At 41.6% G+C, this 115,343-nt stretch carries 103 protein-coding genes, 2 pseudogenes and 3 riboswitches (2 of these 108 cut by a window edge); of the genes and pseudogenes, 36 read left to right on the forward strand and 69 right to left on the reverse strand.

Annotation, left to right across the window (positions count from 1 at the left end):
* The 10 genes from BROSI_RS00195 to BROSI_RS00240 form a co-directional block, all read right to left on the reverse strand.
* On the reverse strand, positions 1-914 hold the 5' portion of the coding sequence (locus tag BROSI_RS00195) for a sulfotransferase family protein (protein WP_052565544.1). 67 nt of this gene lie to the left of the window's left edge; the window shows 914 of its 981 coding nt (coding positions 1-914); it begins with the start codon at positions 912-914; its stop codon lies off the left edge, out of view.
* Between the two features lie 230 nt (positions 915-1,144).
* Positions 1,145-2,059, reverse strand: coding sequence for a sulfotransferase family protein (locus BROSI_RS00200; RefSeq protein ID WP_052561228.1), 915 nt, complete (start codon positions 2,057-2,059; stop codon positions 1,145-1,147).
* 54 nt (positions 2,060-2,113) lie between these two features.
* The gene (locus BROSI_RS00205; protein WP_420886063.1) at positions 2,114-3,265 is read right to left on the reverse strand and encodes an IS4 family transposase; all 1,152 of its coding nucleotides are present in this window, start codon (positions 3,263-3,265) and stop codon (positions 2,114-2,116) included.
* A 134-nt stretch (positions 3,266-3,399) separates the two neighbouring features.
* Positions 3,400-4,440, reverse strand: a complete 1,041-nt coding sequence (locus BROSI_RS00210) for a radical SAM/SPASM domain-containing protein (RefSeq protein WP_052561231.1) — start codon at positions 4,438-4,440, stop codon at positions 3,400-3,402.
* Positions 4,441-4,518: 78 nt separating this feature from the next.
* On the reverse strand, positions 4,519-6,060 hold the full coding sequence (locus BROSI_RS00215; RefSeq protein WP_157842283.1) for a flippase: 1,542 nt from the start codon (positions 6,058-6,060) through the stop codon (positions 4,519-4,521).
* Between the two features lie 32 nt (positions 6,061-6,092).
* Positions 6,093-7,265 carry a GDP-L-fucose synthase family protein gene (locus BROSI_RS00220; RefSeq protein WP_052565548.1) on the reverse strand — a complete coding sequence of 391 codons (1,173 nt, stop codon included), beginning with the start codon at positions 7,263-7,265 and terminating at the stop codon, positions 6,093-6,095.
* Positions 7,266-7,351: 86 nt separating this feature from the next.
* Positions 7,352-8,506, reverse strand: coding sequence for a GDP-mannose 4,6-dehydratase (gene gmd / locus BROSI_RS00225; protein ID WP_052561237.1), 1,155 nt, complete (start codon positions 8,504-8,506; stop codon positions 7,352-7,354).
* 92 nt (positions 8,507-8,598) lie between these two features.
* Positions 8,599-10,032, reverse strand: a complete 1,434-nt coding sequence (locus tag BROSI_RS00230) for a mannose-1-phosphate guanylyltransferase/mannose-6-phosphate isomerase (protein WP_052561240.1) — start codon at positions 10,030-10,032, stop codon at positions 8,599-8,601.
* A 93-nt stretch (positions 10,033-10,125) separates the two neighbouring features.
* Positions 10,126-11,745: a polysaccharide biosynthesis tyrosine autokinase gene (locus BROSI_RS00235; protein ID WP_052561243.1), complete on the reverse strand. Its 1,620-nt coding sequence runs from the start codon at positions 11,743-11,745 to the stop codon at positions 10,126-10,128.
* A 14-nt stretch (positions 11,746-11,759) separates the two neighbouring features.
* Positions 11,760-12,605 carry a polysaccharide biosynthesis/export family protein gene (locus BROSI_RS00240; protein WP_052561246.1) on the reverse strand — a complete coding sequence of 282 codons (846 nt, stop codon included), beginning with the start codon at positions 12,603-12,605 and terminating at the stop codon, positions 11,760-11,762.
* Positions 12,606-13,349: 744 nt separating this feature from the next.
* Here BROSI_RS00240 and hypF point away from each other — a divergent pair.
* From hypF to cysC, 3 genes are all read left to right on the forward strand, one after another.
* Positions 13,350-15,677, forward strand: a complete 2,328-nt coding sequence (hypF, locus tag BROSI_RS00245; RefSeq protein ID WP_052561250.1) for a carbamoyltransferase HypF — start codon at positions 13,350-13,352, stop codon at positions 15,675-15,677.
* Between the two features lie 8 nt (positions 15,678-15,685).
* A complete protein-coding gene (locus BROSI_RS00250; protein ID WP_200891659.1) occupies positions 15,686-15,883 on the forward strand; it encodes a HypC/HybG/HupF family hydrogenase formation chaperone in 198 nt (65 codons plus the stop codon).
* Positions 15,884-16,108: 225 nt separating this feature from the next.
* Positions 16,109-16,720 carry an adenylyl-sulfate kinase gene (gene cysC, locus BROSI_RS00255; protein ID WP_052561255.1) on the forward strand — a complete coding sequence of 204 codons (612 nt, stop codon included), beginning with the start codon at positions 16,109-16,111 and terminating at the stop codon, positions 16,718-16,720.
* Positions 16,721-16,889: 169 nt separating this feature from the next.
* Here cysC and BROSI_RS00260 read toward each other — a convergent pair whose 3' ends face one another.
* The 4 genes from BROSI_RS00260 to BROSI_RS00275 form a co-directional block, all read right to left on the reverse strand.
* On the reverse strand, positions 16,890-17,156 hold the full coding sequence (locus BROSI_RS00260; RefSeq protein WP_052561257.1) for a hypothetical protein: 267 nt from the start codon (positions 17,154-17,156) through the stop codon (positions 16,890-16,892).
* Between the two features lie 89 nt (positions 17,157-17,245).
* Positions 17,246-18,676, reverse strand: coding sequence for a TolC family protein (locus tag BROSI_RS00265; protein ID WP_052561259.1), 1,431 nt, complete (start codon positions 18,674-18,676; stop codon positions 17,246-17,248).
* A gap of 93 nt (positions 18,677-18,769) precedes the next feature.
* On the reverse strand, positions 18,770-21,937 hold the full coding sequence (locus BROSI_RS00270) for an efflux RND transporter permease subunit (protein WP_052561261.1): 3,168 nt from the start codon (positions 21,935-21,937) through the stop codon (positions 18,770-18,772).
* Positions 21,938-21,963: 26 nt separating this feature from the next.
* A complete protein-coding gene (locus BROSI_RS00275) occupies positions 21,964-23,052 on the reverse strand; it encodes an efflux RND transporter periplasmic adaptor subunit (RefSeq protein WP_052561263.1) in 1,089 nt (362 codons plus the stop codon).
* Between the two features lie 1,074 nt (positions 23,053-24,126).
* Between BROSI_RS00275 and BROSI_RS00285 the strand changes: the two genes are divergently transcribed.
* Positions 24,127-24,807: a hypothetical protein gene (locus BROSI_RS00285; RefSeq protein ID WP_052561267.1), complete on the forward strand. Its 681-nt coding sequence runs from the start codon at positions 24,127-24,129 to the stop codon at positions 24,805-24,807.
* A gap of 109 nt (positions 24,808-24,916) precedes the next feature.
* Here BROSI_RS00285 and BROSI_RS00290 read toward each other — a convergent pair whose 3' ends face one another.
* The 18 genes from BROSI_RS00290 to BROSI_RS00380 form a co-directional block, all read right to left on the reverse strand.
* On the reverse strand, positions 24,917-26,002 hold the full coding sequence (locus BROSI_RS00290; protein WP_052561269.1) for a tellurite resistance/C4-dicarboxylate transporter family protein: 1,086 nt from the start codon (positions 26,000-26,002) through the stop codon (positions 24,917-24,919).
* A 1-nt stretch (position 26,003) separates the two neighbouring features.
* Positions 26,004-26,201 carry a type II toxin-antitoxin system VapB family antitoxin gene (locus BROSI_RS00295; RefSeq protein ID WP_052561271.1) on the reverse strand — a complete coding sequence of 66 codons (198 nt, stop codon included), beginning with the start codon at positions 26,199-26,201 and terminating at the stop codon, positions 26,004-26,006.
* A gap of 256 nt (positions 26,202-26,457) precedes the next feature.
* Positions 26,458-26,676, reverse strand: coding sequence for a hypothetical protein (locus tag BROSI_RS00305; RefSeq protein ID WP_052561275.1), 219 nt, complete (start codon positions 26,674-26,676; stop codon positions 26,458-26,460).
* A gap of 355 nt (positions 26,677-27,031) precedes the next feature.
* On the reverse strand, positions 27,032-28,234 hold the full coding sequence (locus BROSI_RS00310; RefSeq protein WP_052561277.1) for a tyrosine-type recombinase/integrase: 1,203 nt from the start codon (positions 28,232-28,234) through the stop codon (positions 27,032-27,034).
* Between the two features lie 151 nt (positions 28,235-28,385).
* The gene (locus tag BROSI_RS00315) at positions 28,386-28,592 is read right to left on the reverse strand and encodes a hypothetical protein (protein ID WP_052561279.1); all 207 of its coding nucleotides are present in this window, start codon (positions 28,590-28,592) and stop codon (positions 28,386-28,388) included.
* A 285-nt stretch (positions 28,593-28,877) separates the two neighbouring features.
* A complete protein-coding gene (locus BROSI_RS00320; protein ID WP_052561281.1) occupies positions 28,878-29,711 on the reverse strand; it encodes a DNA adenine methylase in 834 nt (277 codons plus the stop codon).
* A 45-nt stretch (positions 29,712-29,756) separates the two neighbouring features.
* Positions 29,757-30,617 (reverse strand): hypothetical protein, encoded by an 861-nt coding sequence (locus BROSI_RS00325; protein WP_052561284.1) that lies wholly within the window; start codon positions 30,615-30,617, stop codon positions 29,757-29,759.
* Positions 30,618-30,631: 14 nt separating this feature from the next.
* On the reverse strand, positions 30,632-31,615 hold the full coding sequence (locus BROSI_RS00330) for a hypothetical protein (protein WP_052561286.1): 984 nt from the start codon (positions 31,613-31,615) through the stop codon (positions 30,632-30,634).
* Entirely contained in the window at positions 31,615-31,800 is a 186-nt protein-coding gene (locus BROSI_RS00335) for a helix-turn-helix domain-containing protein (protein ID WP_052561288.1), read from the reverse strand. The genes BROSI_RS00330 and BROSI_RS00335 overlap by 1 nt, the downstream gene beginning before the upstream one ends.
* Entirely contained in the window at positions 31,797-32,030 is a 234-nt protein-coding gene (locus BROSI_RS00340; protein WP_052561290.1) for a helix-turn-helix domain-containing protein, read from the reverse strand. The genes BROSI_RS00335 and BROSI_RS00340 overlap by 4 nt, the downstream gene beginning before the upstream one ends.
* A 67-nt stretch (positions 32,031-32,097) precedes the next feature.
* A complete protein-coding gene (locus BROSI_RS00345; protein ID WP_052561292.1) occupies positions 32,098-32,541 on the reverse strand; it encodes an ERCC4 domain-containing protein in 444 nt (147 codons plus the stop codon).
* Positions 32,531-32,869, reverse strand: coding sequence for a hypothetical protein (locus BROSI_RS00350; RefSeq protein ID WP_052561294.1), 339 nt, complete (start codon positions 32,867-32,869; stop codon positions 32,531-32,533). The genes BROSI_RS00345 and BROSI_RS00350 overlap by 11 nt, the downstream gene beginning before the upstream one ends.
* Complete coding sequence (locus tag BROSI_RS00355; RefSeq protein ID WP_052561296.1) at positions 32,857-33,201, reverse strand: hypothetical protein; 345 nt, start codon at positions 33,199-33,201, stop codon at positions 32,857-32,859. Before BROSI_RS00355 ends, BROSI_RS00350 begins: the two co-directional genes overlap by 13 nt.
* Positions 33,202-33,221: 20 nt before the next feature.
* Positions 33,222-33,575 carry a hypothetical protein gene (locus BROSI_RS00360; RefSeq protein WP_052561299.1) on the reverse strand — a complete coding sequence of 118 codons (354 nt, stop codon included), beginning with the start codon at positions 33,573-33,575 and terminating at the stop codon, positions 33,222-33,224.
* Positions 33,568-36,051 carry an AAA family ATPase gene (locus tag BROSI_RS00365; protein ID WP_052561301.1) on the reverse strand — a complete coding sequence of 828 codons (2,484 nt, stop codon included), beginning with the start codon at positions 36,049-36,051 and terminating at the stop codon, positions 33,568-33,570. The genes BROSI_RS00360 and BROSI_RS00365 overlap by 8 nt, the downstream gene beginning before the upstream one ends.
* A gap of 132 nt (positions 36,052-36,183) precedes the next feature.
* The gene (locus BROSI_RS00370) at positions 36,184-36,909 is read right to left on the reverse strand and encodes a hypothetical protein (RefSeq protein WP_052561303.1); all 726 of its coding nucleotides are present in this window, start codon (positions 36,907-36,909) and stop codon (positions 36,184-36,186) included.
* A gap of 533 nt (positions 36,910-37,442) precedes the next feature.
* Positions 37,443-37,625 carry a hypothetical protein gene (locus BROSI_RS00375; RefSeq protein WP_052561304.1) on the reverse strand — a complete coding sequence of 61 codons (183 nt, stop codon included), beginning with the start codon at positions 37,623-37,625 and terminating at the stop codon, positions 37,443-37,445.
* Positions 37,626-38,152: 527 nt separating this feature from the next.
* On the reverse strand, positions 38,153-38,623 hold the full coding sequence (locus BROSI_RS00380; protein WP_052561307.1) for a hypothetical protein: 471 nt from the start codon (positions 38,621-38,623) through the stop codon (positions 38,153-38,155).
* 202 nt (positions 38,624-38,825) lie between these two features.
* Between BROSI_RS00380 and hypD the strand changes: the two genes are divergently transcribed.
* Together hypD and hypE are read left to right on the forward strand one after the other, a co-directional pair.
* A complete protein-coding gene (gene hypD, locus BROSI_RS00385; protein WP_052561309.1) occupies positions 38,826-39,971 on the forward strand; it encodes a hydrogenase formation protein HypD in 1,146 nt (381 codons plus the stop codon).
* Positions 39,972-40,147: 176 nt separating this feature from the next.
* A complete protein-coding gene (gene hypE / locus BROSI_RS00390; protein WP_052561311.1) occupies positions 40,148-41,161 on the forward strand; it encodes a hydrogenase expression/formation protein HypE in 1,014 nt (337 codons plus the stop codon).
* A 120-nt stretch (positions 41,162-41,281) separates the two neighbouring features.
* On the opposite strand, the gene BROSI_RS00395 is transcribed toward hypE, so the two are convergent.
* The 4 genes from BROSI_RS00395 to BROSI_RS00410 all read right to left on the reverse strand — a co-directional run bounded on the left by BROSI_RS00395 (position 41,282) and on the right by BROSI_RS00410 (position 49,129).
* Positions 41,282-43,492 carry a cation:proton antiporter gene (locus BROSI_RS00395; RefSeq protein WP_157842284.1) on the reverse strand — a complete coding sequence of 737 codons (2,211 nt, stop codon included), beginning with the start codon at positions 43,490-43,492 and terminating at the stop codon, positions 41,282-41,284.
* A gap of 402 nt (positions 43,493-43,894) precedes the next feature.
* Complete coding sequence (locus tag BROSI_RS00400; RefSeq protein WP_052561315.1) at positions 43,895-45,082, reverse strand: cation:proton antiporter; 1,188 nt, start codon at positions 45,080-45,082, stop codon at positions 43,895-43,897.
* A 14-nt stretch (positions 45,083-45,096) separates the two neighbouring features.
* Positions 45,097-45,537 (reverse strand): hypothetical protein, encoded by a 441-nt coding sequence (locus BROSI_RS00405; protein ID WP_052561317.1) that lies wholly within the window; start codon positions 45,535-45,537, stop codon positions 45,097-45,099.
* A gap of 142 nt (positions 45,538-45,679) precedes the next feature.
* Positions 45,680-49,129, reverse strand: coding sequence for a molybdopterin-dependent oxidoreductase (locus BROSI_RS00410; protein WP_052561322.1), 3,450 nt, complete (start codon positions 49,127-49,129; stop codon positions 45,680-45,682).
* Positions 49,130-49,478: 349 nt separating this feature from the next.
* Between BROSI_RS00410 and BROSI_RS00415 the strand changes: the two genes are divergently transcribed.
* Positions 49,479-49,844, forward strand: coding sequence for a VOC family protein (locus BROSI_RS00415; RefSeq protein ID WP_052561324.1), 366 nt, complete (start codon positions 49,479-49,481; stop codon positions 49,842-49,844).
* A 32-nt stretch (positions 49,845-49,876) separates the two neighbouring features.
* On the opposite strand, the gene BROSI_RS00420 is transcribed toward BROSI_RS00415, so the two are convergent.
* A complete protein-coding gene (locus BROSI_RS00420; protein WP_157842285.1) occupies positions 49,877-50,851 on the reverse strand; it encodes a hypothetical protein in 975 nt (324 codons plus the stop codon).
* Positions 50,835-51,425: a TetR/AcrR family transcriptional regulator gene (locus BROSI_RS00425; protein WP_052561328.1), complete on the reverse strand. Its 591-nt coding sequence runs from the start codon at positions 51,423-51,425 to the stop codon at positions 50,835-50,837. Before BROSI_RS00425 ends, BROSI_RS00420 begins: the two co-directional genes overlap by 17 nt.
* A gap of 155 nt (positions 51,426-51,580) precedes the next feature.
* Here BROSI_RS00425 and BROSI_RS00430 point away from each other — a divergent pair, with 155 nt between their 5' ends.
* From BROSI_RS00430 to BROSI_RS00475, 9 genes are all read left to right on the forward strand, one after another.
* The gene (locus BROSI_RS00430; protein WP_230400609.1) at positions 51,581-53,053 is read left to right on the forward strand and encodes an alpha,alpha-trehalose-phosphate synthase (UDP-forming); all 1,473 of its coding nucleotides are present in this window, start codon (positions 51,581-51,583) and stop codon (positions 53,051-53,053) included.
* Positions 53,050-53,895 (forward strand): trehalose-phosphatase, encoded by an 846-nt coding sequence (otsB, locus tag BROSI_RS00435; RefSeq protein ID WP_052561330.1) that lies wholly within the window; start codon positions 53,050-53,052, stop codon positions 53,893-53,895. The genes BROSI_RS00430 and otsB overlap by 4 nt, the downstream gene beginning before the upstream one ends.
* Positions 53,861-54,577, forward strand: a complete 717-nt coding sequence (locus tag BROSI_RS00440) for a DUF5752 family protein (RefSeq protein WP_052561331.1) — start codon at positions 53,861-53,863, stop codon at positions 54,575-54,577. The genes otsB and BROSI_RS00440 overlap by 35 nt, the downstream gene beginning before the upstream one ends.
* Before the next feature lie 14 nt (positions 54,578-54,591).
* Positions 54,592-55,815 carry a glycosyltransferase gene (locus tag BROSI_RS00445; RefSeq protein WP_052561332.1) on the forward strand — a complete coding sequence of 408 codons (1,224 nt, stop codon included), beginning with the start codon at positions 54,592-54,594 and terminating at the stop codon, positions 55,813-55,815.
* A 193-nt stretch (positions 55,816-56,008) separates the two neighbouring features.
* Positions 56,009-56,120: riboswitch (cyclic di-GMP riboswitch) on the forward strand.
* Between the two features lie 127 nt (positions 56,121-56,247).
* Positions 56,248-57,342 carry a sirohydrochlorin chelatase gene (locus BROSI_RS00455; RefSeq protein WP_052561334.1) on the forward strand — a complete coding sequence of 365 codons (1,095 nt, stop codon included), beginning with the start codon at positions 56,248-56,250 and terminating at the stop codon, positions 57,340-57,342.
* A gap of 152 nt (positions 57,343-57,494) precedes the next feature.
* Complete coding sequence (locus BROSI_RS00460) at positions 57,495-58,556, forward strand: cytochrome P460 family protein (RefSeq protein WP_052561335.1); 1,062 nt, start codon at positions 57,495-57,497, stop codon at positions 58,554-58,556.
* Between the two features lie 27 nt (positions 58,557-58,583).
* Complete coding sequence (locus tag BROSI_RS00465) at positions 58,584-59,018, forward strand: sll1863 family stress response protein (RefSeq protein WP_052561337.1); 435 nt, start codon at positions 58,584-58,586, stop codon at positions 59,016-59,018.
* A gap of 25 nt (positions 59,019-59,043) precedes the next feature.
* Positions 59,044-59,283, forward strand: a complete 240-nt coding sequence (locus BROSI_RS00470; RefSeq protein WP_052561339.1) for a GlsB/YeaQ/YmgE family stress response membrane protein — start codon at positions 59,044-59,046, stop codon at positions 59,281-59,283.
* A gap of 52 nt (positions 59,284-59,335) precedes the next feature.
* Positions 59,336-59,578 carry a GlsB/YeaQ/YmgE family stress response membrane protein gene (locus tag BROSI_RS00475; protein ID WP_052561341.1) on the forward strand — a complete coding sequence of 81 codons (243 nt, stop codon included), beginning with the start codon at positions 59,336-59,338 and terminating at the stop codon, positions 59,576-59,578.
* A gap of 103 nt (positions 59,579-59,681) precedes the next feature.
* Here BROSI_RS00475 and BROSI_RS00480 read toward each other — a convergent pair whose 3' ends face one another.
* The 5 genes and pseudogenes from BROSI_RS00480 to BROSI_RS21180 all read right to left on the reverse strand — a co-directional run.
* Positions 59,682-59,864, reverse strand: a complete 183-nt coding sequence (locus BROSI_RS00480; protein ID WP_052561342.1) for a DUF1328 domain-containing protein — start codon at positions 59,862-59,864, stop codon at positions 59,682-59,684.
* A 36-nt stretch (positions 59,865-59,900) separates the two neighbouring features.
* Positions 59,901-60,074, reverse strand: a complete 174-nt coding sequence (locus tag BROSI_RS00485; protein WP_200891661.1) for a response regulator — start codon at positions 60,072-60,074, stop codon at positions 59,901-59,903.
* Between the two features lie 252 nt (positions 60,075-60,326).
* Complete coding sequence (locus tag BROSI_RS19545; protein WP_157842286.1) at positions 60,327-60,629, reverse strand: hypothetical protein; 303 nt, start codon at positions 60,627-60,629, stop codon at positions 60,327-60,329.
* Between the two features lie 356 nt (positions 60,630-60,985).
* A complete protein-coding gene (locus BROSI_RS21175) occupies positions 60,986-61,336 on the reverse strand; it encodes a helix-turn-helix domain-containing protein (RefSeq protein WP_157842287.1) in 351 nt (116 codons plus the stop codon).
* A pseudogene (locus tag BROSI_RS21180) lies at positions 61,299-62,015 on the reverse strand (sigma-54 interaction domain-containing protein); the annotation flags it as partial. The pseudogene BROSI_RS21180 and the gene BROSI_RS21175, both read right to left, overlap by 38 nt.
* A 356-nt stretch (positions 62,016-62,371) precedes the next feature.
* Positions 62,372-62,474, forward strand: a riboswitch (cyclic di-GMP riboswitch).
* A 212-nt stretch (positions 62,475-62,686) separates the two neighbouring features.
* Here BROSI_RS21180 and BROSI_RS00500 point away from each other — a divergent pair.
* Complete coding sequence (locus BROSI_RS00500; RefSeq protein WP_052561348.1) at positions 62,687-62,866, forward strand: hypothetical protein; 180 nt, start codon at positions 62,687-62,689, stop codon at positions 62,864-62,866.
* 272 nt (positions 62,867-63,138) lie between these two features.
* A complete protein-coding gene (locus BROSI_RS00505; protein ID WP_052561349.1) occupies positions 63,139-63,600 on the forward strand; it encodes a universal stress protein in 462 nt (153 codons plus the stop codon).
* 35 nt (positions 63,601-63,635) lie between these two features.
* Here BROSI_RS00505 and BROSI_RS00510 read toward each other — a convergent pair whose 3' ends face one another.
* Positions 63,636-64,055, reverse strand: coding sequence for an EamA family transporter (locus BROSI_RS00510; protein WP_082058932.1), 420 nt, complete (start codon positions 64,053-64,055; stop codon positions 63,636-63,638).
* A 274-nt stretch (positions 64,056-64,329) separates the two neighbouring features.
* Between BROSI_RS00510 and BROSI_RS00515 the strand changes: the two genes are divergently transcribed.
* Together BROSI_RS00515 and BROSI_RS00520 are read left to right on the forward strand one after the other, a co-directional pair.
* Positions 64,330-65,091 carry a carbohydrate ABC transporter permease gene (locus BROSI_RS00515; RefSeq protein WP_052561353.1) on the forward strand — a complete coding sequence of 254 codons (762 nt, stop codon included), beginning with the start codon at positions 64,330-64,332 and terminating at the stop codon, positions 65,089-65,091.
* Entirely contained in the window at positions 65,088-66,164 is a 1,077-nt protein-coding gene (locus BROSI_RS00520) for an ABC transporter ATP-binding protein (protein ID WP_052561355.1), read from the forward strand. The genes BROSI_RS00515 and BROSI_RS00520 overlap by 4 nt, the downstream gene beginning before the upstream one ends.
* 250 nt (positions 66,165-66,414) lie before the next feature.
* On the opposite strand, the gene BROSI_RS00530 is transcribed toward BROSI_RS00520, so the two are convergent.
* Positions 66,415-67,194: a hypothetical protein gene (locus BROSI_RS00530; RefSeq protein ID WP_052561359.1), complete on the reverse strand. Its 780-nt coding sequence runs from the start codon at positions 67,192-67,194 to the stop codon at positions 66,415-66,417.
* Between the two features lie 423 nt (positions 67,195-67,617).
* Between BROSI_RS00530 and BROSI_RS00535 the strand changes: the two genes are divergently transcribed.
* The 9 genes from BROSI_RS00535 to BROSI_RS00570 all read left to right on the forward strand — a co-directional run bounded on the left by BROSI_RS00535 (position 67,618) and on the right by BROSI_RS00570 (position 84,559).
* A complete protein-coding gene (locus BROSI_RS00535; RefSeq protein WP_052561361.1) occupies positions 67,618-68,898 on the forward strand; it encodes an ABC transporter substrate-binding protein in 1,281 nt (426 codons plus the stop codon).
* Complete coding sequence (locus BROSI_RS00540; RefSeq protein WP_052561363.1) at positions 68,879-69,748, forward strand: carbohydrate ABC transporter permease; 870 nt, start codon at positions 68,879-68,881, stop codon at positions 69,746-69,748. The genes BROSI_RS00535 and BROSI_RS00540 overlap by 20 nt, the downstream gene beginning before the upstream one ends.
* Positions 69,745-71,580: a malto-oligosyltrehalose trehalohydrolase gene (treZ, locus tag BROSI_RS00545; RefSeq protein WP_052561365.1), complete on the forward strand. Its 1,836-nt coding sequence runs from the start codon at positions 69,745-69,747 to the stop codon at positions 71,578-71,580. The genes BROSI_RS00540 and treZ overlap by 4 nt, the downstream gene beginning before the upstream one ends.
* Positions 71,581-71,685: 105 nt before the next feature.
* Complete coding sequence (locus tag BROSI_RS20315; protein ID WP_200891662.1) at positions 71,686-72,189, forward strand: maltotransferase domain-containing protein; 504 nt, start codon at positions 71,686-71,688, stop codon at positions 72,187-72,189.
* The gene (locus BROSI_RS00550; protein WP_200891663.1) at positions 72,189-73,670 is read left to right on the forward strand and encodes an alpha-amylase family glycosyl hydrolase; all 1,482 of its coding nucleotides are present in this window, start codon (positions 72,189-72,191) and stop codon (positions 73,668-73,670) included. Before BROSI_RS20315 ends, BROSI_RS00550 begins: the two co-directional genes overlap by 1 nt.
* A 12-nt stretch (positions 73,671-73,682) precedes the next feature.
* Positions 73,683-77,012, forward strand: coding sequence for a maltose alpha-D-glucosyltransferase (gene treS, locus BROSI_RS00555; protein WP_052561367.1), 3,330 nt, complete (start codon positions 73,683-73,685; stop codon positions 77,010-77,012).
* A gap of 228 nt (positions 77,013-77,240) precedes the next feature.
* Positions 77,241-79,682 carry a DUF3536 domain-containing protein gene (locus BROSI_RS00560; RefSeq protein ID WP_052561369.1) on the forward strand — a complete coding sequence of 814 codons (2,442 nt, stop codon included), beginning with the start codon at positions 77,241-77,243 and terminating at the stop codon, positions 79,680-79,682.
* 114 nt (positions 79,683-79,796) lie between these two features.
* Positions 79,797-81,320 carry a 4-alpha-glucanotransferase gene (gene malQ, locus BROSI_RS00565; RefSeq protein WP_261338880.1) on the forward strand — a complete coding sequence of 508 codons (1,524 nt, stop codon included), beginning with the start codon at positions 79,797-79,799 and terminating at the stop codon, positions 81,318-81,320.
* 338 nt (positions 81,321-81,658) lie between these two features.
* Positions 81,659-84,559: a malto-oligosyltrehalose synthase gene (locus BROSI_RS00570; RefSeq protein ID WP_200891664.1), complete on the forward strand. Its 2,901-nt coding sequence runs from the start codon at positions 81,659-81,661 to the stop codon at positions 84,557-84,559.
* A gap of 1 nt (position 84,560) precedes the next feature.
* Here BROSI_RS00570 and BROSI_RS00575 read toward each other — a convergent pair whose 3' ends face one another.
* Positions 84,561-84,767, reverse strand: coding sequence for a DUF3181 family protein (locus BROSI_RS00575; RefSeq protein WP_052561373.1), 207 nt, complete (start codon positions 84,765-84,767; stop codon positions 84,561-84,563).
* 151 nt (positions 84,768-84,918) lie between these two features.
* Between BROSI_RS00575 and BROSI_RS00580 the strand changes: the two genes are divergently transcribed.
* Positions 84,919-87,579 carry a cation-translocating P-type ATPase gene (locus tag BROSI_RS00580; protein ID WP_052561374.1) on the forward strand — a complete coding sequence of 887 codons (2,661 nt, stop codon included), beginning with the start codon at positions 84,919-84,921 and terminating at the stop codon, positions 87,577-87,579.
* A gap of 256 nt (positions 87,580-87,835) precedes the next feature.
* On the opposite strand, the gene BROSI_RS20925 is transcribed toward BROSI_RS00580, so the two are convergent.
* The 6 genes from BROSI_RS20925 to BROSI_RS00605 all read right to left on the reverse strand — a co-directional run bounded on the left by BROSI_RS20925 (position 87,836) and on the right by BROSI_RS00605 (position 93,756).
* Positions 87,836-87,970, reverse strand: a complete 135-nt coding sequence (locus tag BROSI_RS20925; protein WP_261338828.1) for a hypothetical protein — start codon at positions 87,968-87,970, stop codon at positions 87,836-87,838.
* 135 nt (positions 87,971-88,105) lie between these two features.
* A complete protein-coding gene (locus BROSI_RS00585; RefSeq protein WP_052561376.1) occupies positions 88,106-89,257 on the reverse strand; it encodes a methyltransferase domain-containing protein in 1,152 nt (383 codons plus the stop codon).
* A gap of 395 nt (positions 89,258-89,652) precedes the next feature.
* Positions 89,653-90,654: an arsenosugar biosynthesis radical SAM (seleno)protein ArsS gene (arsS, locus tag BROSI_RS00590; protein ID WP_052561378.1), complete on the reverse strand. Its 1,002-nt coding sequence runs from the start codon at positions 90,652-90,654 to the stop codon at positions 89,653-89,655.
* Positions 90,655-90,656: 2 nt separating this feature from the next.
* Positions 90,657-91,145, reverse strand: coding sequence for a TlpA family protein disulfide reductase (locus BROSI_RS00595; protein ID WP_052561380.1), 489 nt, complete (start codon positions 91,143-91,145; stop codon positions 90,657-90,659).
* 273 nt (positions 91,146-91,418) lie between these two features.
* Complete coding sequence (locus BROSI_RS00600) at positions 91,419-92,738, reverse strand: multiheme c-type cytochrome (protein WP_157842289.1); 1,320 nt, start codon at positions 92,736-92,738, stop codon at positions 91,419-91,421.
* On the reverse strand, positions 92,629-93,756 hold the full coding sequence (locus BROSI_RS00605) for a hypothetical protein (protein ID WP_052561384.1): 1,128 nt from the start codon (positions 93,754-93,756) through the stop codon (positions 92,629-92,631). Before BROSI_RS00605 ends, BROSI_RS00600 begins: the two co-directional genes overlap by 110 nt.
* 19 nt (positions 93,757-93,775) lie before the next feature.
* Between BROSI_RS00605 and BROSI_RS00610 the strand changes: the two are divergent.
* A pseudogene (locus tag BROSI_RS00610) lies at positions 93,776-94,699 on the forward strand (IS1595-like element ISBsi1 family transposase); the annotation flags it as partial.
* Positions 94,700-94,913: 214 nt separating this feature from the next.
* Here the strand turns inward: BROSI_RS00610 and BROSI_RS00615 are convergent.
* The 6 genes from BROSI_RS00615 to BROSI_RS00640 form a co-directional block, all read right to left on the reverse strand.
* Complete coding sequence (locus BROSI_RS00615; protein WP_052561387.1) at positions 94,914-95,108, reverse strand: hypothetical protein; 195 nt, start codon at positions 95,106-95,108, stop codon at positions 94,914-94,916.
* 242 nt (positions 95,109-95,350) lie between these two features.
* A complete protein-coding gene (locus BROSI_RS00620) occupies positions 95,351-97,819 on the reverse strand; it encodes a heavy metal translocating P-type ATPase (protein WP_082058935.1) in 2,469 nt (822 codons plus the stop codon).
* A 16-nt stretch (positions 97,820-97,835) separates the two neighbouring features.
* Positions 97,836-98,354, reverse strand: coding sequence for an ester cyclase (locus tag BROSI_RS00625; RefSeq protein ID WP_052561389.1), 519 nt, complete (start codon positions 98,352-98,354; stop codon positions 97,836-97,838).
* 393 nt (positions 98,355-98,747) lie between these two features.
* A complete protein-coding gene (locus BROSI_RS00630; protein ID WP_052561391.1) occupies positions 98,748-99,107 on the reverse strand; it encodes a protein-tyrosine phosphatase family protein in 360 nt (119 codons plus the stop codon).
* Positions 99,097-99,582, reverse strand: a complete 486-nt coding sequence (locus BROSI_RS00635; RefSeq protein ID WP_052561393.1) for a hypothetical protein — start codon at positions 99,580-99,582, stop codon at positions 99,097-99,099. Before BROSI_RS00635 ends, BROSI_RS00630 begins: the two co-directional genes overlap by 11 nt.
* Positions 99,583-99,633: 51 nt before the next feature.
* A complete protein-coding gene (locus BROSI_RS00640; RefSeq protein ID WP_082058936.1) occupies positions 99,634-100,644 on the reverse strand; it encodes a transglutaminase-like domain-containing protein in 1,011 nt (336 codons plus the stop codon).
* Between the two features lie 175 nt (positions 100,645-100,819).
* Here BROSI_RS00640 and BROSI_RS19560 point away from each other — a divergent pair, with 175 nt between their 5' ends.
* Entirely contained in the window at positions 100,820-100,966 is a 147-nt protein-coding gene (locus BROSI_RS19560) for a hypothetical protein (RefSeq protein ID WP_157842290.1), read from the forward strand.
* Positions 100,967-101,094: 128 nt separating this feature from the next.
* Here the strand turns inward: BROSI_RS19560 and BROSI_RS00650 are convergent, their stop codons facing one another.
* Together BROSI_RS00650 and BROSI_RS00655 are read right to left on the reverse strand one after the other, a co-directional pair.
* The gene (locus BROSI_RS00650) at positions 101,095-101,643 is read right to left on the reverse strand and encodes a hypothetical protein (protein ID WP_052561397.1); all 549 of its coding nucleotides are present in this window, start codon (positions 101,641-101,643) and stop codon (positions 101,095-101,097) included.
* 233 nt (positions 101,644-101,876) lie between these two features.
* Positions 101,877-102,446 carry a hypothetical protein gene (locus tag BROSI_RS00655; protein WP_052561399.1) on the reverse strand — a complete coding sequence of 190 codons (570 nt, stop codon included), beginning with the start codon at positions 102,444-102,446 and terminating at the stop codon, positions 101,877-101,879.
* Between the two features lie 61 nt (positions 102,447-102,507).
* Positions 102,508-102,605, reverse strand: a riboswitch (cyclic di-GMP riboswitch).
* Between the two features lie 229 nt (positions 102,606-102,834).
* Here BROSI_RS00655 and hemC point away from each other — a divergent pair.
* On the forward strand, positions 102,835-103,791 hold the full coding sequence (gene hemC, locus BROSI_RS00660) for a hydroxymethylbilane synthase (RefSeq protein ID WP_052561401.1): 957 nt from the start codon (positions 102,835-102,837) through the stop codon (positions 103,789-103,791).
* 152 nt (positions 103,792-103,943) lie between these two features.
* Here the strand turns inward: hemC and BROSI_RS00665 are convergent, their stop codons facing one another.
* From BROSI_RS00665 to BROSI_RS00680, 4 genes are all read right to left on the reverse strand, one after another.
* On the reverse strand, positions 103,944-105,554 hold the full coding sequence (locus tag BROSI_RS00665; RefSeq protein ID WP_052561403.1) for a multiheme c-type cytochrome: 1,611 nt from the start codon (positions 105,552-105,554) through the stop codon (positions 103,944-103,946).
* A gap of 38 nt (positions 105,555-105,592) precedes the next feature.
* A complete protein-coding gene (locus BROSI_RS00670; RefSeq protein WP_052561405.1) occupies positions 105,593-106,381 on the reverse strand; it encodes a c-type cytochrome in 789 nt (262 codons plus the stop codon).
* 79 nt (positions 106,382-106,460) lie between these two features.
* Positions 106,461-107,198 (reverse strand): carboxypeptidase regulatory-like domain-containing protein, encoded by a 738-nt coding sequence (locus BROSI_RS00675; RefSeq protein ID WP_052561407.1) that lies wholly within the window; start codon positions 107,196-107,198, stop codon positions 106,461-106,463.
* Positions 107,199-107,451: 253 nt separating this feature from the next.
* The gene (locus BROSI_RS00680) at positions 107,452-109,602 is read right to left on the reverse strand and encodes a M1 family metallopeptidase (protein ID WP_052561408.1); all 2,151 of its coding nucleotides are present in this window, start codon (positions 109,600-109,602) and stop codon (positions 107,452-107,454) included.
* A 208-nt stretch (positions 109,603-109,810) separates the two neighbouring features.
* On the opposite strand from BROSI_RS00680, the gene BROSI_RS00685 reads away from it, so the two are divergent.
* From BROSI_RS00685 to BROSI_RS00695, 3 genes are all read left to right on the forward strand, one after another.
* A complete protein-coding gene (locus BROSI_RS00685; RefSeq protein ID WP_052561410.1) occupies positions 109,811-110,272 on the forward strand; it encodes a hypothetical protein in 462 nt (153 codons plus the stop codon).
* Positions 110,273-110,286: 14 nt separating this feature from the next.
* The gene (locus BROSI_RS00690; RefSeq protein WP_052561411.1) at positions 110,287-110,502 is read left to right on the forward strand and encodes a hypothetical protein; all 216 of its coding nucleotides are present in this window, start codon (positions 110,287-110,289) and stop codon (positions 110,500-110,502) included.
* Positions 110,503-110,914: 412 nt separating this feature from the next.
* On the forward strand, positions 110,915-111,172 hold the full coding sequence (locus BROSI_RS00695; protein ID WP_052561413.1) for an REP-associated tyrosine transposase: 258 nt from the start codon (positions 110,915-110,917) through the stop codon (positions 111,170-111,172).
* A gap of 144 nt (positions 111,173-111,316) precedes the next feature.
* Here the strand turns inward: BROSI_RS00695 and BROSI_RS00700 are convergent, their stop codons facing one another.
* The 5 genes from BROSI_RS00700 to BROSI_RS00720 form a co-directional block, all read right to left on the reverse strand.
* Positions 111,317-111,712, reverse strand: a complete 396-nt coding sequence (locus tag BROSI_RS00700; protein WP_052561415.1) for a type II toxin-antitoxin system death-on-curing family toxin — start codon at positions 111,710-111,712, stop codon at positions 111,317-111,319.
* Positions 111,709-111,933 (reverse strand): hypothetical protein, encoded by a 225-nt coding sequence (locus tag BROSI_RS00705; protein ID WP_052561416.1) that lies wholly within the window; start codon positions 111,931-111,933, stop codon positions 111,709-111,711. The genes BROSI_RS00700 and BROSI_RS00705 overlap by 4 nt, the downstream gene beginning before the upstream one ends.
* A gap of 283 nt (positions 111,934-112,216) precedes the next feature.
* On the reverse strand, positions 112,217-113,635 hold the full coding sequence (tnpC, locus tag BROSI_RS00715; protein ID WP_052561421.1) for an IS66 family transposase: 1,419 nt from the start codon (positions 113,633-113,635) through the stop codon (positions 112,217-112,219).
* A 252-nt stretch (positions 113,636-113,887) separates the two neighbouring features.
* Positions 113,888-114,127: a hypothetical protein gene (locus BROSI_RS19565; RefSeq protein ID WP_157842291.1), complete on the reverse strand. Its 240-nt coding sequence runs from the start codon at positions 114,125-114,127 to the stop codon at positions 113,888-113,890.
* A 488-nt stretch (positions 114,128-114,615) separates the two neighbouring features.
* Positions 114,616-115,343, reverse strand: partial view of a 3'-5' exonuclease gene (locus BROSI_RS00720; RefSeq protein WP_082058938.1) — the 3' portion only. Its footprint extends 1,315 nt past the window's final position; only the last 728 of its 2,043 coding nucleotides appear in the window; its start codon lies beyond the right edge, outside the window; the stop codon is at positions 114,616-114,618.

Below are 115,343 nucleotides of genomic sequence, written 5' to 3' on the forward strand. Positions count from 1 at the left end.
GATAAATCTCTATGAAGCAAATCTTGCAATTGCAGTATATCTTCTCTAAATAATCCCTTAAGATATTCCCGCATTTCTGGTTTCATCTCAATTTTTTTTAAGTTTTTTGTATCTAAATATTCTACGAATTTAACCCTTTTTTTTTCAATTAAAAAAACTTTGCATATTTGTGTTATTATAGAATTACGTAACGTAGGTTTTGTAGGCTTTCTCAAAAAATTGCAGACAATTTTGACAAATTTATTTCTCGGGATACCAGAAACATTATACTTAATGCTCATATCAGGAATAAAAGAACTATCTATACCTAAAAACGAATAAATATCTTTTGCTAAACCAATAGGATTACTCTTTAAATCATCATATAAACAAACTTTAACTTGGTTGAAATTTTCTAAATATGCCTTTACTTGTTCATAATATAAACTAACACTCTGATAATGCCAACCGTATCCCCAGTTTTTTCTTTTTCTCTCATCCTCTGCTTTTAAGGCATCTTCAAATGATAAATATTCCCGCAAATCCCTACGAAGCATCATATAGTGAGAAAATGTCCTTTCTATCGGATTTCTCAAGATAATTATTATTTTTACTTCACCCAAGTACTCTTTTATATATTTAATAGCATTAACGTAAAAATAGAGATTATCAACGCTTGCTTCCCCTATTGCTTTCTCATAGCTGACCTTACTAAAAAGTTTTTTGTATTCATCAAAATTCTTTATTATTTTTCTTTCAATCTTCCAATCCTTTATTCCTTTTAAAGGAAATTTTACGAATTGAGCTGTTATAAATCGTGGCTCTTTATTCGGACTCATAAATACTTCAGGATGTTGTTTTAGACAATAATAAAGAGACGTTGTTCCACTTTTTGCAGCACCTACTATTAAAAAATTTGGTAACTTTCCTTTCATATTGGAATCCTTTTTCATTTAAAAGATAAATTATCTCCTACTCGATGCCAATTTCTTACCCTTTGACTGTAAATCTAATAGTTACTCCTGGCTAGTTTGCATATCAAACTCCATCTAAAAACAGACATTTTATTTTTCTTCTAATAGTTTCCATTCCTCTACTTCCCGACATCTTCCGTTAGTACACGATTTGCCTCGTTTATATCCACATGCGATAAACTCAATCCTTATCATAACCAATGCGATAAGTCCCTGTTAATTAAATCTTGCAATTTCAGTATATCTTCCCGAAAAATATTTTTAAGATACTCGCTCGTTTCTGGTTTCATTTGAATTTTCCTCATGTTTTTTTTTCTTAATCTTTCCATTAATTTGTTAATTTTTTTCTCTGAAAAAAAAATTTTAACTATTTGCTTTACAAAGCTGCTAGATTCAGATGGTTTAATGAAAAGCTTTTGGATAAATTTATTCTTTGGGACTCCCCCAACATTGAACTGGAAGCTTGTGTCAGGTATAAATGTCGTATCAACCTCTAAGAACTTATACATATCATTTATCAAATTTAAAGAATCTACTTTTAAGTCGTCATACAAGCAAACCTTAACTTGGCTAAATTTTTCTAAATATGCTTTTACCTGTTCATAATAGAAACTGACACTTTTGTAATGCCAGCCATATGCCCAATTCATCTTTTTTCTTTGATCTTCTGCTTTCAAAGCACTTTCAAATGATAAATGCTCTCTCAAACTTGCAACAAACATTTGATAGCTAGAAAAAGTCCTTTCCACAGGATTTCGTAATATGATGATTATTTTCACATCTCCTAAATATTTTTTGATATGTGGAATAGCATCTTCGTAAAAATACAGATTGTCAGCGCTTGCTTCTCCTATTGCCTTTTCATTATTACTCTTTTTAAATAATTTTTTATATACATCAAAACTTTTTACAATACTTTTTTCGGCTTTTTCGTCCCCTATTCCTCCCAAAGGAAATTTTACGAATTGAGCTGTTATAAATCTCGGCTCTTTTACCGAACTCATATAAATTTCTGGATGTTGCTCCAGATAACGATAAAGCGAAGTGGTTCCGCTTTTTGCGGCACCAACAATGAGAAAATTAGGCAATATTATTTTAGTCGACATTTTTTTGTAAATCTAATGCTGTATTTATTTATACTTATTTACAGCATTGTTCGGTTAAGTTTTTGCGTGGTCATAATTTTTAGCATGTTCTTTGAAATTGTAGTTGCCAAAAGGAGAAAAGTTTAAGTTTCTGGCTTCATTATTTATTTTGATTCTCAACTCTCTGACTCTTTTGATAGAAACTTTTTCTTTGAAATTATTGTGACAGTAAATAGCAAGTAGAAGATAGGTAATTAACCCTGCAAGTATTTGAACCATTAATCCGTGCTGTGATCGTGCGATAAGATGATAGACCTTGAGGTGGCGCTTCCACCAACCAAAGAATATTTCAATATTCCAGCGAAGCTTGTAAAGAGAAGCGATATCTTCAGCAGTAAGGTCATGGCGGTCAGTTGCAACCCAATACTCTTTAGCGTCTATCCAATACCCGATAAGGCGAACAGGTTTTTCTGTCTGATTCACCTGGGGTGTTCCAAGCAGGACAAGGGCATCATAAAAGACTATGCTCCCTGGCTTGAGAGGATTGGTTTTTATAACGGATTTATTTGTATTCTCTTTGATACGGCAGACAAAATGCTTTCCTTCTGTCTGCCATAGGTCAAAGTCTTTATGGCACTGATAATAACGGTCCATGATTCCCGTCTGACCAGGGGAGAGTATTTTGTTTACGAAAGGGCGTTCGTCACCTTTACCACCGGTAAGGTAAATTTTTGATGGAATAGAATGGTTAAGATTAAAACCAAGGTGGGCTTTTGCTTTTTTTGCCCCCTTTCGGTAATCTGCCCAATGCATGGAAAGGACTGCGTCAATGAATGAACCATCAATACTGACGAGTTCCCCCAGATGTTCATATTCCTTGGGGAGCACCTTTGTGGCATCGGCTTGAAGTTTCGTGAAAATAAAGAGGAGTTGCTCGAGGCCTCTGTGGTTGATGGCCTCGAAAAAGCTGCTCTTTTTGATACCGTCGGGAGGCGCTATTTTGGTTCTGGCAAAATCATCCTCTTGGAGTTCCTGAAGGAGATCTCTGCCTGAGGAATGTTCTTGGAGATGGTAATAAATAAGTGCTTTGAGTTGTTGTTCGAAATTCATCTGCAACGGCCTGTTTCCTTTTGATTCAAGAGGTGGCACCGAATGAAAAATATTCTGTACAGGACTAAACAGTTCATGAAACGTGGGAATTTTTTGCTGTTTGCAAAACGGATCAATGGTATATGGCATTTTTATAACTCCTTTATAGTTAAAGTGTTATAAAAATTTTGCCATCGTTGACTATTTCAAAAAGTCAAGCAAAAAATACCTCTTTCTAAAAAAATTTATTGTCTTTTGTTTTACGCAAATTTCTAACCGGACAATGCTGACTTATTTATGTCGTTTACTATAATTTCTGTATTCCATCGGAGTTGCTCAATACCTGAAACAGATTTTTCTACTTTATACGTAATATTATGTCCTATAGGTTTGCCCGTCCTAGAGTCAATAGTTCTTTCTATACCGGGATTATTACAAACGGAACAAATATCTATACCCTCTCTTTTTCCATTACTTAATAAGTTGCGAATATTCTTATATTCCTTACTTGCCCATAATTGATAAATGCTTTTGTCACCCATAATATTTCCCATCTTTCGTTTATAGAGTACGTCATTGCAGCAAATAGTCATATCCCCCCACGGGTTAATATTGATTTGTTCAAATGGAAATATACAGAACCATTTTTTGCTTTTAGCAAGTACAGGTATATTCGGAGAATTGCCGCCTCTATTGTGTAAAACTTCATTTTTATATCTCATAGTTACAACAACATTAATTGAGTCTTTAAATTTAGATATACTAAAATCATTAATGAACTTGCTTACTGAAGGAATAAATTCATTCTTCTCATTATAATTGTTTATGTGAATATAACTAATTCCAGCTTTAATTAATTGTTCAACAACTTTAATATTGATTAATATACCGTTAGTCATTATTCTTATATTTGCGCGGGGAGCCTTTTTTCTGAAAAAGGCGACTATATCAGGCAATCTTCTGTCTATTAAAGGCTCATTATTATTGAAAAGCGACAGGATTCCTTCAAAAGAATAATTTTGTAATTCATTTCCTAACCTTTCTATTACCACCCAATCGGCTTCTTTATACTCTCTTTTTTTAAGATGTATATTCATTGGACAAAAAGAGCAATCATTATTGCAAATAGATACTGTTTCAAATTGTACATGGTGAAACAAAGGAATTTCCTCTTTTTGGAATAATGGAGGAAGTAATTTTTGAAGTTTGCGTCTTGTTTGGCTTTGTATTTTTTTTTGAAATATGCTTTTTAGGAATTTCATATGGCTTAAATGCCACGGCATGTATGTAGGTTTATTTATAATCAATCCCATTTCACACTCCCTCAAGAATCTTACTACGGCAAACTTATTATGAACTTGAATACCTTCTTTGGTATTTACTATAATCTTCTATTCTACTTTCAATTTAAAAATATTCGATTTAAATTTTTTTGTTATGGCGTCAAGGACAAATCTATCTTCTTCTCGAAAGCCTTTGATTATAAAACCTACAACAAATATGATACAAACAACAAGACCATTTGAGACAAGTTTTATTAAAGTTGCATGATTTAACAAATAATTATTAATTAGCAAATACTCTTCGACCAAAAAATATTTATCAAGAGTATAAAGTATAATAATCCCAATTGTTCCACACGCAATTCCCGGCATATAACTCATGTTATATGGTTGAATTTTATATATAAAATAAACCTCCCATAACCGTGAAAAATTAACAGTGCCAATTGAAATACCTGTGGCAATTGCGGCACCCAAACATCCGTATTTTGGGATAAGAAAATAGTTTAAAGCTACATTTACAACAACCATCACCATATTGTTTATCATATCTGTCTTTTGTTTTCCGGTCATCGTCAGAGTAAATGCGACACCGCCTGTCGCACAATTAATAAATTGTGCAATAGCTATTATTCTCAAGACAGGAATACCCTCTTTGATATAATCGCGGCCGAAGATCGTTAGTATCTCCCCAGCAGAAAAAATAAGAATTAAAGTAAAAGGCAATGTTAAAAGAAAAACCCAACGAGTCGTGGTCTTGAAAATCTTCCCCAGACGGCCCATCTGTCCTCGATGATACATATCCGCAATGGCTGGGGCATAGATAGAATTGAAGGCTGTTAAAATTAGGGTAAGAAATATGGGAACCTGGGATGCAGCACGGTAGACACCAACTTCTCTGGGTGTCTTCATGTAGCCCAGCATAAGAGTATTCGTCCATAAGATAAGAAATGCCAAAAAACCATTGAACAAAAGTGGAGTAGAGTAACTTAAAAGTTTTCTGATTTCGTAAACAGGTTTAATATCTCTCTTTTTTATTATCGGGAATTGTCTGGTAATAAAGAAAAATCCCGCAAGAACTGCTGTCACATATGAGAGAGTGAAGGCAAAGACAATTCCAGAAACAGCATAACCCAGTTTAATAAAAAGAATTACAAAAACAATATTTGCTGACGGCTGAATAATATCTTTTATATATACAGAAAACCTTGCTGTATGAAAACCTTGCGAAGCCATTGCAATGATCGTCATGGAAGACATAAATGGAACAGCCAAGGCAAAATTTTTTATTACATTCGTTAATGCTGGCTTATAGAATATGGATTCTGCTATAGTGCCTGCAAAAAAATAAATCAAACCCCCAATCAGTATTCCATTAGAAAAAGAGATTAGAGGAGCACTGATTAAAATACCCTTTAATTTTCCAACGTCATCCTTTCGGTAGATGGAAACAAACCTCATTGTCCCCATATGTAGACCCAAACGGGCAATGAGTTCCGCAATTCTTGTGACGGTTAGTCCAAGGGTAAACAAACCAAAAACTTCTGTACTAAAAAAGCGGGCAATAATAACTTGTAATGCAAAAAAAAGGCATCTTCCCGTCACGCTTCCAATAAAGCTAATCCCGGCCCCTTTGGCAACCTTTTTCACATCCTTCGCGGAATCATCGGATACGTTTTGCATTACTTTGTCAAAAAACGTTTGTTAAAAAATGTTTTTAAGTCACAAGATTTGCTAATAGCGCTACCCTTTTTACTATTTTTTAGAACATAGTTATTATATACCACCTTTAGTCCATCAGTAAAGTCAATTTTTGCTTCCCAACCGAGTCTATTTATCTTTTCAACGCACAGAAGCTTCCTTGGCGTTCCATCGGGCTTCGAAGTATCCCAGTGTATTTCTCCCTTAAATCCTACAATTTCCTTAATAATTTCCGCAAGTTCTTTGATCTTCAGTTCTTTGCCTGTGCCAATATTTATAAACTCACCGATATCCGGCGCATTATAGTTCCGCATTAAAAATATGCAGGCGTCAGCCAAATCATTCGCATGGAGAAATTCACGGGAAGGAGCGCCGCTTCCCCAAACCTCAACAAGAGTTGTGAAATGTGAGTTTCTGGTTTCATGTTTCATGTTTATTGGATAATTGCTTTTGATTCCAAATTTGGAAAGGAGATTGACGATCTCCTCATCTTTTACATGGTTCTCATTATGATCATGTATCGGATATTTTTTTAAATCTTTTCTCACAGAGACAAAATCACCGTTTTGTAAACACTTTCCCAGGTGCATTTTTCTTATTAAAGCAGGCAACACGTGGGACGTCTCCAAATCAAAATTGTCATCAAGACCATAAAGATTAGCAGGCATCACGGAGATAAAGTTTGTCCCGTATTGTTCATTATAATATCTACAAAGTTTTATTGCAGATATCTTCGCTATCGCATACGGCTCATTGGTAGGTTCAAGACTCCCGGTAAGCAAATGATCTTCCTTCAACGGTTGAGGGGCAAATTTCGGGTATATACACGATGAACCGAGATTCAATAATTTTTTAACATCATATGCATAGCTTGCATGAATTACATTTGCAGCTATCATAGTGTTCTGATATATAAATTCTGCCTTGTACGTATTGTTAGCCAATATTCCACCGACCTTAGCTGCGGCCAAAAAAACAAATTCTGGCTTTTCTCCTTCAAAAAACGCCTCTACCTCAGACTGCCTTGTTAAGTCCAACTCCTTATGCGTTCTTACGATGATATTTGTATAACCCAAATCCTGAAGTTTACGGACAATGGCAGAACCCGCCAGACCTTTATGACCGGCCACATAGATTTTAGAACTTTGGTTCATGGCTATTGGATTATTTATTGTCATGAGTTATTTATCGTTATTCTAATGATCGTAAATCACCATAAATAATCACAGATACAGAACAACTAACATCCTTCTCTTATCTTCTCATAAAATGAAAAATCATGATTGGTGTAATCGAATCCTTTTTTCTTTGAAATTGCTATTCCTTCTCCACCGGGTTTAAGCCCTGCAAGCTGCATATCATAATCAACCATGATTTTTATAAGCTCATCAAAAGTAGTTCTTGGCTGCCATGCCAACCTCCGTTTTGCTTTTGCTATGTCTGACTCGAGATGTTCAACTTCTGTAGGTCGGAAATATTTCGGGTCTACTTCAATCAAGGGAACACCGGATTTTAAATTGTCTTTCCATCTCTTATCTACACTTTTGACAAACCCTTTCTCCTGAACCCCCTTCTCTTTCCATTCTATTTCTATACCTGCATATTTCAATGCCCTTTCCGCAAATGCTCTTACCGAATAACTTTCTCCTGTACCTATCACATAATCATCCGGTTCATCCTGCTGAACCATAAGCCACATCGCCTCTATATACTCAGGAGCGAACCCCCAGTCCCTTTTAGCATTCAGATTTCCCAGAAAAATTGTCTTTTGCTTTCCGGCAAGGATATTGGCTATCGCTCTTGTAATTTTTCTTGTCACAAACGTTTCTCCTCTCCGGGGACTTTCATGATTAAAAAGTATTCCATTGCAGGCAAAAAGTCCGTATCCTTCTCTATAGTTAACAGTCATCCAGTAGGCATAAAGTTTTGCTATAGCATATGGACTCCTGGGATAGAACAACGTTTTTTCATTTTGAGGCGGTGAAGATGCTCCAAACATTTCCGAAGAGGATGCCTGATAGAACTTGACTTTAACGCCACTCCTTCTTATGGCCTCCAAAATGCGTGTCGTTCCTAAACCAGTTATGTTTCCGGTAAATTCTGGCATATCAAAAGAAACCCTGACGTGCGATTGAGCGCCCAGATGATATATCTCATCTGGTTTTATATTCCATATGATTTCGGCTATAAGAGCAGGATCTGAAAGGTCTCCGTAGTGAAGAAGAAGTTTTGCCTTTGGTGTATGTGGATCGATATAGATATGGTCTATTCGGTGAGTATTAAACGTCGATGCCCTTCGTATGATTCCATGGACCTCATACTCTTTGGAAAGCAAGAATTCAGCTAAGTATGAACCATCCTGCCCTGTAATCCCGGTTATTAAAGCCTTTTTCATAATCTTTCTTATTAAAGATTTTATTCTAGCGCTGATTCAAATCGATAATGATTTCTTTTGCATGTAACGCGTATTACATCGCTATTAATAATTTAACCAGCGCTATTTACCAGTGGTATTCTCCCATAGATGTCTTCACATCTCACGATATCATCTTCACCCATATATTCTCCATTTTGAACTTCGATTATTTCCACTGGCACTTTACCTGGGTTTTCAAGCCTGTGCAAAGTTGATTTCGGAACATAAGCAGATTCATTCTCGTGGATAAACATTTCTCTGTCGCCTATAGTGACCCTTGCGCTTCCTTTTACCACTACCCAATGTTCAGACCGATGGTAATGCATCTGGAGACTTAGTTTCTCATTTGGATTTATCACTATCCGTTTTATTTTATACCGAGAACCTTTCTCAAGAATCGTATAACTTCCCCAGGGCCTGTAAGTAGTAACATGTTCCTCTGCTTCTGTCCGTGCATCTTCTTTCAGTTTATTTACAATATCTTTTACTTTTTGTGCTTCTCCCTTTTTTGCAATCAATATGGCATCATCCGTTTCAACAATCAGACAATTTTCCAGCCCTATGGTTGCTATGTGCCTTTTATTGCCAAGGATAAGGGTCCCCCTGGTGTCTATTGCCAGGACATCACCCTTTTTCACATTGCCGTTTTCATCCTTATCCAGAACATCATAGAGAGAATCCCATGAGCCTACATCATTCCAGTACAAAGCGAAAGGAAGCGCCACCACCTTGTCTGATTTTTCCATAACTGCATAATCTAAGGAGATGTTTGGCATCCGACTGAAGCCCAGCAGCATTTCTTCAAAACTCAAATCAATCATTCCTCTAATATCAGGCGCATAACTATTCAACTCTTCAATTATCGTTTCAATACTAAATGCAAACATCCCGGAATTCCAGAAATAGTCCCCGGCATTTATGTACCACTTTGCCGTCTCAATATCAGGTTTTTCTGTGAATTTTTCTACTTTAAAAAAATTCTTACCGCTCTCCGTTGAGCGCTGACTGCTGAATTTTATGTATCCATAGCTAGTTTCGGGTTTATCCGGTTTCACTCCAAAGGTTACTATATAGCCCTTTCGGGCTATTTCTTCGGCAAACTTGATATACTCCGGAAATTTATCCACCGGTCTTATTATATGGTCCGAAGGAGATAAAAACACAATCTCATCTTTTTTGCAGCCAAGCTTTTCCATGCAGTATTTAATACCAAGCGCTATTGCAGGCGCTGTATTTCTGCTTGCAGGTTCAAGAATTATATGAGAATTTGACGCCTGACGATTGATTGCAGGCAAAGAATTTAAATCTGATAAAACATGGAATTTGTAATCATTATTTGTTAATACTATTATATCTTCTTTGGAAAGCGCCTTTAAGAGTCTCTCCGCCGTTTGTTGCAGAAAAGATTTGTCGCCATTCAATCTTAAAAATTGCTTCGGGTAGTTCTTTCTTGATAGCGGCCAGAGCCTTTCTCCACTGCCCCCCGCAAGAATTAGCGCCTTCACTTGAATGGTCCTCCAAGACGTTTAATCAAAAACCCCATGCCAATATCTCAGTGAAAAAAATGCCACTGTAACCTTGGCTAAGAAAATCATAGCTTATAGTCGCTCGTAAATAACTTTAGGAATTGCATAGGTGCGATTATTCATGATTACGCCAACCAGATTTGCTTTTTTCTGTTTCAAAGGTGTTAATAATCGTTGCAGGACATGGCGGCTGGTTTTTCCTTCATTCACAACAAGGGCAATTCCATCTAAATATGGACAAAGGACGCAGGCATCTTTAAAGCTCCTTAGGTTTGCATAATCAATAAAAACCAGCTCATACTTCTCTTTGGCAGCCTTGATTACATTGGCCATACGGGTAGAATCTAAAAGGGGTGTCGAATTAAGGGACGTATCACCCGCCGGTAACACTGCTAAATTAGGACTTATATCCTGAACCGCTTTTTCTAATGAGATTTTACCTTCGAGTACATTCGCAAGACCCTTCTCATCAGAGATATTAAAGATCTTGTGGATTACCGGGGCTCGTAAATTGGCATCAATAACTACCACTTTATGACCTGCCTTGTTCGACAAAAAATTGGCGAGATTGGCTATAATTGTGGTAGACCTGTCTGAAGGTGAGCATGCAGTTATCAAGATTGACTTTAAACCTTTATCTTTCATTAAAAGATATATTTGGTCTGAGAGATTCTGATAGAAGGGATTCATTCTCTTCGAATCTGTATTCAAAGCTTGATTTTTAAACCCTTTTTTTGGGATGGAGCCTAAAAGAGGTAAATTAAGAAATGTTTCCACGTCTTGGGGTGATTTAAATGTATGGTCAACATATTCAAACCCAAAAGCAAGTATAATTCCTAAAAACGGGCTCATTAAAAAGGCAATAAACAAGGTGACGATTTTACCGGTTCCATCTGGCTCAAGGGGTGGCTGCGCCTGCTCAATAATCTTAACACTTGCAGGACCAATGGCCTCTGTGGTAGAGAGTGTCTTTCCGGTAAGACTTCCGGACATCTTATCAATTGCATTTTTCAATTGTATCACGATTGGATGCATTTCTCCGTATTGCAATTGAAGCTCTGCCATTTGCTGCTCAAGGTCGTAAATAACATATGACCGGCTTACCACATTGGCAATTGTAGCAGATGCTTCAGGGCTAAAGTCATATGCATCGATTGTAAATAAATTGGTGTCTCTTATTGGATTAACTGCTATGCTCCCTTTGAGTCCTTCTACTGCCATTCTAATGGCATATGTCTGTTCATCTTCGGGAGGCACGCTATCAGGATTCGGCGCCGTAAGTCCGGTTTCGGTATCCACGGCAAACTTTTCCATCCATTGCGATATCCAAAGCTTTAAATCTATCAAATACGCTCTCAGCGTGGAACAGTAATTCTTCTCGTAATCAGATGGACGTTCATAAAGTTTAAGCGCCCTTACAACACGCTCAATTACAGGGTTTGAATTAACAATCTCAGCCTGAGTAAGAGATATTCCAATTTGTTGATAACTATTCAATTCCTTATAGTAAGGAGACTCAAACTGTTTTTCTCCTGAAATGAGCATCTTAACCTGGGCATGATAAACCGGCGTTTTAAGTTCCAGCCCGATGACAACGCTTATCATTATGACCACAAATGTAATGATAATTACGGCCTTGTGTCTGAAAATAACGGTTAAATAATCTCGTAAAGTACTTCCAGAAAAATTCAAGTTATGATCCTCCCTTAAAGAATGCCTTCTAATATTATGACTATATCCTCCGGCTCTAAACGAATATCTTTACCAACTTGTCCACTCACGGCGCCTTTCATATCAACTTTTATGTTTGTGTATTCCGCTTTACCCGGAACTGTTCGGAGAATTTTGACTCTGTCAAGAGAACCGTATTTTGCAAAGCCGCCAGCAAGGGATATTGCCTTAAGAACTGTTGTACCCTCTTCAAGTGTAAATTTACCAGGTTTCAAAACTTCACCATATACAAAGAAACTTCTGCTGCGTTCAACAATTACTATATCCTCGGGTTCAATGGCCATATCGCCGTTCATGCCGCTTTCTTGAGTACCTCTGAGATCTATATTGATTTCTTTATATTCTTTTTTATTTCTCTGCCTGCGTCTGACTTTTACATCGCCATAAAATCCTTCGGGAGTGATGCCTCCCGCCGCAGAGATAGCTTTCAATACTGTCATATTGTCTTCGAGTATATATTTCCCTGAATTTTTAATCTCTCCAAATACAAAAAATTTCATGCTTTTAGAAGTTGACGGGGTTACAGACACAACAGGATATTTTATGTAACCGCTGGCAAGTCTTTTTGCTATTTCTTTTTCAATCTCCGACAAACTCATTCCTTTAACATAAATGGTTCCGATGTACGGGAACGATATTGAACCATCTGCTGTTACTTTTGCTACCGTTTTAAGGTCATCGTGTCCAAGTACATTTATATTAAGCACATCATCAGCGCTAATAGTATACTCTTGTTCCTTAGGTTCATCTGCACAACATAAAGTGGATGTAATAAAGGCAATTAATAATATCACGAAAACTACCATAGTATTTTTTATCATTTCCATCACCTGTTTTGATCCAAAAATTTAAAAAAGTGTAAATTACATTCTTTGTGTTGTTGAATATAGAAACACATTTGATTATCGACAACATTTGATAATTCTTTACCTTTAAATTTTAGCAGATTTTTAAGGAATACTTTGGAAAAGCTATTAAAACCGCCTGACAATCTATCGTCACTCCTATAAAACAACCTTAGTATCAACAAACTGTTCTTGGAAAAAGGCTGTCATAATAAAAAACTATTTATTCCATTCACCACCTTTCTCTGGTAAAAATACCTCTATGAAAAGGCCTGCCTGTAAAGATTTTATCCTTTGATTCTCTTTTTGGTAAGAATTTTGTCTGCCAGACTTGCATGGCTAGGTGTGACGAGTCTGATCTTGCTTGAAGACGCTCGCATTTATGCCGATTTATGGTAAACAATTTAATTACAGTATGACCCACTCTTGCACTAAATTAATTGCTCAGGTATAATTTTATAAATATTGCCAGACAAAAACAAGTATTTTCTCCTGGATACCATAAATTCACGAATTTTGAAGATCCAACAGAACGAGGAAATCATTGCAAAAACTGACTAAATATGCTACAAAATCGACTTACTCCTGAGACCCCCTCGGTTGGTGAGTTTCGTACATCAATCATCTTATACCAAATCAGGCCTTAGCTTAAAATCTTAATTTGGACAAGAGTATTATTAAATAGAATCAAAATTTATTGACAGTATTAGGGAAGTTCTCATGCTGAAAAGAATGCAAATCTCTGCCAGGGGTCTTGTTCAGGGGGTGGGGTTCCGCCCTTTTATCTATAATCTTGCCACAAAATTTTCCTTAGCTGGTTTTGTACAAAATGACACGAACGGAGTTTTCATAGATGTCGAAGGTCGTAATGAATCTATAAAAGAATTTCTTGACCACCTTATTAAATCACCCCCTCCCCACGTTATTATTGAAGACATCCGCTATAGGTCATTTCCTCCCAGAGGTTACAAGGAATTTGTCATCGAAGAAAGCGCTATTAAAGAAGGCGATACTACGATAGTTTCTGCCGATATTTCGATCTGCCAGGATTGTTTCAATGAAATACATAACCCAACAGACAGGCGTTATCGTTACCCCTTTATTAACTGCACCAATTGCGGCCCTCGTTTTACTATTATAAAAGATACTCCTTATGACAGGGCCAATACAACAATGTCAAGTTTTCCTATGTGCCCGGATTGCAGCAAGGAATATTATGATCCCCAAAATAGAAGGTTCCATGCCCAGCCCAACGCCTGCCCTGTTTGTGGTCCTCAGCTAACACTATATAGCAGCGAAGGCTTAAAAGTTCATACACGCGATCCCCTTTCCACCGTTTGCAATCTTCTGAAAGGGGGAAAGATCGTTGCTGTAAAAGGGGTTGGGGGATACCATCTTGCCTGTGATGCAATGAATAGCACGACCGTCTCTCTGCTGAGGAAAAGAAAGAACAGGGATGATAAACCACTTGCCGTAATGATGGAAAACATCGGGACTATAAGGCAGTTTTGCCACGTGAATGGCAAGGAAGAAGCTCTCTTATTATCGGCACAAAAACCTATCGTGTTGCTGAGAAAAACGAGTCGTTGTACCCTTTCCCCGGAAGTTGCCCCGGAGCATAAATATCTTGGTGTAATGTTGCCTTATACCCCCCTTCACTATCTGCTCCTGAAAGAATCAGGACTCTCTCTCGTGATGACGAGTGGCAACATGAGCGATGAGCCAATTGTTTATAATGATTCAAACGCCTTCGCAAGGCTCAAAGGCATTGCAGACTATTTCCTCACACATGATCGTGAAATCTTTATAAGATGTGACGATTCGGTTGTAAGGGTAAACGAGGACAAAGAAACGATCATCCGCAGGTCGAGAGGCTATGCACCATTTCCACTAAGACTGCAATACACTTTTACAAGACCTACCCTTGCCTGCGGGGCATTTCTTAAGAATACCTTTTGCCTGGCGCGCAGGAATCATGCTTTTTTGAGTCATCATATAGGAGACCTCGAAAATACGGAAACCTTAAACTCTTTTGAGTTAAGTATCGAACATTACAAAGAGCTTTTTTCCATAGAGCCTGAGATAGTCGCATACGACCTTCATCCGGAATACCTTTCCACTAAATACGCCCTTACTCAGAACGACAAGATTTTAAAGATAGGAATTCAACACCACCATGCCCATATTGTAAGCTGTATGGCTGAGAATGGAATTAATAACAAAGTAATCGGCGTGGCATTTGATGGATTAGGGTATGGGGATGATGGTAATTTCTGGGGAGGAGAGTTTCTTGTTGCAGACTTTTCAGGCTATGACCGGGCAGGCCATCTCGATTATGTACCCATGCCTGGGGGAGAACAGGCAATCAAAGAACCGTGGCGTATGGCTGTTTCATATCTCTATCAGATTTATGGTGACAATATTCCTTTGATCCCTCACACAAGTCCCCTCTTGTCGGCAGAAAAAACAGATGGGGAATTAAACCGAGCAAAAATAGAAATACTCTTAAAAATGTTATTACACCGTATTAATTCACCGTTAACATCAAGCATGGGAAGGCTATTTGATGGTGTGGCTTCAATACTTGGTTTGCACCACTCCGTTAGCTACGAGGGTCAGGCTGCAATAAAACTCGAATTAATCGCGGACGAATATGAAACTGGAAGCTACCCGTTTGATATTGATGTCATTGCAGGGGCACGCTGTAACATGCCCTTACATATCGTTCATTGGGGGCAAATTATTAAACATATAGTAAATGATCTGAAATCTAAGACTGCAAATTCGGTAATTTCTGCAAAATTTCACAATACCATAGCAAATATGACACTTCAGGTATGCACAATACTCCGTAACAGTTTGGGTTTAAACGACGTTGTTCTGTCGGGTGGAGTATTCCAAAACAATTTTCTTTCCAGCCGGCTTATCCGGAAACTCAGTTCAAACGATTTCAAGGTGTATTTTCCTCAAAAAATTCCATGCAACGATGGAGGTATCTCATTAGGACAGGCAGTTATTGCCAGCGAAAGATGTAGAATATGTGCTTAGCCGTTCCCATGAAACTTATTAAAAATAATGGCATCACCGGTGTGGCCGAACTTGGCAGTCTGCAGAAGGAGATCGGGCTTCAGCTTTTAGAAGATGTAAAGGTTGGTGATTATGTGATCGTCCATGCAGGTTATGCCATTCAAAAATTAGATGAAAAAGAGGCGGCTGTGACAATCGCATTGCTTGAAAGTTTTTTGCAAGAATGATTTTTTTACAGAGATTGCCGCATGTTCAAATGCCTTAGCAACCTGTATTGCCATATTTTTGTATAAAGCAGGAAAATAGTTTGCATTTTCAGACGGGTTCATATAATATTCAAAACTTTAAAAATAATATAAGGTATCTGTTTTGAAGCATAGTTGTGATAGTCAAAGATTTTAGAGTTTTGGAAGTTTTTATTTGACGCATTGATACTTATAAAAGGAGATGACATGACAGTACAAAAAGCTACCAATATCAAATGGCATCATGGCAAGATTACCAAAGACGACAGATTCAAACTCATGAAACAAAAAGGGGTAACCATATGGCTTACAGGCCTGTCAGGTTCGGGAAAGTCAACCATTGCCGTTGAGCTTGAGCATGCCCTCCTTGAAAATAAACATCTGGCGTACATACTCGATGGTGACAATATTCGTCACGGTCTCAATAAAAATCTTGGTTTCTCACCCGAAGACCGTACGGAAAATATTCGGCGCATTGGCGAGGTGGCCAAGCTGTTTACGGATGCAAATATGATAACCATAACGGCCTTTATATCGCCATACAGACAGGACAGGGACAATGTCAGGAAACTCCTGAAAGATGGGGAATTTGTAGAGATTTATGTAAAATGCCCCCTTGAGGTCTGTGAACAGCGTGATACAAAAGGGCTTTACAAAAAGGCACGCGCAGGCGAAGTCAAGGAATTTACCGGCATATCAGCGCCGTATGAAGAGCCCTTGAATCCTGAGTTGATGATCGACACCTCAAAGATGACCGTTGAAGAATCAACGCGGACAGTATTAAATTATCTTGAGGGAAAGGGGTATGTGAAGTTTTGAGGAATGTGGCTGGATGTAATACAGGTAGGTTGGGTTCACTTCTTTAACCAACAATTCAAATATCCCTGTCACGCGCAATCGTAGCCAATTGACCATCCCTACTCCCCTCCTTCGCAAGGAGGGGACAAAGGGAAGGCGAAAAACTTATATTTTTAAAAAGAAGGAAAAACTAGAAATCTTTTATGATGCTGAACCAGACGTGCTTATCAAATTCTTCTGAGCCATTTAAGGGTAATTCATACCCTGCTAGCACATAAAGTTCCCGGCAAAGATCCCATCGAAGTCCAGGCAGGAGATCGACGAAATATTGTTCTTCCTCATCCAATCCAAACCCCTTATGCCCGTTTAATTCAATAAAAGGTGTAATGCCATGCAAAACAGGATTTTTGTGTGTGGTAAAAGTTTTTGATACCGCAGCGCCGTAAAGAAAATCCATTCCAGAAATTTATTACGGCTCGCAATCGGCCAGTTCTTTTTATCCAAAGATAGCATTCTTGAGATAGTGTAGTTAGTATTTCACATAATTTATTTCCACCCCCCACCCAACGCCTGGTAAATATTAACCATTGCGAACATTTGCTGTGCTTTTGTTTCGATCAATTCCATTTTCGCTTCCAACGCATCACGTTGGGTCATTAACACTTCCAGATAATCGGCCCTGGCTGATTTGAACAGTTTATTTGCAATAGTAATCGACTGGGTAAGCGCCTGCACCTGTTTTTCCTTCCGGTCATAAGTTTTTCCCAGGTTACTGACCTTTGACAGTTTATTGACAACCTCAATGTAAGCGTTCAGAACGGTACGTTCGTAATTGTAAACAGCTTGTATCTGCTTTGCGTTTGCATTGTAGTAGGCTGACTTTATTGCTCTTCTGTTGATCAGGGGTACCGACAATTCTCCGGCCAGGTTATACAGCATGGATTCTGGCGTTCTTATTAAAAACTTCGGATCAAATGCCTCATAACCTACGCCTGCAATAATATCTAAAGAAGGGTAAAACCTGGCTCTTGCCACCTTCACATCCAGCTTTGCTGCTGCCAGCTCCAGTTCGGCTTGTTTAATGTCAGGACGGTTGGTCAATAATTGCGATGGGAGACCGGTATGCATTGTGTCAGGCACCAAACCATTATAGCCCTGAGAGTTTCGCTGAATAGGCTGAGGGAATCTACCCACCAGAAAGTTGATCCTGTTCTCTGTTTCCGTGATCTTTTGTTCAATATTGTACTGATAACTTTGGTTTTTGAGCACCTCTGCCTCAAACTTACGCACTGCCAGTTCGGTGGCTTTAGCTGCTTGTTTCTGTAGTTTTACGATTCCTAGGGCATTTTTTTGTATTTCAATGTACTTTTTTACCGTTGCCAGCAGGTTATCGAGCGCCATCAGTTCGTAATAAGAACTGGCTATTTCGGCAATCAGCTTAGTTACCATGAAATTTTTCCCTTCAATTGTGGACAGATACCTCAATGCTGCTGCTTTTTTAGCATTTCGCAGCTTTTTCCATATATCCACTTCCCATGAAACATTGGCGGATATCAGATAATCCGGCAGTGGTTCAGGGAATTCCTTGCCAGGTTTAATGTCAAGGTTTTTTTCAACAGCCCCATCCCTGGTAAACTCGCCCACCTTTTCAGCCCCGGCTCCCACCTTAAGATTTACAAAAGGCAGATATTCTCCTTTTTTGGCTTGTACTTCATTTTCGGCAATGACAATTTCCTGCAAAGTGATATTCAGTTCCTGGTTGTTTTGCAGTGCGGTATCAACCAGGGCTATAAGATTGGTATCGGTGAAAAATTTCATCCAACTAATCTGTGCCGTATTGGTTGTATCCTGTGCATTATTATAACTTTCCGGAACGTTGTTATTTGCTGTTTTCTGTAACAACGCAGGCGCACAGCCTTCGAATACCAGCGAAATACAGAATATCCTTAGATAGCTTAATATGTTATTTCTTTTCATTGTATTTAATTTCTTCGATTACTCCCTTTTTTCTCCCCTTAACAATTTTTTAATTAGTTCGTTGTCCTTCCTTAGGTTTTTTGAGATCATGTTTTAACTTTCTCTTGTATGTACATATTCTTCGGACAGGGGTTCGTCATATTCATCCCTTATGAGTTGCTGGCCTTCTATGAGTTTACCGAACAGGTAATACAATCCGGGAATAATGATTACCCCGAAAATGGTTCCAATGAGCATACCCCCAAGAGAGGATGAACCTATGGTACGATTACCAATGGCACCAGGACCGGTGGAGATAACCAGGGGTACCAGTCCCGCACAAAAGGCAAAGGAAGTCATCAGGATCGGCCGGAAACGCACCCTGGCGCCTTCTATGGCGGCATCAAGTATGGTCGCTCCCTGCCGATGGTTCTGAACGGCAAATTCCACGATCAGCACAGCATTCTTAGCCAGCAAGCCGACCAACATGATCATTCCCACCTGGGCATAAACGTCGTTGGCCAATCCCATGAGCTTGAGCAGTAAAAACGAACCAAATACTCCGATTGGCAGGGAAAGGATTACTGCTAAAGGCAAGACGAAGCTCTCGTACTGTGCAGCAAGCACCAAATAGATAAAAATGAGCACGATAATAAAGATATAAACCGCTTCATTTCCCCGTGCGGCTTCATCAAACGAAAGGCCTTCCCAGGCGGTGTCATACCCCGTGGGCAAAGTTTCCTCAGCTACCTTCCGTATTACTTGTATGGCATCGCCAGTGGTGTACCCCCGTGCGGGAAATCCCCTGATGGCTGCCGAATTGTATAAGTTGTAACGGGTAATTTCATTGGGGCCCTGTGTTTTTTTAATCTTCATAAATGCTGAATAAGGCACCATCTCACCATGTTCACTTTTTACATACAGGTTCTTAATATCCGATGGGAACCTCCGGCTTTCCGGAACTGACTGTGTGTAAACTTTGAAAAAACGGCCAAATCGAATAAACCCTTGCTCATAAGTACTCCCTATCAAAATGTTGAGGTTTTCCATTGCTTTTCCGATAGACACTCCTTTTTGCATAGCAATTTTGTTATCTATCTCCAACTCATATTGAGGATAATTGGCCGCATAAAAGGTAAATAAGCCGGACAGCTCTTTTCGCTTGCGCAAGGCGTCCATGAATTCGTTATTTATTTTTTCAAATTCATGGTAATCCGTAGAATTGGTTTTATCGAGCAAGCGCAGGGAAAAACCGCCAGAAGAACCAAATCCCGGCACAGGAGGTGGTTCAAAAAACTCTATGATGGCTCCAAGATCCTTCGTTTTTTCTTCCAATTCCTCTATGATCTCACGAACCGATTGTTTACGCTCCGACCAGTCCTTCAGGTTGATAAGGCAAGTCCCCGCATTAGAGCCTCGTCCTTCTGTCATGATCTCATAACCGGCCAATGAAACAACCGATTCAACACCATCAATTTCTTCACAAATTTTTTGCAGTTCCTGGGCTACCTGATTGGTTAATTCCAGAGTGGATCCCGGAGGGGTTTGTATAATGGCATAGATTGTCCCCTGGTCTTCACCGGGAACAAACCCTGCCGGAACAACTTTATTTTCCAGGAATATCCCTATACCAAATGCCAGCAATATCACGAAAGTGACCAATCTTCTGCTTACTATTAATTTTAGCAATCCGACATATCTTCCTGTCAGCTTTTCAAACCACCTGTTAAAATAGCCGAGCAACCACTTGATCGGTGATTTCTTTCTCGGTTTGCCGTGCGTATTCTTCAATATGATGGCACACAGCACCGGTGTAAGCGTAAGTGCAACAATACCCGAAATAACAATGGAAGTGGCCATCGTAATGGAGAACTGCCGGTAGAATACACCTACCGGGCCAGACATGAATGCAACAGGGATAAATACCGCCGTCATCACCAGTGTAATGGCAATAATGGCGCCACTGATTTCACCCATCACTTGTTTGGTGGCATTGTATGGCGACAGGTTTCCTCCTTCCATTTTGGCATGTACGGCCTCTACCACCACAATGGCATTGTCCACTACAATACCAATGGCCAGCACAAGGGCAAATAAGGTGACCAGGTTGATGGAAAGTCCGAAAAGCTGCATGAAAAAGAAGGCGCCGATCAGGGATACCGGAACGGCCAGTGTTGGAATTAACGTGGAGCGCCAATCGCCAAGAAAGATAAATACGACTAAAGCTACCAATATAAATGCGTCTCGTAAAGTATGCATCACTTGTTCAATAGAGGCGCCCAAAAATTGCGATACATCATAACTGATCTTATAATCCATTCCCGGTGGGAACTCCGCTTTTAATTTTTCCAGTTTGGCCTTTACCTGCTTAATTACATCATTGGCATTACTGCCGACTGTTTGTTTTAAAACAATGGATGCCGCAGGATGACCGTCAAGATTGGAATAGATGTCAAAAAATTCGCTTCCCAGCTCTACCTTGGCTATATCCTTCAGGTAGAGTATTTCGCCTTTTTCATTGGCACGAATGATAATATTCTCATATTGTTCCGGCTTATTATACCTTTCCTGGTATGTCAGCACATATTCCACCGATTGTGCATGTATTCCTGAACTTTGCCCTAATCTTCCAGGCCTGCCTATGATGCTTTGCTCCGCCATTGCCTCCATCACTTCTTCTGCCGAGATGTTATATGCCCGCATCCGATCGGGTTTCAACCAGATGCGCATGGCATATTTTCGGCTCCCCAGTATTTGCGCCATCGCTATACCGTTAATTCGCTGTATTTCCGGTATCATTTTGGTATAGGCGTAATTGTAAAGGAATTTTTCATCGGTATTTTTATCTTTACTGTATAGGTTCACATACATCAGCATGCTGGGTTGTATCGGTGTGATGATAACTCCTTCCATTTGAACCAGCAGGGGAAGATTGGGCATCACCTGATCCACCCTTGTTTTCACTCTTATAACCGCTTCATTAGGATCAGTACCGGGTTCAAATATTACCCGTATGGTAGCCTCTCCGGCACTGGTAGCGTCAGATGCTATGTACCTCATGCCCTGAACACCGTTGATAGCTGTTTCCAACGGAATAAGGGTGGACTTAACCAACACATCGGCATTGGAGCCCGGATAAGCGATAAAAATATTTACCGTTGTGGGGGCAATTTCCGGAAACTGCGATATAGGTAGCTGTGTTATGGCCAGTCCACCCATGAAAACAATGACGAGCGATATGACAACTGAGAAGATGGGCCTATGAAGAATTTTTCTGAACATATTTCTTGCCTTTCTTAATACTTACATTATTCTGCATATAATTCCAGATGTGACATTACCGAATCGGGATCCAGAAATTCATAGGTTATTTCATCCTTATCTCTTACTTTGCGCAAGCCTTCTAAAAGTATCTTGTCGTTTTCAGTCAAACCTTCTTTTACTACAAATAGGTGTGGCATTTCCTCTCCTACGATAATTTGCCTTGTTCTTACTACATTGTTTTCATCTATCACAAAAACATATTTCTTGTCCATGATCTCAAAAGTGGCTTTCTGCGGGATCAGCAGTGCATTTATGAGCGGTTCGGTCATTAGGATATTACCTGTTTCTCCATGCCTTAACAGCCGTTCCGGATTGTGGAATGTTGCCCTGAAAGCAATATTGCCTGTTTCGTTGTTAAAATCGGCTTCAATGGTGGTAACTACTCCGGGGTATTCAAAAATCTGATTATTTGCCATTTGTAACTTTACTTGTATCGGGCTGTCGTTTTTTATCCTTGTTTTGTAATCTAAATATTCCGCTTCCGGCACGTTGAAATACGCCCACATTTCACTGTTGTCTGACAAGGTGGTAAGCAGTTCGCCTTCTTCCAAAAGACTTCCAAGCCTTACCTGGAAGCGACCCATCAAACCATCAAAGGGGGCTCTGATCTCCGTAAACATTAAGTGTGCCCGAGCCAATTCCTGTTCAGCCTTTGCTTTATCGAATCTGGCCTTAGCCATTGCCAATTCATTAGGAGATACTACATTGTCGTCCGCAAGCGACTTTGTATTTAAGTATTCAATTTCTGCCGCCTTTGCTTCGGCCTGTGCTTTCTTCAATTCGGCATGGTATATGATGGGCATGATCTGGAACATAAGCTGCCCTTTCTTTACCAACTGCCCTTCATCCACAAAAATCTTCTTTAAGTAGCCTCTTTCGAGTGCTCTTAGTTCAATATGTTGTATGGCATGGATTTGACATACGTACTCCCTGGTGATGGAAGTGCCTTTTCTCGCCGGGCTGGTAACCTGAAATTTGACTTCCTCTTTTTTATGTTCTCCGTGTACTGTTTCATCACAGCCTGTATGGCATAACAAAGCAATCAGGCTTACGAGTATGAGCATTCTTGTCATCAATATTTCGGACATTTTAAATGTTTATTATTAAAAAATTAGAAAATTAAAACGGGTATATTCCCTGCTGAGTTGGTAAGCAAAAATGGCAGACAGAGCCTCAGCCTGAAAACCTGCTTACATCACCGATGCGTCCATACACTAATGAAGCGCTTTAAGCAGCAACGTAAATTAATTAAACAAGCCAGGCAGCAAAGGCTCCCTATTCAGAAAGGATCAAAGGAGGAATACTTCAAAAAGAAGGTAAAAGGGAGGATGGTAAAGGTGGCAAGTCGATAAAGGGACAGACCGTAACGGCGACGCATTTACATGATTTGTTAATTGCACCCCGTTGGAATAATATCCCCGAAGAATCTCTAGTTCCTTTTTAGCAGCTTCTTCCGGATTCCGTTCTTCTCCCGGAAAAGGTGTGAAATGGAGGTTCAGAGGATCACTGTAATCACCAACAATGATACAGGAAAAACCATCCTGATGTGAATCAATCGAAGTCTCAACTTGTTGATGATTTGACTGAGTATTAAAGGTAAAAGGCTCTCCAAATCCGAAAGAGCAGAGGATGCTACTTATAAAAATTAATGAAAGAATTAATTTTGAGAATCGTTTAACCATAAATAAGCAATAGTGCCTTTTACCAAAAGTTCAAATATAATTATTTATTTAAATATAGTAAAATATTCCCATAATTCAACTATTTTTTTGAAAATTATGCTCGGTAATGAAACTGATGATTTTCATCTCACCGCTACATTTTGAAGAGTACAGGTATCGCTGTTCAGTATGTAACAAAGAACTGTTGGTGAATGAAGCAATAGTGGATGCAGGAATTGGAATGGAGAAATTTAACAATGTATTAAACCTGTTGTTTAAGGCATTGTCAACAGTCCAGACCTAAATATTTTTTCAAATCTTCCGATAATTAATGAAGCTTAAACCTATATTGAATACTTTAGACAGCTATTGAATATTCTAGAACGCATGAGAATACTTGAGAATATCTTAACATGTATAATTAATGTCGTTAAATTAAACAAGATTTTTCTTGTAGCAAAAACTCCAGAAAAAAAGGAGAAATGTATGTGGTTGACAATAGGAAAAAAGGTGAATAGCAGTTTTGTAGTAATAACCCTGATAGTAACGATTATTGGTGGCTTGGTTTTGCATTGGATAACGGACTCTAAAGCAACTAACCAGACAATGTTAAAGATAATAACACCATCCATGATCGGAGTTGAAACTCTTTGTGGATTAGCCCTTAGCACAGTACGGGGTTCTATTTCCTCTGGAAATGAAAGATATATTCAAGACCTTGAGAATAGAAACAATGCTGCACATCTTTATTTTAATCTAAACCTTGCATCCTTATGCAAATCGATAGATGAAAAGGCAGATGAACTATTGACTATCCTTGAAGGTATGCCATCTTCAGAGATGGCAAAAGATGCTCAGTTGGCTACGGCACATTTCAGGGCAGGAATAGCACATTCTGGTTTTGCAATATCGGAATTTCTGAAAATGCCAGATGAAGCATATGTAAAGGAGTATGAAGCTGCAGTCGTTTTGCGTAAGAAGGGATTAGCCGACTTGCAGGTATGCTCAAAATGGTTAACCGGCAGTGCTCAGGAAGTGATTGACAACCTACGAGACGAGGATGAACAACTTATAAACCATGCGAAAAGGGTGTTTGAGATACAGAGGGGAAATGATTATCAATTTAACCCAAGATATCTGAAGGAAAAATTCGTATATAATCCTTAAAACACAAAAAGGATACAATCATTTTCATGATTCCTGAAAGATTCTTATCTACGTTCATTTTTTCGTAACCGATTCCTTCTTTAATGTGATGTTTTTCAACCAATCTTCCTTACTCCCCTTCAGATTTACATACAAAAGCGATTAGGCGTTCCACAAGCAAGTAAACCAGTCCGGAGAAGGCGGTCAGCCAGGCCGATAGCGCTATGTATACAAAGCAGCGTGGAATCACGTGCAGAAATTCAAGATCCATCGCCCGGGCCATCTGAAATGTGCAAGCGGTATACATGCCCAGAGGAAAGATCGCTCCCCAATATAAGGGGTCGTACCGCAACGGAAATCGTTTGTAGACATACCTCCAGGCGGCCAGAATAAAAAGCATGGGGATCCACCACGTCCCGGTCGCCCAAAAAAACACCGTAAAACCCTTCAGAAAGGGGAGCAGTGACCGAAGGAATGGAGCGTCAGGAGCGTTGATAATCAACAGAGAACCGGCAAGTGTGGAGATGGCCATCGCACCCATGTTGATCCAGTAAGGTGGCGTCAGGTCACCGGGAGAAAACCTGAAGAACGTGTAACGGTAGAAAATGAGGGAAATCATCCAGATGTAGAGCATGCCGCCCCACAACCACATGGACAGGGCAAAGAAATTTACCTCACGCTTATACGGTTGTTCCCAGTGTGATGCTATGAGGGCGCTCAGGACAGCGATCGACTGGGTGGAAACGACAGCAAGCAGCCACGCACCGGTAATGCCCTCATCCAGAAGCGGCTTATTTTCCTTAATGGTAAGTGCAGTAAAAATGGTGTAGGTCAGAGCTATCCAGAGGACGATTCCCAGAATCCATAAAAATATTGCTATGCGGTAGTTTCCTGAGATCAACACGAACTGGCTGCCGAGAACGCAGGATCCGGCAATGGACGTGAAGAAACCAGGCCCACGTTTATGGTCGACCATATCGCTGAAGAACTGTCTCCTGAACCAAATGACTCGCAACACATTCAAGAACCATAAGATCAAATAAACGATGATATTCAGCCAGAACAGGGCAAAAGCGACAAATCGCATTCCTAACAAGTGGGCTGCGATGGAAATAATACCCGTGGCCATAACCATTGCAAAATAGGCCGGGGACAAATCCTTTACACTCTCTTTCAGGCCATTCCTGAGAAGTGAATAAGTGTCAACAAGAACCATCTTATGTGCCTGCCGCTCTTCTGCGGGGTATTATCTCTAATTTCTTTTCAGTTCCCCCCAGTTTCGCAAGTCTCCTGGCACTTTCTCTCGCGATAAGTGCTTCGAGGCCGAGCCTGACCAGAGACGTCTTTTCCTTAATACCGGTCAACTTCGTTGCCTTATCAAGCAATTCATCTTCTATGTTTATTGTTGTTCTCATGAACTTACCTCCTGTTAAATATGCATTATTGTATGTATTAGCATGCATTGAAAAGATATCATTGTCAAGAAATATCTGGTACGCATATGGGGTTAGAGTTATCATAACAGTTCAACCCACCGCAGAGACGCAAAAGACGCAAAGAAAAACTTTAACCAGTAATTATGTTAATAGGGCAAAAAACAGCGTCATTACTACTGCACTGAATACACCAATCAATTAATTTACCTCATTACCCGTATTTCCCAGCGGTAAGTTATTCTCCACTTTCCTGCAATACCTGGTGGGTTCCACCGCATTTGTTGCAACGAAAAGCGCCTGGTTCAATCTCTCCGTGCTCATACATGGTTGCCAACTCCATTGCATGTTCTTCCGTGTTGGCATACGCAACGAGGGTGTCCAGTTCGGTGTAAATCTTGTAACAATTGAATGGATGTACCTCACCGTCTACAATTGCATATAAATTTTTGCTCATATTTTCCCCCTTTCCTGAAGTATTTTTTTTAAACTTAACACCAGAGTACACTGAGAAATCTCTGAAAATCAACAAGTTACAAGTTTTATAGCCTCATTCCGCTGTATCTATTATTTCCTGGCTCAGTATACACGATCTAATCTTCTGATATTAACCCACGCAATAAAACTATACAAAAATACGCCAAAACAAACAATATGAAATTGCCTTGAATCGGCTGAGATTAAAAGTAAAATCAAGAAATATTGGTTCTTCGGGAAATAGCGTTGAAACAAGGTATGAATAACACCTTTTGATATTTTCTATGAAATACCCGGATATTCCACAACACATTGATAAGTAAGGACTTATAAAATTACGCAGTTTTATAAATCGTACGTAGCTCGTACTCTTTCAAGCTTAGAACATGTTTGGTGAATTTTTCAACAGCTTCTTTCTTGTCGTCCAGGTCTCTATGGACATAGGTCATAGTAGTATTTAAATTTGTATGGCCGAGCATTTTTGATGCGATAGAAACGTCTTGAACAACCTCGGTGATTAAAGTTGCGTTGGTATGACGCAATAAATGGAAGGAGGCACCAGATAGCCCCATCTTCTTAAACACCCTTATAAAATGATTACTGCACTCGCCAGCAATTTTATGATTCACTTCCCCATCGTAAAATAAGTGCTCCTTTGCATCGCCTGCCGATTCCTTATACTTCTTTAATTCTCCCACCAGATAACTTGACAACGGCAAGGCGACAACCCTCCCTGTCTTCTGTGCAATGGTCGTAAGCGTTGCATTCTGGAAGTCTATATTTGACCACTTTAAAGCCATGACATCCATGAGCCGAAGTCCTGTAAACATCCCTATAAGAATCGCCATGCGCTCCCGTCCCATAGGCAATACAGATTCATCAAGGATTCGCTTGATTTCTTCATTGGTCAATATCCTCTTGCGGGTCTCATCCACCTTTAACCGCTTAACCCCCTGCATAGGATTACTGTTTACCACCCGCTCTTGTACAGCCATATCAAGAATAAGCCTTAAGACAGAACAATACTGATTCACGGTAGAAGCCTTTGCCCCATCTTTTTGCACAATATCCGTGCAGAATCGTTGTATCAGGACAGCATTAAGTTTAGATACCTCGAAGCCTCCAAGATGTTTTGCAATGGCATTCACCGCCGTTTGACGGTTCACAAAAGTGTTTTCTGGCACACTCCCCTTGATATACTCTAAATACTTTCTGGAATAGGCTTCCACCGTGACTTTAGGCATTTTCTGCAAGATAGGAAGGTCGAATAACCCCCTTTGAACATTTCTTACTATCTCTTGGTATGCCTCTTTTGCTTCCGTCTTCGTGAATCCGGGTTTTACAATGCTTCGCCAAGTTCCGTGCTGATCCCTAAACTCTATTGACCATCCCCCGCATGGACTTGGCACGTCCTCTGGACAGTATTTTCCGCGCTTGCCGTTACAACTAACACCACCCTGAATAACCTTGCCATATCTATCCCCTTCCACCCGCTTGCCCTTGCATGCTGAATGATATTTTTTCCACCTTACCGCCATTATTCCACCGTCCTTTCATGGAATAAAAAAAGAAGGCAGTTAACCAAGTGTAGGACGGTACACCTGGCCACTGCCTTTGATTGCCTGAGTCTCCCCAAGCAAATATTGTTTTGCGTTTCCGTCCAAACGCCATCGTATCTAAAGTTAACTTCTAAGCTGCTTCGCTTGCTTCCAACTGCCTGGCTTTCTTCTCGCTCTCATTCATCTCGACAATAGCTTCATTTATCACCGCTCGCGGTATTGCTGCCCCACCGTTGCAGCCGTTGGGACATTTACCTGTGGCTATCCCATCAGACAAAACATAGAGTTCTAACTTCCCATTACAAATTGTGCAAAATACTTCAAACGTGCTATCCATACAGCCTCCTTTTTTCAACATAAAGGGCAACAAAGCTAAGTGCAAGGCAGTGCACCTAACTTGTTGCCCTCTATTGCCCGATTTTTTCAGGCATATATCTTTAGCGTCTGCCTACGCCGTTATCAATGGACATATGTATTACCGTACTCTTAAACCATTGTCAAGTACTACCTGTAGCATGCTAAATATAGCAAGGCAACCCCGTCCAGATCATCCAGCATACCGCCCTGATTACTTCGGAACCTATCAGCCAGATAAGGTAATCCGTATATGGATACAACCTCATTAGTTTGCCTCCAAAAAGTTTGCTGTTCTTGCAGGTTCAAAATTCGTGTACAATACCTCAACGGTTCTTGGCTTTGATTCCCCTGTTGATTTATGGCTGCCCTTGAAGCTTGAATACTCATGCCGATGCCAGCCCCGGTACAATTCATCGTATAGGCCGTTCTGATAATGTGAGATCATGGCCTTACCCTTTATGCCGTGAAGTAGCTCTGCAAGGGTACGGTGGTCTTCCGATGCAAAGGAATCCTTGCCGTAATAATGTTCTGCATTCAGATAGGGAGGATCGCAATAAAACAGGGTGTCTTCTGAATCATACCGTTTGATACATTCGCCATAAGGCAAATTTTCAATGGTAACGTTCCGCAACCTCCTGGCTATGTCCTCAAAGATATCAATGGCCGTCCTGAATGATTGCGCCGGGTTCCGTCCGGTGGTAGAAGGTAGAGCAAACCCGCCCCGCCTCATATCAGCCCCATAGGTAGAACGATTCAGGTAATACCACTGTGTAGAAGCTTCCACAGGATCGCCAGGGATATTCCCTTTCTTCCAGTTTGTTCTTATCTCCTGCCATAGACTTCTGGAATAAGGCATAAGATTTAAGAAGTTAATCAACATTTGGCATTTCCCCGGTTCCTGAATGACCTTGAAAAAATTCACCAGGTGATTATCAATATCGCTGAGGACTTCCACCTGGGAAGGTCTCTTGGCAAAGAGAAGATGCCCAGCTCCTGCAAAGGGTTCGACATAACAAACATGCTCAGGAACCTTCTCGGATAACCAGCCAACAAGAAAACTTTTACCGCCTATGCGATTAACAGGTGATTTTAATTTCATATAGTTTTACATCTCCTTAATTGCTGTTCTAAGAATCCACCAAAATTAGAAACTATTGGCGACAGAACCCACCCCCTGTCCAGCCGTGCTACCAATCATAAGCCCTGGTGGTCCACCAAGCATGAAACCACCAACAGCACCACCGATAGTCAACGCTACGCCCATTATGGTTCCTAACGGCGATGGCTTGTAGTTCGGCGTAGAAACCGTCCGTTCTGCACCAACAAGCGACCTAACGGCATTACCAAGTATCTCCAAATTACGCACTTCGTTGATCCTTGCGTCAAACCACTTGCGATATTCTGCATCAAGCGACCCCTGCTCATACTCCCTTGCGTACAAACCAGCCGTGCGCAATAATTCCGCATCGGCTACAGATTGATAGCCAAGTTCAATAGCATGCGATAAGACTCTGTCCTGCCTTGAGCGTTCATTGTGGTAATTAAGAAAAGACAGCTTGGTCTCTTCGCTATCGTAGAATATCTGTGTATTTACCAAGTCAAGCACTAAGTGTTCCTTATCATCCCCCATTAAGTACGGTGAATCACCATCAATATACGATTTGATGTTATTGTCATAAGTAGACTTGGCGCTATCGATTACATTGCTAACAGCCTTGCGAAAATCGGCATCATTACCTTCTAGAAAACTGCCATACAAAACGTTTTTAGTGTAATCGATCCCCACGGCTACAAGCGGGTCTCCGCCTCTCCCACGTTCAGCGAGCGCATTTATTGCGTCAATTTCGTCCTGTGTCTGCTTTGCGTAAATACTCCCCGTGTATTCTGTGTCTTTGTTCTCATTGTAGAGTTTTTTCGCCCGATCTAAATATATCGCGGCGCTGTTGTCTGCCCACGACGGCAGATTGCGAATTACTGTAGTTGACGACCCGCTTCCTTTATTCATACATCCTCGCTATGTTATTGGGTTAAACTCGGCATTTGCCAGCCAAATATTTGCGCGCCTAATTGCGCCTGAGCGGATACTTCTGGACTTGTCAAACCTGTATCTAATTTGGGAGCCTGCCAACCAGCAATACTTTTACCAACATCAATATTATTCATACCGCTGTAATCTTGCTTCGACAGCGACATAGTATTGTTTTTGGTCTTACCGAAGTATTGCGCCGCTAGTCCAGCGCCTGCCAATGCTACTCCAGCGAATTGCGCAAAACCGCCTGGCCTATAAAACGGCCTGGTCTCAGAACTATACGACCCAACTAAAGACCTCACGGCGTTACCGTGTATATCAAGCTTTGTTGCCTCATCGCCTTGCTCACTAACCCAAAGCCTATACTTGTCCTCCCTCTTGCCCTGCTTCCACTCCCTGTCGTAAAGAGCGCCATTGCGAATCAATTCTATGTCTCTTACGCTTTCGTGCCCATAAGGAATAACGTAGCCAAGTAGTCCAATCCTTCTGTTTTGTTCTGTCTCGTAATCGTCATAGAAAAGGTTTTCGCTTATCTGTAACAACCTCATAATTGTATTTTCGGTCGCCTTAGCCTTCCTTATTGCATGGCCACTACTACCCCAACACATCAACCGCAAAGCCTCATCGTCTATCGCCGGTATAATATCTTCCTTGAATTCCTTTATGATCAATTCAGCCTGCCTTGCATACTGTGCCTGTATCTTTGTGTTGATGTTAAGCGTTTTACCGCTCAGTATATCGTTTAAGAGTTCTTTGGCCTTCTCTACTATCGGCGAATGGTTTTTGCCTCTGTCAATAATAGCCTGTATGCCATCTGTTTCGTCAAAGTTTTGTTCGGCGTAGGTGTCGCCATCGTATCTGGTGCTATATACCTTTGTGCTTAGATTGGCCATGTTTTGCGCTTTTGCCAGATAGAGTTCGGCGTAACTTCTAGCCCAATCCGGCATGTTTTGAGATTCTACAGTACTACCCATTATTCAACCCTCCTCCCGTCAATAAACTCTAAAAGATTATCTACAGTGAACCTTACCCCGCGCTTACCTGTACCTATACAAGAAATCCGCCCTTCTTTTATCGCATTCCAAAGGGTGTCCTCCCGCATGTTGAAAAATCTGGCTGCGTCATCAAGCGTGAAAAAGCTTGCCTTATTCCTTATCATTTGATGTCCTCCCGCCCGAACCAATTGAATTTTGGAGTTACGGTATTTTCTCTGAGGTACACCTCAACCTGCTCCAGGCTAAACCTAATTTGGTTGCCGACCTTAATAAAGGGTATTCGTTTTTGACTTGTCCATTGGTACAGTGTGCTTTCTTTGACTTTTAACAACTGCGAAAGGTCTGTTATATCCAACAGACAATTGCGTACCTCTACAGTTTTAAACTCCACCATTCGTTATCTCCATGCGGTCTAATGGGTAAAAAAAAATTAAATAGTTTTCTTCCTTTTAATCTTCTTCCTAATGGTCGTGCTGTTTGCGCAAAAAGTGGTATAGAATACCTTCTACCATTAAAGCTGCGATTGCCCTATCACATGCAAAGAGAACATGCAGGCCATGCTTTGCGCTAAGTGCTTGCAGTGAACCAACAACCGACTCAACTGAAATAGCATTGCGCCAAACACCACGATAGATGTCTGCAAGAGAAGCCTCTACAACTAGCCCGGCATATTCAAAATCCCGCATCCGTTGAACCTCACTCATAAACCGCTTGCGCTCAGCACTCAATGATTGCAGGAGGTCTGGAAGGCTCTTACGTTCGATCGTCACTTTGTCTTCGAAATGCTCTAAACTGTAATCCCCGGTCTCAAGCTTTGCGATCTTTACTCCTGCATTGTGGAAGACCAGCGGTTTCTTTTCCCTGGTATCCTGGATAATAGTTAAGTCACTACGCTTAATCGCCATAACTCATCATCTCCGATGCCTGCTTTTCATACCTGCGGAAATGGTCAACCATGGTTTCTTGGCTATCGTAAAACCGCCAGTCGGCCATCCCCCCGATACTGACCAATCGCATATCAAAAGGCTGACTCTCTAGCCAATCAAAGGTCTCTATAAGGTAAAGCTCATTCGACACCTGAGCTATAACCCGACCTTGCCAACACAACTTACCACCTTCAAGTGAAATGAAATACTTATCAACTAACACCGATTTACATATCCCCACAACAATCACCTGCACCCTTTCTTTGTAGTCTAATACCTTGATCTCTTTGCTCGCTACTCCCCACACACCTTTTTTATCAGAAACTCACGGATAGCATCACGTTTAAGTGCCGCCTCTATCCCGTTAGCAACGTTGGTTATATCTGGCATACGCTTTCTTATCCAGTCGATAGGGCAGTACACATTACCGCCGGCGATAATCACCCGGTTCCCTTCCAGCGCACACTGCTTCATAACGTCTGGATGATTAGCGTCCAGCATGTCCAGGGAAACATAAATTCTCATGTCGCCAGGGATACCAATGCCCATGCCATCTCTATAAGAGTTGATGTCCACCTCCCCGAATTTGACTTCATGTGCCTTGACCCTCTTGGTTGTCCGTATGATCTTAGGTTCCATCTTCCCTCCTCCTCTCATTGCTAGTTGTAAGTCGATTTATACCTTTGGATTAAGTCGCATCTGCCGAGTTCTCTGAGGGTTACGCATACAGATTGCCCGCCAGGCTTCCAATAATGAAACCGCCTGTCGCTATTGAAAGGTATGACCAACACCCCACTTTCTGTCACAAATGGTTGCCGCTGCATGGGTTCCGTGTTCTCGCCCATGATTGCCATACGCTCGGCCAATTCGTAACCTGCTGTTACCGGCTCAATCTTTCCTTGTTGGATAAATATTTGGGCTGCCTTTTCAGGTAGTTTTACAATGCTCCCAACAGGGAATGTCTTAATAGTCCCCTGCACTTTAACCATAAGACTTTGAATGACCTTATACATTGGCAACCTCCTCCGCAAATTCGACCTCGAAAACCTCAGAGTTTTTGATGTCTAAATTTTCAACATTGCCCATAGGAATTTCGTTTTTCGGTGTCGGTTTTGGACGATTTTCTATTTGGCAAACACCCTCATTTTTTTGCATGCTGGAAACATACTTTTTTTCTATTTGGCTATGTGGCAAACCACATGTGGAAACATCGCCACATTCAGTAAATACGCGGGTTTCCATGTTTCCGGCATGTATTAGTTCATGTGGCAGCATTCCTTCTATTTGGCATGTTTCCCCCCCTATAGGGGGAAACATTGCCAAGTAGGAATTAGCAGAACCAGGATGCAGCTTAAAGAATTGCTTACGTTTCGACCCTTGATACCCTGGGTCGTCCTTTAAGGTACTATCCAGAATCAATTCTTTTCCCAATGCATTTTTCAATGCTGACCTCAATTGTTTCTCCGGCACGCCTAAAGCTTTTTGTATTTCTTCAAAATCCTTAACGCCGGTTCCTATAAATTGAGTTATACTTTCAATAAGACCCTTGCCCTCACCAAGAACACCTGAAACATAAGAAATCTTTAGAGTATCTGAATTAAAAAGCAATCGAATCGGAGCGAAGGATGCCAAACGCATTTTCCCCGGATGCAGAGTCAATATTTTCCCATCATCCATCATTTCTCCCTCCTCTAACACAAACTGGCAATCGACAGCCCCAACAATATCACCCGACCCCCTGGATCGTTCCCTTTTGTCCCCATCCCTGCTTTTCCGCTCATGGTGGATTATCAAAACCGTAGCATCGGTTTGTTTAATAATCTCACGAAACGCTTGCATGACTTTTGCCATTTCATCCGCGTCGTTTTCTTTGGCGTTGTGCAGTCGGATTAGAGCGTCAAAGATAACTAAAACATATTCCTCCTTGTTGATAAGGTCAATCAATGCTTTAAGATGTTTAGGATTGTCTAACTTCACGCCTTGATAATGGATGAAGTGAATTGGCGTATCTTTATCGACGCCCATTTTCTCAATACGGCTGCGGTGAATACTGCCGGGGTTTTCTTCGTCAATTACCAGTACCTTCCCCCTTTTTAGTGCAGGGAAACGCCCCCAGAGTTTATTCCCATTTGAAACTGCCTCTGCGATCGAAAAAGAAACAACACTTTTCCCAACACCCGGCAAGGAGGTAAGTAAATTGACCGTGTTTTGATATATAAGAGTCTCTACTAAATATTTCGGACGCTCGCACTGAAGCATGTCTTGGATATTTGAGATTTTAAAAAAAAGAGCATTGCTGCCAGATTTCATTAAATCAATACCGGCATCCTTTGCCCTATGAATGATTGTTCCAAAGGTAAATGCACCCTTATTTGTCCGAAGGCAATTATCGTATTTCTCATCACAGTCCGCCTTGTCGTATTTTGACGAAGCCCCACTTAGCATGTGGAAATACTCACGGCCAGCTTCGCCAAAGGTATTTGCGATAGCAAAGCCTACGTTCAACCAGGAATCGTAGTCGTCAATGCCAGCCAGGGGTTTGCCAGTGGCAATGATTGCCTGCATAATTCGATGATCGTCGTCTCTCGCATGAGGGATGCAGGGGGGTTGTTCTTGCTCCGGCACAGTCTCAGGAACGATGAACGTCTCTGAGTTCTCATTTATATATATGTCTGGATCATACGAAACAAACCTTAGCCTGGAAACATCCTTGCAGCTTTTATCGACAACCAAGCCGTAAGTCTTTTTGTAGTAAGCTTCTAGATGTTGAAAGCTCTCTGCATGATGGTTTTTGTCAATCTTTACCCCAACGGCAAGGCCTTTTCCCCTGCACGAAGCGAAGAGAAACGCCGTAAGTTTGTCTTTAGTCAGTCTTTGCCGTATCCTGTCCCCCTGCTCAGATAATGCAGGATTGTCCTTATAGTCAATGTCCAAGAGAATAAAGCCGCTATGCACAGCCAACCCCTCGGCAGACCTCTTCGTAAAGAGTCCGGAGGCCGTGAAACAAGGGAGGCTACTCTTGCATTCCTTCTGCTCCGACTCGTCTTGTGTGCCCCGCAACTTCTCAATTGCTGGAATCCACTTTCCGCCGTTCCCAGCTTTAATCCCTTCTAAAATCTTTGCAAGCGTAACTGGTTGTCCTGTAACGTCTTGCACATTTTTATAGCAATTTACTTCTGTTGTTTTGCATGTAAGCGCCCCCCTGATAGCAGTTCTCAGCCTTGCAGTCCCCACACTCTGGTCTAGCAGCCATTTCAGATAAGGCGCATCTTTCTGAGCAACCTCTGAAATAGCTTTCCCTTTGTACTTGCCGAAACGAAGAATAGGCGCGGTATGTGGAAGAAACTTAATAAAGTTTTTGCAAGAAGGACACGACACCTTTTTATGGTATCCTTTGTTTGGTAGTGAAACTATCTCAATAATGAGATTTTCTGGCTTGTGTATCACGCCGCATTTTTTACAAATTTCCGTTGATTTTTCTTGTAACATAAGCTAAAATTACTCCTCAAAAAAGTTAAGCTGTGCCAATAAAAAGACCTCCGTCCTGTTTCCCCAGGGTGGAGGTCAAACTTTTTACGCCAACCTAATTAGATTTTGTCTTTACAATTCCTCCTAAAAAAGTTATTTGCCCTCGAATAGCCTTTCCAGTACACTAACCCAATAAACACCCCGTTTACGCTCATCGTCTGAGATTGCTGGCCTCATAAGAATCGCTTTTATTTCCCGTAAAATCACTGAATTGGCTTTGTCTTTTAGACTTGCTAAGTCATACTGTGCCCTGGCATGTCTTTGTGCCTCGTCTGGCGGAATACCATCTGCTACTAATGAATAGTATGTTACGACATAGTCAACATCGAATAAGGTCGCCATCAGTGGAATGTCGTTTTTCTCAATGGCTTCCTGCAAAACTTTGTCGAATTCTTTACGGATTTCTGAACGCAACCTGTGGCCGTAATTCCCCGCATCACGAAACTCGTCATAACTAACGGTCGGCATCCTAGTTGTTGCTATTTCATCAATCGGCTTTGCGAAGAATTCCGCATCTAATCGCTGTTTCTCCTGGCACTTAGCCCTAACCGTGCGCATAAAAACGTCTGTAAATTCGATGTGGAGTTTATCAACTAACTCCTTAAATTCCTGCTCCCAGCGCCACTTGTAAAGCAACCCACAAGAAACTTTCAGGTCGGACGCAATGGTTGTTTGCTGGAAGTTAGTTAATTGCAACAAAGCTGCGTTGTATTTAACCTTTGGGAAACCGATCCTATCTCCCCGTGGTGTTCCAGCCCTTTGCGGTTCGGCGTATCTGCCAAGTTTTCCCTTTACAAACTCCTGTAGTATTGTGTTCATACATCCCCCCCAGAATACAGTAAGACCATTCAAACTCACCTTACCTATATAGGTAAAAAAAAAGGAGTTTTGATTTTAAACTCCCCCATCACAAAATATAATGTCATGTACTCGTAAAAAAAATATACGCAAAAAAATAAAATATATTAATAAATGGCATAAATATTGCTAACTATATATCTAGCATAGGCGCACTCCCATCGGCTTCCTATTGCGCAAAACACTATCCCCTCTATATATATATTACTAACCTCAATTCCAAAAAAAAGACACAAAAAATAAAATATATTAATAAATGGCATAAATATTACTAAGCATATCTCAAGATAATGTATTCAGTCTGATGTAAAAACAGTGTCCGTTCACAAAATATAATATCATCCTAGTTTTCGTGTTTTCAGTGAACCAAACGCAACACATTAAAAAATAAATCACAAGATATGAAATCGTCAATACTTAAAAGAACAACGATTTTGGGTGGTATCCTACAAGGAGGGTAAATTTTTTTTTAAAGCCTGCATCATGAGGCATTTTTAAAAAATATGTGCGCTACCAGAAACAGACTTGATAGATTCTCTCGGCACATGCCCCTCGATAGGGGGTGGGGGGTTCGAAGGGGTGTCCGCCTGGCAGATCGTCCCGATCCAATGGCCATTGATACCATCGAAACCACCTGAAACCACCTCAATACCACCTCTTTTTTTTGAGGTGGTCACCCCTAATCCCTTGATTTTACTGGGAGAATACCACCTATACCACCTGTACCACCTATTTTGGAGTATTTCCTATACACACTTTTTACATGGGTTAGTCTTTCGTCTAGTGTATAAAATTTAAACATCAAATAAAAAACTCCTCCCCCAATCCCTTTGAGATTTCATATAACGTTGGCAGCATTTCCACTTAGAAGGAAAGCATTAGTGGATGTAGTGGCGTTAGTGACATTGGTTTTCAGAATACCAAAACACCCAATGGGGAATTGTTGCTTGTCATTCGATGCGATCCACGCCCTTTTATTGAAGGTAGTGGGGAAAGATTCTTCGCTTTTCATCCAGGTGGTTTATGTCTTATACGCCGTAATTGTAGTAACTATTTGCATACAAAGGAGTTGCCACACTTTGCAACATAACCAACATTATCAGACGTACTTTCCTAAGCCATTAATATGTAAGATGTTATAGACTTTCCCCACTTCCAACATGTCGTCAACTGCCAAATCTGCCCATCAAAGTATGCTGAAAACCTACCCCTCTTGCTGCGTAAATTCGACATTTACAACTTGCTCTGTAGAATCTTCCCCACTTCCCAAGTCTTTGTATGCAGAAAGATCAACCAATTCAGTCTCGGCATTCACATTGATGTTTAAATTCCTATTGATTACAGGAGATTCCCGGCGCTGCATTTCCCGGTAAAGTTCCTGGGCTTCCTTCAAACATATCTCCTCTTTCTTGGATAGCTTCTGCTTCTCTTTGTCTTTAAGCACCTGTACCGCCGTCTGTAAAGTCAGCTTTGCCACGTTGTGCCCCATTTTCAACATGTCGGGAGCAACCAAATCATAGGATTTAACCCGCTTTTCCAATGCATAAGGCGCTTTGGAACCAGGTTTTCCCTCGTATCCAGCTAGTCTATAGGCTTCTGAGATCGATTTCCCCGCCGCCCGAAGCGTGGTATATGCTTCCTGTTTGAGTCTTAACTTCCGATTATTTTCTTCCATAGATTTATACCTCCGAATTGATAATTGTTAAAATCTCCCTTCGTGTCTATTCCGTACTTGCCCACACAAACCGACCCAAACACTACTATGTAAAGCAATGATGAAAATGTCTTGAATGACTTGAAAATACTGGTAGAATCAAAGCCTATTCAAACACGTCAAACCAGATAAAGAAATAAGCAAAAGGCTTTTGATATTTTCTATGAAATACATCGATGAGTTTCGTAACGGAACTATTGCAGCTGGCATATCCAAAAAAATTGCTTCTCTTGTGGAAGGACACGACAGAATTACCATCATGGAGGTATGTGGCAGTCATACCATGTCGATATACCGGTATGGACTAAAAAATCTGCTTCCGCCAAATCTGAGATTACTCTCCGGGCCCGGGTGTCCCGTATGTGTTACCTCTACAAGTTATATAGACACTGCCATAGCAATGGTACAGAAAACCGATTCATGTTTGGTTTCTGAAAAGGAAGTAATAATAACTACATTTGGTGACATGATGAAGGTACCCGGGTCTTCATCGAGTCTTGAAAAAGAACGGGCTAAAGGGGCATCTGTTGCAGTGGTTTATTCGACCCTCGATGCCTTGCGTCTGGCGGAGAAGCATCCGGATAAACAAATCGTATTCCTGGCCATAGGCTTTGAGACCACCGCGCCAACCATTGCAGCATCGGTTATTGAAGCAGAGAGGAGAGGTCTGAAAAACTATTTTCTCCTTACAGCACATAAGGTAATGCCACCAGTTATGAAGGCGCTTCTCAAAGACAAAGAATTGAATCTCGATGGATTTCTGTGCCCGGCGCACGTAAGCGCCATTATCGGATCAAGATCATATGAGTTTATCGCACGAGACTTTCATATTTCTTGTGTTATCGCTGGTTTTGAACCACTCGATATCTTGCAAGGTATTTATATGCTTCTTGAGCAAATTGTAAGGAAGGATGCAAGCGTCAGAATTCAATACTCACGGGTGGCAAGGGAGGAAGGAAATCCAACAGCCCTTTTTCTGTTAGACAGGGTTTTTGAGCCATGTGATGATGAATGGCGCGGACTTGGGCTTATTCCGAAAAGTGGTCTTAAGCTGAGAAACCGTTATGCATGGTTTGATGCCCTCACGGTATTTCGGATTTCGGATTTCGGATTTCGGATTAATTCAGAAATCCGAAATCCGAAATCCGCATTCAATGGTTGTATCTGCGGTGATATCCTGAGGGGTATAAAAATACCATCTGAATGCAAACTTTTCAAGAAGGTTTGTAATCCTGAGCATCCTGTAGGTGCATGTATGGTTTCAAATGAGGGAACATGTGCCGCATGGTACAAATATGGTGAAACGTGACCCGAACAAGGCAGATACCACAGCGTTGTCTTTTTGAGCTTCACATGACTCCCAAAGATTAAAAATTAAAATAAGATACATTTATTTTGATATTTGATTTTTCATATTTTATTTATTGGTCGCACTTCCTAACATTTGAAACTCTATGAATAGACTTTCTCTACAAGAAATTGTATATGACAAATAATACAAAGATAACACTTGCACATGGCAGCGGTGGGAAATTAACTCATGAGCTTGTCAGTCAACTCTTTTTACCCAATTTCAATAACGTCGCCCTTTCTCAGTTAAGTGATTCCGCACTTTTACCATTAAATGGCATGAAATTGGCTTTCACGACAGACTCTTATGTCGTTAAGCCGCTATTTTTCCCCGGCGGGGACATTGGGAAACTTGCGGTCAGCGGCACTATTAATGACCTGGCCGTTGCGGGGGCAAGACCGATGTTTCTCTCGGCAGGGTTTATTATCGAAGAAGGTCTTGAGATGTCACTGCTTGAAAAGGTCGTACGTTCTATGAAGGAAACAGCAGCAGGAGCCTGTGTTGATATCGTGACGGGTGATACAAAAGTTGTCGAAAAAGGCAGCGCTGATAAACTCTATATTAATACCTGCGGGATAGGGATTGTTGATGACAGGACAAATCTTTCCCCATCATCTATTGAAGCAGGCGATAAGATAATCGTGAGCGGTACGATCGGAGACCACGGATTGGCAGTGCTTTCCGAGAGAGAATCCCTGGGTTTTAATCCATTGATCCAAAGCGATTGCGCCCCCCTATCCGGCATGATTGGCAAGCTAATCGCTTCAGGTGCAAATATAAAATTCATGAGAGATCCTACACGGGGAGGTCTTGCAACCACGCTGAATGAAATAGTAAATCCACAGAAATACGGTATCGTAATCGAAGAACAAAGCATTCCCATGAACGATGGCGTAAGGGCGTTATGTGAGATACTGGGTTACGACCCCCTCTATATTGCCAATGAAGGAAAGGTAGTGGTTGTCGCCTCAGCAGACGATGCTGTTAAGATACGTGATATACTCAGGGAAGACGATCTGGGTAAAGATGCCGAAATTATTGGAAACGTCGTTGAAGATGCACGTGGTAAGGTGTGCCTGAAAACAGTGATTGGCGGAACGAGGATTGTTGATATGCTTATGGGTGATCAGCTGCCGAGAATCTGTTGATTATGGGAAGAAAAACTCCCGGCACAGCGGAACCGCAATCAAAAAAATTACTCAGTGATGAATAACAAAGCTGGAATTTCCCAATAAAGATGTTTTTACGAAGAATTTTTTTAAAATAGATCACCTTTGAACCTCGTTTTTAAATCGCAGATAAATTTCGCTGGTTCTTTCATCAACAGTGACGTGAAAATTTTTAGAAAGGCGCCTTTTTTGTCTAACCACGGATGCCTTCAAAAAAGAAGGACACAGAACAGATGTAAACACAATTACCATAATAATCGAGGAAAATACAACGTCGTCCAGTATCCCCATATCCCTGCCTATCCCGGAAAGTATTAAGGTACCCTCCAGCTTCATCGCCATCCCTATGCCTATGATTATGCGGTTTGTACCTCTCTCAATCGGGCAAACAGAACAAAACATTTTTCCAATAATGGCGGCGCCTGTTATAGCAATACCGAGGAGGACTGCATTCAGATTCAAAAAGCTTTCCAGTTCTACCTGTGCCCCCACCCTGACAAAGAGTATTGGCACAAGGATCGTGTAATACGGTCGTATTATTCGTTCAACTGCACCATATTCCCTGTCAGGAGAATCTTTTAACTTTACATTCCGAAGCAACAAACCTGCAACAAAGGCCCCTATTACCGTATGAAGCCCTATTGACCCTGACATAAAGGCTAACAAAAGGGCGGAAATTACCACAATTGGTATATTTAAACCCTCTGTTGCTTTTTTTGTTAAAAAATTCCCGAATCCCTCACCATACCGCAGAATGATTACCAAAATAATGGCAAGAAATGAAATTGCTATACCAATGGTAACCAATATGTGTGGTACAGAAGTCCCGCCCCGAACAACAAACCCACTGATCAGGCCAAAGGTCAAAATTACGATAATTTCGGTAATAACGGCTGCGCCGGTTAAAATCCTGCCCTCCGGGGTATTTATTATCTTTAGCTCACTCAGAACCGCCATTAATAATCCCATACCGGTATTACAAAGAACAATGGCAACAAGAAGTTTTGTGCCAGTTGAGGCATCCGGAAGCAGAAAATGGCCAACCATAAGTCCAAGCCATGCGGGCACAATAATACCGCCAAGGGCTACCAGAAAGGAAGAAACACCCACCCTTAATAACGCCCTGATGTCAGTATGAAGACCGGCTGTGAAAAGAAGTAGCAACGTTCCGAAATATGATACCATCTTCAAGAACGGCATCGTCCTGAGAAAATGAAAAAAATCCCATCCGGTAAAGGTGAAGACGTTACCCAAGAGCATCCCTATGATCAGAATTCCAACTACGGCAGGAAGTCGCAACATCCTGGCGATCCATTCTGCTATCTTGGCAGCAATAAGAGTAATAGCAACGGCAAGGATCACACCATGCGTTGGATCGTGATGCCATATGTCCCAGGTTGGTTTTGAATCTTCTGCCTCTTTTTCTGTCTCTGCTGGAGGTTCGGGTAAGGATATTTCTTTTTCAGGTTCTTTTGCCTCTTCAATCAATGCGTCTGAACCCCCTTTCGTTGCAGGATAAGAAGATTCTTCCGCAGAAGTGAAAGTCGATCTGCTCTCATCTGTTGTCAGGTGAGATTTATCTTCCACCGCAAGCGTCTGAGTTCCTTCAGCCTCTGTCGGTGGGGATTCTCTTCCAGCAATAGTTCTACTCTGAAGTTCAGGTGTGGCCATTGCCATTGCCATTGGTGTGCTTACTTCTGGAGTTTCTTGCAGGGTCTCTGAAAAAGAGATATCCGGCTGGTGACCCTCGCTACTCAGATATTTTTCCAGATAACCCTTTTTATCCACAAGGACAGGAAATAAGAATTCTTTCCCGGTCAAAGGCGGGCGGGATTTGTTATCCTCCAGGCGCCTGTGAGTCACGCTTTCATCAACTGCAGGAAATTGTTGTTCAGCAGTAAGCGTGGTCGCAGAACCCGGCATCGTTGGTATTGAACGGACATCTGTTTTTAGATTGTCAGCAGATGTTTCCTTCTCTGTGACCTTTGAAGGGGAACCTTCAACAACCAGAGTGCCCTCATGGATACCTTTTTCCTCCACAACGGACGGAGGAGAAGGAGATTCCTGCCCTGTAACAGCCTGGTGAGATGCATTATTCACGGCCGGGGTTTGTGTGCCTTTCTCCTCTCCAACGATGGATTGTTCTCCGGTAACAGACGTCGTGACATCTCCGGTTGAAGAAACAGCCGGGCGGTTATCATTTTCCCCGGCAGTTGAAGGTGTCTCTTTCTCCACGACAATTTTCTGATGCTCCCTATCCGGAGATTTCTCCGGGAGACCTTCTTTCTTTGCAATCTCCAAATATCTCATTATGTATTTCTTTGGAGAAAGTATTTCCTCAATAGTGAATGCCCCTGTTTCCTTTTTAATAACAATAGGAAATGGTTCGGAAACTTGAGAAAATGACGAAATTTCTTCTTCTAATGGGGGTGATCCAATTGCGACCGGGCAACAAAAGGAAATGAAGATGATTACGAAGGCCAGGCTAAAATTGAAAGTACTCATAATATATTAAAATTGAATGTTTTTAAAATGAAATTATTATGAATTAACCGCTATTGTACACTCGACAAACCCTTTCACACTATTCACAGATTTATTTGTGATACTTTGCGAGACTATCTTTAGTCAAATCATTTCAAACTCGAAAAATGCTTGTGCATTATTTCTCTCTTTATCTCTGGCTTTATTTATGGAAAACAAGTATGACCCTTAATTGGTTCCTGATTCCGGGATTTTTTCCCATACCTTTTTTCTTTCAAGAAACCACTTTATAAACCATTCCGATTCTTTTATCATAATGCTGCCAAGAATTGCGCTGAGCAATACATAGACACCAGTAAGAGATTTCAGCGGGTAAGCATGGGAATTCATAGTAATAGCCCCTGCCAGGATAATGGAAAACTCTCCTCTTGGAACAAGACTAAATCCAAGCCTTAACCCAGCCCTTTTGTTCAAGTCGTATTTTTTCCCAATGAAATACCCACAAATAATCTTACTAAAAGAAGAGATAATAAATATGATTATTCCCATAGGGACAAGGCTTCCTAAATGCTTATAATCGATCGACATTCCGAATGCGACAAAGAAAATTGCCGTAGAGAATTGCTGGAAGGGCTTAATTGCTTCTGAAATCCTGTGCCTTTGTTTTGTTTCCGACAATAAAAGTCCGGCAAGAAATGCACCAATTGCCTCAGAAAGTCCTATCCTGGATGCAGCGCCTGCTGAAAGTACGATAATTGAAAGGATCAATATGACAAATAATTCTGTGTGTTCAATATCAATGATCTTCTCGATGAATTTCTTCGAAGTTCTGGCAAGTATGATAAAAAACAGAAAAAATGCTGAGGTTTTCAGCATAACGAAGCAAGCGCCCTTTGCATCCATGGAACCGTAATTAACAATACCGATAATAAACGCAAGAAACACGGCAATAAACATATCCTCGAAAATAAGGACGTTAAGAATATATTCGGTTTCCGGATTTGCCGAACGTCTCAAATCAATGATAGACTTGGCCACAATTACTGAACTGGTCACGTAAATAATCCCAGCAAGCAAAATTGATTGCAGTAAACCATATCCTAAAAACCAGCCTAAAACCAATCCTACCGGGAAGTTAAACAAAAGGTCATACATGCCTGTATTGAATAATTTCCTTTTGTTATTAAGCAAACTCCCGACGGAGAATTCAAGGCCGAACATGAACAACATAAAGATAATACCAAGTTTGGCGATAAATTCTGTGATAATCGTAACAGGGAAAAAGTTTTGAAGGATAATGCCGACTACAATAAAAATGGCAACAAGGGATTGGTTAATTTTAGCGCCTAAAAAGCCTGCCAAAAACAAGGCGATGAGGGAAATGCCTAGTGATAATACGCTTTCATTGACAATCATTTTCCATTATTGTCTTAAGGAACCATAAAAATATTTACTTGCCGTATATTATCGTCGACATACGTCTCACCGGGTACCTTCTCTAATTCTGCCCGTATCGTATAGGTATCTTCTTTTAGTCCGCTGGTATCCCAGCTGTAAACGATTTTTTTTGAAGACAGACCATCCAGTGTTTCAGCTTCCCGCCCTATGAGTTGATTTGATGTAGGACAATCCACTGTCAATATAGTCGTCACTTTTGTTGTCCTCTCGTTGCCAATAACAACTTCAATATTGATTCGTTTCCCGATAGTTTCCAGCAAAGGGATATCCATAGATACAATCATTACCCCATGTACTATTGGTTCGTATTTTTTCTTCTCGTCAGCCAGACTATTCGGCACTCCGCAGAATATGAAATATCCAAAGATATGAATCAAACAGAACTTCCAGCCATTTATTTTGTATCTCTTCATACCGGCCTTCCTTCCTTTTAACGAATACTTCATAAACAAATCCACCAAATTTTAAAAGGCAAATCGGCTCTCCAACAGTATTCAGTGAGCTAACAGGTATGAGTATCCACCTGTTAGCTCACTTTTGACGTATCGAAAGAGCTTATTCCTTCTCTATTTTTATTAATTCGCCATTCAGGTACCTCCTCATGAAATCGTTCTCGTTCCCTGGTGTATAACCCGTCTTTGCAGGTTCCCATAACCCTTTACCACCCATACCACCATCCTCAGCTTTGGTAATCTTTACCAGCGTCTCCTTCGGAGTAGTATTAATACCGTGGTTATCAGCCTCATACCCAAAAACGAACTTCATGCTTGTCTTTGATTTGTGGAATAAGCTATCCAGCTGATGCATTGGCATTGACCAGTCCCGCGTGATACTCTGCTGGGAACCATAACGGAAACTGGATTGATATCCTGTACCAGCCGATAGTGCCCTGCCATCTGGTCTTGACTCATGAGCCTTTACACTTCTTTCCGTTGAAATCCATGCAGAATGTTTCATCATTGTTACTCCATAGGGGTAAGCTGGATTATACTTACACCGTAACATGAGCCTGGCCACCTTATAAAATGGATCATTTGGTTTCCAGCCTTCGTATGGCCTGTCGGCAGGGTTTGCATCAACATAGACATAATCACCATCATTGATACCCAAATCCTTAGCCGCTTGTGGATTTATATGGATCTGATGCTCACCCACACCGGGCATTCTCTTATCCATCCTATAGGGATCGCCAAAGTTGTTATTCCAGATAAAGTTCCAGTCTGTTACCGCCCATTGTGAATGCACCGTATGCCTTGATTTTGGCGTCACGCAATAAAATTTATAGCCTTTTTCCCACAGGAAATTCTTCGTCAGCTTTACTTCTCCCCATGACTTCTTGATATTCCTGACAGTCCTTTCATCCCAGTGTTCTGCGCCCTCAGGGATTCCATAATCATCCGGACGGATATAAGGATTCGTGCTGGCGATAACGTTGGGCAGATACGGAGTAGCCTCAGGTCCTTCACGATGGACAATGAAATTCTCACCATACTCAATGATCTCAGGTTCATCATTGTAAGCCTGTAACCTTCCCGTTGGAGTATAGAATGGCAGACTCTCGTGTACCTGTTCCCAGAATGGATGCCTTGGGTAAGTCCTATAGAGCAACAGGGCAACGCCCGGTTCCCCATATTTTCCATTCACAATATCCTCAAAAGTATAACCTTTTAAGGTCGTACTCCCATCCAGCAATCTCTGGATATACACTTCGGGCCTGCCTTCCAAGGCGAACTTCCAGTAATCCCTGAACCTCAAATCCCTGAGCAATTCTCCCAACTTCGCTGCCATGCCCGCAAGAATCATCACATCGTCTTTTGAATCATTAACAGGCCTTATGCCGCCCTTCCATATCTGAACAAATGGATTAGAACATGAGCTTGTAATCTCATGTGTTTCAAACTCCACCCAGGAGTTTGCCGGAAATGCAAAGTCTGCATACTCGATAGAGCCCGTCATTTCAATATCCGTGGACATAATTTGTTCGATATTGGGATTCACATTCTTCAGCATTTGATACACATGCTTAGCATTGTTGACCAGGTTTACGTTGGTAAACCACATAATCTTTGTCGGTGTCGGCATGTGTGTTTTACCCGTAAAGCATTTGCGGCCATACTTGGGTGTGTTAACAATCAGCGGCCTGTCATTATGATTCCAGTATGCCACCTCTTCGTCATACGCACGGCCCTTTACCTTCAGATCCGTTGCAGGTGCGTATGGGTCAAGATTTGGATTAAACACATCCTCGGAAACCCATCCATAGAAGCCGGGGCCACTCCACTTGGAGCCTTGAAAATTGCCGGCCTTATAGTTACCAGACCAGGTATGGGAACCAGAACCTTTATAGCCTACATTGCCTGTTAACATAAGAGGCAAATACGTCGACCTATTAAATAACGTTGCATGGAACCAGTGGTTGATACCTTCACCGTAATGAATTGCCACCGGTTTTATGGTCGCAATATCATGCGCCAGCCTTTCAATTAGCTCTCTCGGTGAATTGGTTATTTCAACAACAGTGTCGATATCATAATCTTTGAGATGTATTTTATACATCTCAAAGAGTGGCATGACTTCAATCACTTTTCCACCCACCGTTTTTACTTCAAATGTGCCATCAAGAACTGGGTCGATACCTTTAGCCACCAGTTTGTCACCAACATCGTCCCTCGTAATCGGTTTTGGACCATTCGTCTTTGCATCCCATACAACAAAATCACCAATCATTTCTCTTTGATCATCATGCAACCCGTGAATCTTATAACTTGGACCATGAGAAATATCTTCCGGTTTATAATCCGGGAAGATATCCTTGGCCTGCAATCTTTTCAGGGTATCTGCCCTGACAAGCAAAGGGAAATCGGTAAACTTCTTCACATAATCTGCATCATACAGCTTCTCGTCCATCAATATTTTAGTTAAACCCAAGAAAAGCGCTGTGTCGGTATTACACCTGATCGGTATCCAGTAATCCGCTTTCTGAGATGATGGGCTGTATTCTGGTGTGATGACAACCAGTTTCCCACCTCTTTCCATTACCTCCGTAAGCCAATGGGCCTCTGGCATCTTATTTTCAATGAGATTCTTCCCCGTTTGGATGACCAACTTTGAAAACCGTATGTCATTCATATCAACATCTGATGTCTGTAATCCGTGAACAAATGGATGGCCAGGGGCCTGATCTCCATGCCAGGTATAGTTCGACCAGTTCCTCCCACCCAATGCCTTATCCGGCCCTACTCCCCTATTGTGACTGTCAACTAAGGCAAGGGTATTGTTAAACCGGTACATCCCGTACTTCCCTATGACACCCAAAAGACCCATTCCGCCACGACCCTTGAAGGTACGCGTGCCTGCGCCCTTCATGGCATCTACCATCTCTTTCGGATATCCCTGCCCTATCAATTTTTTTGCACCTTCTTCACCGCTGTATTTCCTGGTAATATGGATAATCCCCTTTGCGGCATATGTCCAGGCATCATCCCAGGACGCCTTTAAAAGTTCATCCTGTCCCCTGGCATCAAACATATATTTTGTTTTATTTTCCGGTGTCAATTCCGGAAACCCGTCATCTGCCCACTGTTTCCAACCTTTTCTGATAAGCGGATACCTTAACCGGTAAGGCCCGTACACCCTGCGATGGAAGGTATATCCTTTGAGACACATCCTGGGATTCCAGTTCCTCGTGGCCTTGTTTCCATACAGATCTGAATAATTCTGGTGATCATAGTTTTGCTCGACCCTCATGATCACTTCGTTCCTTACAAATGCTCTCACCCTGCAGGCGTGGGTATCGTTCGGCGAACACGTATAGGTAAATGTGCGGTCGTACCTGTATTGATCCCGGTACACGCTTTCCCATGCTCGGTCAGGATAGACATCTAACGGATTTCCCACCTCAACAGCAGGTTTTAACAGCCTGAACGCCATTGCTTTACTGGTAAGGGTAAAGGTCGCTCCCGTTGCGCCTGCCACCTGTAGGAAAGTTCTTCTTGTCAGTTTCATATTTCCTACTCCTTTCATAAAAATTTGTGGTACTATTAAACATCTCTTGTTCATTCTTTACAAATAAGGTCATAATATATACATGCATTTAAGTATACAATCGGATACTTACATGTCAATGATAATTATACGATTGTTCGTAACAGCTTCATTTTGGCACTAGTCCACCGCAAAGGTGCAAAGTGCACAAAGGTATTTTTTGGGATATATGCCGAAATCTTTCGATACAATCAAAAAGACCAAATGGTCTTTGACCTATCGGCGCTTTTTTCTATAATAAGGCGAGTATAAAATAGTTTAATGAAACCAAGCATCCATATCTTATTGCTAAGGAGATGATCTGGAAATCATGAGAGAACCCATTCGCGTTATCAACACAATATTGTACTGCCATCGCTGGCAAGAAACGGTTTCCTTTTATCGGGACATCTTAGGCTTTTCGGTAACGTTTGAGAACAATTGGTTTGTGGAGTTTGCAGTAACCTCTAACGCCCGTTTGAGCGTGGCGAATGAACAACGGGCAACCGTTAAAAGCGCCAGGGGACAAGGTTTGACGCTGGCATTTCAGGTAGACAAGGCCGATGCGACATGGCAGTCTTTGAAGGCCAGGGGTGTAAACGTGGGCAAGATTGCTGACCATCCATGGGGCGGGAGGGCCTTTTTCCTGTTTGATCCTGAAGGGAATCGCCTGGAGGTATGGTCAGTTGAAAACTGAAGAACAAAACGTGAGATTCATAAATAATGCATTCATTTGAGATTCCCTGGTTCCGCACGGAATGATGGCGCACTGAGCTTTGGAACTGAGGATGGAATGGAAGGTAACGCTATAGTGTTGGCATCTAAATGGAATATTTCGCGGAGACCCGATTCCGTCTTATCATCAAAAATGATAGAAACAACTGAATAAATCATGATAAGTGGTGTTAAAACATCCAGAAAAGGAGCACCAATATGCAGGTCGTAGTTGGTAATCAATCCCAGCATATTCGTTGCAAAAAGATTTCTTACAAGAAAAAATACATAGAGCACTAAGGCGAGAGACCTGTTTGTAGATAGGTATTTGCAATAAACATTGGCGAAAATAAGCGGAGAACCTATTTTAATCACATCGTTTAAAATATTCAAAACACGGGATAAAGGAGTGATGTTTTCAATAAAAACCACTTCCAATCCCGGAGACAAAAAATATCTAGAGAGAAAATACAAACTAAAACCTATGGCAGTTAAAGAAAAGAGGTTCTTTGATGAGTGAATATGATTTTTCAGGCGTTTGACAGCCACGAAATATTGACTACTCAACTCCTGTAAATTATGAAGACCTGTAACTCCATTTTTTACACGGTTTGACGCGATGAACAGATAAGCAGCGGCAAAGACTAAAGTCATAACCACATCTCCGCACATGTCGGGTATACTCGGAGCGTGTATATCGTACCTATGAGCAGGATTCCCTGGCTGCAGAATATTAAAAAAGATAAGGGCATTTATGATATTTCCTATGATAAACCTCAGATTAATACCTACGAAGGTTAGGAATGCACCTATTCTTAAATATCTGAGCGCAGAATTGATCGTTGTATGAGTTGTATAATGAGTATTGGCACTTCGTAAATCAGATTCCTCAACTTCACTCGGAAGACTGTCACTCCATGACTCAGGGGAAGAGAGACTTAAGGTTTTTACATAGGAATTCCTGAGCTTCAAACTAAGCGCCGATCCCACTGCAATAAATATTCCACAGATGGGCGTGGATTTTTTGAGGTATAAAGTTGAAATTCTTATAAGACCACACAGTTACCGTTGACTGGATGAGACCAAGAAAGGCAATAGCAGCTATTTTGGGATTAATAGTATCTTTTACCAGCCCTGACTTTATGGCGCCTGAAAGCATCTTTTCTATCTTTCGCAGATACTTTTGAATAAGCTGGGAAATTTTTCTCCGTATAACCATATCGCTGAACTGCATAGCCCCCATGATAACAATGAAGGATGTCTCACGACGTTCCTTAGCATACGTAAGGTGTGCCAGCAGCACCTTCTTTAGATTTTGAATAGGATCGTAGCTTATCATTGCCCTGTCCAGCTTGCTCATGAGGGTTTCCTCAATGTTATCGATCAACAAATTCAATATATCTCTCTTGTTTTTAAAATGACGATATATTGCCGTTTTGGTGGTGCCTATCCGGCCTGCTATTTCGCTTATCGTGACGTATTCAATGCCCTTTGAATAAATAATGCGCCGAATGACATCGATAATCTGCTGTCTTCTGATTTTTGTGTGTTTTCTGATTTGCATTGTATTTCCTTCTCTATTAACTTATAAACACAAGACAATTTACTTGCACAAATTATAAATCTTAGATTATAATAAGGCAATAATTATTATGTTTACGATAGTTAACATTTTATAAAAGAAGCTAAATGTAAACCAAATAAATAGCATAATAAAGTATGATTTACTCAAAAGAGACACTAAAAGAACTTATATCGGCAAAACTCAAGGATTATAAGCTTATTATTGTATCCAACCGTGAGCCATATAGTCATAATTATGTGGGCGAGGAAATTAAATGCATTATCCCGGCTAGCGGGATGGTCACGGCGCTGGATCCCATTATTCGGGCCGAAGGAGGGACATGGATTGCTTATGGCAGTGGTGACGCCGATAAGGAGGTAGTAGATAGCAAAGATCGTATTGCCGTTCCGCCTGACAACCCACAGTATACCCTTCGGAGAGTCTGGCTTACCCATGAGGAGGAAGAGAGGTTTTATTACGGCTTTTCCAATGAGGCGCTGTGGCCGCTTTGCCATATCGTGTACGTCAAGCCCAAATTTAATGAAGCAGATTGGCTGGCATACAAATCGGTGAATCAGAAATTTGCCAATGTTATTTTGGAAGAGGTTGGAAATGGCAAGGCATTCGTTTTTATTCAAGACTATCATTTTACCTTACTCCCCAAGATGCTAAAAGAAAGCAGGCCGGATTTGCTTGTAGCACAGTTCTGGCATATTCCCTGGCCAAACCGGGAGGCATTCCGTATATGCCCGTGGGGTCAGGAAATTCTGGAGGGACTCCTGGGAAATGATCTTCTGGGATTCCATGTCCAGTACCATTGCAACAATTTCCTCGATACTGTAGACCGGAATCTGGAGTCAAGGATAGATTATGGAAAGTTTACTGCCACGAAAGAAGGAAAGACGACCCATGTCCGGCCATTTCCCATTAGTATTGATTTTGATGATCTCAACTTGCAATCTCAGGGGAAAGACGTTGAAAATGAAATGGCGCGAATCAAGAGAGAACTTGGTTTAAAAGGACAAATTATCGGTGTGGGATTAGACCGGGTGGATTACACCAAGGGCATTCCTGAAAGATTTAAGGCCATTGACAGATTCCTTGAAAAACACCCTGAATATAGAAATAAGTTTACCTTCATACAGGCAGGCACCATAAGCCGGATCCACATTGAGGACTATCGGGATTACAACGATACGATATATGACCTCATGAACGAGATTAATCATAAATACCATAGTGGAAGGTGGACGCCCATACGATTATTAAAATCACACTTTAATCGGATAAGTATACAGGCCCTCTACCGTTTATCGGACATCTGTATCGTTAGCTCATTACACGATGGCATGAATCTGGTTGCCAAGGAGTTTATTGCCACCCGTTTCGACGAGTCTGGCGTATTGCTCCTCAGCCGGTTTACCGGCGCAGCCGAAGAACTCACGGGCAGTATTCAAATCAATCCTTACGCTATCGACACTTTTGCCGGGGCGATAAAGACCGCCATCGAAATGCCTCCCGACGAAAAGAAAAAAAGGATGCAACGACTCAGGGAGCATCTGCTGGAACACAATATATACAACTGGGGACAGAGTATAGTGAATGAACTCATCAAATTACATCAATGAAATACGCATTCGACCATATTCAGACTATTAACGAACTTCTCCGGACACAGAAGAAAATAATCCTATTGACGGATTTTGACGGCACCTTAACGCCTATTCGTGAACATCCGGACCTTGCCATGCTCTCGGAAGAAGTGCGTCAGATTTTATTGAAATTTTCTCAGAACAGAACATTCTTTCTTGGCATAATAACGGGGCGTTCACTCCGGCAGATAAAAAAACTGGTTAATATTCCAGGGATTTTATATGCAGCCAATCATGGAATAGAGCTGGAGGGACCGGGCGTACGGTTTAGCAGTTCAGAGGCAAAAAAGGCACGCTGTAATCTCTGGCACATGTATATGCGGCTCTTTAAATCTTTAAGACATATTGAAGGGGTATACCTGGAAGACAAAGGCTATACCATTAGTTTGCATTACCGGTTGGTCAAAAAGGCAAGTGACGTGGAATTCGTAAGGAAGACCCTTGACAGTATTACAAAACCTTACGTAGAGAGAAATATACTGTCCCTGAGTACGGGAAAGATGGTTTATGAGATACGTCCGCCGGTAAAGTGGAATAAAGCCACTACGATTCAATGGTTATTGACCAATTATTTTCCCTTAGAATTCAACGGGGATGCACTTCTTGTTTATCTTGGCGATGATCAGGCAGATATAGAAGTATTTACTGCTTTAAGCGGGAAAAGGCTGATGATCTTTGTAGGAACACCATTGGATACATTCTCGGCTGATTACTTTGTCAACTCACCCGAAGAGGTAAAGGTTTTTTTAGAACTTCTTTATAATCAAAAAAGCGAGGACAACAATGGGCACCTTACAGAAGGCAAAAGAGCCATTTAGATTCTATACGCAGACACATATACCAGAACTCACCGGGCTAAAGGCAAGCAATCTGCAGGAGTTGTTAGACCTCATAAAAACGGTTCCAGGGTCGGTTATCTATCATCATACCCACAGTTTTCTTCAGCAACACCAATATTTGTCACCGGAACCTCCAAATGATTTTGCCTATTGGATTAATGGTGTTTTGGGTGACGAGGTGCTCGGCGAAGATCTGTTTAGTATTGATACGATCCAATACACAACCATCCGTGAACTTCGTAACGAAATCATTCGCACCATTGAAAACTACATAGCAAAACATCCTAAATCGCTTCAAAGATTTGCAACATCAGGGGAAGCGTTCCATTTTGTAAAATCGATTAGCTTTGTCTTTCAAACACCCTATACAGCCTCAGACCTCAAGGAATTTCAAGCAGTATTGCAAAGGATTACCCTTGATTCTATTTACTTTCACATGTTTGAGGCCAGACTTCGTATTGGAGTGGGTACGAATGATTTTTCTCACTGGCTTGAACATAGTCTGTCAGAGAGCAAACTGGCAAATAAAATTGCATCGCTGGATCCATATACCCATACCATGGAAAACCTGAGATTTGCTCTGGTAAAATTAACAGAAAAAAGGATTGTTGAACTCTCTTTAGAGGAATTTCCTGCCAGGGTGACACTTCAAAATCCCTAAATTTTCGTGAAATAATGGCAAAGATCACTGAATATGAATCCATCGTTGGCCCCCACACCATTGAAGAATTGAAATTATTGGCAGGCAAACTTCAGGGGAAACTCATCCAGAACATCAATTCAACTGCTGTTGGTGGCGGTGTAGCAGAGATTCTTAATCGCATGGTGCCTCTATTGCAAGAATTAGGGGTAGACACCCGATGGGACTTTATCAAGGGTGGAGAGGATTTTTTCAACGTCACCAAAAAATTCCATAATGCCCTGCACGGTAAATCCGAAGAGATCACTCCGCAGATGTTTGAAATCTTCATGGAGACAAGCCAGCGGAATATTGACGAGGTGAAGACTATTGGAAACGTTGTGTTCATCCATGACCCGCAGCCTATCACCCTGGTTAAGAAAAAGACTTCCATTCCTGACAGCAAATGGATTTGGCGGTGCCATATAGACGTATCAGCGCCCGATAAGCAGGTATGGAACTTTTTGGCGCCATTTATCCATCAATATGATGCTGCTGTCTTTTCTTCTCCAAATTTTTCACAACTCTTACCTATCAGACAATTTCTGATAACACCTTCCATCGACCCTTTAAGTGATAAAAATAAGGATTTGCCGCAGGAGACAATCGACAAAGTCTTAGAAAAATATCATATACCTGCAGACACTCCCATTATTACTCAAATTTCACGGTTCGACTATTTAAAGGACCCTATCGGCGTTATTGAGGCGTATCGTTTGGTAAAAAAACGTATTGACTGTCAACTCATTATTGCCGGCGGTACGGCCACAGACGACCCGGAATCGACCAAGGTCTTTGCAGAGACAAAGGAAGTTGCTGGCAATGACGCTGACATACACATCCTCCCTATCCCTTCCGGCAGCGACATTGAGATCAATGCGCTCCAGAGGGCATCTGACGTTATTATTCAAAAATCACTTCGTGAAGGATTTGGACTTACCGTAACAGAGGCATTATGGAAGGCAAAACCAGTTGTCGCATCCGGCACAGGGGGTATTCCGTTACAGGTCAAACACAAATATAGCGGCCTCTTATGTCATAGTGTTGCCGGCGCAGCATTCGCCATTAAACAGTTATTAAACAGTCCTGAATATGCCAAAAGACTTGGTAAGAACGGCCATGAGCACATTAAGCAGAACTTCCTTCTTACCCGTCACTTAAAAGACTACATGCTCTTATTTCTGTGCATGTACCATCCCGAAGATATTGTTTACTTATAAAAAAGATTCATCGTTTCTCTGCCCAAATATTCATGCTTATTTTTTCTCAAGACGTTTTGGACTGGATTTTGAAAAATTACATGGTATATTTTACATTTATAGAGATCGGGCAAGATAAACTTTTTAAAAGTAAAAAAACATTTTATTGCATTCAAAAAGATAAAATAACTTATTAACATAAACAAATAAGACATTACGATAAAGGTAAACCCTGAGCAATCAGGGGGCGCAAAGTAAAGGGTCTTGCTAGCCGTTTAAGCGGTTTAAACAGTTTACGCCGCTTATGAGACAGCCTTACTGCCGAAGATGTTTAAGTGTATATCTTTGCAGTAAGGCTTTTTTATTTTCATTTGAGACGATTATCGTGAAACAAAGGGTTTCCAACGCCGTTAAGAAAATAAAGAAAATTTGAGTTTGAGCAGGAGAGAGGTGATGGGAAAACTTGTTTTCTGGTGCAGAATTTTTTTAAGCATTCTGGTCGTAGGTTTTTTCCACGCTTCAAGAATTTACGGACGAGAGCTTCTGAAAAAGAAGATGGTGGCAAGTACAGAGGTTACCATAGGGCAAGGAGCAAGGGGGGTTTTCCAGAGAGAGGAATTGGGAGGATTGAAAGAATGTCCATTGGGAAGAAATGAAAAATTAGAAGAAAAGGGAATTGCCATACAATCTGTAAATCAGTCCAAGAACATAGGTGTGCTTGTCCTTGCACACGGAGTACATCGCATGCACGGAGAACAGGTGCATGAAGAGCGCAATTCGGAGGCACTTCCCTTGTGGAATGCTTCTGTTCTGGAAGTGGTAAAGCCACTCACTGATAAATATCCGCTGGAAGTTGCCTTTGGTATGGCTGATCCGGATACCATAAAGGAAGCTGTTCATAGCTTAGAAGAAAAGGGCGTTTCTGAAGTGATCGTGGTGCCACTCTTCATCTCCTCTCACAGCCCAATCATAGGTAATTCCCGTTACATCCTGGGTATTCAGGAGAAATTGCCCGAAACTACCACTGTTAAATCCTTACCAAGGATAGAAAGCAGGATAAAATTTCGCATGTCAGGCGCTCTGGATGATAGCATGCTCGTTGCGGAAATTCTTTTCGAAAGGGCTATGGAGCTTAGCGCTAATCCGCCTAATGAAACGGTTATTCTGGTCGGGCACGGGCCTAATGATGAAAAAGAAAATAGACTCTGGCTGGCTGACATGGAAAAGCTAGCCTACTATGTTCGCGAGAAAGGCAACTTTAAGAAAGTTAAGGTTGCGACATGGAGGAGTGATGCCCCGGAGGAGATCAAAGAGAGGGCTATTCATGAGCTGAGAACAATGGTAGAGATGAGCGGCAAAGACGGGAAGGTCATTGCAATCCCACACTTACTCGCCACGGGTGGTGTAGAAAGTGAAATTGTGGCCGCTTTGAAAGGACTTCCCTATATCTTCAATGGCAAAACCCTATTACCCCATAGCAACATAACGAGGTGGGTAGAAATGCAGGTAGAAGAACAAATGAAAGAATCCACGGGGAGACAGCGATGAAAGAAAACCATTGTGATGAATTAAAATCCATTGATTATCCCATTCATTACCTTCGGTAAAGCAGGAGGTCAATTTTTCATCTAAGAAATATGGCTTTGCAATTAGTTGAGCTTAAACTTTAGATAACTTACCATACAGAGAAAGAGGGGAATATGAAATTAAACAATTTGTTAATACTCGCGTTATTAATAAGTTTTCTTTTTGTAGGATGTGAAAGAGTAAAAAAGGTGATCGAGAAAAAAGAGATACCTAAGATTACCGTGCAAGAAGATTTGAATGCCGAAAAAATGGCTAGCGATCTCTGGAGGAAAATACAAGGGGAAAAATATTGGGTCAACTGGAAGATGTGGCCAGGCAAGGAAGCGTTATATACAGGAGGCAGAGAACCTCATGGGGCATTATTAACTACTTACATAAATGAACCCGCCTTAAAGACATTTATAGATAAAAGGGAACAGATGCAGCCCGGAGCGATAATTATTAAAGAAAATTATATGCCTGACAAAACCCTTGTTTCTATCACGGTAATGCACAAAATAGAGGGTTTTAATCCTAAGGTAAACGACTGGTTCTGGGCTAAATTTGAACCAGACGGCACGATCACTACTGCTGAAAAATATGGTCAGACTCTGATCCTGGCAGGTAAAGTTGCAACGTGTATTGAATGCCATAGTGAACAGAGCGCCAATGACTATATTTTTACAAGCCATTTGAGGGAAGGAGTGTCAGAAGCTGTAAAAGTGGAAATGGAAATACCCGACATCGAAAAAATGGCTCATGAACTCTGGAATAAAATGCAGAGTGAAAATTACCACGTAAACTGGAAGATGTGGCCAGGCAAGGAGGCATGTTATGAAGGAAAGGAGCCACATGGCGCTTTCTTAACTACCTATGTAAATACTGCCGCCCACGAGGTAATTATGCAAAAAAAGGAAAAGATGCCTCCCGGAGCGATAATTATTAAAGAAAACTACATGCCTGATAAAAACATCGCCTCAATAACCGTGATGCATAAGATAGAAGGTTTTGCTCCTGATGCTTTTGACTGGTTTTGGGTTAAATTTGCCCCAAACGGCAAAGTCATGACTGAAGAAAAAGATGGCAAGACCATAACGTTGGCCGGTAAAGTTGCTGGCTGCATAGAATGTCACGGGAAACAAACAAGTAACGACTATATTTTTACAAGTCCTTTGAAGTTAGAGCATATGTATTAATCCCATATCCACTAGAAAGGTAAAAGTATGAAAAGAGTAGGATTTGCTAGCGCAATAGTTTTTTCTTTCTTTTTTGCCACTGCTTGTAATCAGAAAAAAACTGACACAGAGGTATCGTCAGAGGATATCAAACGTCAAACAGGGGAAGCCCTTGAAACAACCAAGAATTATCTCATACAGAAAAGAGAAGAGTATCAGACGCAACTGGAAGATAAACTACATGAACTCGAGAATAAGATAAAAGAGCTTGAAGCAAAGGCAGCGAATGCAGGAGAGGAAACCAAGGCCAAGTGCCATGAGATGATTGAAACGTTGCAACAGAAGCAAAAAGATGCAAGAAACAAATTGGAGAGACTCAAGTCTTCAAGTGCAGATGCATGGGAAAATCTAAAGTCTGGAACAGAAAATGCTCTGGAGGACTTGAAGAAAGCATACAGCGAGGCGATCTCTCGTTTTAAATAATTTTCGTCTCAAAGGGGAGACAACTTTGTTTTTCACGATTTGGATTATCAGCGGCATTATCGCCGGCTGGCTCACTGGACTGGTGGTAAAAGGACGAGGCTACGGACTCATTGGCTTCTTGGTTATTGGGGCATTGGGTGGTATAATTGGAGGCTGGATATTCAGAATGTTTTGGCTACTATCGTCCAATTGGATTGGAAATATCTTTGCGGCTTTAATTGGAGGAGTAATACTAATCGCGATTGTTCGCACCATACGTCGATGAAGAAAATATGGTGATCACCCGGAAACCAAACTGATAAAAAAGGAGGGATACGATGTATCTCGCAATCTGGATTATGAGTGGCATTCTTGCCGGCTGGCTTACAGGACTGGTGGTAAAAGGGAGAGGCTATGGCCTTGCTGGTGACTTGATTATTGGACTATTGGGTGGCATCGTTGGAGGCTGGTTGTTCGGTTTGTTCGGTCTCTATGCTACCAGTTTGATCGGGAATATTATTGTGGCGGTGATTGGAGGCATTGTAGTAGTTGCAGTTGTTCGTATCCTACGCCGGGCATAGGCAAGTATTTCTCCCTCCATGAAGCTTTACCATTTACTACACTTTATAAGACTTCTTTCCTTTGTTATATAAATCCTTCATACGGTTTATAAATAAGCATTCGTCATAATGGCGGATGATCATGAGGGAGTCCCAAGAGACCAAATACAAGACAAATAATAAAGACAACGACAAATATAAAGAAAAGAAACTTCGCAATGGTTGCAGTTGCAACAGCAATTCCGGTAAAACCAAACAGTGCCGCTACAATCGAAACGATAAAGAATACTATAGCCCAATATAGCATTTGTAACTCCTTCCAAAAAAGTAAATGTCTTGGCTTTTATGATGCATTATTACATTCGATTTTGTCTAGCAGTTCCTTTATCTTGTTCTTCAATTCACTCAGATCAGAAGACTTGATAATATATGCATCGGCTGACCACATCAGGAAATTATCTGTATAGCCGCCATAAGCAGTGTTAATAATAATCGGAATATTCTTATGTTCACTCAAGATTCTACCCATCAAGTCAATACCGTCCAGCTTCCCCGACCCTGTCCGCTTTAAACTTTACCGCAGTATGGGGATGGGGGATTGCCTAAAAGTTACCTTTTATTTTCATCTGTTTTCCCTTTAAATGAAGCATGAAACGATTTGATCTTTTTGAGCTGTTTCTTGTTAATTCCATAGATTTTTTGAAAATTGGTCGTCTCGTGTTTTGTTAACCAATTTCTTGAAATCAAAAAATCAATAGCATGTTGAACCTCATCTCTTTGCACAATATAACCTTTGGGAAACCACCATCCGAGTATAACCTTCCAGGGTATCTTTCGCATTCCGATGTCTGATGAGATAGTCAAGAAGGGACATTAACACCTCATGATCATTACAGTTTAAGTTTTTTTTCTCCATGACGAACGCCTCTTCCTTCCTGTCTATAGCAAACACTGAAAGAAAGTTGTCATTGCGGGAACAATAGCCCAAAGCAATCTCTCTGGCGGGATTGCTTCGCTGTCGCTCGCAATGACTATTACCCATCAACCTGCTTAAGACGTTTACTAATAACATTGCCCAAAACCGCAACAAAGATGCCAAAAAACTATTTCTCTCTACCCTTCATTTTTCAGGTCTTCTGCCGGTCCGTTGAAGGCAGATGCGGGTTTCTGACCGCACAACACTCCCCGGTTAATATTCTTCTATTGCCTTGAAAATCAAAGAGATGCAGACAAAATCAATATGCGGCATGAAAATGCGGCGCAACTGCCGCATTGAATAAAAAAAATATTTAGTCAACTGAAGTGATTCCAAAGAGATTCTGAAACAAGTTCAGAATGACAAATGAAGAGACACTGCATGCTGAATTTATTTCAGCATCTCGTCCTCAGTCTTCTGAAAACTTCAGTTGGCTAAATAGTTACAAAATATTACTCGTATTTGATCCGGAAGGCACGTGCATCCAGGTTATATTTCCGGAGAAGCCTCTGAAGAGTCCTCCGGTCTTTTCCCGCGGCCTTTGCGGCGTGAGTTATGTTTCCTTTGTGGGCAATAAGGAGATTCGTCAGATATGACCGTTCGAACTGACCAATGGCTTGTATCTTGACCTTTTGTAAAGAATGATCTGTTACCGGAAAATCGGATGCACTGATGAATGGACTGCAAGCCTCCTTCTTGTCTTCCCGCAAAGAACTGTCTTCCAATAACGCTCCCCCCACATGGCGAAAAATGGTCGATATCCTCAGGTTCGAGCACAGAAGAGGCGCACAAAACTGCGGCACGCTGTATTACCCCTTCCAGCTCACGCACATTCCCCGACCAGGGATAGTGAATCAACTTTTGCATTGCATCTCCTGAGAGATGCAGTAAACCCCGACGATTCTGCTTTGCGTAACGGGTGAGGAAGTGAGCTGCAAGAAGAGGAATATCGCTAACCCGTTCACGAAGAGGGGGAAGTGTGACTGAAAGAACATTCAAACGATAATAAAGATCCTCACGAAAGCGTTTCGTCTCCACAAGATACCAGAGATTGCTATTGGTTGCGGCAATGACCCGGACATCTGCGCCCCTGCTTTTTGAAGAACCGAGATGCCGATACTCCTTGTCCTGCAGGAACCGAAGGAGTTTGATCTGTGCGGAACTGCTAAGGGTATCTACCTCATCGAGGAAAAGGGCTCCCCCCTCTGCTTCCGCTATGAGTCCTTTTTCAGCAGTAGAGGCATCGGTAAAGGCCCCCTTTGCATGCCCGAAAAGCTCATTTTCAATGAGGTGGTCCGGCAGGGCTCCACAATTAACCGGAATAAACGGCTTCCCATGCCTGTGGCTATTATAGTGGATTGCCCGGGCAATAAGTTCTTTCCCGGTTCCCGTCTCCCCGTAAATCATGACTGTCGCATCTGACCACGCAAGTGATGGAATTTTCTCAATCACGCGAAGGAACGGTTTCGATTGCCCAACCAGGTGTTCCTAGTTGGACATTTTTTTTACCACTTCAGCCCTGAGAAACATACTTGGCTCATTATGAGGAGGAAGCAAAAATCATGAAAAAACGCGCTTGTTGTTGTAATGATTATTACTACGATAAATTGAGTACCAAAACTACAGAGAGATATTTTTGCATATGATTGACTTTCCATCTGTTATGTTTTTTTTTAAAGTGAACCAAAAAATATTCTAGCCTTTTTAATTGACAATATGGAAAAATATGCCATTTTTAAAATACAAGAGTCGAAAATAATAAATTATTTGACAGTGTAACAATCCATAACGACAAATATAGATTAAGTACTTCAATAACAATATAAATAAACAAGACATTACGATAAAGGCAAACCCTGAGCGATCGGGGGACGCAAAGGAAAGGGTCTTGCTAGCGGTTTAAACCGTTTAAACCGCTTATGAGACAGCCTTACTGCCGAAGATGTTTTTCAGTGAATATCTTTGCAGTAAGGCTTTTTTATTTTTTAAGGATAGTTGCCAAAATAAAGTAGTGAATTTTTTTAAGTTGTCTATTCAAGATTTATTCTTATCAGAAATTTTCATATTACGAATTCTGTATCAAGCCCCACAACTTTACCGGAAATGTTCCCGGGAGTTCGGGTTGAACTTCTTTATATGAGGAGGAGAATAAAATGTTAAAGAAGTTTGGTTATAGTCTTGTTGTTGCTGGTGTATTGATGTGTGGTGTTGGTGTCGTAAATACCATACTAGTTGGCTCTGCGATAGCCGCTGAGGAAAAGAAGTGCGATAAGTGCGGACACCTGCCATCTGTACCGGAGAAAGATTGCAAGTGCGAATGCCATTCGAAATAAAATCAATAATACCGCAGGTAAAGGTACCAGCATAGTTGGTCCTGGAAGACAGCAAAAAGGCAACTCTGTGAGTTGCCTTTTTGCTTTTAAGACTAAAAACCTTCTGAAAGAAGCAAAAAGCCCAATAGTCCTAGGGATACCGACATCAATTAAAGGAATAGCAATGGATATTCAAAGAGTTTTATTATAGACTGAAGATAAAGAAATGAAGTAAGAAGGCAATAATTGCGGCTGCCAGAAGATTTCTGACTATACTATAAAGGAAAAACATTATGAAACATATTGTTGTCACAACCGATTTTTCTGCAGAGGCTGAATCAGCATTTGATTATGCAAAAGAGATTGCCCAACTCATTGGAAAAGATAAGTGCAAAATTACCCTTTTAAAAGTAATAGATGAAGTGGCGCCGGCAAATGTTACCTTTGCGTTTGGGTTATCAATTGTTGATATGTTAGAGATGCTACACAGACAAACTTCAGAGAAAATGAGAGAAATAGCAGAAAAACATTTTGCTGATTTCCCTGTAGAAATCTCGGTGATTAAACCCACCAAACCTGTGTATGCAGAAATAACTGAATTCGCTAAAACTAATAATGTTGATCTGATTGTAATATCGACACATGGGCGAACTGGGGTAAAACACTTATTGTTAGGAAGCGTGGCAGAACAGGTAGTACGCCAATCTCCATGCCCTGTCACGGTCGTTCCGATAAAATCTTCCAATAAAAATTAAAATGAAGTGATTTATCTCAGGAAGCAATACTCCCGCTAAAATCTCAGGAGCAAAATTCCTGCTACAATAAGTAGCATACCTAAAACCTTGCATAGCGTAATAGCCTCACCCAGGAAAACCCAGCCCAAAATGAATGTAAATAAAGGATAGCAACTTGTGATAGGAATAATCCTTGATATCTCACCCAGCTTAAGTGCTTTGTAAAATACCAATTGCCCAACAAATCCTGTTAAAATGCCCGAAAGGAACAGAAAGAAGATAGACTTTGTCTCCATTTTCTCCATAGATACTAAACTCGGAGTAAAAGAGATAACGATTATTGCCCCTACGATGACCGCTGAACAACGGATCAGGTATGCGGCTGTTGGTTCAACTGATGAGAGTCCTATCTTTTCTAAAAAGGGAGCAAATCCAGCAATAAAAGCAGCAAGCAAGGCAAACAAAAATGATTCCATAGTGCTTTACCGACAAATTCTGTTTTTGCTAGAATAAATTACAATGCAAACCCTTATGCAGGAAAAAAATCTGAAATTATGTTTTGAATTATTTGAGTAAATGAATCGCAGGAGGTATTTAAAAGAAACGTCTTGTAGAATCTAAGGCCATATGATTATAATAAAAAAAGAGGGAAAATTCTCTAAAATTATCTTTAAACACTGTATTGCAATTTAACGAATGGTTAAGAAACTCACCTTTTATCTTTTTTTCATCTTTATCATATGCTGGAGTATGGGACCTTTTTTTTGGATCTTCCTAACATCAGTTAAACTCCCTGTCCAGGTTATGCAATTGCCACCCGTATTCCCGGTTACTTACACTATTGGCGCATACAAAAATGTCCTTTTGGGAAGCAATTTTCCTTATTATCTGTTCAATAGTTTTATGGTCTCACTATCGACCGTATTGATCACAATACCCTTCTCACTCCTTGCTGCATATGGAGTGTCACGATTCTCATTCAGAGGGAAAACTTTTATCTTATTTATGATTATCGTTCTGTTCACCCTTCCTACCATAAGCCTTGTTGCTGCCCTCTATAAACTCTTTTATACCCTTGGCTGGATCAATCTGCCCATTTCGCTTATCTGCACTTACAGTGCTCATAATTTTCCTCTGGCTTTTTTCCTCATGGTAAAATATCTGGACAAAATCCCATTCGAGATGGACAGCGCCGCACTAATAGATGGCTGTACCCATTTCCAGGCCTTTCGATATATCATCACACCCATGTCGCTACCGGGCATTCTCTCAGCAGCGGTTCTTGTTTTCATCTTTTGCTGGAATGAATTCCTTTTCGCCCTCACCTTTACCCCGGATGAATCGACACGGATGGCATCGGTAGGGATTGCCCTATTTGAGGGTACCTATGAGGTCCCCTGGGGAGATATTGCCGCTGCCTCTGTCGTGGTAACACTTCCGCTCCTTATCTTTTTAATGATCTTCCAGAAATATATTATACGTGGATTAACTAGCGGTGCCGTGAAAGAATGAGAATAAGATTACAAGACCTTACGAAACGATACAGACATACCATCGCCGTTAACAATTTAAACTTAGATATACAGAGCGGCGAATTTCTGGTTGTGCTGGGATCCAGCGGCAGTGGAAAATCTACCACATTAAATATGATAGCAGGTCTGGAAACACCTGCTTCGGGATACATTTTCTTTAATGAACATATTGTTAATCAAATCCCTCCGGGGAAAAGAGATGTTGCCCTGGTCTTCCAGAATTACGCCTTATATCCCCACATGAAGGTCTACGACAATATTGCCTTTCCCCTGAGAATACGAAAGGAAAAGGAAATGCAACAGAAGATTATCAGAACGGCAAAGATGTTAGAGTTAAATGTCTTATTGCAAAAGTATCCGAAAGAACTTTCCGGAGGAGAGAAACAACGGGTAGCGTTGGCAAGGGCGCTTGTGCGGAACCCACAGGTCTTTCTGATGGATGAACCGCTGAGCAATCTTGATGCGCGACTTCGGCTTTCAGCTCGGGGAGAGTTAAAGAAACTTCAAAGGAATCGCAATATAACAACTGTCTATGTCACCCACGACCAGATCGAAGCGCTTACCCTGGGGGATCGCATAGCCATCATGGACAAAGGGAGGTTACAACAGATTGGCACACCGGATGAAATATATCAGAAACCCCAAAACACCTTCGTTGCCAGCTTTGTAGGAACCCCACCGATGAACATGGCTCAAATAAACAAGCTCAGCACACATTCCTTTACCCTTGGAGAAATCCTCATTGAGTACCCAACCTTTTTCCCAAACAAAAACAATCTCATCCTCGGCATACGCCCTGAAAAGTTAATCGTTGTGCAAGCAGATCTCTCTTCTGAGAAAGAAACAAACATACCTTTTACCATACCCTGCACAGTAGAACACACAGAATACCTTGGTCACGAATCAATAATTCATGTTAAAATTACCCAGGATATAACCTGGTATGTAAAAACTTTTGTTGAAGGAATAAAAATAAGTGATCGGGTAAACTTACAATTCTCCCCTGATACTATTCACTGGTTTGATCCGATAACGAAAACAAGGATAGAATAGTATTTTGGTTACTTTATCCCTGAGTTAAGGATTGAAGAAGCTGTGCGTACCGGTGAGCCGATCCCTTGCCGTCAAGTTCACTTCATAATAATAAAGGAGGATACTCTAACACCTGGAGATCAAAGAAATACGACAACCATAGCCGTAAATGAACGGGGAAGGGGTGTTGTTGCCGAGGCGGGAAAGGGAGCTACCCCCCCCCCAGCCAGACTGCAGAAAAAGCAAGAGATCTCTTATCAGTGAAAAAACTTTAACTACTTACATGGTCATGCTGTAATATTCTGTGCCTTACAACAAAAAAGCTTACTATAGAATAAATAAGGATAACAGGTAATAAAATGTCTATCATAGGCGCAATCATTTCTAAGTCATACTCATGGACAAAACCCAGCATATTGGTTAAGAAAAGAGTTCGTATAAAAAAGAACATATAAAGTATGGCCTTCATGTGCTTGTGCACATCAAGATATTTACAATAGGCATAGACAAAAGCCAGAGCAGCTGCGAGTTTCACTATATTATTTAATACAATAAGGACAAATGTCACCCCACCTGCCTCAGATTCTTCCGCAGAAAACACCTCCAATCCTATTGTTAATAGATACTTCGAGAAAAAATACAACCCAAAGCCAAACATAGCCACATAAAATATGTTCCTTGTCCACAAAATGTAGTCTCTTATCCTCTGAATGGATTCCCGCGACTTATAGTTTACTTCACTGCAACTATACATCATGCCCCTTAAAATATTTTTCATACTCAACGATGTCATAAACAGGTATGCTGTTACAAAGAGGACAATCGTTACCACATCACCGCACATATCGGGAAAACTTGGTGTATGAAATTCATAATGATGGAAATGAGTGCCAGAATGACTACCAGGTTGTATAAAATCATAAAGTTCGAGAGGTTTAATAATATCTCCCACAATAAATCTGGAAATAATGCCTGAAAAAGTAAGGAAGGCTCCTATTCTGATATTTTTTAATTTATTTTTTTCCTGATCATTGAAATTGACAGCAAGCATCTATACCACCTCCTTTTTGTCATAGCTAACGCAAAGAATACCTGGTATTTCTTAAAAATTGAGAACCGAAAAATATTGAAACCCTATCTCTATTTGCACAAAACAATACTTTGTATATTCCCGATTCTCGTAATTTTCTGTCATTACCATTTCAAGTTCACAAATACTAAATAATTTCATATTCCATTCAAAAATATTAATTATATTAAATTATTTATTGTTGATGTATTTTACCTTTTAAAATTACAAATTGTCAACAATAAAAATTGTAGAATCGTTTCTTTCTCTTATCTCAAGGATATTAACAACACTATTTATAAAATTAATTCATAAACGGCCTTTTTTCTGGTTATAATAATCTCTGAGGCATCCCGATGCTCCAGGTGATCTGCACTATTACAACAAAAGGCATGGGATATTTATATGGGCGTGAGATTACAGAATATAATCTTTCTATCTATGTATACCTTGCTTGGGCTATGGGTTATTTATTCTTTTTTCAGGCCGGGAAAAACAGCTGAGGTCGTTTTCAGTATTGGAGCAGGCGTTAACGAAATCAGACTGGTAAAGAATCTTCTGGAGAAATTCGAGGTAAAAAATCCTACCATAAAAGTTAAATTAAATGTCCTCCCTGCGCCGACGGATCAACAGCACCATTACTATCTTACCACGCTGGGAGCAAAAACCAGCGATATTGATGTGGTGAGAATTGATACGATCTGGATTGCCGAATTTGCATCAGCGGGCTGGTTAGAACCCCTGGATTCTTACATTAACATTGATCACCGCAAATCTTTCATTCCGGTAACCGGGAAAACCAACGTCTTTCGCAGCAAACTGTATGCTATTCCCTGGAACGCAAACATTGGCCTCTTATACTATAGAAAAGACCTTTTGGAAAAATACAACCTGAATCCTCCGAAGACGTGGGAAGAACTTATTGACTCATGTACAAAAATCTCTGCAAATGAGGCCGTTTTTGGTTATCTCTGGCAGGGAAAGCAATATGAAGGACTGGTCTGTAATTTCATCGAATTTATCGGCAGTAACAATGGAGGAATACTCGACGAAAATGGAAGATTGACTGTGAATTCTGTACAAAATAAAATAGCTTTGGACCTTATGCACGATTTCATCTGGAAGTATCGGATATCGCCGCCGAACACCCACAGTGAACTTATGGAGGAATCCTCAAGACACCTATTTCAACAAGGTCATGGCCTTTTTTTAAGAAATTGGACCTATGTATGGGATTTGTGTCAGGAAGACCCACTATTAAAAGGGAAAATTGGGGTATCTCAGTTACCCGGATTTTCTCAGGGAAATTCTGCAACTGTGTATGGAGGATGGCACCTTGCTGTCAATGCCGGTTCAAAGAAAAAGGAACAGGCGTGGCAATTGATTGATTTTTTAACTTCACGGAAAGTACAAAAGGAATTAGCAATGAATTTATCCTGGGCGCCGACAAGACGAGCATTATATAATGACCCGAAACTTATACAGAAATTGCCTTTTCTTTCAACGGTGAAAATGGCTCTGAAAAACATTCAGGTCAGACCAAATCTTCCCTATTACCAATGGATCAGTGACATCTTACAAAAATACGTTAACAAGGTATTATCTGGTCAAATGAGGAGTGAAGAGGCATTAAAAACCATCCACAAAGAACTCGAAGGAATCAGAAATGAATTCGCAGAGGACTAAGCTTCCTTATCTATTTTTACTGCCTGGTGCAATGCTGCTAATAGCATTTCATTTTGTTCCATTCATAAACACTCTTACCCTTTCATTCAAAAATTCAAAACTCATTCGATCCGAGGAAACATTTACCGGTTTTCATAATTATCAGGTAATTTTGACGAATACCCGTTTTTGGTATTCACTCTTTATTACCCTTTCTTTTACCATCGTTTCAATATGTCTGGAAGCTGTTCTGGGTTTATGTCTGGGACTTATGATGAACCGGCTATCTCCGGGAAACAGTTTTTTCAGAATCTGTATACTTATCCCCTGGACAATCCCGACGGTAGTAACCGCCAGGATATGGCAATGGATGTTTGACTATAATTTGGGTATCATAAATTATCTTTTAGAATTACTGGGAATAATAAGAATAAACTGGCTCGGGAATCCATCTTTGGCCTTCTTTTCCCTTATCATTGCAGATGTCTGGAAGACGGCCCCTTTTGTGGCTATTATTGTTTTAGCAGGTCTTTCTGCCATCCCGCAGGAAATATATAAGGCATCTGTCATTGATGGTACGAATAGCTGGCAGCGATTCCGTTTCATAACTTTACCGTTGCTATTACCAATATTAGGCGTGGCCGTCCTCTTCAGGACAATAGATGCCCTGAGGATATTCGATCTCGTTTATGTCCTCACAGGCGGTGGACCGGGAGGTTCTACAGAAACCTTATCTGTTTATGCTTACAAACTCTTCTTCTACAAGGGTGACTTTGGACAGGGCGCTGCCACATCGGTAATCATCTTGCTCCTGGTAGCGGGATTTGGTTATTTTTATACAAAAAAATCCTTCGGGGAAAGGATACGATGAAAATTGGAACAAATTATATCAGGAATGGGCAATATGAATTTGCTGTCTGGGCTCCTTCTCCGGGTACCGTATCGTTAAAAATAGTCTCTCCTTATAAGAAGGTTATTCCCATGTGCAGAGTCCATCGGGAATACTGGAAAACAACCATTGACGATTTAGCTCAAAATATCTCTTACTATTATCGGCTCGATGACGTGAAAGACAGGCCCGATCCTGCATCCCATTATCAGCCTGAAGGCGTACACGGTCCCTCTCACGTAGTTAATCATTCTTTTAACTGGGAAGACGATCATTGGAAGGACATCAGTCTCGCCGACATGGTCATATATGAGCTTCACGTTGGAACCTTCACACAAAATGGCACCTTTGATGAAATTATCCCCCGACTTGATGAATTGAAAAATCTTGGGATAAACGCTTTGGAAATAATGCCGGTTGCCCAATTTCCTGGCGAAAGAAACTGGGGCTACGATGGGGTTCATCCCTATGCAGTTCAAAATTCTTACGGAGGTCCAACAGGCTTTAAACGTTTCATAAATGAATGTCATAAAAAAGGCATCGCGATTATCCTTGATGTAGTTTACAATCACCTCGGGCCGGAAGGCAATTATCTTAGGGACTTTGGACCTTACTTTACGGATAAATATAAAACGCCGTGGGGTGATGCAATAAACTTTGATGATACACATTCTCATGAGGTAAGAAACTTTTTTATTGAAAATGCCATTCACTGGTTCAGACATTATCACGTGGATGCCCTCCGCCTTGATGCTATTCATGCCATATTCGACATGGGGGAGAAACACTTTCTCTCTGAGCTTTCAGAACGGGTTGAAGAATTTTCTCAAAAACAGGGGAGAAAATACCACCTCATTGCTGAAAGTGATTTAAATGATTCCCGTATTGTCATACCAAGAGAATTCCTGGGATATGGTATTGATGGAATATGGTGCGATGACTTTCATCACTCGCTTCATACCCTTCTTACTGGTGAAAATCGTGGATATTATCTTGATTTCGGCAAGGTTGCGCACATGGCAAAGTCCATGAAAGAGGGTTTTGTCTATTCAGGGGAGTATTCCGAGTTTAGAAAGAAAAATCATGGCAATTCTTCAAAAGATGTGCCTGCAAAACAAATGGTGGTTTTTTCACAAAACCACGATCAGATTGGCAACAGAATGCTTGGTGAAAGGCTCAGTGTTCTTGTATCGTTTGAGGCTCTTAAGCTTGCCTCCGGAATAGTCCTTCTCTCCCCCTATATTCCCCTCCTTTTTATGGGAGAAGAGTACGGTGAGAACGCCCCATTCCTTTACTTTGTAAGTCATTCTGATTGTGCCCTTATAGAGATGGTACGAGAGGGAAGGAAGAAAGAGTTCGGCGAGTTCAAATGGCAGGGTGAACCGCCAGACCCACAGGATGCAGAAACATTCCTGAAATCAAAGATAAACTGGAATAAAAGAATGGGAGGCAACCACAAAGTTTTATTGAACTTTTATAAGAATTTGATAACGTTAAGGAAAACAAACCCTGCCCTTTCATATCCCGACAAAAAGAGTTCCATTGTGGATAGTCTCGAAAGAGAAAAGATCATAAGTATGAGAAGATGGAATGTCTCTCATGAAGTATTTTTTATTTTCAATTTCAACTGTTCTGAGGTGAAGATCGTCCCTTCGATCATTGAAGGCAAATGGAATAAAATACTGGATTCCTCAGAAAAAATATGGAATGGCCCAGGTTCATTTCTCCCGGATGAACTAAATTCTGGGGAAGAAATTATCATAAGGGGACAGAGTTTTGTTCTGTATAATAGAAAAAAACTTTGCGCGGTGTAGCTACAACCTAAACAGGTTGAACCACAAAACTACAAAGAATTGAATCATCAGGGGTATGAAAGAAGTATGATTTAAATCTTAAATCGGACAAGTCGAAAGTGGAAAATGAAAATTGACGGAAAAAAAAGGGTCGTTATAGAAAATTTACAGCCGGAGATCGATGGTGGCCGTTTTCCCATTAAAAGAATCGTTGGAGAAAAGGTAGTAGTTACCGCTGATATTTTTGCTGATGGACATGATACCGTTTGGACAAATGTTCTGTGTAAAAGGCCGGGCGATAACAAATGGAAAGAGGTTCCTATGAAACTCAGGGAAAATGATCGGTGGGAAGCGGTATTTGTTGTTGAAGAGACAGGAACGTATCTTTATACGATTGAGGGTGGCGTTGACCATTTCACAACCTGGCGGAGAGACCTCAGAAAGAAATTTGACGCCAACCAGGATATAAGAGTCGATATACTTGTCGGAATCCAGTACATTACAGATTCATCGCAAAGGGCATCTGCAGATGACAAAAAAACCCTTCTGGCATATATTGACATGCTAAAAACGGAAAAAACAGGCAAAAAACGGTATCAATTGCTTTCAGTGAAGAACTCGGCAACCTGATGAATGAATATCGGGACAGAAAGTTTGCTTCGAATTACGGAAAGGAACTCTCTGTGATCGTAGACAGGAAAAAGGCCATTTTCAGTACATGGTATGAGCGATTCCCCCGGTCATGCTCTCCGGAACCCGGCAAACACGGAACTTTTAAGGATTGCGAGGCCATCCTTCCGGAGATAGCGAAAATGGGCTTTGATGTCTTTTACCTCCCACCCATTCATCCGATAGGAAGGACGAACCGGAAAGGAAAGAATAATTCACCGGTATCCGGTCAAAATGATGTAGGAAGCCCCTGGGCAATAGGATCTCAGGAAGGCGGGCATAAATCCATCCATCCTCACCTGGGAACGCTGGAGGATTTTGAAAGACTCATAAACAAGACCAGAGATTATGACATAGAAATCGCTCTGGACTTGGCATTCCAGTGTTCGCCTGACCATCCGTATGTTGCAGAGCATCCTGAGTGGTTCAAATGGCGTCCTGACGGTTCTGTCCAGTATGCTGAAAATCCACCGAAGAAATACGAAGATGCACTTCCCTTCAATTTTGAAACAGAACAGTGGCGACAACTGTGGGAGGAATTAAAGAGTGTCGTGGTCTTCTGGGTTGAAAGAGGCGTCCGCATATTCAGGGTTGATAACCCACACACGAAGCCGTTTTCTTTCTGGGAGTGGCTGATAAATGAAGTAAAGAGTAAATACCCTGATGTTCTCTTTCTTTCAGAGGCCTTCACAAGACCAAAGGTTATGTACTATCTTGCAAAACTCGGATTCACGCAATCCTACACCTATTTCACCTGGAGGAATACAAAGCGGGAATTTATCGAATACATTACCGAACTTGTCCAGACCAACGTGAGGGAATATTTCAGGCCTAACTTCTGGCCCAATACACCCGACATCCTTCCAGAACACCTCCAGTATGGAGGCAGACCTGCATTTATGATCAGACTTATTCTCGCCGCAACCTTATCATCCAGCTATGGTATCTTTGGTCCTGACTTTGAACTTTGTGTTAGCGAGGCACTTCCCGGAAAGGAAGAGTATCTCAATTCAGAAAAATATGAGGTAAAACACTGTGATTGGGATAGGCCAGGAAATCTCAAAGATTTTATTGCTCGGGTGAACCGGGTAAGAAAGGAAAACCCTGCCCTTCAGACCACAGGGAATGTGCAATTCTACGAGGCAGACAATGGATATCTTGTCGTTTATGGAAAGACAACGGAAGATTTTTCTAACATACTCCTTGTTGTGGTAAATCTTGATCCCTATCACAGCCAGTCGGGATGGATAAGAATCCCTATTAACAAATTTGGAATAGATGCAGACCAGCCATACCTCGTTCATGATCTGTTAAGCGATGGCAAATATATCTGGCATGGAGAAAATAATTATGTGGAATTTAAACCACATAATCTGCCTGCCCATATTTTCAAGGTAAGGAAGAAATTGAAAAGAGAAACTGATTTTGATTATTTCCTGTAAGGAGAATCGATAATGCCCCAAAAAGTGGTTTATACCGAAGACGATCCCTTCTGGTATAAGGATGCCATCATATACGAGCTTCACGTAAAGGCTTTCTCTGACTTCAATGACGATGGCATAGGGGATTTTAAAGGGCTGACTGATAAGTTAGACTACCTGGAGCATCTTGGTATAACTGCCATATGGCTCCTGCCCTTTTATCCTTCTCCCCTTAAGGACGATGGATATGATATAGCAAATTATTTTGGCGTCCATCCTGATTATGGTTTATTAAGGGATTTCAAGGAATTTGTCAAAGAGTCCCACAAAAGAGGGATACGAGTTATTACAGAACTGGTTTTAAACCATACTTCTGAACGGCATGTCTGGTTTCAGGGGGCAAGGAAGGCGAAACCAGGCTCTGCATTGAGGAATTTTTACGTTTGGAGCAGTACTTCGGAAAGGTATCAGGATGCCAGGATAATATTCAAAGATTTTGAATCGTCAAACTGGACATGGGATCCCGTAGCAAAGTCTCACTACTGGCACCGCTTTTACGCGCATCAGCCCGATCTAAACTTCGACAACCTCCTTGTGCAAAAGAAGATCCTGAGAGTCATTGATTATTGGCTAGATATGGGCGTTGATGGGTTTCGTTTGGATGCCGTTCCTTATCTCTTTGAAAGAGAAGGTACAAACTGTGAAAATCTGCCCGAGACCCATGGATTCCTGAAGAAACTCAGGGCACATGTAGACAGCGCATTTAAAAATAAGATGCTTCTTGCAGAGGCAAACCAATGGCCGGAGGATGCAATAGCCTATTTTGGGAATGGAGACGAATGCCATATGTCCTTCCACTTTCCTTTAATGCCAAGACTATTCATGGCAATCTGGATGGAAGACAGATTTCCCATAATTGACATCTTTGAACAAACCCCATCGATACCGGATGCATGTCAATGGGCGCTCTTTCTGAGAAACCATGACGAACTTACCCTTGAGATGGTAAGCGATGAAGAAAGGGATTATATGTACAGGGTCTATGCAAGAGACCCCGTTGCAAGGATAAATCTTGGTATCCGGCGGCGTCTTGCCCCGCTTCTTGGAAACAACAGGAGGAAAATAGAGCTTATGAATGCACTCCTCTTTTCCCTTCCCGGCACCCCCATTATTTACTATGGAGACGAGATTGGCATGGGAGACAATTACCACCTTGGGGACAGAAATGGTGTAAGAACCCCCATGCAGTGGAATGTGGACAGGAATGCCGGCTTTTCCAGAGCAAATCCGCAGAAACTCTTTCTTCCTATTATCATGGACCCTGAGTATCACTACGAAGCCGTTAATGTTGAGAATCAGGAAAGGAATCAGGCGTCTCTTCTCTGGTGGATGCGAAGGGTTATTGCAATGAGGAAGCGTTTTAAGGCATTTGGAAGAGGAAGTATTGAGTTCTTGTTTTCAGACAACCCAAAAGTGCTTGCATTTATACGCCAGTATCAAAATGAGATCATTCTTACGGTAGTCAACCTTTCAAGATTTTCTCAGGTAGTAAAACTTGATCTTTCACGGTTTTCCGGATATTGGCCAGAAGAAGTATTCAGCAGAAATAAATTTCCCAGGATAACGGAAGCGCCTTATACATTTACGATCGGTCGTCATGACTATTATTGGTTTGCCTTACAAAAAACAGATGATGGCGTAAGGTTTGGAAAGATACGAACAATTCCGGAATTGAGCGTGAGCGGGAGCTGGGAATTAGTATTTGAGGGAAAAACAAGAGAAACGCTGGAAAGGGAAATATTGCCTCCTTATATAAAGATGTGCAGATGGTTCGGTGGCAAGGCACAGGAAATGCAAGGGATTAAAATCATCGAAACTATTTCACTCAGGGAAGATTCTTGTGTTACGCAACTTCTTCTGATCGAGGTTAGATATATCACGGAGCTATCCGATACATACCTTCTTCCCCTTTCTTTTTCATCGGGAGATAAGGCGGAAAATATTGTAATTGAAAATTTTCCGGCAGTAGTTGCGCATCTGAAGACTGAAAGCGCCGAAGGGATTATCTATGATAGTATCTATAATGAAGAATTTCGCAAACATCTCCTGAGAATGTTTGCGCGAAAACATACTGTTCATGGTTTCAATGGATATCTTGTCACCTATACGGGAAAGACTTTTAAAAAGTATAAACTAAAAGAGATTCTGTTGGAAAAATCAGAGGTTCTCAAAACCGAACAGAGCAATTCGTCTTTTCTGTATGGCAAAGAACTCTTTTTAAAACTGTATAGACGCCTGGACGAAGGAATAAATCCCGATTTAGAAATCGGAAAGTTCCTTACTGAGAATACTTCTTTCTCTCATATCCCTTCATTTGCCGGGGCAATAGAATATAGAAGGCACAGCGCTGAACCAGTGGTCATCGGTATGCTTCAGGCATTTATTCCTAATCAGGGAGATGCCTGGACATATACCCTTGATTGGGTGGGAAGATATCTCGGCAGAGTCCTTGCCAAAAGAACTGAAATTCAGGAAATGCCAACTGCTCCGTCCTCTCTTTTAGAGATTGCTTTTCAGGAAATACCTTTGCTTTTTCAGGAATTAATCGGGGGTGTTTACATTGAAATGATAACCCTCCTGGGGAAAAGAACGGCAGAACTTCACTTGTCACTTTCTTCCGAAACAGAAGATCCCGATTTTAGACCTGAACCATTTTCGGTGCTTTACCAGAGATCCCTTTATCAATCTATGCAACTTCTTACAAAAAAGGTTTTTGCACTGATAAGAAAAAATGTGAATAATTTACCGGACAATCTAAAAGAGTTAATGAACGAGATACTGAATTTTGAAAAAGAGATCATGAGCCGTTTTAGTGTTCTTTTCAAGAGGAAGCTGTCTGCTATGAAGATAAGAATCCATGGAGATTATCACCTGGGGCAGGTTCTTCACACGGGAAACGATTTTGTTATCATTGACTTTGAAGGAGAACCCGCAAGGACTTTGACCGAAAGAAGACTGAAGAGATCGCCATTAAGAGATGTGGCAAGTATGATACGATCCTTTCACTACGCAGCCCATACAGCCCTTCTCAAGCATGCATCCGTTAGACCGGAGGATATTCCGGCACTTGAACCCTGGCTCAATCTCTGGTACAGATATGTTGGGGGCGCCTTTTTAAGGTCATACCTCAATACAGCAGGAAACGCCCCTTTTATCCCCAGAGACAAGGAGGATCTCAGTGTCATGCTAAGAGCCTATCTTCTGGAAAAGGCGGTTTATGAGCTCGGATACGAATTAAACAACCGGCCTGAATGGGTGATTATCCCATTAAAGGGGATAAAACATTTGCTGGAGGTCCGATAGCATAAATCAGGCCTTCGGCGACTTAAAATATCTAATTTTGCAATAACAGTTCCCCCCCTTCACCCCCGCCAGCGGGGGACAATTAGTTGTCCCCCTCAGTGAGGGGGATTAAGGGGGAGGAAATTTTTGTTTGAAATTCCTTAGCGTCAAGATAGCTGCAATCCTAGTTACAGGTAAAGAGTAACATCTAAATACGAGAAAGGGGAAAAAACCTTACGGTGTAATACTATGGACAGATATATTTGCATACACGGACACTTCTATCAACCACCAAGGGAAAATCCGTGGCTTGAAGCAATTGAAATACAGGACTCTGCTTTTCCTTACCATGATTGGAATGAGAAGGTCAACGCCGAATGCTACGCCCCGAATTCTGCATCCAGAATTTTGGATGGAGAAAAACGTATCATGGATATTGTCAGCAATTATGCCAGGATAAGTTTCAACTTTGGCCCTACCCTCCTTTCCTGGATGGAGACATATGCTCCGGATATCTATCAGGCAATACTTGATGCAGACAGACAAAGTATGGAATGGCGTTCGGGACATGGTAATGCAATCGCACAGGTTTATAATCATATTATCATGCCCCTTGCCAATACCCGTGATAAACGCACTCAAATAATTTGGGGTATAAAGGACTTTGAGCACAGGTTCAAGCGCTCCCCTGAAGGTATCTGGCTTTCAGAAACTGCGGCAGATATTGAAACACTGGATATCATTGCAGAGTGTGGAATAAAATTTACCATACTTGCTCCTCATCAAGCGGCCAGAGTAAGAAAGATTGGCGGTGGAAGGTGGAAGGATGTAAGCGGGAGGCAAATTGACCCCACACGGGCATATATATGCAAACTGCCATCAGGCCGCATCATAAATATCTTCTTTTTTGATGGTCCAATATCCCTCTCGGTGGCATTTGAAAAATTGCTGACTCGGGGAGAAGATTTTGTCAATCGGCTGCTGGGTGGTTTTTCCACCACAAGGAAATGGCGCCAGATTCTCAATATCGCAACAGATGGAGAGTCCTATGGGCATCATCACAGATTCGGAGATATGGCCCTTTCCTTTGCCCTTAATCATATTGAGTCTCAGGGACTTGCAATGCTGACCAATTATGGGGAATACCTCGAAAAGCATCCGCCAGCACACGAAGTTGAAATACAGGAAAATACCTCATGGAGCTGTATGCATGGCATAGAACGATGGAAAAGTAACTGTGGATGCAATTCCGGCAATCATCCGGGATGGACACAGGAATGGCGGGCTCCGCTGCGTGACGCTTTTGACTGGCTGAGAGATCAAATAGCAGTTAAATATGAGCAAAAGGCAAAAGAATCTCTTAAAGATCCATGGAAAGCACGGGATGAATATATAACGCTTCTTCTGAACCCCTCGGAAGAAAACACAAACAAATTATTTGAAAGGCATGCGGCAAAAATTCTTCGTGAAGATGAAAAAATAGTAATTCTTAAATTACTCGAAATACAAAGACATGCTATGCTGATGTATACAAGCTGCGGATGGTTTTTTGATGAGCTCTCAGGCCTTGAAACTGTCCAGGTTATTCAATATGCTGGAAGGGCAATTCAACTATCAGAAAATGTTTTTAGCGAGAGCATGGAAAGTATGTTTTTAAACAAACTTTCCAAAGCACAAAGCAATTTACCCGAGCATAAAGATGGCACCCACGTTTATGAGAAATTCATCAAACCCGCTATGATAGATGCCAAAAAGGTTGGTGCGCACTATGCCATCAGTTCACTCTTTGAGGATTACCCGGAAAAGATTAAGATTTATTCTTACACAGTTATCAAAGAAGATTATCAAAAGAAGCTGAAGGATACGATAAAACTTGCAATAGGACGCATTCGTATCATATCGGAAACAGTAAGGGAAACTGAGTGTATTGGCTTTTGTGTTTTACATCTTGGCGATCATGATTTTAATGGAAGTGCACGCACTTTTCCAGATGACGGGGCTTATCGATTAGTGAAGGAGGAGATACTCAATAAATTTGAAAAGGGCGCTTTCGCAGACATCATAAGGCTTATGGATAAGCATTTTGGCATGCACAGCTATTCGCTAAGAGATCTCTTTAAAGACGAACAGCGTAAAATTCTAAACGAAGTCATTGATTTTGCCATGAAAGAGTTCGAAGAAACTTATCGGCATATAAATGAAAACAATCAGATATTAATGGGTTTTTTGCAAGAGATAGGAATGCCTTTGCCCAAGGGATTCCGTATAGCCGCTGAGTTTACATTGAATTATGACCTGGAAAAGGCATTTACGGAGGAAAAATTAAATATAGAGAAGATACAAAACTTAATTAATGAAGTTAAACGATGGAATGTAATGTTGGATTCCACTGACCTTGAATTCGTAATAAGGAAGAAAGTAGAGAACATCATGGAATGTCTTAATAGGAACCCTTCAGATTTTTCATTAATGGTGGAGATTCAAAGAATAACAACGTTGCTGAAATTGCTTCCCATCGAGATAAATTTTTGGTATATGCAGAATATCTATTACAAGATGACCAAAACAATTTATAAAGAGTTTTTATTGAAGGCAAAATCAGGCGACGAAAATGCAGTCAGATGGATAGATGTATTCAAACAGATTGGACCCGACCTGTTCTTTAATACAGCAGTTACACAGGGGGATTAAGGTGTTGTCTTTTACGCCAAATTCACCAACGATGTCTGCATGGTGGGTTGCGCTCGTCCTTCTCAAACTCAGGACAGGCCTAACCCGCCCCTGTAAAATTATCCTTGAATAAAGATATTTTTTAAAACGAGGAAGAAAATGAATAAAAGAAGGTGTGGTATACTACTTCATATTACTTCCCTTCCATCACCTTATGGTATTGGGGATTTCGGTGCAGCGGCTTACAAATTTGTGGATTTTCTGGCAGAAACCAGGCAGTCTTTATGGCAGATACTGCCTTTAAATCCAACATGCTCGGTATATGGGAATAGTCCTTACAGCAGTTATTCAGCCTTTGCCGGAAATCATATTATGATCAGCCTTGATTTTCTGGTACAAGATGGCCTTCTTTCAAAATCTGATGTAAAAGGCCATCCAACCTTTCATGAAAGTAGAGTTGATTATGCGGCTGTTACAACCTATAAAGAACATATCCTTCGTGGAATATATAAAAATATCCGCAATAAGTTAGAGCAAAACTTTGAATTTGAAAATTTTTGCAATGAAAATGCTTATTGGATTGATGATTATGCCCTTTTTGTTACTCTGAAGGAATACTTTCGGGGCATTATTTGGAGTGATTGGCCTGAAGATATCAGGAATAAGCAAGAAGATGCTGTAAGAGATTGGAAGGAAAAGCTGAGGGATAGAATATTGATGGAAAAGTTTTTCCAGTATCTTTTTTTTAAACAGTGGTTTTCTCTCAAAAAATACTGTAACACAAAAAACATACAAATAATCGGTGATATGCCTATTTATGTAACCTATGATAGCGCCGATGTCTGGGCTAAACCTGAGATTTTTAAATTAGATGATACGAAAAAACCCCTGTTTGTCGCCGGAGTTCCTCCCGATTATTTCAGTGCAACCGGACAACTATGGGGAAATCCTGTTTATAAATGGGATATTCTCAAAGAAACCGGCTACTCGTGGTGGTTGCGGCGTATAGAATTCAATCTTAAACTCTTTGATATTGTCAGGCTCGATCACTTCAGGGGTTTTGTTTCATACTGGGAAATCCCGGCTACTGAGAAGACTGCGGTAAATGGGAAATGGGTAAATGCCCCGGTTCAGGATTTCTTTAACACTTTGTATAAGCATTTCCCGAGTCTTCCCATTATTGCTGAGGACCTTGGGACCATAACACCTGATGTAAAAGAAATTATGAATACATTTGGAATTCCTGGTATGAAAGTACTTCTCTTTGCCTTTGGGGACGATTTACCTACGAATCCCTACATCCCACACAACCATACAAAATACTGCATTATTTACACAGGAACTCATGATAACAACACCATTAAAGGTTGGTTTAAAAAAGATGCAGGTCCGGCAGAGAGAAAAAGAGTCCGCCAATATTTAGGGAGAGATATCACGGAAGATACTATTTACCGGGAATTTATAAGACTTGCTATGATGTCTGTTGCAAACATGGTTGTTTTACCAATGCAGGATATACTCGGTCTCGGAGAAGAGTCGCGAATGAACTTCCCGGCAACTTCTGAAAATAATTGGGAATGGAGACTCTTGCCAAAGCAAATAACACCTGCCCTGATACAAGAACTATCGGAAGCAACTGTAATATACGGCAGAGGGTGAAATATAAAATTCAATAAGACCTTCGGCGACTTTTAAATACAAATTTTTACGACAGTGGGCCACCCTCTTCACCCCGCCAGCGGGAGACAGATGGTTGTCTCCCTCACTGAGGGGGGATTAAAGGGAGAAGCTTTTGTTTGAAATTCCTTGCACGTTCAATTAGACACTGACAAACTTGTTTGTCCATGCCACCCAAAATCCGATTAATTAAATGAAAATTCCTTAACGTTTAAACAACTCATAAAGTGAACAATACATGACCACGGAAACAATATCAGATCCCCGGATACCCGTTTCAGCATACAGGCTGCAATTCAGTCGTCTGTTTCAATTTTCAGATGCTAAAAAAAATTATTCCGTACCTCTCCGATATAGGTATTAGCGATATGTATGCTTCCCCGTATTTTAAGGCAAGAGAAGGTAGTCTTCATGGCTATGACATTGTTGACCACAATACCCTGAACTTGGAAGTTGGCACAGAAGAAGAATACCATGGTATGATACAAGAGTTATGGAAATACGGAATGGGGCAAATCCTTGACATCGTTCCAAACCACATGTGCATTACCAGTAAAGAAAATGCCTGGTGGATGGATGTCCTCGAAAACGGACCAGGCTCTCTCTACGCAGATTTCTTTGATATTGACTGGGAACCGGTAAAAATCGAGCTGAAAAACAAAGTACTTATCCCTGTTTTAGGCAATCAGTATGGACTTGTTCTTGAAAGACAGGAATTGCAACTTGTCTTTGAAAGCGGTGATTTCTTTCTTTATTACCATCAGTATAAATTTCCCATAAGACCAAAGACATATAGAGATATTTTACAGCATCGCATACATGAGTTAAAAAATCATCTTCCACCAGAAGACCCGCATCTTAACGAGCTTTTGAGTATTATCACGGCATTAAACCATTTACCCTCATATACAGAAAAGGATCCGGAAAAAATTGCAGAACGATACCGGGAAAAAGAAATCATAAAGAAACGATTGTGGAATCTCTACAGTGAAAATCATGGGATTAAGACATTCATAGATGAAAATGTAAATATATTTAATGGAGTAACAGGTAAGCCCGAAAGCTTTAATTTTCTTGATAATCTCCTTAATCAGCAGATCTACAGGCTCTCGCAATGGAGTGTGGCTACCGAGGAAATAAATTACCGGAGATTCTTTGATATCAATGACCTTGCGGCAATCCGGATGGAAAACCCGCTGGTTTTCAGGGAAACCCATAAATTGATTTTTAAACTTATCAGAGAAGGCATGGTTACTGGATTGAGGGTTGATCATCCCGATGGACTCTACAATCCTTCGGAATACTTCCAGAGGTTGCAGAAAAACTGTTTTCTTTATAAAAGACTTGATCGTCCAGGATATGTTACGGACACTTCCGATAGAGAAGCTGAAATATTGAGACAATACAATGAACTGTTGTCAAAAAACTCCCAGAGGAAGGCTTTTTATATCATTGGCGAAAAAATCTTTATCAAAGGGGAAAAGATGCCAGAAGACTGGCCTGTCTTTGGCACGACCGGATATGTTTTTTTGAACTTCCTAAATGGCATCTTTGTCGAAACAACGAATGCAAAAATATTTGATGATATATACGCCAGGTTCATCAGATCAAAGCTGAATTTCCAGAACATTGTGTATGAAAAGAAAAAATTAATTATGGAATTGGTCATGTCGAGTGAAGTTAATACCCTGGGACACTACCTGAACCAGCTGTCGGAAAAAAACAGACATACAAGGGATTTCACCCTGAACAGCCTTACAAACGCTATAAAGGAAGCCATCGCCTTTTTCCCGATATATAGAACTTACATAAAACCATCAGAGGTAACTGAAAGGGACCGACGGTATATTGAGATTGCTGTATCAAAGGCAAAAAGAAAAACCCCTGCCATGAACGAATCTGTTTTTGATTTTCTCAAAGACGTCCTTTTACTCAAGTATCCGGAAAATTTTAAAGATGCGGACCAAAGGGAATGGCTTGATTTCGTTATGAAGTTTCAGCAGGTTACAGGACCTGTCACGGCGAAAGGGCTTGAGGATACAACCTTTTATATCTATAACCGTCTTGCTTCTCTCAATGAAGTGGGAGGAAGCCCGGAAAGATTTGGTACACCCATGGAAACCTTTCATGGGCAGAATATAGAAAGAAGCAAATTCTGGCCTCACACCTTTATTGCCACCTCCACCCATGACACAAAACGCAGCGAAGACGTGCGGGCAAGAATTAATGTCCTTTCGGAAATTCCTGACGAATGGAGAGAACATTTAACGCGATGGAGAAGATTAAATAAGAAAAATGTCGTTATTGTTGAAGGACAGACTGTGCCAGATCCGAATGAAGAATACCTTCTTTACCAAACCCTTATCGGTGCATGGCCCGTTGAACCAATAACCGGACCTGAATACGAAATGTTTAAGAAACGGATTGAAGATTACATGGTAAAGGCATTAAGAGAGGCAAAGGTCAACACAAGCTGGATAAATCCCAATGCGAATTACGAGAATATCCTGATGAGCTTTATCGAGGCCATTTTGAATACTACACGAAGAAATAAATTTCTGAAAGATTTTCAGGCATTTCAAAAGCAGATATCCCATTACGGCATATACAACTCCCTCTCGCAAACATTGCTCAAGATAACCTCCCCAGGCATTCCTGAATTTTATCAGGGAACAGAATTGTGGGATTTCAGCCTCGTTGATCCGGACAACCGCAGACCCGTTGATTATAGTATTAGAATCAAGATGCTGGAGGAACTGAAACGGAGTGAGCAAGAGATGCTTCTATCGGAGCTTGCGAAGGAATTGACTATCAACAAAGATAATGGAAAGATAAAGCTCTACCTGATCTATAAAGCCCTCAATTACCGAAAAGCGAACAGAGAAATATTTGAGCGCGGTGACTATTCTCCCCTTGAAGCAATGGGAGAAAAGGCTATGAATGTTTGTTCGTTTGTGAGGCAATTTGGAAATTCCATGGCGCTGGTTGTTGCCCCCAGATTTTTTACAAGGCTGATACAACAACCTGAAAGGCTGCCCTTTGGCAAGGAAGTATGGAAAGACTCGGTTATTATTGTACCACATGAGGAAACGGAGAAAAAATACCGGAACATTTTTACTGGAGAAATTGTTGCTACCGTAAGTTACAAAGATGCAACTATCTTGTATCTATCAGAGATATTTGCCCATTTCCCTGTGGCTTTGCTTGAAAAAATTATTTAATTTAAAACATTTCTCGTAAAATATCTTCTACAATTTGTACACTATTTATGGAACCACTACCCAACAAAGGAAATAATTTTTCAGCTAATACTTTATCAAGTTTAGCATCAGATAAATAGAGATGCCATTCAGCAATATCTATATAAATATTCTTTCCAATTTCTGATGTTAAGGCTTCGATAATTTCTGTTTCATCTAAAAAACTCATAAAAATTCCCTTTACTAGTTGCTTTTGTTGAAAACTAATAATCGCAACTGTTTTATTTTAGCACGGGTAGAATAATAAATAAATGTTTTAATTATCATCTTGATATGGCAGTTCACATTTGTTTTATTGAATTTGTCATAATGAAAAAAATATGAATTGGTATCAGCTTCATATAAAAGAAATCATACAAAAACTTGGGACGTCTGAAGAAGGATTGTCTGACAATGAAGTCATCAAGCGGCTTCAGCACTATGGTCTAAACAAACTTGCCGAAGAAGAAAAGATTAGCAGGCTGAAAATCCTTCTCCATCAATTCACAAGCCCGCTCATTTATATCCTTCTTGTAGCCGCCGTTGTAACTGCCCTTCTCAAAGAATACATTGATACCAGTGTAATTATGGCTGTTGTGACCCTTAACGCAATTATTGGCTATATCCAGGAATACAGGGCAGAACAGGGCGTAAGGGCGCTCAAGAAGATGCTCATACCAAGGGCAAGGGTTTTAAGAAACGGCAAAGAGAAAGAGATACATAGCGAGCAACTGGTGCCAGGCGATGTTGCCCTCCTTGCATCCGGTACCAAGGTGCCGGCGGACCTGAGGTTGATCAAGACGTATGAATTAAAGATTGAAGAAGCTATGCTTACCGGTGAATCAATCCCTGCTGAAAAATCCATTGCAATAATACGTGAAGATAATTTGACCCCCGGTGATCAAAAGAATATGGCTTTTATGGGAACCATAGTGGTGAGTGGAAGGGCAAAAGGTATTGTTGTAGAGACAGGGTCAAAGACTGTACTTGGTAGCATTGCCCAGGAAGTTAAAGAGATAGGAGTTACAAAGGCGCCACTTCAGAAAAAGATAGATAATTTTGCAAAATATATCGGATTCATTGTTATGGCAGCCTCTGTAGTGCTTTTTAGTATGGGAATAATAATTGGCGAAAGCATACACGACATGTTCATGACGGCGGTGGCAGCAGCTGTCGCGGCCATACCTGAGGGACTTCCCATTGTCGTGACCATAGCCATGGCTATGGGTGTGGCCAGGATGGCAAGACAAAACGCCATCGTGAGAAAACTTCCGGCTGCAGAAACCCTCGGAAGCACCACTGTTATATGTTCAGACAAGACGGGAACCCTTACGAAAAACGAGATGACTGTCAGACTAATCTATGATGGAGAGCATATCTATGATGTTGCCGGGAGTGGATATGAACCAAAGGGCGAGATACTCCATGATCAAATGTCTGTTAAAGCAGAGAAGAAGAAACATCTTCAGGTGCTGCTGATAGGACTTCTCTGCAATGAATCAAATATTTACGAGGAAGATGGTCGGTATAAAGTTAACGGCGACCCCACGGAAGGTGCCCTTATTGTTTCTGCAATGAAGTCCGGTCTCGTGCCGGAGGAGGAAAAAAAACACTATCCACAGATTGCAATCATACCCTTTGAGTCTGAATGGGGTTACATGGCAACCCTTCACAGGCACGGAGGGAAAAAACTTATATTTGTGAAAGGTGCACCTGAGAAAGTACTGGATATGTGTGTTGAACCTGTTGCTGGCAGTTCTAAGAAAAAAGAGATTTTACTTATCGCCAATAATTTTGCTAAAGAAGGTATGCGGGTACTTGCCTTTGCTCACAAGGAAGCACCTCACAACATGGAGGAATTTACCCACCATGACGTGGGATCAGGACTGATCTTTGCAGGTTTACAGGGAATGATAGATCCGCCAAGGCCGGAGTCAATAGAGGCAGTAAATGGTTGTAAGCGCGCTGGCATCAGAACTATCATGATAACGGGCGACCATGCGGTCACCGCAGTATCAATTGCAAAAAAACTCGGATTGGGTAGTGAGAATCCTGAGGTAATTACAGGTAAAGAACTTGAAACGATGAGTGATGAAGAACTCTTTCATAAGGTGAAGGATGTTTCTGTGTATGCCCGGGTCTCCCCACACCACAAACTGAGGATAGTACAACAACTGAAGAAGCACGGCGAGATTGTCGCTGTAACAGGTGATGGCGTTAATGATGCTCCCGCCCTCAAGGAGGCGCATATCGGTATCGCTATGGGAAGAGCAGGAACCGATGTGGCAAAGGAGGCATCTGACATGGTTCTTGTAGACGATAATTTTGCAAGTATATTTAATGCTGTCAAAGAGGGTCGGATACTCTTTGACAATATCCGCAAGGTCGTCTTCTTTCTTATACCAACCGGTATAGCCACCATAATTTCCATTATTGCTACGCTTATCCTTGGTATACCAATGCCATACGTGCCTACCCAGCTTCTCTGGATAAATATCGTCACGAACGGTTTGCAGGATGTTGCCCTTGCCTTTGAACCGGGAGAAAAAGGGATAATAAACAGGCCGCCGAGAGAGCCCGGTGAGGGAATATTGTCCCGTCTTCTGATCGAAAGAACCTTTCTTGTTGCCCTTATAATTAGCGGTGGAGTTGTTTATAACTTTATCTCAGCTTTAAATGAAGGTGTCTCCATTGAAAAGGCAAGATCTGTTGCCATGACAACGATGGTCTTCTTCCAGTTCTTTCAGGCGTGGAATTCCCGTTCCGAACGCCGGTCTGTTTTCAGGATTAATCCGTTAAGCAACCCGTTTCTATTTTACAGCATGATAGCTGCCTTTTTTGCCCAGCTTGCAGTGCTGTACGTACCAACATTTCAATGGGTTTTCAGAACAGAGCCGCTTACAACAAGGGAATGGGTGAATGTGGGAGCAATAACAGTGATAATAGTAATTGCTGTTGAGATTGACAAATGGATCAGGAGCCGTTGGTTTTTGAAAATATAAAAGGAGCAAAAGCAACGAAGCAATCTTAAACAAAGATTGCTTCGTTATGCCTCACAATGACGATTGCACTCCAATTCATTTAAATTCAGAGTAATTTACATATGGCTCACATCCCAAAACATTGAATGCCTTTCGGCAGATAGAACCACACTTCCCACAATAATAGCGGTGACCATCGTCATCAGTAACCTCCTGGGTCAAAACATAGGCATTATTTGATAAGATTTGACAGTTGAGCATGGCTCTCTGCAAAGAGTCATGCCGGACGTGTTTCAGTTTCTCTAAACAACCATCGATAGAGAATGCCGGTCAGAACTGCACGATCACATCCGCCAAAAACCAACCAGGCAGTACCAATAAACACGGCTACGGCACGACGAAACAACGTCATATACACCTCCCTTTCTTTATAAATTAACCGGACTTTCAGAGACTCATTATTCACGGGGAAAAACCTACGTAAAAGCAATTTTGCAAACCCTTCCTGCTTTGAATTTCTGAATATCTAATTATCCTTCATTCTACTTCAACAGCAAGTCCCTGGTTTACAACCCGGAGAATTGTCTTCATTTGTCATACTGTATTCCTCGTTTTTTGTTTCACGTGGGGATCTGACCAGCATTTCCTTTGTACACGGGAAGGGTTGGGCCTGTTCTTCAGGGACTTCCTTCACAGGTCTTATGAATTCAAAGTGATTTGCGTATGGCTCGCATCCCAGGATATTGAATGTCTTTCGGCAGACAGATACACGCACCCCGCGGCGATACTGATGGCCGTCATCGTCGGTAATCTCCTGAAACGGCCCTTTATACACAACTGCCTCTTTATGGTCCCAGCATGGTCCTTCTTTCCCCTTGTATGCCAGTACGGTAATGCTTCTGAACTCAATGCCCTGGACCGTTCGCCACGGCTTTTCATCACGTTTGGCAATGGTAATTCCATAAAATCCTGCATCCTCAAATACCCTAAGAAATTCGTACTCCTGAAGCGCACCTGAGATACATCCACTCCACAGGTCTGGATCCTGCTGAAGCTCCAATGGAACTGATTCGTCTGATACAATGTCACTGATTGCGGCACGTCCGCCCCGCTTAAGCGCCCGATAAATCTCTTGAAAAAGTATCGGTTTGTCTTTGTGGTTCACCAGATTTAAGACACAATTACTGATCACAACGTCAATTGACCCATCCGGGATCATAGGAGATGTCTCACTCATTTGTTTTACATATGACTCAAACGCAGTGAGGTCAGATTCACTTTTTATAGGATTCCTCTTTAACCAATCATCAAGTGTACCTCTATCAACACGCAAATCCTGTATCTTTCCTTTGCGAAACTCGACGTTGGCGTATCCCAGGCGTTTAGAGACCTCACTATTTGCCTTGCGGGCAAGCGCAAGCATTTCATCGTTCATGTCGACCCCAATTACCCGTCCGGATGAACCAACCACCTGGCTTGCAATAAAACAGATTTTTCCGCCCCCTGAGCCCAAATCCAGGACTGTTTCACCCTCGCGTAAATATTGTGAAGGATCACCACAGCCGTAATCACGATCTAATACTTCCTGAGGAATTATTTTTAAATATTTTTGATCATACGTAACAGGGCAGCAAAGTGATTCTTCCCTTTTTGCAGCAGCAGTACTATAACGATTCAATACGGCTTGTTCTATCATCATAACTTCGTACCTCTTTCATAATTATAGAGTTTCAATTGGTAGATTTGCTACGCCCTTCGCAAACTCGGGACAGGCTTAATCCACCCTATTCAAAATTATATGTGACGTGTAGGGTGGATTGAGGCTGATAGGCCGAATCCACCATTTTCATAATGATATCTTCTGTGACAAATAAATTACCGAAGTCCTAATTTAATGTTTAAGAAATTTCAAATCAAGAGTTCCTCCCCCTTGATGGGGGAGGTTAGGTGGGGGTGAGAAGAAGAGTGATCACCCTCCCCTGGCCCCTCCCATCAAAGGGAGGGGAATGTTTAGTTGCTGAACCTAAATTATCCTCGAATTTATCGAGGAATGGCACAACCTATAGGGTGCGTATACCATAGAATATTGTAAATTTACGTCTCTATGTTATGAATCAACGAACCTCCGCAACTGCTTCCAGCTCCTGCAGTGCAACCGAAGCAGTGAGCACCAGTAACAATTAAACCATGATTAAATTTATCGAAAGACTCAATATGGGATATTGTCCTGCAACGACCTGCGACAGGAATTTCGAGCATCTGATTAAAATCGCAGTCATAAAGCTGGCCATCCCAACCGACAGAAATGAGCGTCCTGCACATCAGACCGTCTACTGTCTGCGGATTGAATGCGTTGATAAGAAGTGCTCTGTAACGTTCCATCTGCCCTGTATGCTCGAGATATTCCTTCCATCTTTTAATTGGCATGTTTGTCATTGCATACAAACGATTGAATACAATTCCAAACTTCACCCGCAGTTCCTTTTTATACTGCTTTTCTAATTCCTCCTGAGACGGTGGAAGGAAAGCTCCGCCAGGATTATATGCTAAGTCTAATCTCAGTCCGCTCCCTTTCAGCCCATACCCTAAAGAGTTCAGCTTCCGTAGTGCATCGATACTCTTGTCAAATACACCTCTGCCACGCTGTTTATCCACGTTTTCCCTGGAATAACAGGGTAACGATGCAATCACTTCGACGCTATTAGCCCTGAAAAATTCTGCCAAATCTTCCTGACCATTGACAAATAAGACGGTGAGATTGCACCGATCCATAACACGGCGCCCCAGAGAACGAGACCGGGTAACCATAGAACGGAATGCAGGATTAAGCTCAGGGGCACCGCCGGTGAAATCTACTGACTCAATTGATGGTGAATTGGCAAGGAGGTTTAATACCCGATCCGCCGTTTCAGCCGACATTATTTCATTTCTCTCCGGACCCGCATCCACATGACAATGCGTACACGCCTGGTTGCATAACTTTCCAACGTTTATCTGAAGCGTTTTAAGCTTTGTACGCCTTAGATGGAAGCCGTATTGCCTTAATTTATCTTCAAAATTTATCTTTGAATCTTGCAACGTATTAAACCCGCACATTGTTATTTTTTCAACAGTTTGCTCAGTTCTGCATCCAAATCTTCTTCCGACAAATAACCAAGATGTTTGTTAACCACCTTGCCGTCTTTCCCATAAATAATTGTGGTTGGATAAGCCTGCAGGTCATACGCAGGACCGATATCTCCTCCATCAAGGTAAATTGGATAATTGACACCCAATGATTTTATAAAGGGTGGAACTACTTCTTGTCCGTTTTCATCGAAAGCAACACCAATGATCTCAATCCCCTTGCCCTTATATTTTTTGTAAAGGTTGATAAAACCTGGCATCTCTTTCCTGCACGGTGGACACCATGTTGCCCACAGGTTAAGTACCACCACCTTGCCTTTGTTGCTCTCAAGCAAGCTATTTAATTCCGCAAGATTTAACTTTTTCAGTGTACCTTCTGCATAAGAAATTGTTGAAGCCGCAATTAAAATTACAGCAAATAAAAATGTAAAGCATTTGCATTTAAATACTTTTTTATTCATGATTCGTTCCTTTCTGTAAAAAAATCCGTGGATATAATTTAAAGTTAGAAGAAATTGGTTGGTCAACCGTCTCGGTTGACCAAATTAAAAGAAACAAACGGATACAGGACAAGCGAGACGCTTGTCCTACCGGCACCGCATCAAAAACCACATAAATAAAATGAAAATTCTATACAACCAAGGTATCAATCACGAAAAGTTCGTTTCTTTCGCAAAAACTTTATCCTTCGCAATATCCCCCAATCTATACTAAAATGTAGTTGTACTCATGCTTTATTTACATTTTTCCCTAAGACTCTTTATTGCCTCAGAAACCATCTTCTCATGCTGTTCGGCTGTTTCTGCCCTCCCATATTTTTCGATTATTTTATCCCATTCGGGTGTTCCATAATACTGATGACATCCGATACATAGACCTTCTCTTTCGACAAGGTTCCTCTCCTCCTGATTCAATGATCTGTCTTCCGGGAATGGCATATTTTGGATTTGTTTTCCACTTCTTACGACCAGTTGGTCCAGCGCATGCGGGAAATCTTCAATTCTTGGGGTTTCCCACCTCCCCGTCTTTGCATCGGGGATATCCCCATACACCCCCTTTGATAAATCCTGAAACATGGGGCTATCACCCAGGAGCTTTTCAGCGCTCCTTGAATTACTTGTACCATATCCGATGGTCTTGGAGTTAGTATGACAATCCTCGCAGGTTCTGGCAACCAGACTGATTGAATGAGGGTGCATGGGAGCTAATGTAGGGGAATTATGCCCGGTAGAGGTAATATAATGCTTATTGAGTGCCTTGACATTTCCCTCCTCATCAACAAAGGTGTAAAAGACCTGACACCCCGGGGCGAGGGGGGAAACCTTCCCTCTCAGATTAATTCCTAATATTGGACTCTCCCATCTCATAAATGACCTGTTTTCAAGAGATAGGTCGCCGTCTTCTTTCGTAACCGTTTGCCTGCCCGTTGTGGAGTCTACTTTCTTGGATGTCGTTATCCAATCAGTACCTTTTACCCTCCTGTCATATTGCATATGACATCCATAACACTGAGGCGCCCACGAGGCATGGCAGGCGTAACACTCCAGTTTTTCAATATGCCTGTCAATGGTTGACATGGCAACCTTTCCCTGTTTGGTCTTAAATGCATTATGCAAATTTATATCCTTCAGCAAAGGGGTTTCATGCTTCTTGCCTGTGTACAGGCTTACGATATAGGCCTTGTTGTCTTCCCTGACCCAGTTGGCCTTCGCATTTCCCCTGGAGGTAAGGAGATATTCCCTTGCTCCACCCGTATAAACACCCCTGTCCCCATCCAGAGTCACGGGTGTCCCGTATCCCACGGGAAGTTCCCATGGATATTTCTCCGGCGTGCCATGGCAATCATAGCAGGTAATCTCTGTTTGATAAACAGTCGCAGGATAGATATTCCCGTCTCCATGGACATCTATTGAGGTATGGCAATCCGCACACTGCATACCCCTTTCAAAATGCACGTCCTGTCTTACATGCAGATATTCCTTCGTAAAGAGGGATTCCTGGGGGCCTGGCGTGTTCGTCATACGGAGGCGCGTGGCCATCTTCCACATAGTCATACTCAAACATCCCTACAAAGGTGGTGCCTATTCTCCTTCCCCTTGTGTGACAGTGGGTACACTGAGCTGCCGGTATAGCGCTTGTAATCCGATGTCTTAAAGGATGGGGACGCGTAGTATTTGCCTTGATATTTGGGTCATCGCCTTCATATTTACCGTCATTCCCGTAGAGCACATGACATGCGGCACACCCGGATGCCCGTAAATCTCCCCTTTCATTCCTCCCCTCACCCCATACATGACACCGTGCACACTGTTTCCTGTAAGTATCTGAAAAACCTGCCTTTTCTTCCGATCCAAATATCTCTACACCATGTTTAAAATCCGGTATCTCTTCAACCTTTTCAAGCCTTCTCAGATAACCCGCGCCAATAGCCTTTTCAACCCATTCCTTATATTTTTCAGAGCCTACCCTTGGAGTCAGACCATCGGTGTCTATCATATCAAAATTTCCGTATGGGAAAGAACCTTTCGGTATGACCCCGTTCGACGAGAGGGTCTTACTGGCAATCCCTGTCATAAGGGAATGGAGTGACATCGACATCCGGTACGTATAATCTATCCCAAGGGTGCCGGAAGGCTCAGATGAAATAGTTTGTCCGGACATAAGCTGACCACCCACAGGCTGAATGAGCGGTTTTTCCATCAAAGTAGTTACACTTCCTTTACTATCGTGGCATTTTGCGCAGCCTTTCCCTTCGTGAAGTACCCACATACTTGATGGGTTTGGAATAAGATCGTTATGGGCTTCTTCCTTTCTACCGGATGCGGGATTTCCTTCGTGACAGATCGCACATTCGTAACCCTTCCCTTTTCCGTATTTTATTCTGACAAAACCCAGGAGAAATGGTTGCATCCTGTCGTTAATAACATCGATTCCTTCATGACACGACAGACATCCTTTTTCTCCTGTGCTTTGTACTGCTGGATTTTCGCGGAAAGAAACACTGGTTTTCCGCAAATCCTCTGTGCCTCCACATCCATCGGCAATTCCTGCCAAAAGGGCAGCAATTACCACAGAAAATAATTTTCCATAAACCCTTACAGAGTTTGAAACTCGGTTTTCTACAGAGCAAGACTGCCGTGATTATCTTTTTCAAGTGAGATGGCCAAATGGCTTTATATGTCCGCATTGCGGCAGTAAAAAAGCCTGGCCAATTGGCGAAGTATTGTTTCACTGCGCCAATTGTGATTACAGAGTGTCTGTCATCGCGGGTACCATATTTCAGGATACGCACAAGTCTTTGACTTTGTGGTTTCGAGCTATCTGGTGGATTACAGGGCAGAAAAATGGTGCCAGTGCATTGGGTTTGAAAAGAATGCTCGGACTTGGCAGTTATCGTACAGCATGGGCATGGTTGCATAAATTGCGTCGCGCTATGGTTAGGCCTGGACGCGAGAAACTGTCTGAAGAAGTAGAAGTCGATGAGACCTACTATGGTGGCGAAAAACCAGGTAAAAGAGGACGAGGTGCAGAGGGGAAAGCGTTGATAATTATTGCTGTTGAAGATAAAGGGGTTGGTGTTGGCCGTATCCGTCTCAAACAAGTGCCAGACGCCTCTGCTGATAGTCTTAGTCCGTTTATTCAAGAAAACATTGAACCTGGCAGCACAATACACACGGATGCATGGCATGGTTATAATCAATTGACTCGTTTGGGGTATAAGCATAATGTTACGAATCAGAGATCGTCTGTTGGTGAAAATCCATTGCCACTTGTACATCATATAGCATCTCTCCTAAAACGGTGGCTCTTGGGAACCCATCAAGGTGCCATAAGCCACGAACAGTTGAATTATTACCTTGATGAGTATACGTTTAGATTCAACCGGAGAACCTCGAAGCATCGCGGCAAGCTTTTCTACAGGCTTCTTCAAAATGCAACACAAATAGAACCGACAACATTTGATAAAATAGTTAAACATACGAGAGGTCAAAAACCGAAAAGATACAACATATAGTAGCAACATCAGTCAAGTGAATATCCTACTAATATTATATCCTTCTAATGAATGCTAATGACAAATAATAAATAAGATATATTCCCACAAAATAGAAAATATCTTCAGTACCTTTCATTATTAAGCTGTTTATCCTTAATCCCCTGGGTAAAATAGAGAATTTCGAAAGAGTCTTACAACTCAAAAGTGCACCATCCGATGTAAATGCCCTGCGCTATGCCCTCCACTTCCATAGTGTGGAAGACATCAGATTAGCCAGGAAGTAGGCCGGGATAAGGACATCACGGTTCAAATCCAGCTCAAAAACCGTCAAACTAACTGCTCTTGATAATTTTTCTATTTCTTCCCGCATACCTTCAATCCATTTAAATAAGGCCTTCGGCGACTTTTTATAATAAAAAAAACCCACCCTTGAATCCCCTCCCAGGAGGGGACTTTTCTACTCCCCTCTCGAGAGGGGTTGGGGGTGTGTAAGGCATTAGCAGAAAGTTTGAAATTCCTTATCATTTTAAGTTACCTTAGGCAACGATTTTTAATTTTATTCATATTTTTATTAAAAACGTCATAATTGTTTTTGAAGATACTATATGCTAAATTAGTCACGGACAAACAAGTTTGTCCGTGCCACCCTTTGTGCTGAAATTCTAAACATCAATTACTAATGGGGGCCGGCAAATTTTTCGTTAATTCAGATGGTTTAAACCCCGCCTCTGTAAGAAGTTCTTTAATCCCTTCTGGTGAAATATCCTTGTTATAAGAAATTATTTCAAGTAGATGCTTTTCCAAATCGGCTTTAACCTCCGCAACCCCTATCCTCTTTTCCAACGCAGTCCGAATCGTATCCAGACATCCTTCACAGTGCATATTAGGAATATCAAAAGTTACGACCTGCCTTTCTTTGGCTTTCATTTTCTTTGCAGACAAAAGTCGACTACCAAAGGAATTCAGAAGCACAGTACTCACGCTGGCTACCATTGCGATCATAGCCCAGCCAGGGTGAAAGAATCCAGTAGCGGCAGCCGGCACACCAATGCCATTGAAGATAAATGCCAGAATGAGATTTTGTTGTGTCTTTTTATATGAGTTGCGACCAATGAGATAAGCATCTAAAACACCGCCCAGACGGTTACCAATGAGAATTACATCTGCTGATTCAATGGCAATATCCGTTCCTGCACCGATTGCTATACCGACGTCTGCCTGCATAAGGGCGGGGGCATCGTTAATGCCATCACCCACCATGGCTACCCGATACCCCTGTGCTTGCAATTTCCGCACCTGTGTTACCTTCTCATCGGGCATTGCCTCTGCTATTACTTCATCAATACCAACTTGCCGTGCCACTGCCTGTGCCGTACGCTGATTGTCCCCTGTAATCATCACCGGCCTTAAACCGATCTCCTTCATCTGGTGAACCGTTTCCAGTGCATCCTCCTTTAAAGTATCAGCAACAGTAATGAGACCCAGAAATTCTTTATCAATGGACACCCCAACGACAGTTTTTCCTTGTTCCTCAAACGCTTTGGCCTCATTGTATCCTTTGTCCACTTCCACATCTTCTTCTGCAAAATACCGTAAACTACCTACGCAAACTGCTCGGCCGTTCATCATCGCCCGTGCGCCTTTGCCAGGTACAGCCTGAAACTGGCCAATATCGGTTAAAGTAATATCCAATGTCTGGGCATGATTGACAATTGCTCGGGCCAGTGGGTGTTCTGACGGTTTTTCCGCAGATGCAGCAATTTGTAATACCTCCCGGTCATCGAATGTTCTAATCGGTATAACATCTACTACCTTCGGTTTCCCTTCGGTAATTGTACCGGTTTTATCAAGTACAACGACCCTGGTATCCTTTAAAGCCTGAAAGGCCTCACTTGAACGGATAAGGATACCTTTCCTTGCAGCCACACCTCCGCCGTAAATCATTGCCAGCGGTGTCGCCATCCCCAATGCACATGGATAACCCATAACCAGCACGGCCAGTGCCGCAAAGATACCACGAGTCAAATTCACCTCTCCCGTAACCAACCAGGCACCTAAGGTCCAGATTGTAATTCCAAGTATAGCACATATTAGGACACCCGGTACGTAATACTTAAGGATCTTATCCACGAGCTGAATGATCCCTGGCTTTAGAGCGCGTGCCTCTTCAATGTGTCGTGCTACTTGCTGGAGAAAACTCTCTTCACCAACGCGCATTACCTTCACAATCAACGTTCCTGCTTGATTCAGCGAACCGCCGATCACCTCATTACCCACGCTTTTTTCAACCGGCATGGACTCGCCGGTTACAAGACTCTCATCTACAACAGAGACACCGTCCACCACTTCCCCGTCAACCGGGATTTGCTCACCCGGACGCACGCGTACGCGGTCGCCCACCTGTACATTTTCAATGGGTACCTCTTCTTCCCTGCCATTGCGAATTACTCTCGCTATAGGAGGCTGAAGCGCAAGCAGTTTGCGCACGGCCTGGGAGACACGGGTGCGAACCCTTAACGAAAGGTAACCTGAAAGGATATGGTAAGTCGTGAGCGAAACAGCGACCTGAAAGAAGTCAGTGATTGGGAAATTTTTCAGAAAGAATCCAGCAAACCCACCAAAGAGACCAGCAAATGCGCCAGATTCCAGAAGCACATGCTGGTTAAGTATCCTCCTGCGCAAGGAATGAACTGCCATAGTGAAGATATACCAGCCAGGACCAAAAATTGTTGCAAACGCCAATCTCATCATTAACCATTTGAACCATGACTGATAGTAGCCTACCCACATGCTGTTCATCAGCAGGGCTGCGGTACCTGTAAATCCGGCAGCAATAATCAACCGCCACTTTTCCCGTTGTAGTTCCGCCTCTTCTTCCTCATACGTCCGTGCTTTCTTTGGGTCACGGACAGTATAGCCTAATTGACGCACAGTATTTTTCAATTCTGTTTCTGTTATCTTTTCAGGATCATACTGAATTAGTACCTCTTCGTGAGCAAGACTGACATTGACATCCTTCACAGCATCTATCCGACGGTAAGCCTTTCTGATGCTCTCTGCACAGAATGAGCAAGAGATACCACCTACCTTGACCTGTAATTTCTTATTCTGTTTTTCTATTTCAGTCTCGACTAACATTTTAATTATATAACACTCACTTACTACCGCCAATGCGCTGAATCAACTCGTTTGAGGGCAAGCTGGGGTCAAGGAGCTTGCGGGCAGTCTCAACGCCTGAGACGGGCAGGTTGTCGCCCTTGATGAGATCCAGTTGAACGAGCAGGGAGGCCTGATCCCAGTAAATGTGTTCGCTGGCGATCTTACCATCTTTGAATTCGACAATAGCCACCACGGCCAGTTCGACGTGTTTGCCGGTTGGCAGTATGCCGGGCAGGATCCACGCCATCTCAACCGAGTGGGTAAATTTGTGAACGAGTTCATCCACGATCCGGTCATGCCCAACGGTGCGCGAGACAAGGATGATCTCATTATCGGCAGGCAACGTCGGGATAAAGTAGTTGCCGTAGAATTGGCGGACCCCTTCACGCCCCACCCCACCGGCCATCACCGGGATGTTATTAATGTAAGGTTCGTCTGTCATGGTTGCAAGTGCGGCATCGACGTTCTTTGCCTCAAACTCGGAGGCCGTGTGCCTTTCCCACATCTCGACCATCACTTGCTGGGCGGACGTAAGGCCTGCCTCTTTTTATGCGTTCGTCCTTTGCTTCTCCTTGCTTTTTGAATTGCAACCGGTAAATACCAAGGTTGATGCAGTAATAGCGGCTAGAATTGTGAGAATTTTGATCATTGCTTCTATTCTCTCAGGCTTTTCAAGAATACCTAGAGCGGGCTATACCGCAAACAAATTAACCACCCCTTTATCCTCTCCTTCGCAAGGAGGTGATGAAAAGGGAGGTAAAAGATAATAATTTTTCCTTGTTCCTCCCTCGCAAGGAGGGGACTTCGTCGTGAGCTCAGCCGAACGATAAAGGGGAGGTAAAAAACTTGTTTAAAAAAGAAATTTTTATAGGGTAAACATTCATGCTGGCTTCTGCTTCATCTGCTTTTACTTTTTCTCTCCCTTCCATTCTCTTTCGAATTCCCGGAGGAGTTTGAACTGTACGGGTTCGTTCGTATTCACATCATGTTTTTGGTCTGACTCCCAACGCGGTGCCTCTTTGCTCACTTCTGCAATAAATTTCGAGGCAGATACACCATGGGTAGCAATTTTGTAACAGACTGCCATCGTCATGTCCCTCCCTATACCCCTCAAGCAATGCTGAAAAACACGGCCCTGCGAATTTTTTACGGTATCCAGCATCATCCGTATTTGTGTCATGGTAGGTGCCCGTTCGTCTGCCCATGGAATATGGACGTATTCCAATCCCAGACTCTCCACCAAATTTTTTTCATGTTCATTGGGCACCCGCCAGGTATTTCTCGTCTATCACATGGATATTGTGGAAATCACGGCAGCGGAGGATGTCGTCCTCTGTTTCAATCAAGCTGTACGGATTCTTCTGTCTTGCCCGGGCATCAATGAGTTCCATGAGTTTGCATCTGAGCTCATTCAGGCAATCGACGGACTGGACCAGTAGGCCGTCTGCTTCAAACGCATCTGACACGGTAAAGTAACTCTCGATGTTAAGTTCAGTCTCGTGTTTAATGCCCGCGCCATCCGTGCGAAGCGTGTTGAGTAGTCCTGAAATTTCTTTTTTGACATCCATAGGTCGCTGACGCGGCGATTCTCCACGCCGCTCGTCATCGCTCAGGGCAATGTTAAATTTGAGAGAATCCTCACCGGCTCTAAAAATATTGCGATTAGAACTTGACTTTTGCATTGTTTGACAGCCAGAAAAGATCAAGACTGCAAGAATTATCTGAGTTTTTAGGTATTTCATCTAACCTCCTAACCTTGCAAACAGTTAAGCTAAGTTAAATTAGGGCGTTTTTCAATTGGCATTTTTAATTGCCAAATCCTTAAAGAGGAATTTGTACTGTACGCTGGAAAAAGGTTTTCCATCAACTTCCACGTATGGATAGATGAAATAGTTCAGCGGTTTGCCATTTTGCGGTGGGTTTAGGACAATGTCACGCCCAATGGTAAACTGCACTCGATTTTCGTCATGCGCACCAAAGAAATATTCTCTTCTTGCCGGATCCTTATAAGCTTCTGAAACATCTACAGGCACCCATCCGTATCCTTTCAGATAAAATTCAGCCCAGCAATGATAACCGGCGATTTCCCCCTGACCACGCTCTGCCGGGAGAGGAAACCCGATTGCGAATTTTGCTGGAATACCAACTGCCCTGCAAAATCCGATAAATACAGCGTGAAAATCGGTGCAATTCCCGCGTCTGACATCGCACGCATAGCAAATATCACCCCGCCCCCAGCCAGTACCACTCTTATCGTAAGTCAGGCTGGCAATGGTGTAATCATTGATAGCGCGTGCCTTCTCTAGATTACTAGTTTTGCCCCGAGTGACATCCTCCGCAAGTATTTTGATGCGGTCATCGATAGGCACGAGTCGATCCGGTTGAAGCCACCGTTGCATCATCGGATCGAAATCATTTCGGATCCGAATGTGCATCTGATCAAAATCTCGTCGAATGTATTCACGGCGTTTCACCCTGAATTTCATCTCGACCTTTATTGAGCGGCATGCGGGATTTGCGACAGTGAGGTAAAGGATATAATTTCCATACTTACCGTCTTTATTGATACTCGCGGGACAGGGTGCAGAAATACGCAAGGGAGTAATTTTTTGATTCGCATCGTTCTTTGGATATGGCAACCATATTGATATTTGTTTGGTACCCTCAGGGATGTCATCGACCCTTGCAATGTAGGTGAATTCTAATATTCGTATCTTAGGAGCATTCGTGGCCTCAGACACCTCCAGGAAAAATATGCAAAAAATTATAAGGCAAGCAACGGCGCAGGCAATTCTGGGCTTCATATGTTGTTTCCTTAAAAATTCAAATAGTATATACCCAAGACTACCGAACCTGTACAAAAAGTTATTTCTGTATAAAACCTGTAGAGCGAAGAGACTCTTCGCTCTACATATAGATTTTTGCATAGTCTTTACCGCCCAGGCTATAGTATGTCAGCCCTTTGGGCTTTATCTCATTATGGTAAAAATCTCTACCCATAATTCAATGACATTACCTATCAAGGGAGGGAAAGTTCCATCGCCCCTTGTGGTGGAAGGTCTGGGTGAGGGGTATTTTCGTGTCAATATTCGAACAGTAACTGCCATTGGCTTTAAAGCTTTATGACATCATGAAAGATGAGGGCGAAGGAGGGGACTTCGTCGTGAACTCAGTAGAACGACGAAGGGGGTGTTCTCCCACAGGTTATTTGTCATATTGGCTATGACTACACAACCCAGTTTAACTCCCATTTATTAAGGATATCCGGGATGCTCCCTCTTCGTAGGTTCGGGATATTCCTTTTCAATTAGGATAGCCTTCTTCTCCCAGAGGTCTTTCTTCTTATTATAGTTCCAGGTATAATTCTCTTTGCCATTCATCTTATGAACGGCAATGCTCGCTTTATCAACCCTCAAATTATCCTTATTGGTCCCCTGCACAAAGAAGTCCAGGTCGTACGTATTACCGTCTTTCCCTTTAAAGTCTGCACAGACAAAATATTCATCCGTCTTTGTTGGAGAGAGCTTGTCCTTATGCACCTTGTCAAGCATCAACCCTAAATATTTTTCTGTGTTCTTATCAAGATACTTGAAAACACCCTCTGTGGAATTTTTCCGAATGTATTCTTCAGCAAATTTTGCCACATCCTCCTTGGTTATACGCGGTTTTTCCTCCTCTTTGTACGGTATCACTTGTCCCGGATGCTCTCTTTCGGAAAAAGCAGATGAAGCGCTCAATCCTAACATAAACAACAAGACTGTAACTGTTGCCAAACTTTTTCTCGGAATTAGGAATAAATTCATAATTGGGTCTCCTTTATCAAAAGGTAAACGAATCCGTAGCAGCAGTAGCTTGAAAAGGTAAAACTGCCAATTGCCATATAAAGTCACTGGCATGAAAGATACAAAAGTGACATCAATTTCTCCATTGAACCACCCCCTTTCCTGAAAATATTGCTCTGGGAAAAGCCACAAAGATACTGATTCAGCATGTTTTCAGTCAGCATCAACAGCTCTACTGGTGATACTGACTATTATTAAGGGTAGTCAGGCTTCGGATGTTCAGGATGCTCCGGTCGTTTCTTTTCGGTTTTGACGGTCTTCTTCTCCCAGATACCTTTCTTTTCATTGTAGTTCCATGAGTAATTCTCTTTGCCATTTACCTTGTGGATGGCAATGCCCTTTTTATCAATATTTAAATAACTCTTGCTTTTCCCCTGCACAAAAAAGTCAAGGTCGTATGTATGACCGTCCCTCCCCTTGAAATCGGCACAGATAAAATATTCATCCTTCTTTATCTGCGAGAGCCGTTCACGATGCACCTTGTCAAACTTTAACTCCAGATCTTTTTTCGTTTTTTTATCATAGTGTCTGAAGATGCCATCCCTGGAATTTTTCTGAATGTATTCCTCGGCAAATTTCGCCACATCATCGAGGGTTACCATCGAATTTTCTTTTTCTTTGAGTCTTACCATTTGCTCAGGATGATCTGCAGATGCAGTATATGAAGTGGTTGTTTCCAAAGAAATTAATGCGATTCCAAGATACATCATCAATACGGCCGCTGCGGGGGTCAAGCCTTTCTTCAGTATTCTGAATAAGTACATTGTTAGTTCTCCTTTCATGAAAACAAAAAAGCCTTACTGCAAAGATATTCATTCAAACATCTTCGGCAGTAAGGCTATCTTTCATAAAGCCGTTTAAACGGCTCGACAAGACCCTTTACTTTGCGTCCCCTGATCGCCCAGGGTTTGCCTTTGTCGTAATGTTTTTCATCATCAAAATTTTACTATCTATTATCTATTATCTATAGTATTTTTATGCCTTTTATTTCAAGAAAAAATAAAATATTTACCAGTCATGAAGCTGGCAAAACTCAAACAGGCAAAGTAGTTTGACACCTCTAGCATATTATGATATTATCAAAAAACGCATTTTCTAGTTAAGAGATTTGTAATTACTTTAATAATTCATAAAAAATGGAGAGAATTTACATTGGCAAAGGAAAAACTGGTTATCGTGGGTTCCAGGGGCAGTAAACTTGCGCTCATCCAAACAAATTGGGTTATATCAGAGCTTAAAAGGTTAAATCCTGGATTTGAATTTCAGATCGAAAAAATTTCGACAAAGGGTGACAAGATTACCGATGCCCCCTTGTCCCGTTTAGGGGGAATTGGTTTATTTACCAAGGAACTGGAAACGGCTTTAATGAAAGGAAAGATAGACATTGCCGTTCACAGCGCCAAAGATGTGCCAACAGAGCTGCACGAGGGGTTAATGATCGGCGCCACACCCAAGCGCGAGGACCCCCATGATGCCCTTATTAGTAACAACAATGCCAATTTAGAAAAGCTGCCCGATAATGCGCGTATTGGCACAAGCAGCCTTCGCAGAAAGGCACAATTACTTGCTTTTCGGCCCGATTTCAAAATTTTAGACCTGCGTGGCAATTTGGATACACGGCTTAAAAAACTTGAAACCGATGATCTGGATGCCATAGTCGTTGCCTATGCCGGATTACGAAGGATCGGTTATGCCGGCCCCATCAGCCAGATCATACCGTTTGATATTATGTTACCCGCTGTGGGACAAGGTTCACTCTGTATCGAAATTCGTAACAATGATGCCCGGATTTATCAAATCGTTTCCAGCATTGATGATACACAGACCAGAATTGCAGTAGAAGCAGAACGAGCTCTCTTAGCAAGACTTCAAGGTGGTTGTCAGGTGCCCATTGGAGCATATGCACAGACACAAAGTAACGAAGTGTTTCTGGAAGCGATCATTTGCACCGTTGACGGCGACCATGCCATACGGGATAGCCACAGTGGCCCCACCAGTCAAGCAGCAAAAATAGGAGATGAACTTGCCCTGAGGATGCTGGAAAACGGTGGCAAGAGAATTCTCCATGAGATTCGCCAGGAATTTCAAGGACGCATTGACCATATTTAAAATTATTGTATTAATCTTTTCAACCAAAGTAAACGAATCATCACCCGATAAGCTTATTCTTGCGATGCTATAAAACAAAAAGCCCATGATGAATAACATCATGGGCTTTCTTGTTTTCAATCCAGCTTAACTTTTATACAAGCTGAAATCCACTATTTTGTCAGAGAAACTTTCTCTATACGTCCTTCCCTGCGCAACCTGGCTGCTTCTGATTGAATCTTGGTAAACTCCATCATCATAGGAGCCTGACCCCACCACCAGGAAACATCCTGTTGGACGTGGGCAGTTCCTTTGTAACCTTGGAGTTTATACCAGAACCATAATCTGTTGTACATATTCTCAATATTTGATGGATTATCCTGCTGTTGCAAGAACATGCCATAAACACCCAGGATGGGTCCCACTACGGGGAACTTACCCTTCAAGGTCTTGAAGGCGTTATAAATCGGCTCACCAAGGAATGCCGGACTAAGCTGCTTCTCAATCCCATCACTTAACGGGTAAGGATCCCTGTCTGCAGCACTGGGATGGAGGTATCCATCTGCAATCAAGTCCTCAACAACCTTCTGTGCCTGATCTGCCAGCTTGTGCGCCTGGAACATAAATTCATCCAGTGATTTCAAATAGGTGTCGGCAAACCGATCACTGTGGCACTTCGCACAAACCTCTAGCCAATATGACCTCTTGGCAATATTTTCTTCCGAGTAGATATCAATCTTATCGGCAATAATCTTGATTCCATAAGGATAATCCTTCAACGAAGAAGTATATTCCAGGTTCTTTGGTGGTACCGTACCCATACGCCAAATACCCTTCATTACCGGATTGTGAATAAACCGGCCATGCTTTTCGTACATGTGGCAGAATTGGCATGTTGGGGTGCGATAGTCCTTGCCTGGCCTTACCTCAGACAATGGTCTTGTGAAATCAAAATGTTCTTCCTCCTTGTGGTAAATCACACCATGCTTCGATTCGCCATACGATTCAGCATCCGGATGGTCAGGTCCCATATGACAGGTAATACAGGCCTCTGGCTGTCTTCCTTCTGCGGCGCTGAACTTATGTCTGGTATGACACACATCGCATTTTTCCGCGCCTGAATGGCATAAATCACACCCATGCTGTCCGTATAAGTAGCCCCTTCGTGCAGCCTCGGCATACCAAGGCACTATGGTATTTGCCTCCCACGACTGGATGTGATTGGGACGGCCCACCTCTCTCTCGCGTAAGAAATCATCAAACTGAGGTCTGTGACATTCACCGCATACCTCTCCGGTTGGCATCCTGATCTGTTTCTTTTTTGTATCGGCATGGCAATCGAAACAGTGTACCTCATCTAAAATCCTGCCCGTGCGCTTCTCGATTTCAGCGGTTTTGCTCGATAGATAAGCGCTGCTTTTGGGATTTTTATGCCCGGAACTTCTCCAGTCTCTTACAACGCCAGGGGTCGCTTCCTCATGGCATGTTACACACAAATCCCTTCTTTCTTTTTCAATAAAGATCGAATGGTCAAGATTTTTCATGGGTTCATAGTGTCTGTTGGGTTGCCAGTACATATCAAGCATCTGTGGCTTGAAATAGTCTTTAAACGGCCCTGAACCCTCGCTAAGCCCAACGTTATCTTTATAAACCGCCCTGTACCAATCAGGCGTTCCCTCATACAAATCTGGCGGTGTTTCCTTCTTGGGTGGTTGTTCAGCTGCCCACACCGCAGAAGTAAACAGCATCGCAGATAAACACAAGCCTATTCCTAGTTTTTTCATTTCATTCACCTCCATAGGTATTAGAACATATTCAGATGCTATTTATGGGTATTTTCTTCTGGTTTAATGAGTGACATTACATAATACGTCAAACACCATCTTTCTTCGTCGGTAAGCTCCTTCGCAAACGATGGCATGGGAGTGCCGTTCAATCCCGTGGTAAATCTGAGGTAAACATCCTGAGGTGAATTACCTCCCTTAAATTTCCCTGTAGTAAAATCAAAGGGTTTTATAGGAAATCCAAAATCATCTTCCTGTTCAGCAGCGCTGGGACCATCTCCGCGTCCTTCGATGCCATGACACTTCCAGCATTCCAATTTTTCTTCGTAAATTTTTTTCCCCTCTGCAATGCATTTTTCCGTAGGTCTAACCCGCAAACCAACCTCGACGGGTGGGTCAGGTTTCCTGAACTCAAATGCCTCAGAAAAACTCTTCAGGACGGGAATCACCGATAAACGTTGTTCTTCCGTCAAAATATCCCATGGTATCATGGTAGAATTTGGTACCCCAAAGGAAATCGTCCGGTAAATATCTTCGTCCGTAGGAAGTGAACCACTCGGAGTCGTTCTAAATTTATAAGCACCTCTCGTAAAATCACGTGGCTTGGGGAGCATCGACCGTGCAAGTGGTCCATTTCCATTACCTTCCTCTCCGTGACAGGGGCTACAATATTTTTTATAAGTATCCTTACCCAAATCTGTAACCTCTGTTGGTATTTTAAATTCGGCTTTAGCATTCATTGGCGCTATACCTAACATCATGGCTATGCCCGCTACCGCCGTTGCACTCCATAAGCCAACCCTATCCAATAAGACCTTAGGTTTCATATTCAGCCTTCCTCCTTTCCGATTGCAGTTATATAAACCCAACTATTTTGTCTAGCCAGTACATGTTTTTGTTTTTTTTCTAATTCTGCGAATAAACAAATTCTATGGTAGTAATTTCTTTCGGGTGAACCGTTACCTCCTTTTCTAAGTTTCCTAACTCTTCATGCCATACCTGGAATTTATACGTTCCCGGCGGGATATCACAAATTTCAAAATATCCGTTTCTGTCTGTCATATCAAAATAGGGATTATCAAAGACAACAATCCATGCATACGTATTTTTGTGAAGATCGCATGTCAGCTTAATAATTTCGGAATAATCAAATTTTTTTGATATTCTTTGTTTGTAAGTGGTGCCAAGGTTAAATGGCTGATTCTTCATTGACCGGGTATGAATATTATGCATCACCTCATCACCATTTAAGATGTCAATCGTGGTTCCTGTCAAAATCGCAAGTACGCGAGGGATAAAAATATTATTTTGCTGATCCATTATCGGATGGATTGCAGGTATTATCTTTTTTTTACCGTGTGTGATATCTTTCAGAGAAACTACGGCGTTTTTAAGCCCATTATTGATTTTACTGAAGACAAGTTTTTCAGTTGTGGTTTTAGAGGCCTCTGATATTTCCCAATCACGATGGAGATTTAATCCCGGCGTCGCTAAGTCGCCCATGTATTTCACATTGCCAATAACAGTACCACCGTCTGAAACCTCTATCTCGGTATAATCATTCTCCGCTAATATACCCGTTGAAGATATGAGATTCCAACCAATGAACCCAAATAAGGCGCTAAGAAAAAATAACTGCTTCATAAATTTAACAGAGTTTTTTAAGCAAAATAATAACGACCACAAACAATTGACAAAAACCGTTCCCACACCTCGCAAAAATACAAAAAAAACAAAATATCTTCTAAGTACTCCATTTCAGTTACACTTAAATATTTATACGTTCATGCACTTTTCAGGGATATTATTCTCAGCACGATTTCACAAATGAAATAACGCTTTCACAATATAATATTGTTTACCAAAACATAAGCTCCGTACTCATGAAGAGATATATTTATTGATCAAGAGTCCGTCCTAATGGATTATCCGTTACTGCAAATGTCCCCTTATCAACATTCTTACCATCTACAAATACCAGGTAACTATATTTTCCATAGTGTGGGATCTTGTATCCTACGCTTTTAATCGCATCCGGACCTAGCCCCATAAACACGGCGACACCTTTTTTTCTGTTCTTAACATTTTTAGAAGTCACAAGCAGGGCATTCCCTTTATCTTTGTACGTTACTTTATTTACCCCAAATGATCCTGCTTCAAGGGAAAAATCCTTTGATAAATTTTCGACAAACATCTTCGTGAGTTTGTTCTCTGCTGGCCCTCCCAGAACAAACAGGCTTTTTTGACTTAATTCCTTTTCTGTAACCTCCGTGTCTGCCCTTACGGCCGTTTTTTTATCTGCCAGGGATTCTGCAAGCTTTTTGTACGATTCTTGTGAAGCACCTTCTCCACCCGTCGGATACACAACGACCTTATTCTCGTCTCCCAATACCAAATCTATCGTAGGAGGAATTTCTTCCGTATGGAGACGCCGAAACACATCACATTGAGGATCTATGATAATATACCTGGGTTGAGATTTTGTCCGGAGGGAAATGTGATCAGACTGTCCTTTTACTTCTGCAATGGTATGAAAATTTCCTTCGTCAAGTCCCAGACGAACTGACAAGAAGAGATGGTATGGCTTGCCTTTTTGGATGACCTCTACCTTTGTCAGCCAACCATCGATGACCTTCTCCACCTCTGTTTTACCCAATTCAAGAAAGGGCGCACCTTCCCAATTAATCCACTGTTCAAAGAACCAGGATAAATCCATCTTGCCGGTATCTTCAAACACATACTGGATATCTTTCCAACTTGCCTGCTGCCAAATCATTTCTTTATAAAATCTCCTGAGCGATTTATAAAACAACTCATCTCCAACCATCCGCCTGAGCATGTGGAATACCATCGCCGTCTTCCCATACCCAATAGCCCTGGTTGCCTGGTCCCTTCTGCCAATAAATTTTTTTAAAGGGAAATCATTCTCTCCCGTTACGTAATTGGTGTACTTTCTACAAATGTCCTTGCGATACTCCTCGGCTGAGGCACTATCCTTAAGTTCTTTATAATAATAGTCTGCCATATAAGTAGTCAACCCTTCGCACCAGTTCCCCTGAGATTCATCCACGAAGACCGAATTTCCCCACCAGTTATGTAAGATCTCATGGCCCAGAGAAGTATCTACAATAAACGGCATTTTTACTACGGTATTTCCCAGCAGGGTAAACGAAGGCATGCCATATCCCGTCTGAAAGAAATTTTCTACAATGGCAAACTTTCCGTATGGATAGTCCCCCAGGAGTTTTTGATACATATCCAGATAGCGCTTTGTAGCGTTTATATACGTTTCTACCAAGCCTTGCTCTTCGGGGAAAAAATAAGCGTAAATATCGATACCCTTATGGTTGATGCTTGTCACTTTATATTTCCCGGCAACAAGGTCACATCCCTCTGACACATTCCTTTCTTCCCACGTGGTATAAGTCTTACCATCAATCGATTTCCTGCTTACCAGCGTACCTTGCGTTACTGCCTCATGTCCTTCAGGCGTAATAGCAGTCACCCGAAAAGCCGCCAAAGAGCCGGGGATATCCGGATACCACGTACATGCAGGGCTCAGGTAAACCCCTGCCTCATCAATAATACCGGTCGTTTCACCAACGTCCTCCAACTCTAACGAGGCCGGCTTTTCAAAAAGGCATCCTTCGTATGCAATATCCAAAATCAAGCCGTCTGCTTGCCTCAAATCCGATGGTATTGTAATCTCCAGACACTGTACATTCCCGGCAACACCCTTTTGGATAAGACTGTCTATATCGAAACCCCTGGTTCGTACCTTAAAATCCAATTTTCTATCTAACGAACCCACGGACAGGATTTGAAATGCCCCGTTGATAAGACACGAAACCTTTTCCGTATCCTTACATTGCACCTGCATATGATCAACGGCCTTTAACTTATGCTCTTTCAGAAAAAGTTCAATCTCCAGATTGTGGCTTTGAATCTTATTTTCGCGAACTTCTTTGGCACACAAGGTAGACATCGTCATAATTAATAAAACACACATAAAAGTTAAAATACATTTACTTTTCACTGTAGTTAACATACCCAACTCCTTTAAAAACATTCAAACATTCGTTATATCTTTTACCATTGATTTTGATATTCATCCATGTTATTAAATTACCAGTTTTTGTAAAGGCAAAAATATTAGAGATGCAGAATCTTTCTGTATTTCTAGTTGATTGCAGAATTATTTTTATATAATAAATAGTTAAGCACCACAAACTATCATCTCGAAGGAGATAACTCAAATGACACATGAATCCATAGCAGCATATGCCTCATGTTTATTATCGATAATCGGTATAATAATTAGCGTTTGGGCGATACGCAAAGCAGAAAACTCAAATACAATTACAAATGAATTACAAAAAAATATGTTTAAGAAAGACAAGGTTATTGATTTGGCTATGGCATGGAACGGCATTAATGCCATCGATCCGGAAAACTTAATAACTCCTGATGTTGTTAAAGCGGTCAATGCTTTGGAATTAACTGCATCTCTTTGGAATCATGATGTTGTAGCAAAGGAAATATTACATCAAAGTTATTGGCAGTCATTTAGAGATTTATACGATGTATTGTACCATTGTAACAAAATACCACCTGGACTAAAAAAAACATGTAGGGATTATATTACGAAAGAAATATCTAAGGCCTATGAGGAAATTAAACGATATGATCTTAATCAAGTCGCTCAGACAACAATGTAAGGAGGAATAAAACAATGAAAATATCGGAAGTTATACAGAAAATCCAAGAGGCTACAACAGCTATAAAGATATATAGAACGGGAAATATTGAAAAATCAGCCGGATTTTATGAGAAGCCAAAAGAAGAACAGGCCGTAAAAGAAGCCGCTGCTCAATTAATGTTAGAGGCAAAAATGCTTGGACCATCTGGGTCTGTATGTCCAAGATGTGGAGGTAGTGGTCGAGCATGAAATATAGAGACTAACAACAGGTGCAGTGAACGGCCTGACGGTCACCGATGATTACTAAACGTTAGGCAGCAAGGTAGGGTAGGCACTGCCTACCAAAAATTCAGCAATCGTGGTGGGTTCTGCGTAAAGGATTAGATCGAAATGGTTTTGACAAATAATCGGTAATTGGGGGTGGTGTACGTACGACATCCTACGTTAAATATCAGGTGTCCACCACTTTGGAACCGCGGGATTGATTATGGCGGGCAATGCCCGCCCTACATAAAAATTACGTGGATGGGTGCTGCTGCCTGACCATATCCATTGCATATGGACTCTTCCGGAAAATGGCGGTGATTATTCCAAACGCTGGGGCATGATTAAGGCAGGATTTTCAAAAAGGGCAAAAAACCTGTTTCATCGTAACGAATAGATGACCGATTCAAAACGGAAATACCGCGAAGCAACGATCTGGCAACGGCGTTTTTGGGAACACATGATTCGTGATGAGGATGATTTTAGAAGACACATGGATTATCTGCATTTTAACCCGGTAAAGCATGGATTGGTAAAACGTGTCAAGGACTGGCCGTATTCGACGTTTCACCGGTTTGTGAAAAATGGGTTTTATCCGCCAGATTGGGGTGGAGATGAAATGGATGCGATAACCGATGCGGATTTTGGAGAATGATATTTTGGCAGGCAATGCCTGCCCTACCTGACTGCGTATAGACGTATGGGCGAGAATAGAATGAATTATCCCTAGGCTAAAGCCCAGTGTTTTCTGGCCGATTTTATAAAGCAAAGTGCATTTTGCAAATTTATAAAAGAATCGTTACGTCCCTTTCTCCTTCCAGGGCTCCGAATGCGACTGTATCCATTGGGTAATCTCCTCAACTGATTTTTCTCCACGGGCAATCGACCAGAAAAAAGGTTCAATTTCCTCAGAAGGAATCAAGCGATAGCCATTCATTCTGAGGCATACATCAGCAGACACTAAAGCTACTCGCTTATTTCCATCGACGAAAGGATGAAAGGCTATGATGGAATGGATTAGAGCTGCTACTTTGCTCCATAAGTCAGGAAATAGCTCCTGTCCTTGAAAAGAAGTAAAAGGTCTTGCTAATGATGAGTCTAATCCGCCTAAATTAATAACTCCATGCACGCCGCCTGTTTCATCAACAATCATTTCATGAATGACGAACAATTCCTCTAAAGATACCCAGTTCACTTTGCAAGCCCTTTTAGAGTTTTACGATGTTCTTCAATGGATATTTTGGTAAGTTTTTCAATGCGTGCTAGACGCTCTTTATCCAGCGGAGGAGGTATCAAAAGAATATCTCCGCCCACTTCAATCACTTCGTAACTATCCCACTGAGAACTTTCTTTAAAAGAGTCGGGCATTGTTATTGATTGATCTTTTTCCCTTTTTGCTATTCCGAGATATTTCATGGCTCATACCTCCCTTGAAATTAAGGTTTTCGTGCACAAAAAACTCCATCCCATATGTTAGTGAAACACTTATCCTAACCATGGGCGAACTGACCCCTGTGTGATTTTACGTGAGCTTTTTTAATCCTTTTATTTGCAGCCTCACTGCAATGTGTTATTATTCTTCTTCTTTGCTTTTTATCATGCCGATCTCTTTCATGGCCTGCCTTATATGTTTCTCTCTGACAATAATTAGTTTGTCCTCTTTCTTCGTAACTATTCAGCGTATATTCGCTCATAATTGCTATGAGCGAACAAAATCAGGCAATTCGCCATGAAATAGCATCTTTAATGCCTGTCTCAAATTTACCCCTTGTTTTCGACAAGTTGAGAGGTAGCTGCGAATGCGGCAAAAAATCCTGGCTCCCTCCAAAGAACGAAAGCAGCCCGATATTTTCTGCTGAACCTTTGTCATCCTGATGTCGTTTTCAGCCAAATTATTCGTAAAAGGGACGTTTTTATTGTCCATAAACCTCAGGACATCATCCTCATACTTTCGTAATCGTTCCAGAAGATTTCTGGCTTTTGTCCTTTTCACTCGCCCCCTTTTCCCCTTACGGTTTGTTTCATCAGGGGGAGGGCTTTCGGCTTCTGCGTTTTGCAATATCACCCGGTACCTGTGCCGATATTTTTCAGACTCATCGGCGCCCAACATTCCTCCGGCATCGCATGTTGCACGATTTATCTCTTCAAGCAAGGCCTTCATCTCTTTCGCCCACTGCTGCTTATTGTCCTCTTCCCACACACCCTCTAATTCTCTCAGGTGGTGCGCATTACAGAGCGCGTGCGTACAGGGATAGGTGTAATACGCCTTCAAATGGTCGTGACAAAGAATCCCACGAAATTGGGGCAATATTCCTATGCTATCTATTGCCTCTGTCCCTCTCCCTTCGTGAGGATAAAAACATGTCCACTGCCTATTGGATGCGCTATGCAACCAATATCTATCCCCGTTCTTGTTAATACTCGTTTCATCCACATGCAACACCTCTGACTTGGTGAGTTCTGCTTTGCTTTTCTCCTCAAAGATTTCCAGATATTCGTAGGCTTCCTGATTAAAATTGTACAAGGAACCTTCACTCACCGGCATCGACATCTGCTCTTCAAAATACTCCTGAATCCTCTTGTAGGGTATCAGTTGATACTGTGACATATATACTGCATGCGCCTTCAAATCCGCCCCATACTGCGCCGCCTTTGTTATTCCTTCAGGAAAGGGCGCGATAAATCGGTTCCCCTCCGCGTCCTCAACTATCTCTGCACGATACTCTGTTACCTCCCGTGAAATCTTCATATCAAACACCTGGCGCGCTTCGTAACCCACCACCGTATATTCCCCACGCGGCAACTTCCTTTGGTCTACTTTTATCACTTCCACCTTATCAGGGTTCTCAACCCTTTTCAGCGTCACCCCCTCACGACCCTTTTGTCCACCCGCCTTCCTCTCGCCCTTCGCCTTGCTTTCTCTCTTGCGATTCGGATCACTTGAGGGAGGCTTACTGCTGTTGCGACTGTTACGGTTTAAACGACCAACCAGCAGCGTTATTACTACTACCAATAACTCTACCATGGACCTCATGGCTGGCGACAGCACTTTCTCTTCAGAAAGAAGCTTCTCTACTTTTTGGAGCGTTACCTCTATGTCTATATTGTCTATCGTCAATGAATCCGCCTGTATGATGAGCCACCCATTTATTTACTGCGGCTATTATATCACAGGCTTTTTCATCCTTTTTATTGGCGCTATAAGACACGACAAAAGCACGAATTCCTCTTACCAACACCAAGTCTGTCCATGTCTGTGCTCTCTCCTCATATAGGCTGTACTAACCACCTCTACAGGCCATATATGCCACAAACTAATCCAAACGACTCTCTGTCCCGGATATCCTGTCAAACATATTTTAAAATATTTTCACTGAATAGTTACCCAAAATTTATATAAGCGTTGTGTAAATTGATCAATAGCCATATTTATGAGAATTTCACGCTTCGCAATCTCTTCCTCAGGCATAACAAGAGGTCTCCGCGCTAGCCGGTGTGGAAATGGTGAAAATATCCATGTCTTATCAAAAGAAACCATAGGTGGTTCTTTAATATAATGGTTGGTGCACCAAAAACTCGTAAAATAGAAACCCGTGACTGGGTTTATCATGTCCTTCATGGAAGGCTTTTAGTACTTTATTTATTTCATTGTTAGCTCCCATGAGACCCACAAACATTAGCTGAATTAGTTCAGAAATATCAACTTTAATATCCTTGTCCATCTTTTACCCTCCAATGCTATGGTTTACTTATATAATTTACTATGATACTCTTTTTTGCAAAAAGAGGAAAGAATTTTGCAATTTGCATTTTGATATTTTCATTTACTCGATTATCCTGAACCGGACAGGAACAGGTTTGAGCAGATAAAAAAGATTGTAACGGTTTAGTTTTTTGAAAAAGGAAAAGACATATCTATGGCCATCCTCAAGAGGGTAAGGAACCCACCCCTGGCCCCTCCAAGGAGGGGAATTGAAAAAGTCCCCTCCTTGGAGGGGATAAAGGGGTGAGTAAAATAAGTAAGGCTATTTTTACTTTTTAATACCTCGGCTGATACTTTTTCAAAAAGCTAAATTGTTACAAAAGATTTTTAAGGTATCATAGAGGTAAGGCCTTGCCTAACCTGAGAAAAATGAGTTTAAATTCAGGATTGTCTATTTTAAGGCAGTGTTTGACGGCCTCAACATAGACTTCTTTTTGGTACTGGTATTTTTCTGCCTTTGCTGGCAGGTCGGTCATCGTAACGTGATCCGTCTTATAATCGGCGATGATGATACGGTTGTCTATCTTATACAGGACATCAATGATACCCCTCATGATCTGCCCATCCCAATTAACGAGGACAGGCACCTCTCGCCCAAGGATCTGTGCGGTCTGTAGTTCTTTATATGCCTCTGAACCAATGAAGACGGAAAGTATCTTTTCTACCTCTGCTTTTATAAATTCCACGTCCTGAAGTTGTAGAGTATCGAAGGGTATTCCCTGGTGTTTTATAACCACCCCTTTATACCCTCCTTCAGAAGGAGGGGAAATACTATCCTCTCGATATGCAAGATCTTCTCTTTGAAATTGGGCAGATGACTCTCCTTTGATTATTCCAAGGTTAATGGTCCATTTTATTGCTGATTCGACTGATTTCTGAAGTTCCTGAGAAGTCCCATGGAAATCCCATCCCTCCAATACACGGTGGCAGATGGAACCGATCAATGCGGCATGTTTTGGATGTGATTGTTCAATATCATGTCGGATTCTTTGGGATTTTATAACCTTCCCTTTATCCCCCCCTTCTGAAGGAGGGCATAAAGGGGAGGTAGAATTAGAAGCCT

It is taken from the genome of Candidatus Brocadia sinica JPN1 (assembly GCF_000949635.1).
Lineage (GTDB): Bacteria > Planctomycetota > Brocadiia > Brocadiales > Brocadiaceae > Brocadia > Brocadia sinica.

What these genes read in the sequence shown, in the direction of transcription:
- BROSI_RS00595 (WP_052561380.1), bottom strand. Translation starts at nt 91,145, where the DNA reads ATGAATAAAAAAGTATTTAAATGCAAATGCTTTACATTTTTATTTGCT.
- BROSI_RS00480 (WP_052561342.1), bottom strand. Translation starts at nt 59,864, where the DNA reads ATGCTATATTGGGCTATAGTATTCTTTATCGTTTCGATTGTAGCGGCA.
- BROSI_RS00210 (WP_052561231.1), bottom strand. Translation starts at nt 4,440, where the DNA reads ATGGGATTGATTATAAATAAACCTACATACATGCCGTGGCATTTAAGC.
- BROSI_RS00250 (WP_200891659.1), top strand. Translation starts at nt 15,686, where the DNA reads ATGAAACTTATTAAAAATAATGGCATCACCGGTGTGGCCGAACTTGGC.
- BROSI_RS00380 (WP_052561307.1), bottom strand. Translation starts at nt 38,623, where the DNA reads ATGGAAGAAAATAATCGGAAGTTAAGACTCAAACAGGAAGCATATACC.
- BROSI_RS00600 (WP_157842289.1), bottom strand. Translation starts at nt 92,738, where the DNA reads ATGACTATGTGGAAGATGGCCACGCGCCTCCGTATGACGAACACGCCA.
- BROSI_RS00275 (WP_052561263.1), bottom strand. Translation starts at nt 23,052, where the DNA reads ATGACAAGAATGCTCATACTCGTAAGCCTGATTGCTTTGTTATGCCAT.
- BROSI_RS00400 (WP_052561315.1), bottom strand. Translation starts at nt 45,082, where the DNA reads ATGATTGTCAATGAAAGCGTATTATCACTAGGCATTTCCCTCATCGCC.
- BROSI_RS20315 (WP_200891662.1), top strand. Translation starts at nt 71,686, where the DNA reads ATGAAAATTGACGGAAAAAAAAGGGTCGTTATAGAAAATTTACAGCCG.
- gmd (WP_052561237.1), bottom strand. Translation starts at nt 8,506, where the DNA reads ATGAAAAAGGCTTTAATAACCGGGATTACAGGGCAGGATGGTTCATAC.
- BROSI_RS00625 (WP_052561389.1), bottom strand. Translation starts at nt 98,354, where the DNA reads ATGGTCGAGATGTGGGAAAGGCACACGGCCTCCGAGTTTGAGGCAAAG.
- BROSI_RS00200 (WP_052561228.1), bottom strand. Translation starts at nt 2,059, where the DNA reads ATGTCGACTAAAATAATATTGCCTAATTTTCTCATTGTTGGTGCCGCA.
- BROSI_RS00365 (WP_052561301.1), bottom strand. Translation starts at nt 36,051, where the DNA reads ATGTTACAAGAAAAATCAACGGAAATTTGTAAAAAATGCGGCGTGATA.
- treZ (WP_052561365.1), top strand. Translation starts at nt 69,745, where the DNA reads ATGAAAATTGGAACAAATTATATCAGGAATGGGCAATATGAATTTGCT.
- BROSI_RS00530 (WP_052561359.1), bottom strand. Translation starts at nt 67,194, where the DNA reads ATGCTTGCTGTCAATTTCAATGATCAGGAAAAAAATAAATTAAAAAAT.
- BROSI_RS00535 (WP_052561361.1), top strand. Translation starts at nt 67,618, where the DNA reads ATGGGCGTGAGATTACAGAATATAATCTTTCTATCTATGTATACCTTG.
- BROSI_RS00540 (WP_052561363.1), top strand. Translation starts at nt 68,879, where the DNA reads ATGAATTCGCAGAGGACTAAGCTTCCTTATCTATTTTTACTGCCTGGT.
- BROSI_RS00220 (WP_052565548.1), bottom strand. Translation starts at nt 7,265, where the DNA reads ATGAACCAAAGTTCTAAAATCTATGTGGCCGGTCATAAAGGTCTGGCG.
- BROSI_RS00340 (WP_052561290.1), bottom strand. Translation starts at nt 32,030, where the DNA reads ATGGTGGAGTTTAAAACTGTAGAGGTACGCAATTGTCTGTTGGATATA.
- BROSI_RS00520 (WP_052561355.1), top strand. Translation starts at nt 65,088, where the DNA reads ATGAGAATAAGATTACAAGACCTTACGAAACGATACAGACATACCATC.
- BROSI_RS00295 (WP_052561271.1), bottom strand. Translation starts at nt 26,201, where the DNA reads ATGAGAACAACAATAAACATAGAAGATGAATTGCTTGATAAGGCAACG.
- BROSI_RS00550 (WP_200891663.1), top strand. Translation starts at nt 72,189, where the DNA reads ATGAATGAATATCGGGACAGAAAGTTTGCTTCGAATTACGGAAAGGAA.
- BROSI_RS00320 (WP_052561281.1), bottom strand. Translation starts at nt 29,711, where the DNA reads ATGAAATTAAAATCACCTGTTAATCGCATAGGCGGTAAAAGTTTTCTT.
- hypE (WP_052561311.1), top strand. Translation starts at nt 40,148, where the DNA reads ATGACAAATAATACAAAGATAACACTTGCACATGGCAGCGGTGGGAAA.
- BROSI_RS00315 (WP_052561279.1), bottom strand. Translation starts at nt 28,592, where the DNA reads ATGGATAGCACGTTTGAAGTATTTTGCACAATTTGTAATGGGAAGTTA.
- BROSI_RS00430 (WP_230400609.1), top strand. Translation starts at nt 51,581, where the DNA reads ATGATTTACTCAAAAGAGACACTAAAAGAACTTATATCGGCAAAACTC.
- BROSI_RS00475 (WP_052561341.1), top strand. Translation starts at nt 59,336, where the DNA reads ATGTATCTCGCAATCTGGATTATGAGTGGCATTCTTGCCGGCTGGCTT.
- BROSI_RS00265 (WP_052561259.1), bottom strand. Translation starts at nt 18,676, where the DNA reads ATGAAAAGAAATAACATATTAAGCTATCTAAGGATATTCTGTATTTCG.
- BROSI_RS00580 (WP_052561374.1), top strand. Translation starts at nt 84,919, where the DNA reads ATGAATTGGTATCAGCTTCATATAAAAGAAATCATACAAAAACTTGGG.
- BROSI_RS00415 (WP_052561324.1), top strand. Translation starts at nt 49,479, where the DNA reads ATGAGAGAACCCATTCGCGTTATCAACACAATATTGTACTGCCATCGC.
- hypD (WP_052561309.1), top strand. Translation starts at nt 38,826, where the DNA reads ATGAAATACATCGATGAGTTTCGTAACGGAACTATTGCAGCTGGCATA.
- BROSI_RS00670 (WP_052561405.1), bottom strand. Translation starts at nt 106,381, where the DNA reads ATGAAACCTAAGGTCTTATTGGATAGGGTTGGCTTATGGAGTGCAACG.
- BROSI_RS00305 (WP_052561275.1), bottom strand. Translation starts at nt 26,676, where the DNA reads ATGAGCAAAAATTTATATGCAATTGTAGACGGTGAGGTACATCCATTC.
- BROSI_RS19565 (WP_157842291.1), bottom strand. Translation starts at nt 114,127, where the DNA reads ATGATAAACCCAGTCACGGGTTTCTATTTTACGAGTTTTTGGTGCACC.
- BROSI_RS00325 (WP_052561284.1), bottom strand. Translation starts at nt 30,617, where the DNA reads ATGAATAAAGGAAGCGGGTCGTCAACTACAGTAATTCGCAATCTGCCG.
- BROSI_RS00665 (WP_052561403.1), bottom strand. Translation starts at nt 105,554, where the DNA reads ATGAAAAAACTAGGAATAGGCTTGTGTTTATCTGCGATGCTGTTTACT.
- BROSI_RS00355 (WP_052561296.1), bottom strand. Translation starts at nt 33,201, where the DNA reads ATGGAACCTAAGATCATACGGACAACCAAGAGGGTCAAGGCACATGAA.
- BROSI_RS00465 (WP_052561337.1), top strand. Translation starts at nt 58,584, where the DNA reads ATGAAAAGAGTAGGATTTGCTAGCGCAATAGTTTTTTCTTTCTTTTTT.
- BROSI_RS00270 (WP_052561261.1), bottom strand. Translation starts at nt 21,937, where the DNA reads ATGTTCAGAAAAATTCTTCATAGGCCCATCTTCTCAGTTGTCATATCG.
- BROSI_RS00655 (WP_052561399.1), bottom strand. Translation starts at nt 102,446, where the DNA reads ATGTACTTATTCAGAATACTGAAGAAAGGCTTGACCCCCGCAGCGGCC.
- hypF (WP_052561250.1), top strand. Translation starts at nt 13,350, where the DNA reads ATGCTGAAAAGAATGCAAATCTCTGCCAGGGGTCTTGTTCAGGGGGTG.
- BROSI_RS00425 (WP_052561328.1), bottom strand. Translation starts at nt 51,425, where the DNA reads ATGCAAATCAGAAAACACACAAAAATCAGAAGACAGCAGATTATCGAT.
- BROSI_RS00620 (WP_082058935.1), bottom strand. Translation starts at nt 97,819, where the DNA reads ATGTTAGTCGAGACTGAAATAGAAAAACAGAATAAGAAATTACAGGTC.
- BROSI_RS00575 (WP_052561373.1), bottom strand. Translation starts at nt 84,767, where the DNA reads ATGAGTTTTTTAGATGAAACAGAAATTATCGAAGCCTTAACATCAGAA.
- treS (WP_052561367.1), top strand. Translation starts at nt 73,683, where the DNA reads ATGCCCCAAAAAGTGGTTTATACCGAAGACGATCCCTTCTGGTATAAG.
- BROSI_RS00680 (WP_052561408.1), bottom strand. Translation starts at nt 109,602, where the DNA reads ATGTTAACTACAGTGAAAAGTAAATGTATTTTAACTTTTATGTGTGTT.
- BROSI_RS00405 (WP_052561317.1), bottom strand. Translation starts at nt 45,537, where the DNA reads ATGAAGAGATACAAAATAAATGGCTGGAAGTTCTGTTTGATTCATATC.
- BROSI_RS00695 (WP_052561413.1), top strand. Translation starts at nt 110,915, where the DNA reads ATGACCGATTCAAAACGGAAATACCGCGAAGCAACGATCTGGCAACGG.
- BROSI_RS00440 (WP_052561331.1), top strand. Translation starts at nt 53,861, where the DNA reads ATGGGCACCTTACAGAAGGCAAAAGAGCCATTTAGATTCTATACGCAG.
- BROSI_RS19560 (WP_157842290.1), top strand. Translation starts at nt 100,820, where the DNA reads ATGGTAAAAATCTCTACCCATAATTCAATGACATTACCTATCAAGGGA.
- BROSI_RS00510 (WP_082058932.1), bottom strand. Translation starts at nt 64,055, where the DNA reads ATGGAATCATTTTTGTTTGCCTTGCTTGCTGCTTTTATTGCTGGATTT.
- BROSI_RS00690 (WP_052561411.1), top strand. Translation starts at nt 110,287, where the DNA reads ATGAAAATATCGGAAGTTATACAGAAAATCCAAGAGGCTACAACAGCT.
- BROSI_RS00240 (WP_052561246.1), bottom strand. Translation starts at nt 12,605, where the DNA reads ATGATAAAAAATACTATGGTAGTTTTCGTGATATTATTAATTGCCTTT.
- BROSI_RS20925 (WP_261338828.1), bottom strand. Translation starts at nt 87,970, where the DNA reads ATGACGTTGTTTCGTCGTGCCGTAGCCGTGTTTATTGGTACTGCCTGG.
- BROSI_RS00370 (WP_052561303.1), bottom strand. Translation starts at nt 36,909, where the DNA reads ATGAACACAATACTACAGGAGTTTGTAAAGGGAAAACTTGGCAGATAC.
- BROSI_RS00570 (WP_200891664.1), top strand. Translation starts at nt 81,659, where the DNA reads ATGCTAAAAAAAATTATTCCGTACCTCTCCGATATAGGTATTAGCGAT.
- BROSI_RS00335 (WP_052561288.1), bottom strand. Translation starts at nt 31,800, where the DNA reads ATGATAAGGAATAAGGCAAGCTTTTTCACGCTTGATGACGCAGCCAGA.
- BROSI_RS00675 (WP_052561407.1), bottom strand. Translation starts at nt 107,198, where the DNA reads ATGAAGCAGTTATTTTTTCTTAGCGCCTTATTTGGGTTCATTGGTTGG.
- cysC (WP_052561255.1), top strand. Translation starts at nt 16,109, where the DNA reads ATGACAGTACAAAAAGCTACCAATATCAAATGGCATCATGGCAAGATT.
- BROSI_RS00635 (WP_052561393.1), bottom strand. Translation starts at nt 99,582, where the DNA reads ATGAAATACCTAAAAACTCAGATAATTCTTGCAGTCTTGATCTTTTCT.
- BROSI_RS00650 (WP_052561397.1), bottom strand. Translation starts at nt 101,643, where the DNA reads ATGAATTTATTCCTAATTCCGAGAAAAAGTTTGGCAACAGTTACAGTC.
- BROSI_RS00585 (WP_052561376.1), bottom strand. Translation starts at nt 89,257, where the DNA reads ATGATGATAGAACAAGCCGTATTGAATCGTTATAGTACTGCTGCTGCA.
- BROSI_RS00345 (WP_052561292.1), bottom strand. Translation starts at nt 32,541, where the DNA reads ATGGCGATTAAGCGTAGTGACTTAACTATTATCCAGGATACCAGGGAA.
- BROSI_RS00515 (WP_052561353.1), top strand. Translation starts at nt 64,330, where the DNA reads ATGGGACCTTTTTTTTGGATCTTCCTAACATCAGTTAAACTCCCTGTC.
- BROSI_RS00360 (WP_052561299.1), bottom strand. Translation starts at nt 33,575, where the DNA reads ATGTATAAGGTCATTCAAAGTCTTATGGTTAAAGTGCAGGGGACTATT.
- BROSI_RS00560 (WP_052561369.1), top strand. Translation starts at nt 77,241, where the DNA reads ATGGACAGATATATTTGCATACACGGACACTTCTATCAACCACCAAGG.
- otsB (WP_052561330.1), top strand. Translation starts at nt 53,050, where the DNA reads ATGAAATACGCATTCGACCATATTCAGACTATTAACGAACTTCTCCGG.
- BROSI_RS00685 (WP_052561410.1), top strand. Translation starts at nt 109,811, where the DNA reads ATGACACATGAATCCATAGCAGCATATGCCTCATGTTTATTATCGATA.
- BROSI_RS00330 (WP_052561286.1), bottom strand. Translation starts at nt 31,615, where the DNA reads ATGGGTAGTACTGTAGAATCTCAAAACATGCCGGATTGGGCTAGAAGT.
- BROSI_RS00460 (WP_052561335.1), top strand. Translation starts at nt 57,495, where the DNA reads ATGAAATTAAACAATTTGTTAATACTCGCGTTATTAATAAGTTTTCTT.
- BROSI_RS00640 (WP_082058936.1), bottom strand. Translation starts at nt 100,644, where the DNA reads ATGAAGCCCAGAATTGCCTGCGCCGTTGCTTGCCTTATAATTTTTTGC.
- BROSI_RS00395 (WP_157842284.1), bottom strand. Translation starts at nt 43,492, where the DNA reads ATGAGATATTTGGAGATTGCAAAGAAAGAAGGTCTCCCGGAGAAATCT.
- BROSI_RS00410 (WP_052561322.1), bottom strand. Translation starts at nt 49,129, where the DNA reads ATGAAACTGACAAGAAGAACTTTCCTACAGGTGGCAGGCGCAACGGGA.
- BROSI_RS00455 (WP_052561334.1), top strand. Translation starts at nt 56,248, where the DNA reads ATGGGAAAACTTGTTTTCTGGTGCAGAATTTTTTTAAGCATTCTGGTC.
- BROSI_RS00705 (WP_052561416.1), bottom strand. Translation starts at nt 111,933, where the DNA reads ATGAAATATCTCGGAATAGCAAAAAGGGAAAAAGATCAATCAATAACA.
- BROSI_RS00285 (WP_052561267.1), top strand. Translation starts at nt 24,127, where the DNA reads ATGTGGTTGACAATAGGAAAAAAGGTGAATAGCAGTTTTGTAGTAATA.
- BROSI_RS00310 (WP_052561277.1), bottom strand. Translation starts at nt 28,234, where the DNA reads ATGGCGGTAAGGTGGAAAAAATATCATTCAGCATGCAAGGGCAAGCGG.
- BROSI_RS00505 (WP_052561349.1), top strand. Translation starts at nt 63,139, where the DNA reads ATGAAACATATTGTTGTCACAACCGATTTTTCTGCAGAGGCTGAATCA.
- BROSI_RS00445 (WP_052561332.1), top strand. Translation starts at nt 54,592, where the DNA reads ATGGCAAAGATCACTGAATATGAATCCATCGTTGGCCCCCACACCATT.
- BROSI_RS19545 (WP_157842286.1), bottom strand. Translation starts at nt 60,629, where the DNA reads ATGTTATTAGTAAACGTCTTAAGCAGGTTGATGGGTAATAGTCATTGC.
- BROSI_RS00500 (WP_052561348.1), top strand. Translation starts at nt 62,687, where the DNA reads ATGTTAAAGAAGTTTGGTTATAGTCTTGTTGTTGCTGGTGTATTGATG.
- arsS (WP_052561378.1), bottom strand. Translation starts at nt 90,654, where the DNA reads ATGTGCGGGTTTAATACGTTGCAAGATTCAAAGATAAATTTTGAAGAT.
- BROSI_RS00290 (WP_052561269.1), bottom strand. Translation starts at nt 26,002, where the DNA reads ATGGTTCTTGTTGACACTTATTCACTTCTCAGGAATGGCCTGAAAGAG.
- BROSI_RS00260 (WP_052561257.1), bottom strand. Translation starts at nt 17,156, where the DNA reads ATGGATTTTCTTTACGGCGCTGCGGTATCAAAAACTTTTACCACACAC.